Genomic DNA, 113,309 nt, shown 5'->3' on the forward strand with positions numbered 1-113,309 from the left:
TTTTGTATAATGGGTCAACGACTTAGTGTAACATGCAAGCTTAAGCCGGTAGGTGTAGGCGTAGCGAAAGCGAGTCTGAATAGGGCGACCATAGTATGTTGCATTAGACCCGAAACCGAGTGATCTAGCCATGAGCAGGTTGAAGGTTGGGTAACACCAACTGGAGGACCGAACCCGCATCTGTTGCAATAGATTGGGATGACTTGTGGCTAGGGGTGAAAGGCCAATCAAACTCGGAGATAGCTGGTTCTCCGCGAAATCTATTTAGGTAGAGCGTCGAGCGAATACCCCCGGGGGTAGAGCACTGGATGGGCTATGGGGACTCACCGTCTTACTGATCCTAACCAAACTGCGAATACCGGGGAGTACTACTCGGCAGACACACGGCGGGTGCTAACGTCCGTCGTGAAGAGGGCAACAACCCTGACCTCCAGCTAAGGTCCCCAAGTCATGGCTAAGTGGGAAAGGATGTGAGGATCCCAAAACAACCAGGATGTTGGCTTAGAAGCAGCCATCATTTAAAGAAAGCGTAACAGCTCACTGGTCTAAATAAGGGTCTTTGCGCCGAAAATGTAACGGGGCTAAAGCCATGCACCGAAGCTGAGGATGTGGATTTATCCACGTGGTAGCGGAGCGTTCCGTAAGTCTGTGAAGGGATACCTGTGAGGGGTCCTGGAGATATCGGAAGTGCGAATGTTGACATGAGTAACGATAAAGGGGGTGAGAGACCCCCTCGCCGAAAGACCAAGGGTTCCTGCTTAAAGTTAATCTGAGCAGGGTTAGCCGGCCCCTAAGACGAGGCGGAAACGCGTAGTCGATGGGAATCACGTTAATATTCGTGGGCCTGGTGGTAGTGACGGATTGCGACTGTTGTACTGACTTATTGGATTGTCAGTGCTGCTTAGCGGTTCCAGGAAATAGCTCCACCGTATAGACCGTACCCGAAACCGACACAGGTGGTCAGGTAGAGTATACCAAGGCGCTTGAGAGAACTGCGTTGAAGGAACTCGGCAAATTGCACGCGTAACTTCGGAAGAAGCGTGACCCTTATTTACGCAAGTAGATGAGGGTGGCACAGACCAGGGGGTAGCGACTGTTTATCAAAAACACAGGGCTCTGCGAAGTCGCAAGACGACGTATAGGGTCTGACGCCTGCCCGGTGCTGGAAGGTTAAGAGGAGGGGTGCAAGCTCTGAATCGAAGCCCCAGTAAACGGCGGCCGTAACTATAACGGTCCTAAGGTAGCGAAATTCCTTGTCGGGTAAGTTCCGACCTGCACGAATGGCGTAACGACTTCCCCGCTGTCTCCAACGCAGACTCAGTGAAATTGAATTCCCCGTGAAGATGCGGGGTTCCTGCGGTCAGACGGAAAGACCCCGTGCACCTTTACTATAGCTTTACACTGGCATTCGCCAAGGCATGTGTAGGATAGGTGGTAGGCTTTGAAGCAGGGACGCCAGTTCTTGTGGAGCCATCCTTGAAATACCACCCTTATCTTCGTGGATGTCTAACCGCGGTCCGTCATCCGGATCCGGGACAGTGTATGGTGGGTAGTTTGACTGGGGCGGTCGCCTCCTAAAGAGTAACGGAGGCGCGCGATGGTGGGCTCAGACCGGTCGGAAATCGGTCGTCGAGTGCAATGGCATAAGCCCGCCTGACTGCGAGACTGACAAGTCGAGCAGAGACGAAAGTCGGTCATAGTGATCCGGTGGTCCCGCGTGGAAGGGCCATCGCTCAACGGATAAAAGGTACGCCGGGGATAACAGGCTGATGACCCCCAAGAGTCCATATCGACGGGGTTGTTTGGCACCTCGATGTCGGCTCATCGCATCCTGGGGCTGGAGCAGGTCCCAAGGGTTTGGCTGTTCGCCAATTAAAGCGGTACGTGAGCTGGGTTCAGAACGTCGTGAGACAGTTCGGTCCCTATCTGCCGTGGGTGTAGGAATATTGACAGGATCTGTCCCTAGTACGAGAGGACCGGGATGGACATATCTCTGGTGGACCTGTTGTCGCGCCAGCGGCATAGCAGGGTAGCTATATATGGAAGGGATAACCGCTGAAGGCATCTAAGCGGGAAACCCACCTGAAAACGAGTGTTCCCTATCAGAGCCGTGGAAGACGACCACGTTGATAGGCCGGGTGTGGACGTGCAGCAATGCATGAAGCTTACCGGTACTAATAGCTCGATCGGCTTGATCGTTCTCATTGATCAATGATCATCGACAAAAGATGATCATCTTGTCCTGACGCTGTCGCGGCTTTCGCCGCTACGCTCCGGACGGGCCGCGCCACAAGGCGCGACGGCCGTTCGGCCTTGCGAAGCTTCGCTTCGGCAAGTGCCAGACGGACAGGCCCAAACGCGATCAAAAATCCAGCTTCTCATGTTTTGCCCTTTGCCGACCTGGTGGTTATGGCGGGGCGGCCGCACCCGTTCCCATTCCGAACACGGCCGTGAAACGCCCCAGCGCCAATGGTACTTCGTCTCAAGACGCGGGAGAGTAGGTCGCTGCCAGGTCTGCAAAAGGCAAAACAAATCTTCTCATTCACAAACCCAAGGGCCTCATGCCCAAGACGAGGCCGCATCCAAAGCGGCCTTTTGCTTTTGAGGCAGACCGCACAGGTCCCAGAAATAACGAGGGGTGGAGCAGCCCCGTCCAACCGCAGGCCCAAAGGGCCGAGGACGGACAAACGAAACAACCGGGCATGCCAATCCCGGTTCATGTGGCAAAGATCCACAGTCGGCTCATCAATAACGCGGGGTGGAGCAGCCCGGTAGCTCGTCAGGCTCATAACCTGAAGGCCGCAGGTTCAAATCCTGCCCCCGCAACCAATAAAAAACCCGCCCCAAAGGCGGGTTTTTTATTGTCAACGCGTCGAGAATTTACGGATGCCAGGATACGTGGTTCCTTCTGGAACTGCCGGTCCGTCGTGAACGCATCCATTGGCTTGTCAGCTTCTGCGTGTCAGCGATAGACAGGGTGCTGATCCTTATCGAGCGGGTTAGAGTTTGGTACGATCCGACTTCGGATCGTACATCGGACGAATGGAGGCATCGGCGACGTAGCGCTTGCCGGCGATCTCGATCTCGTAGACCGATGCGAGAACCTGCTCCTCGGTTTCTCCCTTGCAAGGCACGTAGCCCATGCCGATGGCACCACCCAGGAAGTGACCGTAATTGCCGGAGGTGATGATCGAGACAATCTGTCCGTCGCGCACCAGAGCTTCGTTGTGGAACAACAGCGGTTCGGGATCGCGAAGCTTGAACTGAAGCAGGCGACGTTTGAGACCCTCCTCCTTCTTCCTGACAACGGCATCGCGGCCGATGAAATCGCCCTTGGAAGGCTTGACGGCAAATCCAAGGCCGGCCTCCAGGACATGATCCTCGTCGGTGATGTCGTGACCGAAGTGACGGAAGCCCTTCTCGATGCGGCACGAGTCGAGCGCATGGAGACCGCAGAGCTTCATCCCGAATTCCTTGCCTGCCTCCTCGAGCGCTTCGAACACGTGGGCCGTCTGGTCGCTCGAGACATAGAGTTCCCAGCCCAGTTCGCCGACGTAGCTCACGCGATGCGCCCGGGCGAGACCCATTCCGATCTCGATCTCCTGTGCCGTCCCGAACGGAAATGCCTCGTTCGAGAAATCGTTCGGGCTGACGCGCTGGATCAGCTCGCGCGACTTCGGACCCATCAGGACCAGCACCGACTCCGCGGCAGTGACGTCGGTGATGACCGCGAACTCCTCCGAGCCGAGATGCTTGCGCATCCACGCGAGATCCCTCTGAAGGGTCGCGCCGGGAACGACGGCGAAGAATGCGGTCTCCGACAATCGGGTGATGGTCAGATCGCTCTCGATGCCACCATGGCTGTTGAGCATCTGGGTATAGACGATACGGCCCGGCGCGACATCCATCTGGTTTGCGCAAATCCGTTGGAGGAAGGCGAGCGCATCGCGACCCTCGATCCGGATCTTGCCAAACGAGGTCATATCGAAGAGCCCGACCCCGTTTCGAACGGCAAGGTGCTCTTCCCTCTGGTTCTCGAACCAGTTCTGACGCTTCCAGCTATATCTGTATTCGCGTTCCTGCCCTTCCCTGGCAAACCAGTTGGCGCGCTCCCAACCCGCGACCTCTCCGAAGACCGCCCCCCTTGCCTTGAGATGCTCGTGCAGCGGCGAACGACGGATGCCGCGCGATGTGGCCATCTGGCGGTATGGGAAGTGGTCGTCATAAAGAAGGCCGAGGGTCTCCGTCACTCGTTCCTTCAGATAGCTGCGGTTCTTCTGGAATGGTTGGGCACGCCGGATGTCCACTTCCCAAAGGTCGAACGGCGGCTCGCCATCGTTCATCCACTGGGCAAGCGCAAAACCTGCGCCGCCGGAGGAGGAGATGCCGATGGAGTTGTAGCCGGCGGCAACCCAGTACCCTTTCAACTCCGGCGCCTCGCCGAGATAATAGCGGTCATCCGGCGTGAAGCTCTCCGGCCCGTTGAAGAACGTGTGGATCCCGGCGGTCTCGAGCATCGGCATGCGGTTTACCGCCTGGGCAAGGATCGGCTCGAAGTGATCGAAGTCTTCCGGAAGCTGGTCGAAGCAGAAGTCCTCCCGGATGCCATCCATGCCCCACGGCTTTGCGACCGGCTCGAATGCACCGAGCAGCATCTTGCCGGCATCTTCCTTATAGTATGCGCATTCGTCTGGCACCCGAAGGACAGGCAGGCGCGAGAGGTTCTCGATCGCCTCGGTAACGATGTAGAAGTGCTCGCAGGCATGCAGAGGCAGGGTCACGCCGGACCGGGCCGCGAGGTCGCGTCCCCACATGCCGCCGCAGTTGACGACCATGTCGGCGGCGATCGTACCATCATCCGTGCCTTTCGACCAGGACACGCCCGTCACACGCCCATCCTTGCTATGGACGGCCGTCACCTTGACGTTCTCGACAATCTGGGCACCGAGCTGCCGTGCGCCCTTGGCCAGCGCCATGGCGATGTTCGCAGGATCGCACTGACCGTCGAGCGGCAGGTGGACGGCACCGACGACATCCGAAATGTTGAGATGGGGGTAGAGGTTCTTGACTTCCTGGGGCGAAATTTCGGTGACATCGACATCGAATGCCCGTGCGAGCGTCGCCTGGCGGTAAATCTCCTCTTTGCGTTCTTCCGTTAGTGCCACGGTTATGGAGCCGTTCTGGCGCATGCCGGTGGCGATGCCCGTCTCGGCCTCGAGCTTGACGTAGAGATCGGCCGAGTACTTGGCCAACCGGGTCATGTTCTGCGAGGCGCGGAGCTGGCCAATAAGGCCGGCGGCATGCCAGGTGGTGCCGGATGTAAGCTGCTTGCGCTCGAGAAGCACGATGTCCTTCCAGCCCAACTTGGCCAGGTGATAAGCGACCGAGCAGCCCGAAATGCCGCCTCCGATGATGACGACGCGTGCGTGGGATGGAATGTTGCTCATGTGCGAATTCTCTCGTTCTGCGGATCCCAAAGTGGCTCGTCAGCGTGGACCGTTGCGGCATGACGTTGGCCGTAAATTTCGATTTCCAGTTTCGTGCCCGGTTCGTGCAAATCGGCTCGGAGCATGCCGAGAGCGATCGACTTGTTTGTCCTGTAACCATACCCGCCGGAGGTCGTCTCGCCGACGATGGTATCGCCATGCCAGATCGTGGACATGTATGGCGCGTCGAACTCACCGGCCTCGACCGTCAGGGTGACGAAGCGCTTCTTGACACCGGCCTGCTTCTCGAGGGCGAGTGCGGCCTTTCCGATGAAGTCTTCCTTGTCGAACTTGATGAAGCGGTCCAGGCCACCCTGAAGGACCGTGTAGTCGGTGGAGAGGTCGCCCTTCCACGTGCGATAACCCTTTTCCAATCGCAGGGAATCCAGCGCGAACATCCCAAATGGCCGAAGTCCGAAGGCCTTCCCTGCCTCCGTCACGGCGTCATAGATCGAGGCCGTGTCCTCGACCCGGCTGTGCAGTTCCCAACCGAGTTCGCCAGCGAAGGATACGCGGACGATGCGGCATGGCTTGCCATTGATCTCGATTGTCTGATGCGTGAGCCAGCCTCTTGCAAGATCGGACGCTGGCGCGGCGGCTGCCAGAATGTCCCGGGACCTGGGGCCCGTGAGGATCTGGCAAGAATATTGGTCGGTGACATCAATGATCGAGATGTCGCCGTTGGCAGGCAGGTGCTTTGTCAGCCAGTCCCGGTCGTGCCACTGCGCGGCCGCCGCGGTGATCAGCAGGAATTCGTCCTCATCTACGGCCATCACGGACATTTCAGTGACGATACGGCCTTTTTCGTCGGCGAAGTATGCGAGACCTATGCGGCCTGTCTTCGGGACGAGACCGGTGGTCAAACCCAGAAGCCACTGGCGTGCGCCCCGACCGCTGACCCTGAAGCGGGAGAAACCCGGAAGATCAAGGATGCCGGCATGGTCACGGACGGCCAGGCACTCTTCCCGGACGCGCTTCTCCCAGGGGCCATCGCGCCTGAACGTTTCCGTGGAATGCTCGGATGTATCGTCTCCCGGCTGGGCATACCAGTTGGCACGCTCCCATCCGTTGAAGGGTCCGAACTGACCGCCGAGCGCCTGAATGCGGTCATGGATCGGCGAAAGCTTCCGGTCGCGGGCTGCGGGCCACATGTGCTTCGGGAAATGGATGGCGTATTCGTTGCCGTAGATCTCCATCGCCTTGTCGACGCAATATTGTGGATCCGTATAGTCCGTGAAGCGACGAGGATCGCAGGACCACATGTCCCATTCGGTCTGTCCTTCGATGATCCATTCCGCCAGCACCTTGCCGGCACCTCCGCCCTGGGCAATCCCAAAGGTGAATACGCAGGCCTCGAACGCATTCGGCACGCCAGGCATCGGTCCGATGAGCGGATTGCCGTCGGGAGCGTAGGGGATGGGGCCATTGATGACCTTTGACAGGCCGGCGGTTCCCAGGATCGGGACCCGCTCGACTGCATCGTTCAAATACCATTCCAGACGGTCGAGATCATCAGGATAGAGCTGGAAGGAAAAGTCTGCAGGCATTGGATCTTCCGCCGTGTTCCAGTGGACGCGGCAGTTGCGCTCGTAGGGCCCGAGGTTCATCCCGTTCTTTTCCTGGCGCAGATAGTAGGAGCTGTCGACGTCGCGCAGAAGTGGCAGCTTGCGGCCGTTCTCGCGGGACCACGCGGCAAGCTCTGGAATTTCGTCGAACAGGATGTACTGGTGGCTCATGACGGCCATCGGCACCTCGCGGCGGAACATCCGGCCCACCTCCTGCGCGCGATAGCCGGCGGCATTGACGACGAACTCGCAGCGGATCTCGCCCTTCTCGGTGACAACTACCCATTCGTCATTCTCGCGGCGAGCCGAGGTGACCGGGCAGAACCGAAAGATCTTCGCCCCCATGTCGCGGGCACCCTTGGCCAGAGCCTGCGTCAACTGAGCAGGATCAATATCGCCGTCGTTCGGATCATAGAGTGCACCTTTCAGGTCATGCATCTCGAGGAATGGATAGCGCGACTTGATCTCGTCGACCCCCAGCACCTCGATGTCCATGCCCTGATAGCGGCCCATTCCCTTGACCCGCTGGAACTCCTGCATGCGTTCGTCGGTATGGGCCAGGCGCAGCGAGCCGGTCACATGGTAGTTCATCGGGTAGTCGACCTCGGCACCCAGGCGCTTGTAAAGCTCCGTGGAATATCGCTGCATGTTCATCAGCGACCACGACGACGAGAACGTCGGGACGTTGCCGGCCGCGTGCCAGGTCGAGCCGGAGGTCAGTTCGTTCTTCTCGAGCAGCACGCAGTCGGTCCAGCCGGCTTTGGCAAGATGATAAAGGCCAGAGACGCCGACGACACCACCACCGATGATGACGACACGGGCTCTTGATGGAAGTTCGGACATTGCAGTCTCCTGGAATTGCTGGAGCGAAGCCGCTCCCGTCACCAAACTATCGTGTTGGAGGGACGTCTCGAACTCTGGCCGTACGTCGAACAGATCGGCGAAGAGCCGAGTGCGCGACCACCGGAGATGATGATTTTCGCTGATGACAGTTCAGGGCGGCACGCACCGCCGGTCCGACGCGAAAAGCGTGCTGCGGTTTAATCAGAGGGCACACGTGATTGACGTAGGAACCACCCAAAGCGGCGTCCCGTTCAAGATGTCTCATTTTCCCACTCCGGTATCGGGCCCGCTTTTTTCCCTGAAATGGGGACAGTGCCGTCGTCCGTAAAATTTGGACGCTTCAATTCATTTCACATCAAAAAATATTTTACAAGTGTGAAAAAATGACATCGATTTTTCACAAATAAATATTCAACGTCGTATTCGAAATAAAAAACGCTTGAAAAACCGCGATGGAAATTTCATGGAAGGTTTTGACTCGAACATCAGGCAGTGTCTGTATCTGCACCCAGAATGCACATATTTCTGATTTTCTGCTGAGGAATGCCCATGCCACGTAGAAACTTACCTGCGGTCGAAAAGCTCAATACGGAGGACATTGTCCGCGAGGCAGAGATCGGCGGACAGATCAGGGAACTTAGAAAGGTCAAGGGCTTCACACTACAGCAGGTGGCCGACGCGGCTGAGATCTCCGTAGGTTATCTCAGCCAGATCGAGCGCAACCAGACAAAGCTGCCGATCGGTGTCCTCAAGAAGATCAGCGGCACTCTCGGCGTTCACATGAACTGGTTCTTTCATGCGGACGACGTCCCGAGCATGGAGCGCGATATCGTCGTCCGTGCCCATAACAGACGGCGGTTTGTGTTTACCGGGATAGGCATTGAGGAAGAGCTTCTGTCGCCGAACCTTGGCGGCCCTCTCGAACTCCTGATGAGCACCATCGAGCCCGGCTCCGACAGTGGCGATTATAGCCATGACGGCGTCGAAGCGGGACTGGTGATCTCGGGGCGTCTGGATCTGTGGGTATCGGGCGTGTTTTTCCAGCTCGAAGAGGGAGACAGTTTTTCCTTCAAGAGCACCGAAACGCATCGTTGCGCCAACAGCGGCGACAAGCCGACGAAGGTGGTGTGGGTCATTACGCCTCCGCACTACTGATAAACAATAGGACTGCTTCGATTCAGGGTTCGATCGGTCCGACTTCACCTTTGGGCACTTCTGTTCACTCTGCTTCGCGGGACGATGGTGCAAGGGGAACGGCCACGCGCTCCCCTCCAGAAAACTGTGAAGACGACCGGATTGTCACCGGCTCAGGCGGATTCGCGCGTTAACATGGAAAGGGCAAAATCTTTGCTGGCCAACTCCAAAATGCCGATGATCGAAAACGCCTCTGGTTTCACCAGAACCTTCAAGCCCGTCTTTGGGACAATGCCGTCGGCGATCGGGGTGATGCACTAGATGCGGCGCGTGGGTAGAATCAAGGAGCTTTGGCGCTATCCGGTGAGTTCCGTGACTGGTGAGCGGCTGGACGAGGTCTCCGTATCGCCGGCCGGGATGGAAGGCGACAGGCGCTACGCTCTTGTCGATGCCGAGACGGGCATCGTCGCTCACCCCGAACGCGACAAGCGCTGGCAAAAGGCGGTGTTCGTGAAATCGCGCACCGCGCAAACGGGAGGGATCGAGGTTCAGGTTCCCGGTCACGAATGGCTTGGCATCGAGGCGCCTAACCTTACCGCAGCCTTGACCGTGTTCTTCGAATTCGCTGTCGAGTTAAGGCCCTACGAGCGTTCGGCCGCTACCGGAGAAGCAACCTCCTTTGCCGTCGATCGCTACGATGTTTCGCCGCTGCATCTCCTGACCAGCGCATCCGTCGAACACCTGAAATCCCTTCACCCGGCAGGTAACCCCGACCGGCGCCGCTTTCGACCCAACATCTTCATGGACGCAGAGAGCGACGTCACCGGCTTTGCCGAACTTGGCTGGATCGACAGGCTCATCCGCCTTGGATTCGTGGATGGAACGGTGATCGCCCCGACCAAACGCTGCGGCTTCACCATCCTCGCACAGGAGGGGCTGGAAAATGACCCCGAGATTCTGCGCAATGTGATGAAGTTTGGCGCACGCAACATGGGCGTCTACTGCGCGCCTGGCGCCACCGGCGTGCTGAAGGTCGGGGATGTGGTGTGCCTTCTTTGATGGATGGGGACATTCCGCTCGATAGGCGCTCGACTGGCTGCCGCTCCATCCTTTCTCTGCAATTCTGAAGCACCAGCTCTCCAACATGCTCACGAAGCTATCACTACGGATTGCGAGCGCGCACGTTCGCCATTTTCGACCTGATCCGCGACTGCCGTCCAGAGATGATAGAGAGAGCTTGCGGGGATAGTCTGAGCGATCGAGCAGTCATTCAGATCCAGGCGATCGTGCCAGCAACCTTGAGGTACGCCTGTCATGTAGAGGCCAATGATTTCGGAGGCCAATGCGTCGGCATCGACCCGATATCGGATAACCCCAAGGCGTTCATGCAGCGTGACCATGGCCTTCAGCATTTCCACCTGGGGCCAGAGGCGTCTCGACGGACTGGCCGGCGTTCTGGAAACAGAGTCGACCAGGAAGGACGAGCCCTCCGTGCGCCCGATGGCAAGGGCGGTTGAAAACAGATCCAGACAGATCCGGGTATGGTTGCTGTCGGCGAGAACATCGTGCCGGGCAGTCAACCAGACCCATTCGCACATGTGGCCAGGTTCAAGTCTGTCTGATCCATAGCGTTCGGCGATTTCCCAGCGAGGTCCAAAGAGCTCGTGCAAGGGTCCCTTCGGTTCCAAGAAAAAATGCGACCGCAGGAGGGCGAACGCCTTGTCTTCCAACCGGAAATGCAAAGGCGTCGGATTGTTTTCGCACAAGGCCAGTGCCGCTTCGAGATAATGCATGTGGGGATTTTGCCGACGCGGCAGGGTGCCGTTGCTGTCTTCAGCCCAGCCGCCGAATTCGTCCGTCAGTGTCCTGTCGATCGCACGAAGCGTCAGGTCGATCTGATGTCGGTACATGGCGTTTCCCGTGGCCGTGAGCAGCCAGGAAAGGGCGAGCACGACACAGGCATTGTCGTAAAGATCGCGAGTGGGGTCGATCAGGATTTCGCTGTGGCGATCGAAGGCTCTTCCATAGCCGCCGCGCTTGCCGTCCACCCAGGCGACACGATGGAGGTTGGCGAAGGCTCTCTCTGCCATGGCGAGTGATCCGGATGGGGCGACGCCGAGATGGGCCGCATGAGCGTACACATAAATCTGACGCGCCACCGTGCGGGTCCGCACCTCGCCCGACCTTTGGGGTGATCCGTCGAGCTCCAGATGCTCGACGAACTGCCCGCAGGTTTCCTCGAAGCCCGATTTGCTCCAGCTTGGGAGTACTTCCCCTAGGAAGAGGGCTTTCAAACGCTGGAGGCTCATGGCCCTATGCCGCTGGAGCGGGAGTGTTCGCCCGCCGCGCCCGCAAAAAGCGGGCCCGGCGGGTGCATGGTTTCCAGAAGCCGGCGGATCTCGATCGTTGTGAAATTGGAATAGGTGTCCGAGACCGCATAAGGCAAGGCGATCAGATCGCCGTGCCTCATGGCTCCGCAGGAATAGACGACATTGGGCACATAGCCCTCTCGCTCCGTCGGCTCCGGCTGCAGCAACGGCTCGACCGTACGCGACAGGATGATGCTGGGGTCTTCTTTGTCGAGGAGGGTCACGCCAATCGCGTAGCGACGCATCGGGCCTACGCCGTGCGTGAACATGAGCCATCCCTCATCGATTTCGACGGGAGACCCACAATTGCCTATCTGGACGAACTGCCAGGCAAATTCCGGCTTCATCAGGAGGCGACCCTCGTCCCAATGGTGAAGGTCGTCGGAATAGAGCAGGTAGAGGTTTTCGCTGTCCTGCCGGGCAATCATCGCGTAGCGGCCGTTGATGCGCCGAGGGAAGAGCGCCATGCCCTTGTTGCGGGCGGCGGGTCCGCGCAACGGAGTCAGGGTGAAATTCAGGAAGTCCTTCGTTTCCAGAAGCTCCGAGCGGATCGAAGAACCGCTATAGGCGGTGTAGGTCGCCAGATAGCTCGTCTTGCCTGCGTCCTCGAAGGCCACGAAACGGGCATCCTCGATGCCGTTCGACTGGGCCTCTGTCGCGGGAAAGATCACGCGCTCGCTGAGGTCGCTATCACTCTTAAAGCTCAGCCGGATACAGCCGGCAGGCGCAAGGCCGTCACTGGCATGGATGTCCGGCAGTCCAGCCAATTGCGTCGGCGCATCGATGGTGACGGCCCCGTGTGGATCGATCACTCCGCAACGGAAGGTGAGGGAGGAGATGTGCCCCTCTCCCACGGCCCTCAGACTGATGATCAGCCGGCGGCTTCCATCTTGCATCCCGGACTGATCGGGATGCGGCACGATGCTCGGATTGAAAAGGGCGGCGGCTTCGAACGAATATTCATTCAGGAAATAGGCCCCAACCAGTTGCCGTTGTTGCTGGCTGAACTGCGGGTGGTGCAGAAGGGCATCCTCCATCGCGTCCGCCCTCAGCTCGAACTGTCTGAGCAGGTTGCGATGCCGGCCATCAAAGTTGGCGAGGATTTCGCGCAACTGATTGGCAGTGGAGACGGCGTCGAGGGACAGCACGCGATCGACAATTTCATTGGCCCTGGTCTTGTCGCGCGGAGCGAGATCCCGCGGTTCGGTCGACGGCTTGAAGGGACGAACGATGACGCGGGTCGGATCAGGCTTCAAATAGTGCGCCTGCCGATTGAGGAGGCTGGACTGGGGCAAGGTTGATCCTTCGACATTCTTGGTCCGGGTGGGACGGCTCATGACAATTGCCTGGCGCCGAGCCTTGGACGAGCGGGGCGTAGCATCTGGTTTGCGCGACCGAGCTCAACGCAGGAGATCAGGTAACAGAGTACCGATTCCGCTCCCCTGTTTTCGTTGGGGCGATCCACATGCAGGCCGTCGCGGCAACTGCCCGTCTCCGGGTCGACGAGCGAGATGCCGTGGTCGTTGCTGCCCGTGAACCAATCGAAGGTCCTGTTTGCAGTCTCGATCCAGCTCTTGTCCGAAGTCGCTTCATACGCCGCAAGGCAGGCTGAAATCGTTGCCGTCGCCTCGACCGGCTGTTGGTCGAACGGCATGGGCGGGCGTCCGACCTCGAAGAAGCCATCGGTCCCAATGGGGCGGAACTGGCCCTCATCCCCGCTCTGCCGGATCATCAACCATTGCAGAGTGGCAATGCCAGTGTCGACAAAAGCCGGAACGCTGGTTGCCAGGCCCGTCACGATCAAGGCCTGGCTCAGGCGGGCATTCTCATAAGACAGTCCCTCCTCGAACCAGCGGCGCCCCCCCTTGGAAACTTGACGTTCCAGGTCCATCAAATGTTCGGCATGCCGAATGCGCAGCGCAAGGGCTTGAGGGTCTTCCGGGTTGGCCGTGCAATAATCATTGAGGCCGAGAAGCGTGAAGGCCAAAGCGCGCGGCGAACGAAATGCGAGCGTGACGGGCATCGCCTTGGCGAAGAGTGCGCTCGCCCAGCGACGGCGGGGCGCATCCGCGTCGGACAGGGCGCAGGCCCCAAGCGCCCACAGCGTCCGGCCATGGCTGTCTTCGGAGCCCTCGTCCTCAAGCCAGCGTCGGTCGTAGCTCATGAAGTTGCGAAAGCGGTTGGTGTCCGGGTTCCATGCGTGTTCGACAAAGGCGGCAAAGCAGGCCGTCATCCGATCCGCGATGCCCGTCTCGCCGGCGGCCGAAAGGAGTGAGGATAGAAGCAGGGCTCGCGCATTGTCGTCGACACAGTAGCCATGCGACCTGTCGGGAACGGAGAACACGGCATGCTGGGTGATGCCCGTGTCGTCGCACATCGAATGCAGATGGCCGAGCTTCAAAGCGGTCCGCTGCGGCGAGCGGTCGATCGGCAAAGTGATGAGATTGCCGATGAGCTTGGTTCGATAAGCGTCGCGGGCCTTGGCCATGCTGTCGAGATAGAGCAATGCGATATGCGACCAGATCATCGAGCGGCCCGCATCATAAGCCCCCTTGCGCATGGTCATTCTGGCGGCGTCATCACCGAGCAGGAACGCAATTGCATTGCCTGTTGCCGGCGCATCGTCAAATGGAACCAGCAGGCCACGTCCGTCCGCAAGGAGATCGCAGGCATGCCAATAGGGTGTCGAAACCACCGCGCTCCCCATGCCGAAACTATAGGAAAGCGTACCCGAGGTCATCTGCGCCTCGTCCAGATAGGGCGTCACGTAAACATCGCACATGGCAATGAAGTCGAGAAGCGTGGGCAGGTCGACGAAGTGATTGAGAAATTGCACAGCCTGATCGACGCCCAGTCGCTCGGTGCGCTGGCGCAGCCCGTCGCGATAGGCTTCACCTTGCTGGCGCAGCAGCGTTGGATGGGTGGCGCCGAGGACGATGTACAAGGCCTCGGGGTTGTCCTTCAAGATCGCCGGCATGGCGTCGATGACCACCTCGATGCCCTTGTTGGGAGAAAGGAGCCCAAAGGTCAGGATAAGGGGACGCCCGGCGTAGCCACGGTCCAGCTTGGCCATGTCCGGATCGTGAAACGGGCGGTCGGGTATGCCATGGGCGATGACGTCGATCTTGCGCGCCGCCACGCCATAGATTTCCGTGAGCAGGGTACGGCCCTTCTCTGCCATGACAACGACACGACTGGAGTGCGCCGCGATCTTCTGCAGCACGTGGAGTTGAGACGGGCTCGGCTCGGCAAGGATGGTGTGGCAGGTGGTGACGACCGGAACTCGCAGGTTCTTCAAAAGCATGAGAATGAAGTCACCATCGGGACCTCCGAAGATGCCGAATTCGTGCTGTAGCGACACCACATCGAACCGCCCTTCGTTCAAGACCCGCGCGGCGGTCACGTAATCTTCGACTTCATCCTCCCGTATCTCGAAGATCACGTCTTCCGGATAGGCGTAGGATTGCTTGGCATCCGTCACGGCGACGATGCTCGCGCGGACGGATTGCGACGCATCAGCCATGGCGTGGGAGAGATCGCCGGTGAACGTCGCGATGCCACATTGGCGAGGAAGAGAATTGCCGATGAAGGCGATACGGGTTGGCTTTGTCATCTGCGTTCCCTTCAGAACATGGTGTCGAACTCTCGTCTAAAGTCGTAGGCTGAGTTATGCGTGGCGATCGATTTGCGAACGTCAGGCGGCAGCATCGCCGCGACGTGGGCTGCCGCCTTCATCCTCCCATCGCAACAGAGCTTCGGCTTCGCCGAGATCAACCTGCTTCCAGATGCCTGATTGTGGATCGCACAGGGCCACCCCGGTCCGCAGGCGATCAGCCATGACCGCCCCTTCTTCGAATTTCACCGAACGCCTGATCGCCGTCATCATGTCTGCGACTGGAGGGACGACCCGAAGGCACTGAGATCGAGTTCTATTGTGTCTCGTCGGCGGGACTGGAAGGCTGCACGAGCCGTCTTCAGGATGCGCTCGCGCGCCCGATCGAATGCCATGAGATAGTCGCGTTCCTTCGGGCGTTCGGGCGTGCCCGGGCGATCAAACACGGCGACAGGCAAGAGAAACAGCACCTGGTTCAGACCGTCATGCCCGATGAAGCGAATGACGCCGCGCGTCTCGTCGTAGGTCCGGGTTGAGTTGGGGAAGGCGAGGGTCACAGGCTCGTGGCCTGAACGCCGGCCTTGCGCCGCGCGCTGACGGCCTCATCGGCCCACAGGGTGACGGCGCCAATCAGATCGCCGGAGCTCCGGAGACCTCTTTGGTAAAGTTTCAGAGCATGGCGCGCTGCACCGCGGTCCAGCTCGCACAATGGTTCCTCATGGCGGAACCCAGCGCGCCGAAGCACGGTCCTGATGATGCTGATGTCGTAGCTGCTGATTGGCTGATTAAGGTCGGAAGACATACCGTCCTCCTTGATTGGGGCCAGGGTGAGTGCCGCCCAGAAAATGGCAGTGCCCGTTCAATGGCTGCCACTGACTAGCATATGGGACCCTGTACCAAGAATTGCAATGTCGCTCGAGAAACATCCTTGGGGTGAACCTCAGGGCTGCGGCTTCAGATGCGACTCCAGGATTCTGTCCGGCAGCATTGGAGAAAGAGGTTGACGCTTAGCGGAGCGACCAAGCTCGAACCGCACTCTCTGGAAAACGGCAGCACCTCAATCGTTTTGAAATTGTCGTTTTCAACGAGAAGGCTTGTGAGCAAGGCTTACGGGACCAAAACTTCAAATGACCTTTGGCATTCTGACGCAGGCGGAGGCTTGCCATGGTGCAATGTCGATTGTCGAACTGCGCAATGTCGCCGGCACAGAGGCAGCAATCGCTGCTCTGTCCGCCTTTCGGCCAGGGCGATGGCAACTTCGATGACCACCGTGAAGGTGCCCCGTTGTCAATGAAAGTCGTAGCACCAACCACGGTTTTTCGTTTGGGTCTGGTGATTGCAGGTTAGCCAGTCCCCAGAAGATTGGCTGAATGTTCTGGTCTCGGTGTGATCAGGTCCCCGCAACCAATATTCCCCGCAATACAAACAAAGCCCCTCTCGGGGCTTTGTGTCGCTCTGGACTCCGCTCGGAATCAGTGACGGTTCCGGTGCCGCAGGGTTTTCCTGTCGTGGCGCTCGTACATGGAATAGACGATCGGGATGAACCAGGGGCGGCCGCTGTAGAAGGGAATGGCTTTGGGTGGCGTGTCGATATCGAAGGCGCTGCGGGCCTGGTCCTTGTCGCCAAGGATCTTGAAGGCGGCCTTCTTGCCCAGCCAGCGGGCCCAGACAACGCCCGATCCACAATAGCCGGTGGCATAGACCGTATTGCCCCTGGAAAACATCCGTGGAACCATGTCGCGGTTCATGTCCACGTAGCCGAACCAGCTATGGGTGATCCCCACGCCCCGCAGGTCGGGAAAGAGCCGTGCGAGTTCGGCCTGCAGGTGTACTGTCGGTGCGCTCGGATCGCCTTCCGTCGTGCCGTCCCGTCCGCCGAAGAGGATGCGCGTGCCATCCGGCGACGGCCGGTAGTAGTAGCTGAGCTTGCGCATGTCGCCATACATCATGCGCGCCGGCATAAGACGGTCCATGACTTCGGTTCCGAGCGGCTCGGTGGCGATGATCCGGCTGCGCACGGGCACCAGGCGGCGGCGCAGCCAGGGATCGAATGCATCTGTGTATCCGCCGGTGCAGACGAGAAGCTTCTTCGCAAGGACCTCGCCGCGTTGGGTTCGCACCCTCACACCACCGGCCTCTTCACTCCAGCCGAGCACCGCCGTGTTCTCGTGGATCACGGCATCGGTGGAGGTCGCGATCCGGATCATCCCGGCGAGGAGTTTTGCGGGCTGCAGACCGCCGATGTCCTTCCGGACAAATCCACCGATATAGAGGTCCGTGCCGATATAGCTGCCCAAATCTGCCTTCTCGACGGGAAACGCCTCGATGCCGATCATCCGATGCAGGAAATCCGCATGTCGGCGCAGGTCGTCTGCTTCCCCGGGGGTCATGGCGCCATCGAAAAGGCCCGAGAGGAAGAAGTCGCAATCGATCCTCTCTTCCTCAACGAAATGCCGGAGATCCTCGCGCGCCGCCTTGCCTTCCAGAAGAATGCCGTTGGCGCGCGCTTCTCCGAAGCGCTTGACCAGCGCCTTCCGGCTCGGCCGTATGCTGCCGCTGGCCATGCCGCCATTGCGGCTGGACGCAGCCTTGCCCAGGGGCTGCCGGTCGAAGAGCTGCACGTGCCGGCCGGCCCGGGCTAGCTCGATTGCCGCCGAAAGCCCCGTGTAGCCGCCTCCGACGATGACGACGTCGCAGGTTGCGCCGACCGGCTGCACCGGCAGGGACTGGAAATCGCAATCGTCCCACCAGTAGGGCGTCGATTGAAGCGAAGTGAGAGCGGATGCAGACATTGAAGGCACCTTGTCGATGTTGCGGCGGGTGGCGCGGTGGAAATCAGCTACGCTCCACCCAGATCTTGCGGGTCGTTTCGATGACCTTCCACACACCCTCGAAGCCGGGATGCATGACGAAGGAATCCCCGGCCTTGATGCGGCGCGTCTCGCCGCCGTCTTCCGTCAGTTCGGACACGCCGGACAGGATGTAGCAGAATTCGAAGACCTTGCCCTTGATCGACCGATAGGCACCGGGGGTTGCCTCCCACAAGCCACAGGAGACCTGACCGTCTTCGGTCTGCGCGATATCCCAGGAGAGGAAACGCGGATCGCCTTCGAGAAGTCGTTCGGGCAGCGGTTGGCCCTTGCGCGGCTCGGGAAGCTTGTTCTGGTCGATGAATGTAAGCTTGGACATGATGAACCTTTCTGAAGGGGTGCTTACCGGGTGAACGAGAGGCGTCGTTCAAGAAGTTTCAGCGACGTCAGCGCGACGACGTTGATGGCGAGATAGAAGGCGGCGGTGATGATGAAGATTTCCATGATGGCGAAGGTCTCGCTCATCAGCCGCTTGGCATAGCCGGTGATCTCGAGGACGGTGATCGTCGATGCGAGGCTCGACTCCTTGACGATGATGGCGACTTCGCTGCTGTAGGACGGAAGCGCCTGGCGAAGCGCCAATGGAAACTTGATCCTGGCGAACACATACCAGGGCGACATGCCGCAGGCTTCGGCTGCCTCGATGAGACCCTTCGGCAGGGAGAGGAAGGCGGTTCGAAAGATTTCCGCCGTGTAGGCGCCGGTGTTGAGCACCACGGCCAGGATGGCGGCGTTGAGGCCGTCGCCGATCATCCACCAGATGACCGGGTTATGTCGTATGAAACCCACCTGGGCCAGGCCGTAGTAGATGATGAAGATCTGAACCAGCATGGGAGTGCCGCGAAAAACGGCGCAATAGATGTCGCAGAGGCGGCGGATGAGGTTGTTTTTCGAGCCGCGCCCAAGGCCCACGAGAACACCGAATGGCAGGCCGAAACCAATGCCGAACACCGCGATCAGCAGTGTGACTTTCGTGCCGGTGAGCAGAAACGGGACGGCGTAGCCGATGATGTCGAGATCCATGGTCATCGCCCCCCGAAGCCACGATTGAGGGAGCGCTCGACAATCGAGAACAGGGATTGGCTCACCGCCGTCATCCCGAAAAACACCACCGCGGCAATGCAGTAGAACAGCAAGGGAGAGCGGGTTATGCCAGCCGCGATCGCAGCGGTACGCATGAGTTCCTGCAGGCCGACCACCGAAATCAGCGAAGTGTCCTTGATGGTCATCTGCCAGACATTGTTGATGCCGCCGAGCGCAAGCCGCAGTGCCAAGGGCAGCGTGACGCGAAAAAAGGTGACGTTCCAGGGTAGCGCCAGGGAATCCGCTGCCTCCAAAAGTCCGGGGGGCACAGCTTCCAGCGCGCCGCGAATGACCTCGATGGAATAGGCGCAGGAGATGACGGCGATGGCCAGGACCCCGATGATGAACGGATAGGCATTTTCGGCAGCCTGCTGAAAGCCAAAGACCGTCGTCACGGAACGGATCCAGTCGAGCGAACCGAAGAACAGAAGGTAGATCACCAGCAGACCGGGAACGCCACGGACTGCGACGCTGTAGGCATCGACAAGTTGCGAAATCCCCTTCACCTGTTTCCAGCGCAGGACGGCCAGGGGGGTGGCCACGACGAAGCCCAGCACCATACCCAGCAAGCCGATGGCCACGGTCACAAGGCTGCCCTTCAGCAGAGCCAGAGCCCAACCCTGCTCCACCATGAGCACCCAAAAATCAGTCAACATAAGCACCATCCCGTTGACCTGCCCCGAAGAGCCTCGAGGCAGGTCTCCTTGTCAAAGGATCACTTCTTGCAAGGGATGGTATAGTCGTCCTGGAACCAGGTCATCGAGGCTTCCTTGACCTTGCCTTCGTTGATCATCTTGCAGAGCGCTGCGTCGATCTTGGCCTTCAGTTCCGTGTTGCCCTTCTTCATCCCGACGCCCATGCCCTTGCCGAGCGTCTCCGGGTCGTCCATCGACATGACCTTCACGTCGATCTTGGTGAAGTTCGCGCCATCCGGGGTCGACAGAAAATCCTGCCAGGTCGGCGAGTCGCCATAAGCGGCATCGATGCGGCCGCTCGCGAGGTCGGCGAGCTGCTGGGTCGTCGCGTCATAGGTCTTGAGATCGGCCGAAGGCACGTTCTTCTGGACGAACTTCGCATAGGTGGTGCCGGTGACCACGCCGACGCTCTTGCCTTCAAGACCCTTCTCGATCTCGGCCAGCGTCTTCAGCCCCGCAAGCGGTGAATCCTTCGCCACCACGAAATACTGGGGCGTCGTGGCATAGGGAATGGAATAGTCGATCTTCTTGGCACGCTCGTCGGTGATGCTGAGACCGGAGATGATGACGTCGAAGCGGTCGCTATCCATGGACGGAACAAGCGAGCTGAAGGTCTGAACGACGAATTTGCACGTGAGCTTGAGCTCGGCGCAGAGGCCCTTGGCGATATCGGCGTCGAAACCGCTGACGTCGCCGCTGGCATCGGCCATGCTGAACTTCGGCGCGTCGCCCTCGGTACCGACCCGGAGAACGCCTTCTTCCGCCGACGCCACACCGGCGGCGGCCATCAGGAGGAAGCTGGATGCGAGTATGGCCTTGATGAACTTGCTGCTGATCATTCTGTTACCCCTTTATGGTTGTTGTTGTGGCCCGCCCTCAGGCGTTGGCCGGCATGACGCTGGATAGAAACTGTCTCACCGCCTGCGAAGCGGGATTGCGAAACAGTTCCTCCGGCGTGTCGTCCTGCTCAAGGCGCCCCTTTTGCAGGAATATCATCCGGTCCGACACATCGCGTGCGAACCGCATCTCGTGGGTGACGAGAAGGATGGTGGCTTCCTCCTCGGCCAAGGTTCGTATGACTTTCAGCACCTCGCCCACCAGTTCCGGGTCGAGCGCTGATGTCGGCTCGTCGAACAGCATCAGCTTGGGCCGCATCGCGAGAACGCGGGCGATCGCGACCCGCTGCTGCTGCCCACCCGACAATTGTTGCGGGTAGCGATCGCGGAAATCGGCCATGCCTACCTTTGCCAAGGCAGACAGCGCGACGTCGGTGGCTTCCTTCTTCGACAGTTTCAGGACATAGACCAGCGCTTCCGTCACATTGCCGAGCACGGTGCGGTGCGGCCAGAGATTGAAGTTCTGGAAAACCATGCCGATCTGCCGGCGAAATCGCACGATATTTGCCGCATTGACGATCACGCTTTCACCCCGCTTGTCGGTGCTGGCCGAGATCGCATCGCCGAGGACTTCGATCTGGCCGGAGCTCGGGACCTCGAGGAAATTCACGCAGCGAAGCAGCGTGCTCTTGCCGCAGCCGGAGGAGCCGATCAGGGAGATGACCTCCCCCTGCCGCATGCGAAAGCTGACGCCATCCAACACGCGCGTCGTGCCGAAAGACTTGACGAGATCGTGGACCTTCAGGACGTCCTTCATGCGCGCGGGCTCTCCAGTCGGCTGGTCATTCATCAGCTCTTCACGGCGCCCTGGCTGTCGAGTTCCTTCAGAACCTCGTCGACGGAGGCCTTGGCAATGGAGACCATTTCGTCGATCTCCGCCTCGGTCATGACGAGCGGCGGCGCGAAGCCCAGGATGTCGCCATGCGGCATTGCCCGGGCGATCAGATTGCGGTTGCGTGCCGCCTGCGAGATCCGGGCGCCGACCTTGAGAGCAGGGTCGAATGCAGCCTTGGTGTCGCGATCCGCAACAAACTCCACTGCCGCCAGCATGCCGACGCCGCGCACTTCGCCCACGATCGGATTCTGCTCGAATGCAGCCTTCAGGCGCCCCATCAGATAGGCGCCCTTCCTGGCGGACTGCCCGGCGAGATCCTCGCGCTCGACGATGTCGAGGACGGCGTTTGCCGCCGCGGCGCCGATCGGATGGCCCGAGTAGGTGTAGCCATGCGAGAAGGAGCCGACACGCGGGGTCGCTTCCTCCATGACCTCATAGACCTTCTGCGAGACGATGGATGCGGAGAGCGGGACATAGGCAGACGTCAGTCCCTTGGCGACGGTGACCAGGTCGGGTTCCATGCCATAGAGATCCGAGCCGAACATGGAGCCGGTACGTCCGAAGCCGCAGATCACCTCGTCGGCGATGAGCAATACGTCGTATTTCTGCAGTACCGCCTGGATCTTCGGCCAGTAGCCGGCCGGCGGCGGAGTAATGCCGCCCGTTCCAAGGACCGGCTCGGCGATGAATGCGCCGACCGTGTCGGGGCCTTCCGCGATGATCAGGGCCTCAAGCTCGTCGGCGCGACGCTGCGAGAAAGCCTCCTCGGTTTCTCCCGGGTGGGCGCCGCGATAGAAATGCGGAACGCCGGTGCGCAGGATGCCGGAAACCGGCAGGTCCATGTGGTCATGATAGAAGCTGAGCCCGGTCATGGAGCCGGCGATCACCGAGCATCCGTGATAGCCGCGCTCGCGGGCGATGATCTTCTTCTTGTGCGGCTTTCCGCGCAGGTTGTTGTAGTACCAGACGATCTTGGCCTGTGTTTCGTTCGCGTCGGAGCCCGACAGGCCGTAGAAGACCTTCGACATGTTGCCCGGCGCCATCCGGACGAGCCGGTCTGAAAGTCTTGCGAGTTCTTCGGTCGTGTGAGCGGCATAGGAGTGATAATAGGCCAGCTTGTATGCCTGCCGGGCAATCGCCTCGGCCACTTCGGTACGGCCATAGCCGATATTCACGCAGTATAGGCCCGCAAAGCCGTCTATATATTCGCGACCCGTTGCGTCCTTGATACGGACGCCCTTGCCCGTTTCCATGATGGTGGGATCGGCTTCGCCCTGCGCATAGTCCTTCAGGTAGGTGAAAGGATGCAGGACTGTCCTGCGGTCCATGTCGGCGATTTCAGCGATATTGTTCATGATGTATGTCCTGACGCGGCCAGGCCGCCAGAGGCGCTCTCGGCCGCGTTGATCTTTCGACCAAGCAACCTTGCCTCGCCATCTGTTCTCTGTGCGATTCGTTGAAGGGTTTTGGGATCCGACACGGCGGGCGGCGATGCCGGTGCCCCGTCAGAGGCCCGCGACTTACGTCCTGTCTCGGAACGATACCCATCGTTCAATTGCTTCAAAGCGTGGCCTTCCGTCGGTATCGAGTTCAACATTCGGCCGCTCGCTTTCGTCCCCTTCGTCGTGAAGAGCTTATGTGCAGTGCAGCGCAGAAATTCAGCAAGATAAGTTGCAATGATGCGGAAATCCTGCTTTGTTTTAAAAAAATCCGTTGAAAACCTGCAGGAATGTCCATGCAACTCGATCGTCTTGATGCACGTCTTCTCAGCATTCTCCAGTCCCACAATCGTCACAGCACAGAGGAGCTGGGCGCGCTGGTTGGCCTCTCTGCGACCGCCGTCCAGAGACGGGTCAAAAGGCTGAGAGAAGAGGGTGTCATTGAGGCAGATCTCTCCGTCGTCAAACCCAAGGCGGTCGGACGGCCGCTTGCGATGCTCGTGCTGGTGTCCCTCGAGCGCGAACGCGCGGATATTGTCGATCGATTCAAGCAGTCGATCCGGCAGACGCCAGAAGTCATGAATGGGTATTATGTGACCGGAGATTCGGACTTCGTTCTGATCGTTACCGCGCGCAGCATGGAGGACTATGAAGGCTTTACCCGCAAGTTCTTCTATGAAAACCCCGATATCAAAGGGTTCAAGACGATGGTGGTGATGGATCGCGTCAAAGTCGGATTTTCCGTGCCGATCGACGTCAACGATTTCTCATAGCGTCATGCGGGCAGATCCCCGTGATCGGGGTGGGGGCACTGAAACGAGACAAGCGTGCGCAGGATCATGCCGGGAACGGAAATTTCTCCGCGCCGCACCGTTCCATCATCTGCCACGCGAAGGGATTGCAAGAATGGCGTCGTCTCGCGCCGGTTTCTGTGGAGGGGCGTCATTTGGATTGGTAACTCTTTGTTTTTCTGCTAGATTACGAGTTAGAATGTTTGTTCCATGCTTCTCTTGTCAGCACGTTGAAAGCTTCCTGCCGTGAGCAAGTCAAATGTGACTTCCGATACAACGAGCTCAAGTCCTTCCGAGGATGCCCTGTCGATAAGAATGAAGCCGGTGGACCGCGAAAGTCTCCAGCAGCAGAGCTATCAGGCCTTGCGTGAAGCCCTCATGAAGGGGCGCTTCATGCCTGGCGACACCGTGAGCCTCAGAAGTCTTGCCAGCGAATTGGGCACCAGTCCGATGCCGGTGCGGGAGGCCGTGCAGCACCTGATTGCGGAAGGTGCTCTCGTTCTCAGGCCGAACCGGACCTATGCGGTTCCCGAGATCACCCGGGAAATCCTGACGGAGTTGCTGCAGCTGCGTACCATTCTTGAAGGATCGGTGGCTGAAGCGGCAGCGCTGCGGGTGGGGGCAAGGGAGTTGTCAGTTCTGTACGAGTTGCAGGGCCAGATGCGGTCTGCCCTGGCGATCGGCGACTCGAAGCGCTACCTCGTCAAAAATCAGGACTTTCATTTCACGCTGTACCGCTGCTCGGGCATGGAGATCGCGGTCAACATCATCGAAAATCTCTGGCTGCGAATAGGGCCGAGTTTCAATCTGCTGACAACCGGTCCACGCGCGGTGGAACGCAACGAGACTGAAGTTGCCGCCCTGACGGCCCATCATGAATCAGCGCTGGCGGCGATTGTCGCGCGCGATCCGGCTGCGCTGCGGGCGGCAATCGAGGACGACATCGGCGAGGGCATGGAATTCATCATCTCCTGCATGCCGCCGACGTAGCGCTGCGCGAGATCCGTCGGGGGCAGGGCGCGGCGGATCGCTCTTCAGTGCGGCAATATCCTCGACAGAAACGCTTTCGTCCTCTGGTGCCGCGGTGCCTCGAAGAAGGTGTTCGGCTCTGCTTCTTCCAGAATTTCGCCCTGGCTGATGAAGACAACGCGATCGGCCACGCGGCGGGCAAAGCCCATTTCGTGGGTGACGCAGATCATGGTCATGCCATCGTTGGCGAGGCTGACGATCACGTCGAGAACCTCGTTGACCATTTCGGGATCGAGGGCGGATGTCGGTTCGTCGAACAGCATCAACCGTGGCTTCATGCACAGGGCGCGGGCAATCGCGACGCGCTGCTGCTGCCCGCCGGACAGGTTCATGGGATACTTGCGCGCCTGATCGGCAATCTGGACCCGGTCCAGAAGTTCAAGCGCCAGCTTTTCGGCTGCCGGTTGGGACAGCTTGCGCACGATCATCGGTGCGAGGGTGCAGTTTTCCAGCACCGTCAGATGCGGGAAGAGGTTGAAGGACTGGAAAACCATCCCGACTTCGCGCCTGATCGTGTCGATGTTTTCCGGATTTCCATCAAGCGGGACGCCATCGACGACGATGCTTCCCGACTGGAACAATTCAAGTCTGTTGATGCAGCGGATCAGGGTCGACTTTCCCGAGCCCGATGGCCCGCATATGACGACGCGCTCGCCCGCATGTACGGTGAAATTGACCTTCTTCAAGACCTCATAGCTTCCGTAGGATTTGGAAAGATCGCGAATGTCGACGATCTTCTTCTTGGATGCCGAGCCGGAGCCAATTTCAGAATTTTGCATGTGACCCTCTGGGTGCTTTATGTGAGATAACGGAAAGAACGCAATCTGCGACACGTTCTCACTCTCGAATTGCGGACTGCGGCCAAGCCGTGAGTTCACGGGAGAATGACCGCACCCGGGCGATGTCAGGCAGTGGGTTTAATCCTGCCGATCTTGAAGTGCCTCTCGGTCCAGCGAACGAGCCAGGTCGCTGGATAGCTTATGGCCAGGTAGATCAATGCAACCATCGTGAAAATCTCGAAATGCTTGAAGGTCGAGGATGCCAGCAGTTGGCCCGCCCGCATCAGTTCCGACAGCGCAATGACCGACACCAGGGCCGAATCCTTGAAAAGCGAAACGAAGTAGTTTCCAACGGCCGGAATCACCACGCGGATCGCTTGTGGAAGGATGACCCGCGTCATCGTTTCACGGGCGGGAATGCCGAGCGACCAGGCCGCCTCCCGTTGTCCCGGGGCGACAGCCATGATCCCTGAGCGAAACACCTCGCTGAGATAGGCGGCATAATTCAGGCTGAGGGCAATGACGCCGGCCGTAAAGGAGTCCAAAGTCACTCCGGCCAGCGGCAGGACATAATAGATATAGAATATCTGCAACAGCAGCGGCGTTCCCCGGATCACGTCGACAAATAGCGCTGCGGGGAAGGTCAGAAGTCGCCGTGACGACAGCCGAACAATGGCCAGCAGCAGACCAATCGCCATTGCAAAGATGATCGACATCAGTGTCAGTTCGATTGTCGTCAGCGCTCCCCAAAGGAGACGCGGCATGAAGTCGATTATGTCGGTGACGGAGAAGTCCATCGGGAATGCCTTCCAGAAAATTGCCGCAGAACCGGATCGCGTCCGAGAGGCAGAGCCGTGTTCGCTCTGCCTTTTCTGAACGCTATCCGGCAGCCATGTCTCGCCAGGAGTGGCCGCTTCTCAGCCGAGGTAGCGGTTGTTCTCCGAGAGCCCCCACTTCTTGAGGATCGCCAGGTCCGTGCCGTCTTCCTTGATGGCCTTGAGGCCCCAGTTGAAGGCTTCGAGCAATGCTTCATCTTCCTTTCGGAAGCCGGCACCGATGATGCCGATTTCCTTCGGCGTGTAGTCGGAGACAATCTCGAAGGCGTTTTTGTATTTTTCATTCCGGGCTAGTGCGAAGCCGGCAACGGGAGCGTCGACGATGGCGGCGTCGATACGGCCGGCCTTGAGATCTTCCATGGCGGTTGCTGCATCCGGATAGCTGCTGACCTTGGCCCCCTCGATTTCGTTGAGCCAATCCAGGTACACCGTGCCGAGATAGCTGCCGACCTTCGCCTTGCTCAGATCCGCAAGCGAATGGAGACCGAGCGGATTGCCGGCCTGAACGAGCAGCGCCTCGCCGTACTGATACCAGCCGTCCGAGAAGTTGATTACCTTCTTCCGCTTCTCGGTGATGTACATCGCGTCGGTGATGACATCCATGCGCGAGGCCAGGAGGCTGGGGATGAGCCCGTCAAAATCCACCTGGGTGATGTCGTGGTTGGCGATGCCGAGCTTTCCGAGGATCGCGAACATGATTTCCGCATCAATGCCGACAACCTCGCCGGAGGTGGCGTCGACGTAGCAATACGGCTGATCGTTCGAGGTTCCGAAGCTGAGACTGTTTGCGGTCTTCACGCGTTCGAAGGATCCATCCGTGCTCTTGATGGTGGGTCCTGAAGCCGCGTGGACGCGTGACGCCAGCAAGGCTGCTGCCACGCCTCCCGCGGCTGATGACAATAGAGTTCTGCGAGACATAAAACCGGCTGTCATTATCGTTCCCTTTGTTTTGCAGCGCCCTGCAGGCGCGAAGCCGCCATTTGATTGTCAAAGAACCCATCGGGTTCCTTGCCTACAGAATGCGCACGCAATCAATTTAGGCAATCTGTATTGTGATCTCATATCACAAAATTAAAACACTGCAACGCCCTCTGTCTATATCGGATAAATTTCGCTATTATCGCGCAATGTTCATTGTTTTGTCTGGCGCGCGGTTGGAGGTGGCGTTTGACAAAGCTGAATATTGATATATGTGATCACAGTTAAAGACGGCAATCGCGGTGGTCCGAGAGAGCCTTCATCGTCGTCGCGCCAGATCCATTTTCGGGGAGCCCAGAAGTTGCAGGTCATTGAACAGGGGGGTGCAAACCAGGTGCCCGGGTCCGGTATTGCCCCGCCCGTTGCCCGCATGTCGGATAAGGCTTATTTCGAGACGGCGAGCAGATTGCTCGCTGAGCGTCCGGCCAGTCTGGAGCCGGGCATGCCGGCGAAACTCCTTGCGCGGCAGTATGGTCTCGACGGCAATATTTCCAATCTTTCGTCGGAAGTTGAATGCACGGATGAAGTGACGTTGTCTGATGGACGTCGCCTCATTCTTAAGACGTCGACGCGACCGGAATCCGTAGACAGCTTTCGCTTTCAGGCAAGCGCTCTCTCCGGGCTGAAGGGCGCGACCGGCTTTGTCGTTCCGGAGATCGTGTGCTCCTCCCTGGGCACGCTGACCTTCAACGAGAACGGCGTTTGCGGATATCTCCAGACCCGGATCGAAGGCCTGCCGCTTCACGCGCTGAACATGGGCCCCGACCTCCTTCGCCGCGCAGGCGCGTCCCTGGCCGCTCTCGACGCGGCGCTCGGCCGCCTCGACATGCCCGCGATCGATCGCCCGATCCTGTGGCACATCGGTTGCTGGCCCGGCCTGATGGGCCTTCAACAATATCTTCCTCCCGGCCAAATTGCGGATAATGTCCACGAGGCAATGGAGACTTACATGGCGTATGTCGCGCCGCGCCTGAATGATCTGGAATGGCAGGTGACACACAATGATCCGAGTCCATTCAACATGTTGCTGACGGACGGTGGCATCGCATTCATCGATTTTGGCGATGGATGCTGGAGCCCGCGCATCCAGGACCTGGCAATCGCGGCGAGCCACATGGTGACGGACCCGGCATTTCCTCTGGGTGGAGCGGAGTATCTGATCTCCGGCTATGCCTCGCAGTTTCCACTTTCGAGCCTGGAGGCGCGGCTTCTCGTCGGGCTCATGCGCGCCCGGCAGAGCGCCCTCATCCTGATCAACAACTGGCGCGCGCGCCTCTTTCCAGCGGAGGCCGGCTACATCTTGAAGAATGTTGCGCGTGCCGAGCGAGGACTGACCATTCTAAGACAGCTTTCCTCCGTCGACGAGGAAGCGGCGATCTCGAAAGCTGTCACGATGACCTAGGCCGACTGGACGCAATCGGAAAGCATTGCCCTCGAACCGCCCGACTTGTCCAATGCGGTTCTCCACCATTTCAAGCGGATTGAACACAATGACCACAGACCTTATGCCCAATCGCTTCGTCCCAGGTGAGGTCGAACTGCCAGCACGGGAGCGGGACCTGATCGCACGTCGCGACGCGGTTCTCGGAGCATCGTACCGGCTTCAATACCGTCGACCCGTGCATTTCGTCCGTGCCCAGGGCATGTGGCTTTACGATCCGGACGGCCGTGATTATCTCGACTTCTACAACAACGTTCCGTCGCTCGGGCATTGCAATCACGAGGTCAACAACGCGATCGCCGAACAGGCGGGCCTGTTGAGCGCCAATACACGCTATCTCGAGCCGAGGCTTGTCGATTACGCGGAACGGCTCGTTGCGACCTTTCCCTCGGCGTTGGACCGGGTTGTGTTCACCTGCACAGGCAGTGAGTCAAACGACCTCGCCTTGCGGGTGGCGCGCCTGGCGAGCGGAAATGAAGGCGTGATCGTCACGTCCTACGCCTATCACGGGACCAGCGCATCCGTTGCCGCGGTCTCGCCCAATCTCGGCGACGCCGTCAAGCTCAGCCCGCACGTCCGCATGATCGCGCTGCCCGGCCCGGAGGGCATACCCGAAAGTCAGGCGGCGGAATTCTTCGAGACGCAGATAAAGGTCGCCGTCCACGACCTTGAACGAAGGGGAACCGGCGTCGCGGCGCTGCTGATGGACAGCATCTTCTCGAGTGACGGTGTGTGGGTGGACCCGCCTGGCTTCATTGCACGTGGCGTGGAGGCAGCGCGCAGCGCCGGCGCGCTTTTCATCGCGGATGAAGTTCAGCCTGGTTTTGGCCGGACCGGCCAGCACATGTGGGGCTTCGAGCGGCATGGGGTCGTTCCGGATCTGGTCACCCTCGGAAAGCCGATGGGCAATGGCTTTCCGATTGGTGCCGTGGTCGGGCGCCGGCTTCCCATGGACAAGTTCGGTGCGACGGCCCGATACTCCAACACGTTTGCCGGAAACACGGTGGGAATTGCAGCGGCGGACGCCGTTCTGACAGTGCTTCAGCGAGACCGGATTCCGGAAAAGGTAATGTCTGTCAGCGAGTACCTGCGCGCAGGCCTCTTAAAGCTGGCCTCAGGGCATGCCGACATCCGTGGCATAAGGAATGCCGGCCTGTTCTTCGGGGTGGACATGGGGCGCGACGGTCTGAGTGCCGCCGCCCGCCGCAAGATGGCTCTGGACGTCGTTAATGTGATGCGCGATGAACGTGTGCTGATCAGCACGACAGGTGCGAATGAGGATACGCTGAAGGTCCGTCCGCCGCTGATCTGCGAAACAGATCATGTGGACTTCTTCCTGGATGCGCTGAAGCGTGCACTGGAACGGGTCGCGGCCTGACGAACTGGAAGACCGCCGACAATTGCGCGGTCCTTCCAGGAACGGCGCGTGGCCCTGCCTTTCTCTGCAGCCTCGAAGAATTCCGCCGCCGGGCGTATTCGGGACCGTATCTCCCAAACTTGCGGCAGAAAATTCTTCGGTGGCATATGGCTTCGAAACCTTCTGTGCCGTTTCCAGAGATGGGTGTCGGTGGACAACGTACCCTCCTGTGCTAACGTCATGGCGACAATCCACGGCATTTTATGCTGCGGCAGGATGCAAGGAAGACAGAAGCCGATGTTGAAACTCGACCGCACGGACATCAAGATTCTCTACGAGCTTCAGAAGAACGGTCGCATCACCAATGTCGAGCTTGCGGACCTCGTCCATCTCTCCCCCAGCCCCTGTCTCATGCGTGTCAAGCGGCTGCAGGCGGAAGGCTATATCGAGGGCTATTCGGCGCAGATCAATCTCGTCAAGCTCGGCCAGACGCTTACCGTGTTCACCGAGATCACGCTGAAAAATCATCGGCAGGTGGATTTCGCGCGCTTTCTGGCGGTCGTCGAAAAGATAGATCAGGTCATCGAATGCCATCTCGTTTCCGGCGGCTACGATTATCTCATGAAGTTCGTCACCGCCGGCATCGGCGAGTACCAGACGATCATGGAACGGCTCACCGACATGGATATCGGGATCGACAAGTATTTCAGCTTCGTCGTGCTGAAATCGCCGATCGTCAAGTCGCACCTTCCGCTGACGAGCCTCTTCCCGGTCTGATCGCGTTTTCCCGCTCAGGCCATGGCCTGACGGACGTCGGGATCTTCCAGTGTCTGGTCCAGCGTCCTGCGCGTGCGCTCGACGATGGCGTCGATATCGCCGTCCGTGCAGCAGAACGGCGGGGCATAGCCCAGCACGCCCTGCGGGAAGGCGCGGACGACGAGACCGTTGTCCCAGGCGCGGTCAAAGATGCGGCGCGCCGGCATCGCCGCTGGCGGAAGTGCCGTCTTCTTCACCTTGTCGGTGACGAGCTCGACGCCGTAGAGCATGCCGCGGCCGCGAACTTCGCCGACCAGCGGATGGTCGGTGAGGCTTTCCAGCCCGGCGCGGAGGCGAGCGCCGGCCTTGAGGCCGTTTTCGAGCAGTCCGCCCTCATAGAGTTTGAGAACTTCCAGCGCGACTGCCGCGCTCACCGGGTGGGCCGAATAGGTGTAGCCGTGGCCGACCGCTGCTTCGCCGGCGCCATCGGCGATCACGTCGTAGACGCCATCGGCCATGAACACTGCGCCCATCGGCACATAGCCGGAGGTCAGACCCTTGGCGACGGTCATCATGTCCGGCACGATGTCTTCATCGCTGCAGGCAAACAGCGGCCCGGTGCGGCCGAATCCGGTGATCACCTCGTCGGCGATGAACAGGATGCCGTACTCCTTGCACAGATTGCGCATCGCCTTGATCCAGCCCTTGGGCGGCACGATGACTCCGCCGGAGCCCTGGATCGGTTCGGCATAGAAGGCCGCCACCCGGTCCGCCCCGAGATCCTCGATCTTTGCCTTCAACGCTGCCAGCGAGGACGCAATGATGGTCGCATCATCGTTGCCTACAGGGTTGCGGTAGGGATAGGGGGACGGGATCTTGTGCTGCCAGTCGAGTGGAACACCGAAGCCCGCATGGAAGGCGGGAAGAGCGGTCAGACCGGCGCCGACGGTGGTGGAGCCGTGATAGCCCTGCTGGATGGAGATGAACTGGTCGCGCTGCGGCTGGCCCTTCGCATGCCAATAGTAGCGCGTGAAACGGATGGTGCTGTCGACCGCATCCGAACCACCGAGGGTGAAGTAGACGCGGTTGAGCTCGCCCGGCGCGCGCTCGGCAAGCTCTGCGGCGAGCCGGATCGCCGGCTCTGAGCCAAGGTCGAAATAGCCGGTGGCATAGGGCAGTTCGCGCAATTGCCGGGTCGCCGCCTCGATGATGCTTTCATGGCCGTATCCGGCATTGACGCACCAAAGTCCCGCGAAGCCGTCGACGAGCTGGTGGCCATTGGCTTCCGTTACGGTCGCGCCTGAGGCTGATTTGAGCACGCGTACGCCCTGGCGCTCGTGACCGCGATAGGAGGCGACGGGATGGATCAGATGGGCGCGATCGAGTTCGATCAGGGAGTTGGCGAGCATTTTCAGTCTCCGGATTGCTGTTTTCAGCCGAGGGCCTGGTTGGCGAGCGCATAGACTTTTCGGCGAGACTGCTCCGCGTCTTCCTTGGCGGGGCGACGCATGGCGGTTCCGCCGCCGACATGGGACAGGCCGATTTCGGACAGCCAGGGGGCTATGCCCGTTTCGCTGCCGGTGTCGACACGCAGGAACGCGGCCGGCCGCGACGAGGCATGATAGGCGATCAGCGCGCAGGCGGTCTTTGCATCCGGTGCGATAACGGGGCCGATGACCTCGCCGCGACCGAAGGGGCGGATCGCCGCCCAGGCTTCGATTGTCTTTCCCTTGCGAATGACGGCGATCTCGCCGCGTTCCACCAGTGCGTCGATCAGCGCAGAGCGATCCGCGCCATGGGCTTCCTTGTCGAGGGCTTTCAGGTCGTCCAGATCGCCGGGCTGCATGTCCTCGACGCCATCGGGGCAGACGACCGGACGAACCTCGCCCTGATGCTGGCGGATCTGGCCGTTGGCGACGAAGCCGAGCTTTTCATAGAGCGGCAGGCCTTCGTCGGTGGCAACCAGCCGCAGCGGCCGGTCCTCGGCGAGCGCGATGGCGCGTTCCATGAGCTTGCGGCCGAGGCCGAGGCCGCGCATCGACTTGTCGACGATGACCATGTTGATCGTGGCGCAATCCCTGCCGTAGGGCGTGACCAGCGTCGTGCCGACAACGCGGCCGTCCGCATCAACCGCGGCGATGCCGGTGCTCAGCTCCTGCGCCAGCTTCCAGTCCGCGTGGCGATGGGGCCAGCTTTCGGCGCGCGACAGCAGGACCGCACCTTCAATATGCTCCGGTCCGAAGGCGACGAGATCGATTTGGTTGTTCTGCATGGCATTCCCTTTTCTGGGATGAAGTCTCGGACAGGAAGGGGAAGCTATTCATCTGAATGGCGCGGCCGGCGCACTATCTTTCGCCGAAGCCGCCCCTCAGTGCCGCATCTTATGCTGCAATCCCCGCAAACAGGGCGCCTGCGTGGGGTTAAGAAGGGCCGCTTCGGGAGTTTGCCGTGCAATAGTCTGCCAAACGGGATGGCAGATTAACAACATTGTGCTTCGGGGAGCGCACCATTCGGACAGCCGACGCTGGAGGCCTGTCCTATGATCATGGCAACGAAATGCGACGCCAGAGGAAGAACGTCATGGCCCCCTTTCGCCCGAAGTACATTACGTTCGATTGCTACGGCACGTTGATCAATTTCGACATGGCGGGTGCGGCCCGCGACCTTTATGGCGACCGGCTCGACGAGCAGGCCATGCAGAAATTCATCCGGAATTTCTCCGCCTATCGCCTCGACGAGATCATGGGTGCATGGAAGCCATACGCAGACGTCATCCACAATTCGCTCTCGCGGGCCTGCAAGGCGAATGGCGTGACCTTCCGGGATGAGGATGCGCGGATGGTGTATGAGCGCGTGCCCAGCTGGGGACCGCATGCGGACGTGCCGGCCGGCCTTGCCCGTGTCGCCAAGGAAATACCGCTCGTCATCCTGTCCAACGCCATGAACTCGCAGATCATGTCGAATGTCGAAAAGCTCGGCGCGCCTTTCCACAAGGTCTGCACAGCCGAGCAGGCCCAGGCCTACAAGCCGCGCTTCCAGGCATTCGAATACATGCTGGACATGCTCGGTTGCGGCCCGGAGGACATCCTGCACTGCTCGTCCTCCTTCCGCTATGACCTGATGTCGGCCCATGATCTCGGCATCCGGAACAAGGTCTGGGTCAATCGCGGTCACGAGCCGGCGAACCCCTATTACGGCTATACCGAGATTGCCAGCATTCACGACCTGCCGGGCGTGGTCGGTCTATAAAGGAAAGTCCAAGCGATGAAATTCGTCTCCTATTGGCACGATACCGCGCCGACGTTTGCCGGTGCCGCCCCGGGTCCGGTCAGCGGGCACTACGATGTCGCCGTCATCGGCGCGGGCTTTACCGGGCTTGCGGCGGCGCGGCAGCTGGCCAAGGCCGGGGCGAAGGTCGTCGTGCTGGAGGCGGAGCGCGTCGGCTTTGGCGCCTCCGGCCGCAATGGCGGTCATCTCAACAACGGATTGGCGCACAGTTATCTCGCCGCCAAGGCCGAACTCGGCAAGGAGCGCGCGATCGCGCTCTATCACGCGCTGGACGATTCCATCGACACCATCGAGACGTTGATCGCGGAAGAGGGGATCGACTGCAATTTCCGCCGCGCCGGCAAATTGAAGCTTGCGTCCAAGCCCAGGCATTTCGATGCGATCGCGCGCAATTTCGAGGTGCTGCACGAGGAATGCGATCCCGATACGGCGCTCTTGTCGCCGGAAGACCTGAAAGGCGAGGTCGGATCGCCCTTCCATGGCGCGATGCTGTCGAAGAAGAGCGCCATGATGCATATGGGCCGCTATGTCGCCGGTCTTGCGGAGGCCGCGGCGCGACATGGCGCGGCAATCTTCGAGCGAACGACGGTGACCGGGCACGTCGAGGTCAACGGTCTCCACACCTTGCAAACCTCACGCGGTGCGGTGACGGCCGCGAATATCATCGTTGCGACCGGGGCCTATACGACCAAGAACTTCAGCTGGTTCCGCCGCCGCATCATCGCCATCGGCAGCTTCCTGATCGCCACACGGCCGCTGACGGAAAGCGAAGCCCGGGCGGTCATGCCGGGCAACCGCACCTGCGTCAATACGATGAATATCGGCAATTACTGGCGGCTTTCTCCCGACAATCGCCTGATCTTCGGCGGCCGCGCCCGCTTCTCGGCGACGTCCGACCAGCGCTCGGATTCAAGGAGCGGCGAGATCCTGCGCGAAAGCATGGATCGGATCTTCCCGCAGCTGAAGGGCATCGACATCGACTATTGCTGGGGCGGGCTCGTCGACATGACGGCCGACCGTTTCCCGCGCGCCGGCTACCATGACGGGCTGTGGTACGCCATGGGTTATTCCGGCCATGGCGCACAGCTCTCGACCCATCTCGGCATGATGGTGGCCGACGCCATTCTCGGCCGCGCCGACCGCAATCCGATGCGCGACTACCCTTGGCCTGCCGTTCCCGGCCATTTCGGCAAGCCCTGGTTCCTGCCGCTGGTCGGCCAGTATTACAAGATGCTCGACAGGTTCCAGTAGCCCATCCCAGCCAGACTCAAGGCGCGGATTGCTTGCAGTCTGCGCCTTCTTTTTGTCGTCTCGCGGGAACGAAGAAAGGGCGGTCCAGCGACCGCCCTCATAATATATCCGCTCAGGCCAGCCCGCCCATATGGAAGCTCTTCGATTCCAGATACTCCTCGATGCCCATCTGGGCGCCCTCGCGGCCGAGACCGGATTGCTTGACGCCGCCGAAGGGAGCGACCTCCATCGAGATGACGCCGGTGTTGAGCGCCACCATGCCGAACTCCAGCGCCTCGCCGACCCGCCATGCGCGCTTCATGTTCTCCGTATAGAAATAGGAGGCGAGGCCGAAGGGCGTTCCGTTGGCAATGGCGATTGCCTCCTCTTCCGTTTCGAAGCGGAACAGTGGGGCGACCGGACCGAAGGTCTCTTCGGTCGCAAGCTGCATTTCGGTCGTTGCGCCCGTGAGCACGATCGGGGCGGTGTATTGCCGGCCATTCGGCATGGCAGGAGTCTCGGTGATGATCTTCGCGCCCTTGTCGAGTGCATCGGCAACGTGACGCTCGATCTTGTCGATCGCGGCACTGTTGATCATCGGCCCGATGGAGACGCCGGCTTCCGTGCCGGGGCCGACCTTCATGGCCTCGACGCGGGCCTTGAGCCTGGCGGCGAAGGCGTCATAGACGCCCGACTGCACGAGAATGCGGTTGGCGCAGACGCAGGTCTGGCCGCCGTTGCGGAACTTCGACGCCAGCGCACCTTCGATGGCAATATCGAGATCGGCGTCGTCGAAGACGATGAACGGGGCATTGCCGCCGAGCTCGAGGCTCAACCGCTTCACGCTGTCGGCCGCGCCGCGCATCAGCAGCGAGCCGACGCGGGTTGAGCCTGTAAACGAGATCTTGCGGACAGTCTCGTTCGCCATGAGTTCGTTACCGATATCCGTCGGCATGCCGGTGACGATGTTGATCACACCTGCCGGAATACCGGCACGTTCCGCAAGCACGCCGAGTGCCAGCGCCGAGTAGGGTGTGAATTCGGAAGGCTTGATGACGACGGTGCAGCCGGCGGCAAGGGCAGGCGCCACCTTGCGGGTGATCATGGTATTGGGGAAGTTCCATGGCGTGATGATGCCGCAGACGCCGACCGGTTCCTTCAGCACCAGAATGCGGCGGTCGCGCGCGGGACTTGGAATGGTGTGGCCGTTGATGCGGCGGGCTTCCTCGGAAAACCATTTGACGAAGGATGCGCCGTAGCGAATTTCGCCGCGCGCCTCGTCCAGCGGCTTTCCCTGTTCGCAAGTCAGGATCAGCGCCAGGTCATCGAGGTTTTCGATCATCAGATCGAACCATTTTTCGAGAAGCAGCGCGCGCTCCGCATTGGTCTTTGCCTTCCAGCTCTTGAACGCGGAATCGGCCGCCGCAATCGCCGTGCGGGTCTCCTCTCCCCCCATGTCGGGAACGGTGCCGATCGCATCCTGCGTTGCCGGATTGATGACGTCGACAGTCTTGCCGGAGCGGGCAACGACCCATTCGCCGTTGATGAGACCGGCCTGACGCAGCAGGTCCGTGTCCTTGATGTTGAGCATGGATTTATCCTTCGGAGGAGGTGAGCGTATCGATGATCGCGGCGGTGATCGCATCCGTGGTGTCCTTGCCGGGGACGGTGCCGATGCCGCGTCCTGTGACCACGGAAAGTGCGGTCATGACCTTGTTCGCGGCTTCCTTCTCGCCCAGGTGATCCAGCATCATCGCGCCGGACCAGACGGCGGCCATCGGATTGGCGATCCCCTTCCCGGCGATGTCAGGTGCGGAGCCATGAACGGGTTCGAACATGGACGGTGCGGAGCGGTCGGGGTTGATGTTTGCGGACGCCGCGAAGCCGAGGCCGCCCTGGATGGCGGCGCCCAGATCGGTCAGGATGTCGCCGAAGAGATTGGAGGCGACGATGACATCCAGGCTCTCGGGGGCCATGACCATGCGCGCGGCAAGTGCATCGACATGGTAGCTCGTCACCTCGACGTCGGGATATTCGGCGGCGAGCGTCCGCGTGATCTCGTCCCAGAAGACCATGGAGTATTTCTGTGCATTCGACTTGGTGACGGAAGCGAGCTTGCCGCTTCTGACACGCGCCTGCTCGAAGCCGAAGCGGATGATGCGCTCGACACCGGTACGGGTAAAGATCGAGGTCTCGACGGCGACTTCGTTGTCCATGCCCTGGTGGACCCGCCCGCCGGCTCCCGAATATTCGCCTTCCGTGTTTTCGCGGATGCAGAGGATGTCGAAGCCTTCGGCCTTCAATGGCCCCTGCACGCCGGGTAGTAGCCGGTGCGGGCGGATATTGGCGTATTGCACGAAGGCCTTGCGGATCGGGAGCAGCAATCCGTGCAGCGAGACTGCGTCCGGCACTTCCGCCGGCCAGCCGACCGCGCCGAGAAGAATGACGTCGAAGGGACGCAACGTCTCGATGCCGTCCTCCGGCATCATCCGGCCGGTCTGTTTATAGAATGCGCAGGACCAGGGGAATTCCGTGCCTTCGAGCCTGATGCCGGAGATACCGGCGACTGTCTGCAGCACGGTCCATGCGGCGTCCGTGACGTCGCGCCCGATGCCGTCGCCGGGGATCAATGCAATCTTGTATGTGTTCATTGTGGGTACCTTCCTAAAGGCTGGCGTCGGTTCAGTAGCCGCGCGCACGGTCGACAAGGCCGATCGGCGCCTCTCCGGCGAGATGACGCCTGATGTTGTCGATGACAGCGCGTGCCGCGGTTTCCGGCTGGGTCACGCTGGCAATGTGTGGCGTCAGCATGATCTTCGGGTGGCTCCAGAAGGGGTGGTCCTCCTGCAAGGGTTCGGGATCGGTGACGTCGATCATGGCGGCGGCGAGATGATCCGCGTCGAGGGCCGCAATGAGCGCGTCCTGATCGAGTTGCGGGCCGCGACCGACATGGATCAGTGCAGCGCCTTCAGGAAGCTTCCGGAACAATGCGGCATTCATGAAGCCACGCGTCTCCGAGGTCAGCGGCAGCAGGCAGACAAGGATGTCCGTCGTCGCGAGCATGGTCTCAAGGCCGGCGTCGCCGTGGTGGCATGCGACGCCGTCGATGGTTCGCGGGCTGCGGCTCCAACCGGACAGAGGAAAGCCGAGCGGCTTCAGGCGTTCCAGGACGGCCTGCCCAAGCGTGCCGAGACCGAGGACACTGATCCGTCGCTCCGTGGCCTGCAGCTGTGGCAGCGGCGACCAGACCTTGCGCTTCTGCTGGTCGAGATAGAGTGGCAGATTGCGGTGCAGAGCCAGAGCCGCCAGCAGCACGTATTCCTGCATCATCCGAACGATTCCATCCTCGACCATCCGCACGATCTTGACGTGCTCGGGAACGCTCGAGCCACTGAACTGATCGACGCCGGCGCCGATCGAGAAGAGGATTTCGAGATTGCGGTAGCGTGCGAGATCTTCGGGCACCGTCCACGTGATTAGATACCGCACCGTCTCCGGATCGACGCCTGAGGGATCCATGCTGAAGGGAACATCGGGCATATCCCTGGCGAAGGCCGCCGCAAAGATCGCACCACGCTCGGCGTCCGAGTTGAAGAGAAAGGTCATCAGACTTGCTTCCTTGTGCTGCCGCCCGCGCGCTTGCTTTCCGCATTGAATTCGTTCCGCCTGCAATCGCGTTCATGAATTGCCCAAGCAGGCATTCGCTGGTTGCGACATGCTTCGGCTTATCCTCAGAATGTGCCGCATCGGGCAGGATTCCATGCCGAAGCCGCAGTCGTTTCGGCGGAATGTTGTGTTTCGGATGAATATTCGGGCAAATTATATGGCGGGCCGAATGTATGGTGATGGCGGGAGGCCAGCAATGGCTGCGTCAGTATCAGAAGCATTTCGAGGATTTGTCAGTGGCTGAATCGATGAAGCCAAGCGAAATACTCCAGATCGATGCTTTCGCCATGCAGATCGGCGACGTCCGGACTGCGGACCTCGAGCAGCTTCATGCGCTGTCGATCTCTGTCGGCTGGCCGCATCGCGGCGAGGACTGGCAGTTTCTTCGCGAGGTTGGCGAGGGCGTGGTCGCGACCGACGAGATCGGTCGGATCATGAGCTCGGCGATGTGGTTTCGCCAGTCGCACGATCTGGCGACGATGGGAATGGTGATCACCTCGCCCAGACTGCAGACCCAGGGAACCGGTCTTTGGCTGATGAAATACGCGCTTGATGATCTGTCAGGCGTCAATCTGCGCCTCAACGCCACCCGTGCTGCCCAGCGGCTTTATCATTCGCTTGGTTTCAGGCCCGAGAAGACAGTCTATCAATGCCAGGGGATCATCACTGCCTTGCCCGCAGAACAGACGACGCCGCAGGACGTCCGCTTGCTGACGGAGGAGGATCTTGCCGCGGCCACCGCGCTCGATACCGTGGCATTCGGCGTGGCGCGGGCGGCACTGATGGCCAAGCTCTTCAGCCATTCGCGCGGCTACGGCCTGTTCCGCGACGGCACCCTGCAGGCCTTCGCTCTCTGTCGGCGTTTCGGCCGCGGGCATGTCGTCGGACCGCTCGTGGCCGCCGGCGACGAGGATGCCATGGCCGTTATATTGCCGCATATCCGCGAGCACGAGGGCGGGTTCCTTCGGCTCGACACGCATCTTGAGGGCGGCGAATTTGCCGAGCTTGTCGTCAACAGCGGCATGATGGTTTTCGACACCGTCCTGACGATGTCGCTCGGCAAGACCTTGCAGGATTTTACGACCGGTTTGCCCGACGCCCCCCAGACCTATGCGCTGGTCAGCCAGACACTCGGCTAGTCGCGGCGCCCTGCCTGTCAATGTCGATGTTCAGCGACGGATACAGGGCTCCGACCGCCTTCACATCCGCCCTCAGTTCAGCAATCAGCCAGTCGCGAACGTTGCCGACGATCGCACGCGCCGGCTTGTCGCGCAGCCGAACGAGGTGAGACTGCCTGCCCGTGATCATCAGCTGCTCGCGGGCCGGCACGAGCGCCCGCGTCTTCAGCCAGTGAGCGACGACGTTCATCCAGCCAAGCGCCACCCCCTGTCCGAGGAGGGCTGCCTGGACCACGATGGCATAGTCCGAGAAAATCATCGAATTGAGAGCCTCGCCGTCGGTTGCGGGCATGAACAGTTTCGACCAGTCCGGCTGGGCGTCGCTGAGATTGATCGTCGTATCCGGCATGCGGCCCATGCCGGCGCCTGATCCGCGGTGGCTGTCGATATAGCCGGGGCTGCAGATCGGCAGCAGGATTTCCGGCATGATGAAGGCGGCCTCGTGCCTTTCGTCCGGTCCATCGACAAAGCGCATGCCAAGATCGACGTCGTTGACTGGACCGGACAATGCCCCCATCACCAGCTGGAACCGCAGGTCGACCGCCGGGAATTCCTTCTTGAACTCGGCCATGCGCGGCATCATCCAATGGGTGGTGAAGCCGGTGGAGACCGAGAGAGACACCGTCTCGATGCCGGTCCGGCGATCCTCGATCTCGCGCAGCGCATTCTCGATTCCGGCAAAACCGCGCGCGATCGCATCGAACAGCAGCTGAGCCGCCTCGGTCAGCGATACGCCGCCCGGCTGGCGAAGAAACAAAGTCGTATCAAGATGTTCCTCAAGGCGCGACATCATGCGGCTGACCGCGGCCGGCGTGACGTTCAGCTCGTCGGCCGCGCGGGAGAAGCTACCGCAACGCGCGGCGGCCTCGAAAGTAAAGAGGCCATTCATGGATGGCAGGGAGCGTCGCAGATATGGCATTACATTATGTAACACCATAGAGAATTTTTTTCAATTGCGCATCGCCACCTTGTTTGGTCTTCTGCTCGTCAATGAGGGCAGAAGACCTTCCGTATTCAAGGGGTAACGTTTTGGTCTGAAGGCGTTTGCGGCTGATGTCGCGATCGACCGTCGTTCCATGTCCGTTTCTACAAGAGATTGCTTTTCCGCTTTGGCTTGACGCCGAAGGCGATGGAATTTTGCTGTGGAATCATATGATTGAACAACACGACAAGGAACGCGTTGGCGTTTCCATCAGACAGGCGAGCAAGGTTTACGGGGGCTTTAGGGCGCTCGACAATGTCAACCTTGATGTCGCACCCGGTGAGTTCGTATCCGTTCTCGGCCCATCCGGCTCCGGCAAGACGACCTTGCTCGGCATTCTCGGAGGCTTCGTCCAGCCGACATCCGGAAAGATCTTTCTGGGCAATCGCGACATTACATTTGAGCCGCCGCATAAACGGGAAATCGGCATCGTCTTCCAGAACTACGCGCTGTTCCCGCATATGAGCGTCGGCGAGAACATCACCTTTCCCCTGCGGGCGCGCCGCCTGCCAAAATCGACGTGGCCGGCAAAGCTGAAATCGGCACTCGAGATGGTCGAGCTGGCGGGTTACGAGAACCGCAAGATCCACGAGCTTTCCGGCGGCCAGCGCCAGCGCGTCGCACTTGCCCGTGCGATGATCTTCGAACCCGGACTGATCCTGATGGACGAGCCGCTTTCCGCACTGGACAAGCAGTTGCGCGAGACGATGCAGATCGAGCTGAAGCGCCTGCACCAGCGTCTTTCCGCGACGATCGTCTATGTTACGCACGACCAGCGCGAGGCGCTGACGATGAGCGACCGCGTGGCGATCATGAACGAGGGCCGGCTGGTGCAGGTCGACACGCCCGAGCGCCTGCACGACCATCCCGTCAATGCCTTCGTCGCCCGCTTCATCGGCGAGGCAACGTTGTTGCCAGTCCGGCGCGAAAGCGACGACAGTGTGCGTCTCAAGGGGCAGGTGCTCAGGACCGCCCATCGCGTGCCGGACGGTGGCAACCTGCATCTCGTCGTCCATTCCGAGAAGCTCGTGCTGGCCGACGGGACAGAGCCCGAGGCAAGCAATCGGCTGGCCGGCACCGTTACGGATACGCTTTACCAGGGTGAAAGCGTCCGTGTCTTCGTCAGGCTCGATGACGGCGAGGAACTGAGTTTCAGGCTTCCCAGCAACCATGCCGGCCGCGCGCAGATGAAATCACCGGGCGAGGCGATCACGCTGGCGCTCCACCCAGAAGACACCGTCATCGTTCCCGAAGCGGGCTGACGGCTCCCATTCATTGCAGACAACAAGGATGAAAACCATGCAACTCACGCAATTCAAGGTCATGACCTTCGACGTGGTCGGCACTTTGATCGATTTCGAAAGCGGCGTGCTCAACGCGGTGCGCGCGCTGGGCGGCGAGAAGGCCGCCAAGGCCACCGATGACGAGATTTTCGAGCCCTACAAGCGCGGCCGTGACAAGTTCTACGGTCGCTCCTCCTCTGCCATGAAGGATGTCTACCTGTCGCTCGCCGAAGAGACGGGGTTCAAGAGTGACGACGCCACCGCCGATGCCTTCCAGCTTTCCGTGCTGCGCTGGCCCGCCTTCGCCGATTCCGTCGAGGCGCTGGCCCGGCTGCGCAAGAATTTCCGTCTCGTCGCCATGACAAATGCCGACCGGACCGCGTTCTCCGCCTATTCGGATACGCTCGGCAATCCGTTCCACGACAGTATCACCTGTGACGAAACCGGCTGCGCCAAGCCCAATCCGCAGTTCTTCGCCTACAACAAGGGCCGCCAGTCCGCCTTCGGCTTCCAGCAGTCGGAAATCCTGCATGTTGCCCAGAGCCAGCACCACGATATCGGCGTCGCGCGCGAACTCGGCTACACGACGTGCTGGATTGAGCGTCGCCAGGGCCAGCAGGGCTTTGGCGGTACGCCGGAGCCGAAGGTTCTGACCAAGCCCGATTTCCACTTCTCCACCCTCAAGCAGCTGGCCGATGCGGTCGATGCCGAACTCGCAGCGGGCGTCGCGACCGTCGCTGCCGCCTGAACGGAGACATAGCAGCCAGCCAGCACGAGAACGAGCAAGCCCGATGACCGCGCCCCTTCCTCCCTATCCCGACATTCAGTCCCTGTGGCAGGAGACGGCGTCGAGCCGTCCGGCCTTCGACCGGCTGTCGGGCGGTCATCGGGTCGACACCGCCATCATCGGCGGCGGCTACACCGGCCTGTCGACGGCCCGTTATCTCGCCCGCCGCGGACTTTCCGCGGTGGTGCTGGAGGCGAGCCGGATCGGCTGGGGCGCAAGCGGCCGAAATGGCGGGGTTGTGTCGGGAAAGTTCCGGCTGTCCTTCGCCGACATCGCCGCGCGCCACGGCATTGATACCGCTCGGCGCATGCACGATCTCGGCATCGAGGCGATCGACCATGTGGGCGAGCTGGTATCGGACTACGGCATTGCGGCTGCCGATTACCGGGCCTCCGGCTCGCTTCGCTGCGCCCACAATCAGGTTTCCCTCGACGGGCTGAAGAAAGAGGTCGAGTGGCTGCGCGGAACGCTCGGCGATAGCGCCTGCACGATCCTCTCGCCCGGGGACATGGAAGCCGAGACCGGTTCGCGCGATTTCGTCGGCGGCATGCTCAACACCCATGGCGGCATCATCCATCCGCTGAACTTCGCGCTCGGACTGGCCGCCGGCCTGAAGGCGGAGGGCATCGCCATTTGCGAGACGTCGCCGGTGACGGCGATCCGGCGAGACCGGGATGGCGTCGTTCTCGAACTTCCCGACGGCACGGTGACGGCCCGTCAGGTCGTCATCGCCACCAATTCCTATTCCGACCTGACACCGGCGACTTCGGCCGTCCGCAAATCCATTATTCCCTTCCGTTCGGCGATGATTGCAACGGAGCCGCTGACCGGCACGGCCGGCGAGGGGCTCTTGTCGAAAGGGCGCAGCTATACCGAGACGCGCAGGATGATGCGCTGGTTCCGCAAGGCGGGTGACCGGCTGATGTATGGCGGCCGCGGCGCGTTCGGCAAGGCCGATTCGGAAAGCGCCTTCGCGGCGCTGCACAAGGCCATGGTGCGCCAGTTCCCGGAGCTGCAGACGGTTTCGGTCACGCATCGCTGGTCGGGTCTCGTGGCAATGACCATGGACAGCATTCCCCATCTCGGCCGGCTCGACGACCGCATCGTCTACGCCATGGGCTACAACGGCACGGGAGTCGCCATGGCGTCGAACATGGGCCGTCACGTCGCCGCCCTGGTGGCCGGAGAGGCACCCGATCTCGGACTTCTGACCGCAGGTCCGCTGAAGCCCGTTCCATTCTATCCCATCAGGGAACCAGCCGTCCGGCTCGTCGCCGGATGGTACCAGTTCCTGGATGCAATCGGGCGCTAAGACCCGCAAGTCGCATGCCATCAAGGGGCTCTGCCCCATCAATAATGAGGAGAACGACGCAATGAAATACAAGCTTTCCGTGATCGCGCTGTCTGCAGGCGCCACAATCTTCACCGCCGGCATGGCCTCCGCCGAGCAGATCACCTTTGTCTCGCAAGGCGGCGCCTACCAGGAAGCCCAGACCAAGGCCATTCTCGACCCGGTTGCAAAGCTGCTCGGCATCACCGTCAACCAGGACAGTTCGCCTGACGCCTGGCCGGTCATCAAGACCCAGGCCACATCCGGCAAGATCATCTGGGACGTGGTCGACACCCCGACGAAGGACTGCATCCGCGGCGGCGAACAGGGAATGATCGAGAAGCTCGATTTTTCCAAGATCCCCAATGCCGAGAAAATGCCGGCAGAATACAAGAGCCCGTATTCTGCCGCCTACGAGTTCTATTCGAGCGTGCTGGCCTACAACAAGGACAAATTCGGTGACAATCCCCCCAAGACATGGGTCGATTTCTGGGATGTGAAGAAGTTCCCGGGGACGCGGGCACTGCGCAACCATCCGCTGGCGACGCTCGAAGCAGCGCTGCTTGCGGACGGCGTGCCGGCTGACAAGCTCTACCCGCTCGACGTCGACCGCGCCTTCAAGAAGCTCGAGGAGATCAAGCCGTACATCTCGGTCTGGTGGACGTCGGGCGCGCAATCGGCCCAGTTGCTGGCTGACGGAGAGGTGGACATGGAAATGGCCTGGAACGGCCGCGTGTCGGCCATCGTCAAGGAGGGCGCGCCGATCGGTCACTCCTTCAACCAGGGCTTCCTGCAGTACACGTCGCTCTGCATCCTGAAAGGGGCGCCGAATCTCGACACCGCCGTCAAATTCGTCAATGCGGCCCTGACGCCCGACATCCAGGCGAATTTCCCGGCCTATATCGATTATGGCCCGGGCAATCCCGAGGCCTACAAGACCGGCAAGATCTCGCCGGAGCGTGCCGCTGAAATGCCGAGCTCTCCCGAGAACGCCGCCCTTCAGGTGCTGGTTTCGGTTGACTGGTGGAGCTCCCCGGCAGGCGAGGATGCGCAGAAGCGCTGGGCCGAGTTCATCCAGCAGTAATCACACCGGTCCGGAGGGTCATTGATGACGCAGCCGACACTAACCCCGTCTGAACTGCACGACCGGCGCGAGCAGAGACTCATGCTGATCCTGCTGACGCCGGCCGTCCTTGTCGTCGTCGCACTGCTGGTCCTGCCGCTTCTGTGGCTGGCATGGCAGTCGATACGCCAGGACGGGGGCTTTACGCTCGCGCATTATCAGCGGTTTCTGACGGATGCGGTCTATTGGAAGACCTTCCTGCAAACCTTCCGCATCGCGGCCATCGTCACGCTGATGACCGTGTTGCTTGGTTATCCCGTCGCCTATGTGGCGGCGGGGTTGCCACAGCGCTGGAGCATTCTCGTTCTGGCGATGGTCCTGCTGCCGTTCTGGACCTCGGTGCTGGTCCGCGCCTATGCGTGGCTCATTCTGCTGCAGCGCAACGGCATCATCAATTCCGCCCTGACGGGATCCGGTCTGATCGACACGCCGCTGAAGCTCGTCAACAACGAGTTCGGCACCGTCATCGCCACGATCCATATTCTTCTGCCCTTCATGGTCCTGCCGCTCTATGCGACGATGAAGAAAATCCCCGGCGAGCTGACGCTGGCCGGCGCCAGCCTGGGCGGCACGCCGCTGCATGTCTTCACGCGCGTCTTCCTGCCGCTTTCGCTGCCGGGCATGATCGCCGGCATGGTGCTGGTCTTCGTGCTGACATTGGGCTTCTACATCACGCCCGAACTGCTCGGCGGAGGGCGCACCTACATGGTTTCGATGCTGGTCTCCCGCAACATCGAAGTCTACAACGAGTGGGGTGCCGCCTCGTCGATCAGCGTGGTGCTGATGGCCTGCGTGTTCCTGATCTTCCGCCTGGCGAGCCTGCTCATCCCCTTCGAACGCATCATGGGAACGAGGTGACGCATGAGCCTTCCGAAAATTCTCCTTTACGGCTTCGTTGCCCTCATCCTCGCCGGGCTGATCATCCCGATCCTCATCATCCTGCCGATGTCCTTCTCCGGCGCGCGCTTTCTCGCGTTTCCGCCGCCGTCCTGGTCATTGCGCTGGTACGAGGAATATCTGACAAGCGCCTCATGGATGCAGGCGACACGCGTCAGCCTGATCGTCGCGGTTTGCGCCTCGGTCGTCGCCACCGTCTTCGGCACCGCCGCGGCCTATGCGCTGAACCTCACGCAGTCGCGCCTCGTGCGCAGCCTGCAGGCGCTGCTGCTGTTGCCGCTGATCGTGCCGATCGTCATCACTGCCGTCGGCGTCTTTCTCGTCTACGCCCAGGTCGGCCTGCTGGCCTCGATGACGGGTCTGATCCTCGCCAATGTCATGCTTGGCTTGCCCTACGTCGTCACCTCGGTGCTGGTCGGCCTGCGCAAGTTCGACCATACGCAGGAGATGGTTTCGCGCAGCCTCGGCATGAACCGCTGGCGCACATTCTTCGCCGTCACGCTGCCGCAGATCCGGCCGAGCGTGATCTCCGGGCTTCTGTTCGCCTTCATCTCGGCGCTCGACGAGACCGTGGTCTCGCTGTTCATCTCCGGTGGCCAATACCAGACCCTGACGAAGAAGATGTTCACCGCGCTTCGCGACGAGATCGATCCGACGATCGCCTCGATCAGTTCGCTGCTAACGACGATCTCCTTCATCCTGCTGATGCTGGCGGCGCTGAATGCACGCTCGGCCGAGCGTTCGCAGGGATAACCGCATGATCGTGGACCATCTGATCCTGGGTGGCGGTTCGGCCGGCTGCGTGCTGGCCGCCCGGCTTTCCGCGGATCCGAAGCGAACGGTGGTGCTGGTCGAGGCGGGGCGCAACATTTCAGCGGACGACATCCCGGACGACATCCGCAGCCGCTATCCCGGCAGGGCCTATCTCGACACGCGCAATATTTGGTCGCAGCTGACGGCCCTGATGGGCTATTCCCGCTCCAATGTCACATCCCGATCCTCGCGCCGCTACGAACAGGCCCGCCTTCTGGGAGGAGGTTCCGCAATCAATGCCCTGATGGCCAATCGCGGGGCACCGGCCGACTATGACGAATGGCAGGCGCTCGGAGCCGACGGCTGGAGCTGGGATGAGTGCCTGCCCTATTTTCTCGGGATCGAATCGGACCGTGACTTCCAGGGTCCATTGCACGGGCAGGAGGGCCCGCTGACGATCCGCCGCATTTCGGATGACCGGATCTCGCCCTTCGTCGACCGGGTGATGAAGACACTCGACCGGCGCGGCCACCCGATCCGGGCAGACCAGAACGGCATTTGGGAGGACGGCGCTTTCCGTGGCGCCATTGCGGTCAGCGATCGGGGTGAGCGGCTGCCGACATCGCTCGCCTATCTCACCTCCGATGTCCGCAAGCGTCCCAATCTGCGGATCATCACCGAGAGCGTTGCGGAACGCATCCTGTTTGGTGGTCGCCGCGCCATCGGTGTCTCGCTTTCCGGCGCGGCGACCGAAACCGTCCTTGCGAACGAGGTGATCGTTTCGGCCGGCGCCATACACACCCCGGCGCTGCTGATGCGGTCCGGCATAGGGCCCGTCGGCGAACTCGTCTCGGCTGGGATCGACGTGATCGCGGCGCGCAGCGGCGTGGGTCGCAACCTGATGGAACATCCCTCCATCGCCGTCGCCGCCTACCTGCCGCCGCACATGCGTGTCCATGACCCCGCAGAGCATCACGAGCAGGCGATCTGGCGCTTCTCCTCGGGCCTAGAGGGCGCGCCTGCTGGCGACATGCACGCCGCGATCCTGTCCCGGTCCGGATGGCATTCCGTCGGCATGCGTCTCGGAAGCCTGTTCTTCTGGGTCAACAAGTCCTATTCGCGCGGGTCTGTTCGGCTTTCTGCGTCCGACCCGCACGGCGAGCCCGACGTCGATTTTCGTATGCTGAGCGACGAGCGGGATCTCGTCCGTCTCAAGCTTGCCCTGCGGATGGGCGCCGAAGCGCTATCGGACCCTCATATGGACGGCCATCGCGGCACCGTCTTTCCGTCCAGCTATTCGCCGCGCGTCGCCAGGGTTGCCGCGCCGGGCAGGTGGAACGCACTACAGCGTGGCATGCTGTCCGGCCTGCTCGACGTGGCGGGGCCGTTCCGCGCGGCGTTGGTGCATTCGGCCATTACCCTCGGCACCACCATGGAGGGGCTGCTTAGCGACGATGCGGCGCTGACGGAGTTTGTGCGCCGCCATGTCGGCGGCACCTGGCATCCGTCGGGTACCTGCCGGATGGGGCGCGCTGACGACGATGCGGCGGTCACGTCGCCAACCGGGCGTGTGCATGGCGTCGAGGGTTTGCGGGTTTGCGACGCCTCGCTGATGCCATCAATTCCGTGTGCGAACACCAACATTCCGACAATTATGATTGCCGAGCGCGTCGCAGACTTTATTCTGGCGGGCCGCTGAAGGGATCGGAGAACGACATGGACAGATATCTGAAATTCTATATTGACGGGGCCTGGGTCGAACCGGTGGGCGAGAACCGTCTGCCGGTCATCGATCCCGCGACGGAACAGCCGTTTGCGGAAATTGCCATGGGATCCGCAGCGGACGCCGAGCGGGCGATCGCGGCGGCGCGCCGCGCCTTCACGACATTTTCGCTTACCGCGCATGACGAGCGACTCGCTCTCCTGCAGCGGATACTCGACATCATCACGCGCCGCCGCGACGAACTCGGCGACGTGATCTCGCGGGAGATGGGCGCGCCCTTGCAGATGGCGCGCGACGAGCAGGCCGGCATCGGCATTGCCCACTTCAAGCAGACGATCCGCGCCATGCAGGACTTCCCGTTCGAATACATGCAGGGTACGACCCGCATCGTGCACGAACCGATCGGCGTGGTCGGGATGATCACGCCCTGGAACTGGCCGATCAACCAGATCGCCTGCAAGGTGGCGCCGGCGCTCGCCACCGGCTGCACCATGGTGTTGAAGCCGTCCGAGATCGCGCCTGTCAACGCAATCCTGTTTGCCGAAATCCTGCATGAGGCGGGCGTGCCCAAGGGTGTGTTCAACCTCGTCAACGGCGACGGTCCGACGGTGGGCGCGGTGCTGGCGCGTCACCCTGATGTCGACATGGTGTCCTTCACAGGTTCGACTCGCGCGGGCATTTCGGTGGCAGAGGCGGCTGCGCCGACGGTCAAGCGCGTGCATCAGGAACTCGGCGGCAAGTCGCCGAATGTCGTGCTCCGGAGCGCCGATCTCGACGCAGCCGTGCGCGCCGGCGTTGCCAGGTGCTTCGCCAACTCCGGTCAGTCCTGCAATGCGCCGACCCGCTTGCTGGTGCCGGAGGAGACCATGGACCGCGCGATCGACGTTGCTCGGGAGGCGGCGGACGGGGTCCGTGTCGGATCTCCGGCAGACGCATCGACCGATATCGGGCCCGTCGTCAGCCAGGTACAGTTCGACAAGATCCAGGCGCTGATCCGCAAGGGCATAGAAGAGGGCGCGACACTGGTCGCAGGCGGCCCGGACCGGCCGGCGCACCTCAATGCAGGCTATTATGTGCGCCCGACGGTCTTCGCCCGCGTCACCAACGACATGACGATTGCCCGCGAGGAGATCTTCGGGCCGGTCCTGTCGATCCTCGGCTATGGCAGCGAGGACGAGGCAGCCGAGATCGCCAACGACACGCCCTATGGCCTGGCTTCCTACATCCAGGGCGATCCGGAGGAGGCACGCGCCTTTGCGCGGCGGCTCAGAACCGGCATCGTTCGCCTCAACAGCTCCGCCTGGGACGGGGCTGCCCCGTTCGGCGGTTACAAGCAGTCGGGCAATGGTCGCGAATACGGCAAGTTCGGCTTGCACGAGTTCACGGAGATCAAGGGGATCGTCGGCTTCGGGGATTGAGGGGAACAAGAGGAGCGCGATGGGCGCCGACAACGTCGTCGCCCGCAGGCTCTCACCGACGCGTCTTTGCCTTGCCGGATATGATCGATCCCCGACAGCCTCTTCTCGGTCCTTGCTCCGGCGACAGCGCTGATCTTCTTCCTGCGGTCAACGCGTTCGGCCCTTGCCGCCGAGCGTGAAGCGAAGAGCCCGTCCAAGGCAGGCGATGAAGACGCTGGCGTGGTCTTCTCCCTGTGCGAGGTCGAACCGGACATTGGCGCGATCTTCGAACAAGCCGGAAATGCGCTCGCAGAACAGGCGGGCGTTCTCCACCATGCGGCGGCTGCGACGGAGCACCGCGTAGCTCGACGGCGCGCGGATGCTCGCCTGCCAGGGCGCCAATTCCTCTTCATAGCTGCCGACGGCCGCATAAAGCCTGACGCCTTCGGTGCCGTTCTTTTCCGCCGCCTTCGCGATTGCCGCGTCAAGCCTCGATGGATCCCACCAGATGGAAGGGCTGACCGCCGCATAGGCGGCAAAAGCGTCCGGTTCTCGAGCCAGGGCCTCCAGCACGAAATAGCCGGCGAGAGAATGTCCGACAAGGACATTGTGGGTTGGATCGGTGGAATAGCGGCCGTTGATCACCCGTCTCAACCGGCCTTTGATGAAGTCCAGAAATGCGGTCTGGCCGCCATAGGTCAGGTCTTGGGATCGGGCGAAATCGTCGTCCGAGGGCGGTCCGGCCGTCATGTCGTAGTGACGCCGCTCCACGCCGTAGGCGCTTGTCCCGGGATAGCCGACCCCGACAACGATGGCCGGTGCGACACCGGTGGCTCCCGGTCGCCGCGAAAGTCGTCGCATCGCCTCAACGACCAGGAGGAAGTCGGCGTTGGCATCGAGCAGATAGACGACCGGGAAACCCGTCGCAGGCGCCGGACAGTCCGGTACGTGGACATAGATCTCGTAGGCCGACCGGCTTTCGACGGCAGACAAGGAAAAACGATAGCAGTCCGGCAGCTGCATGGGCTCCGGCAGGATGCAGTCGCCGGACGTGAAGTTATCGCTCCTCAATTGAACCAATATCCCTTCGCGAGATGAACGGAAGAAAGGGTATTCAGCTCCTCGCGCGTCCGATCGACGTCAAGATCGGCAAAAAGGTCTGGATTGACCCATTTTGCCAGAAGCTCGAGCGAGAGAATGTCCCAAACCGGGTTGAACAGTGCCTTGGCAAGGCCATGAACATTGCCGGATCTGACAGCTGGCAGGCCGGACATGCCGGGCCGGGCGAGAAGCCGGTCGAGCGACGCTCTGGTCGTCGCCTCGTCATAACCGGGTCCGACCAGCAGGCCGCCGCGCTGTTGCATGTAGGCGCCGCCGCTGGCGATATAGACATCGGGCGCGGAGGCGACGACATGCTCGATGCTGATCTGTCCAAACGGGCGTCCGCTGAGAATGTCGCCGATGTTATGTCCGCCGACGAGGTCGATATAGAGGCCGAGATTGCCGGTGCCGGGCGAATTGCAGCAGGCTTCCGCGGTCGAGGCGTGGGTCTCGAGGAAGACGGAAGGTCTTTTCCGTCCAGAGTCGCGCCCTGCAAGCCTCTGCTCGATCGCGTCGCGATGGCGTCGGCGGACATCGACAACCGTCGCCGCAGCCTTGCTCCTTCCGATGGCTTTCCCGAGCAATGTCAGGCTGCGATCGGTGTTGGCCAGCGGATCGAGGAGAAAATCGACATAGATCACGGGAATTCCGGCGGCATCCAGCTGCAGCAACTGCTGGTCGGAGACCTTCGAGAAAACCGAAAGGACAAGAAGGTCAGGCGCGGCGGCGATCACCTGCTCTACGGAGAGGTCACCGGCGTTGCTGGCGATGGTCGGCAGGGTGTCGAGTGCCGGAAACCGGGCGGCAAGAGCACCGTGCTGCTCCACGCCGAGCCGCTTCACGTCATGCGGCCAGGCGGCGAGCAGCGCGACCGGTTCATCGGAGAGGAACGACAGTGCAATGATGGTCCGACCGTCATCGACGGCGAGACGCGCTGCCGGCTTCTGCAACACGACATGGCGCCCCTTGAGATCGGTCAGCGCGACCTCCGCACGGGCAGGCAATGCTGCGGCGACGAGCGCCGCCGCCAGCAGGATAGCCTTGAGGAGAGGGACGAACCGGATCATCGCCTCACCAGCTGTATTTGAGCGTCGCCAGGACCGATCTGCCTGTCCCGTAGAAGCATCGGGTCGTGGCCGAGCACGAGGCGACATATTCCTTGTCGAACAGGTTCGTCGCCGCGACATTCAAGGTCAACCCGTCATATTTCGGGTTCCGTGCGCCGAAATCATAGCTGATGGCCGCGTCGAACAGGGTGACTTGCGGAACCTTGAAGCTGTTGGCATCGTCGCCGTAGGTGGAGCCGACATAGCGGACGCCGCCACCGATCCCCAGGCCTTCCAGCGGACCGGATTGCGCCGCATAGCGCAGCCACAGCGAGGCGGTATTGCGCGCAACACCCGTCGGTGTGTTGCCGACATAGGCGGGGGTCGCGCTCTCGGTCACTTCCGCGTCGGTGTAGGTGTAGGCGGCCGTCATGTTCCAGCCGGAACCGAGTGCCAGTTTGCCTTCCACTTCGACGCCGCGGGAATGAACCTCTCCGGTCTGCACATAATATCCGGAATGTGCTGAGTCCGACGAGACGGCATTCTTCTGAGTCAGGTCGTACAGCGAGACGGTCAGCGAACTGTCCCAGCCTTCCGGCTGGTACTTGACGCCGAGCTCGTATTGTTCGCCGGTCACCGGTTTGAGGACAGTCCCGCCCGATGCGGAATAGCCAAGGCCCGATGGCGGCTCGAATGAGGTGGAATAGCTCGCATAGGGCGCTATCCCATTGTCGAAGAGATAGGTCGCGCCGACCCTACCGGTGAAGGCCTGGTTGTCCTGCTTGGAATTGGAGACGGCGCCGCTGGACAGGGTCGTCGTATCCGCGTCGATGGAATACCAGTCGTAGCGGCCGCCGGCCGCAAGATTGAGCTTGCCGAATTCGATCTGATCCTGCGCGTATATGCCGGCCTGCTGCGTCGTCTGCCGGGTCTTGCTCGTGTAGGCAGGCGTGGTGATTGCCTGGTCGTAATCGGGATTGAGATAATCGATCGACGGCGCCAGGCCCGTGCCCATCAGGCGGGTGGCGTAGATGTACTGATAGTCGATCCCCATCAGGGCAACGTGGTCGAGGGCGCCCGTCTTGAAGTCTGCTTCCAGCTGATTGTCGACCGCAAGCGTATTGGCATGTTCATCCAGCCGCGAAACACCGCGATTGAGCGTGCTGCCGCTGATGCTGCGGAAGTAGAGGGCCTGGTGGTAGGTGTCGATATGCGAAAAGCGCAGATTCTGGCGGAAGGTCAGGTAGTCGTTGATCTGGTGTTCGAACTCGTAGCCGACGCGCGCCGTTTCGCGGGTGAAGGTGTCGTAGTCGCTGTCGCCGGAGTCGAAATCATACGGGATATAGCCGTAGGCGCCATTGGCATACGCCGTGCCTTGAGCAGGCAGAAAGCCGGGATAGCTGCTGGAAGGGTCCTTCGAATAGTTGAAGAGAAGTGTCAGGCTCGTGCCATCGTCCGGCTTGTATTCCAGCGATGGCGAAACCGATACGCGGCGCGAATCCACACCGTCGATATTGCTCTCGTTGTATCGACCGGAGGCGACGAAACGGTAGAGCACCAAGCCGTCCTCGTTTGCCTTTCCGCCGATATCGATGCCGGCCTTGAGGTAGTTGTCCGTGCCGAATGTCAGCTCGGTTTCACGAGCTTCCTCTTCCGTCGGCTTCTTGGAAACGAGGTTGACCAGCCCGCCGGGCGTCATCTGCCCGTAGAGGACGGAAGACGGCCCCTTGACCACCTCGATGCGCTCAAGGTCGTAGATGTCGATTGTCGGCTCGGCGTAGGAGATGCCCTTCAGGATCCTCAGTCCGTCGAGATATTGAACGAAGTTCTGGTAGCCGCCGAAATTGCGGACAGGAACGATATCGTAGCGATCGTTCGGGCGAAGATCGGCCGAGACGCCTGCGGTATAGCGCAGGGCCTCCTGTGCGCTGGTCGCCGTCCGCTCCTCGAATTCCTTGCGGTTGATAACCGATACCGCCTGCGGGGTCTTGATCAGCGGACGGCGCGTTTTTGTCGCCGACGACGCGCTTTCAGCGACAAAACCGGCGTCCGCATCGCCTTGTCCCTCCACCGTGATCTGGTCAAGAATTGTTGCGTCCTCGGCCCGCACGGGGCCGGCAGCAGACAGGGCAGCAATGCTCACTCCGGCGAGCAAGAGATAGACTTCAGTCCGACGAAAAGACATTCCGTACTCCGTGAACGCGGGAAACGCGAAGCCCCGCACGGCTTTGCGCTTAAACATGATTGAAATTATCATGTTAGTGCCTATAGTCGGGATCAGGCACCGAATCCACACCGGGGACTTTTGCCAAACCGCCAATTTCCTTTGTCGGACAGCAAAATGGGCAGCAGTTCACAAAAAAGGACAAGATATGGAAGCGGCCCTGACCACCGCTGAATTTTTCCGTCATATCAAACGCGAGAACGGCTCCGTACTGCTTCTGAGCAAAGGCTTTGAAGACAGCGAACCGATGATGAGCGGCCGGTTCGGGAAGATCGAACTGCGGGCGGGCCTCAGCGTGCACTTCTCCAACATCATCAATCACTACGACATGGAGACGGAGGCGGAACTGGAACCGCATCTCAGCATCAAGCTGCTGATGGGAGGCCTCGTGGAGGGCAGGATCGGCGACCGGACCTTTGCCGGAGCCGACGACGGATGCGGAGCGCCGAGGGGGGTCATTTTCGCACAGAGGGAGCCGGAGATCTTCCGGCGCCGCGTGGCGAAGGGTGAACGGATCACCAAGTTCAATATCTCCATCCTGCCGCAATGGCTGAGCGATTGCGGCATACTCGCCGATGGCGGCGCACAGGAGGTCGCCACCTTCTGCCGGGAACATCTCGCCTGCAAAAGCTGGAAGCCGAGCGCGGGGGCGCTTGCGCTTGCGGAACGGGCCATGCGACCGCGGGAGACCATGCCCCATATGCATCGCCTTTATGTCGAAAGCTGCGTGTTGCCGATCATCGCGGAAGCATTCGAACAGCTATCCGGCCGCAACGGGCTTTCGGAGCGTTCCAAGAGCTTGAGCATCCGCGAATGGCAGAAGCTGACGAAGGCCGAGGAACTGGTGGCCAATGCCAGGGGCAGTCTGCCGACGGTCGAGGAAATGGCGGCGGCCATCAATGTCAGCGTCAACACGCTGCAGCGCTTCTTTCATGCCGCATACGGGATGACCGCCTATCAGTACATGCGAACGGTGAAACTCACAGCCGCGCAAAAGGCGATGGTCGAGGATGGCGTGACCATCTCAGAGGCGGCCTTTCTGGCCGGCTATACCAGTGCGGCCAACTTTTCGACCGCGTTCAAGCGGCAATTCGGCTATACGCCGGGCTCGCTCCGCAACAAGGGCCTGTTTTCGTGACGGCCAAACAGGCAGCCGATCTCGGGCGTTTCTCCACCCATGACTTCATCGCACCCGGTCCTCGCTTTGCCGAAGGTGCGGCCCGCCAAAGTGATCCAATCGCATGCGGGTGTCGACCCTACTACCGGATCGTCAGCGAACTTGGCAGGCTGGAGAGGACATCGATGCCGGAATTGGTGACGATGACGGTTTCGGATGCGCCGACGGTCCAGTGGCCGTAGCGGCGAAGCGTTGCCGGCAGGTGGAAGACCATGCCCGGTTCAAGCACGCGGTCGACATTGGAAAACAGGCTCAGGATGGCGCCTTCCCCCCAGTCGGGCGCAAAGGCGACACCCATCGAGTAGCCGATGCGCTTGCGGAAGGCGTCATGGTATCCGGCTTCGTCGATGACCGCTTGCGCGGCATCGTGGACCGCGGCACAGGAAACGCCCGGCCGCATGGCATCGAGCGCTGCATCGAGCGCGCGTTCCGCACAGTCCATCATAGCCTGGGCCTCGGCCGGCGGGTGGCCCAGCCAGACACTGCGCATCAGGGCCGAGTGATATCGGGCGTGGCTTCCGGCCAACTCCAGGAAGATCGGGTCGCCGCTTTCCAACGTCCTCCGGCGCCATGTCATGTGGGGCAGTCCGGAGCGGGGGCCGGTGGAAACGAGCGGTTCCATCGCCATGGTTTCGGATCCCGCCCTGACGGCGGCCGACAGCATTGCGGCCGCCACCGCATTTTCGTCCGCGCCGGGCATGCAAGCGTCAATGCCCGCGCGAAGGCCCGCTTCGGCATAGGTCGCTGCCAGGCGTATGGCGTCCAACTCCCGCGCCGACTTCACCGCCCGCAAGGCCTCGATCAGGCCGCTGCCGTCTGCCAGAGGCCCGAGACCGATCGCATCCTGCAAGCGGTCGAGGAAGCCGGCCGAGACGAACCAGCCGTCGCGGGAGAGTGCCGGGCGGCTTATGCCGTTCTGCTTCAACAGTCCGGCCAGGACCGCGGCCGGGTCCTCGGCATCCTGATAGGCATGGATGTCCGTGAGCCATGTGTTGGCCAGGGCGCCGGGAAGCTCCAGCTGGCGGACGAGAAGGAAGGGCGGCGTATCCTGCGAAAGGACGAGCGCCTGGAAGGCGAAATAGCCCGCCGTCTGGCGGCCGGTCAGCCAGTAGATGTTTTCGGGGGAGGTGACGATCAGGGCCCCGTGGCCGGCCTGCGCTAGCCGCCGCCGGGCAAGCTCCTGGCGGCGTTCGAATTCTTCGGCGGGGAAGGCGGCTTCCCGGCCGCTGAGAAAATTGAGTTCTGTCACGGGACATCCTTAGTGTCGGTCTGAGCGACGAGGCGAGGACCGCATACGGGATCCGCTTGCGGGCGCGCGCCGGGATCGGGCGAAGGTTCCTACTGGCCGGCAAGCCAGCCAAGGAAGCGGCTGCGCACGCTGTCGAAATGCGTTTCCATCGCGGCGCGCGCCTGATCGGCATTGCCGGCGGCGATCGCATCGATGACGGCGATGTGCTCGCGCGCCTGATCGGCAAAGCGATCATGAACCCGCGTGATCGTGCAGCGTCTGGCGATGGCGCGCATTTCCTTGATCATGTCCGGCAGGAGGTGCAGGTCGGCCGCTTCGACGACGGCGGTGTGGAAGTCGTCGTCATGCGCCCAGAAATCGTCAAAGGCCGCGTCCTTGCCGTCGGCGTAGCCCTGCATGATGTCGCGCGCCTTGCCGAGCCTTTCGGTCATGCCTCGTTCGGCGGCGCGCGCGGCGGCGGCACCCTCCAGCAGGCGGCGCATCTGTACGATCTCCAGCAGCTGCTCGACCGATACGCGGCGGACGACGAGCGCGCCATTGTCGAGCCTCTCGACCACGCCCTCCTTCTCCAGCCGCGAAATGGCGGAGCGCAGGGGCGTGCGCGAAATGCCGGAAGCGGCAGCGAGATTTCTCTCCGTCAGGATCTGGTCGGAACTGAATCCCGCCTCCAGAATATGGGCCTTGATCGACTGATAGGCTTTCTGCGCCAGTGTTTCCTTGTCGCTCATGTCCGCACCGTCCCGGGCAGCGCCTGTGTGTCTCCGAAGGCGGCATGCAATGCGCGAACCGCCGCAGCGAGATCCCTGCTGTCCATAGCTTCGTCCGGATTGTGGCTTCCGTTCCAGTTGCGCAGGAACACCATGACCGACGACCATCCCGCCTGCGCGAAGGCGGCCGCGTCATGTCCGCCGCCCGACAGCATCATTCTCGGGCGCTGCCCAAGCCCGGCGGCTGCCGAGGCGATCCGGTCCGCAAGCGGAGCTGAAAGCGTCGAAGGCTGGCTGCGCGACTGCGCGCCCATGTGAAACGTGACCGACCGCCGGGCTTCGATGGCGGCGATCGTCTCCGCCATGAAGGCGTCGATCCTGTCGAGCACGAGCACATCGTCGCTGCGCATATCGACACAGAACTCGACGCGTCCGGGAACCTTGGCGAATGCGTGCTCGGGTGTTGCCGCATCGACGCGGCCAAAGGTGACCGCGAGATCATGGCCGTATTGAAGGACCCGTTCCCACTCCCTGTCCATGGCGGTGATCAGATCGGCAAGCGCGAAGACCGCGTCGGAGCGTTGCGCGCGGGGAGCCGCCCCGGAATGCGCCCAGACGCCCTCTATCGCCGCGTTGCGGTAGCGCAGCCCGCCGCGCACACCCGATACAAGCGCAAACGGTTCGTCCGCTTCGAAGAGGATCGGGCCCTGCTCGATATGGAGCTCGATGAAATTGGCAGGCGAAAGGTTCGATCCCGCCAGGACCTTGTCGGGATCGCCACCTTCGTCGCGGATGTGGTCGGCGAGGCTGCGGCCGGTGTCGCTGCGGGGGGCGAGCATTTCGGCGGGCGTCAGTCGTCCCAGCGCGCCGCGCGCGCCGGCATAGGAGACGGGGAACCAGACGCTTTCTTCGGCCCGGGTGACGGTGATGATCAGATCGACCGGCGGCGTCTCGCCATTCCTGACGAAGGCCGTGGCGAGCGCCATGGCGCCGGCAACGCCCGCGGCTCCGTCATAGGCGCCTCCCATGGCAACGGTGTCGAGGTGGGAGCCGATATAGACAGGAGCTGCCTGCCGGTCGCGTCCGGGCAGCCGCGCGAAGAGATTGAGTGCCGCGTCGCGCCAGACCTCAAGCCCGAGCGCCAGGGCCTCCCGTTCGATGATGGCGTGGGCGGCGCTCTCCAGCGGGCTGTAGGACGGCCGCGTAAAGCCGGGGCCGGGCTCGCTCAATGCGTTGACGGCTTCGAGCAGGCGATCGATGGTTTCCTGGATGACGTCGCTCATGCGGCCACCGTTTCCGGGTCGTTGACCGCAGTGGCCGGCCGCGTTCCCGAAAGCGCGGTGAGGACATTGCGGACGGTGGCGACGGCCATGCGCTGCAAGGCCTCTTCGGTGGCACCGCCCAGATGTGGCGTGAAGATCACCCGGCCGCTCTGTCCCAGCGGACCCTGTGGCGCACCATGGCTGTAGACGTCGAGTGCTGCGGCGGACAGGCGGCCTGTCGCAATCGCTTCGGCCAATGCGGCCTCGTCGACGAGGCCGGCGCGGGCCGTATTGACGAGAATGGCCCCCGGCCGGACGTGCGCCAGCGCCTCCCGGCCGATCAGGCCCTTCGTTTCCGGGCGCATCGGCGTGTGCAGGGATATCAGGTCCGCCTGGGCGAGCCCGTCATGAAGCGAGGCGACGCGCTCGAAATCACCGATATCGGCGACGCGGGGAGAGTACACCAGCACCCGCATGCCGAAGGCCGTGCGCAGCATGCGCCCGAGTTCCGAGCCGATATTGCCCCAACCGACAATGAGGGCGGTCTTACCGAAGAGTTCGAGCGTTCTTTCCCGCTCGCGAAAACCGGAATGACCGTCGCGTTCGGCGCGGTCTGCGGCGGGGATCAGCCGCGCGGCGGCAAGCGCCAGGCCGAGGGCCAGTTCCGAAACCGAGCGCGCATTGGCTCCTGGAGTGTTGCATACCAGTATGCCCCGGGCCGTTGCTGCGTCCTTGTCCACCGCATCGTGGCCGGCACCGTGGACGACGACGACCTTCAGGCTGTCGGCGGCGGCGAAGGCCTGGGCGGAGAACCCTGCGTCACGGGTGATGGCGGCAATGCAGCCGGGTACGAGACGGCTTACGGTTTCCATGTCCGCCGTCGGGCAGATGACCGGTGTAATCCCGGCCTCCCGCAGCATGGCAATGCCATCCTGGTGAATCGGCTGGACGATGAGGCACTTCATGCAGATTTTCCTTCATTGAAGGCCGTGAGCCATCCGAGGATGGCGTCGCGGGCATTGCGTATGTGTCCGGCCATCAGGTCACCGGCGCGGTCGGCCTCTCCCCCTTCAAGCGCGGCGATAATGGCGAGATGTTCCTCGCAACCCTTGAGAAAGCGTTGCGGGACGCGGGTATGGTCGAACATGCAGGTGCGCAGTCTGAGATCGTCAATGGTGCGGATCAGCGTTTCGTTGCCGGCGGCGTCGGCCAGCATGCGGTGAAAGTCGTTGTCGACCCGCCAGTGTTCCTCGCCTTCGCCGGGGCCGGCCTGCATCAGCGCGTGGATGCGGGCCTTCATCGCTTCCAGCGTCGCCTTCGGCAGCCTCGTCGCCATGCGAGCGCCGTGTGCCTCCAGCGTCTCGCGTAGGAAGAATATCTCCTCCACTTCCGCGGCGCTCAACTGCCTGACGCGCAGGAACCGGCCGTCACGCTCGGCCAGGCCTTCGGCCTCGATCCGCTTGATCGCCTCGCGCACCGGGGTGCGCGACATGTTCAACGCCTCGCCGAGCTTTGCTTCCTGCAAGGCGTCGCCGGCGACCAGTTCGCCGGAAAAGATCATGCCGATGATGCGCGCGTGGGCGCGTTTGGCGAGTGGTTCCGTCATGGCGTCGCCATCTCCATGGGCTGAAGGTGTTCCAGGCTGGCCGTGAAGCGCGTGCGCTCGGCGACGAGCAGTTCCTCGGCGGCTGCCTGCGATATGCGGGCGAAGCGGATGCTGGCACCGGAGGGTGTCTGCGCGAGCCGCGGCAGATCGACGGAGGCGATCGTCGCGATCTTCGGATAGCCGCCGGTCGTCTGGCGTTCCGCCGTCAGGACAATCGGCTGGCCAGAGCCCGGCACCTGGATGGATCCGAGCGGGGTGCCGTCGGAGACGATGTCGTGACCCCTGAAGGCCTTGATCTCAGTTCCCTCGAGCATGGTCGCCATGCGATCGCGCTTGGAGGAAACGCGAAAGTCAGACTGCAGGAATGTCGCCCAGGTGACTTCGTCGAAATAGTCGTCTTGCGGGCCGGGTACGACGCGGATCGGTCCGCGCCCGCGATGAATGGGCAGGGTGAGGCGCAGGCAGGGTGCATCGGCGGCAGACCCAAGCGGCAGATCGTCGCCGGTTTGCAGCGTGCGGCCGTCCAGGCCGCCGATGCGGCTTCGCAGATGCGTCGAGCGCGATCCGAGAACGGGCGGCACGTCGATGCCGCCGGAAAAGGCGATGTAGCCCCAGACGGCCCCGACCATGGCGCCGACTGTCAGCGTTTCTCCGGGCTGCAGCCAATGGCCTTCCCAGGCGGCGACCTGCCGGTTGTCGATGCGGATGTCGACCCGCCCGCCCGTCACCGCGATGCGGGTCGGACGATCGACCTGGTAGCCGCCGCCGAGATGGGCGAACTCCAGCGCAGCCAGCGAAGGCGCATTGCCGACGAGCGCTTGCGCGAAGGCGAAGGCCGCAGGGTCCATCGGGCCGGAGGCGGAGATGCCGCTATGCAGCATGCCCTTGCGTCCGGGGTCCTGAACAGAGACCATCATGCCGGCCTTGACGATATGGAGCTTGTTCATGGCAGTACGGGCTCCACGATCGTCTCACCGGCCGCGACACGCGCTTCCAGCCGTTCGAATTCGGCTTCGTTGACGGGCTCGAAGCGCACCGTATCGCCGGCCCGGAAAAGCGCGGGCTCCTCGCGCTGGGGGTCGAAGAGCTGCAGCGGCGTGCGACCGATGAAGCGCCAGCCGCTTGGACCGGCTAGCGAATTGATACTGGCCTGCTTGCCGCCGATCCCGATGGAGCCGGCGACGATATGCTGGCGTGGAGTCGTCAGCCGCGGTGTGTGCAGGACTTCCGGCAGTCCACCGAGATACGCAAAGCCGGGCGCAAAGCCGATCATGAAGACCCGATAGTCGGCGCCGGAATGAAGGCTTATCAACTCGTCGATCGTGATGCCCTTCATCTGGGCCATCTCTTCAAGATCCATGCCCGCCGCGCCGCCGTAGAAGACGGGAACGGTCCAAAGCCGGGATGGGGTATGTTCCACATTCAACGCTGCCAGTCTTTCCGCCAGCGTGTCGGCGAGCGCGGAGGCGCGGACGATGGCGGGGTCGTAGCAGACCAGCAGGGAGCGATAGGTAGGAACAGTCTCGGTAATGCCATCGACGGGTCGATCTGCGAGACTTTCGGCAAGGGCAATCACGCGCCGGTTCGTGGCGTCGTCCACCTGATCGGAAAGTTCCACAGTCAGCGCCTGGTCGCCGGCCGGTAGTATGCGCATTCTCAAGGACCTAGTTTCGTTGTGACAGTGTATTCGGAAGCCATGTGACTATGCCCGGAAAGACCGCGATGAGAAGTACAAATGCGGCCATGATGAAGAAAAAGGGCAGGGCCGCGCGTGCAATCGTACCGATTCTGTCCCCCGTCAATCGCTGTATGACAATGAGGTTGAAGCCGACTGGCGGCGTTATCTGGGCCATTTCCACAACAAGAACGAGGAAGACGCCATACCAGACCTTGTCGTAGCCCGCCGCCAGGATGAGCGGCAGCGTAATCGGCAATGTCATGACGATCGCGGACATGCCTTCCATGATGCAGCCGAGGATGGCGTAGAAGATCAGGAGAACGATCACCAGTACGAAGGGCGAAAGGTTGAGGGACTGTATGCTGGCGGCGATATAGGCGGGCAGACCGAGATAGCCGAGGCCGACCGACAGGAACATCGCGCCGATGATGATGAAGCCGATCATCGCGCAGGTCTGTGCCGCATGGTAGACGGCCTCCGCCATGTTGCGCACGGTGAGCGAGCGCTGGAAGAGCCCGATGAGAACCGAGCCGGCGACACCGACGCCCGCTGCTTCCGTCGGGGAGGCGATGCCGCCATACATCGAGCCTATGACGCTGAGGATCAGCAGCAGGACCGGGCCGAGACCGCGAAGCGCCGCGAGCTTTTCCGACCATCCCGTCGACGGCGGCGCCTTGCCGACCAGCGTCGGATCGAGGATCGACCTGATGGCCAGGTAGCCCATGTAGGAAGCGGCCAGAAGGCCTCCGGGAATGATGCCGGCCATGAAGAGGCGCAGGATCGATTCTTCCGCCAGCACCCCGTAGATGATCATGATCACCGAGGGAGGGATCAGGAAGCCGAGCGTTCCGGCCCCGGCGAGGCTGCCGATCACCATCTTGCGGTCGTAGCCCCGGTTCAAAAGCTCGGTCGCCGTGATGCGGCCGACGGTGGCGGTCGTGGCGGCAGAGGAGCCGGATACGGCGGCAAACAGCGTGCAGGCCAGGACGGTGATGTGGCTCATGCGGCCCGGTAGCCTGCGGGTCCAGGGCGCCAGTCCGCTGAACAGGGCTTCCGAAAGCTTCGTGCGGAACAGGATTTCCGCCATCAGGATGAACAGCGGCAGGGCCAGCATTTCGGCGCTGACCGCGGAGTTCCAGATTTGCTGGGCCAGGAGCTTTTCGACCGGCATGTTGGGTCTGAAGATCGACAAGACCATGATGCCGGACCCGATCAGGCCAAGTCCGACCCAGACACCTGCTCCAAGCAGGAGGACAAGCAGTCCGAGAAGTGTCAGTGAAAGCTTACCCATTACAGTTGATCCTCGGAGGCGGCTTCTCCGGCCAGGGGCTTTCCGCCCAGGATGCCGAGAAGTTGAGCAAGCATCTGCAGGGCAAAGATGATGGCGCCGACCGTCATGACGCCCTGCGGTATCCAGAGCGGGGTTCTGACCACCGACGACGCGGCGGAGCCTCGCATGAAGGACAGAAAGGCCATGTCTCCGATCGCGAATACCATCGCGCCGGCGATCAGCAGGCCGACCACCGTCGCGCAGGCGTCCAGCAACAGGACGCCACGCCGCGGCAGGTAGTCATGGATCGCGGTGACCCGCACGTGGCCGCCGCTTTTCAGGGTCGCCCCCGCAGCCAGGAAGAAGCAGGCCCCCATCATGTAGGCGGCGTAGTCCCAGCTGAAGGGCAGGCTGACGCCGAAAAGGTTCCGGCTGACGATCTCGGCGAAGATGAAGGCGAAGATTCCGACGAGGCACAGGCCACCGAGCGCGCCTGCCGCGAAGGTCAAGCGGTCGATCGGGCCGATGATCGCGCCGAATTTCCTGTCCTGGCGTAGGTGCATGATCCGTTTCCAGCTGGCAGGGATGATTGCTGTTCAGGGGACTGCCCGCACCGTTTCGTGCGGGCAGTCCGGTGTCTTAGTTCTTGGCCTTGAGATAGGCGTCGATATAGGGGGCGGCGTCCGGGACACGCTCCTTGAAGGCATCCCAGAGAGGCTGGGCGCGCTTGAGCAGCTCCGCCTTCAGTTCGGGAGAGGGCGCGGTGACGTCCATGCCGTGCTCCTTCAGGACGGCGATCTTGGCGTCGTCTTCGGCGCGGCTTGCCAGCCAGAACTCGCCTTCCATCTTCTTCGCCGTGTCTTCGATCGCCTTCTGGTCCTCTGGCGAAAGGGCGTTCCAGGCGTCCAGGTTGACGGTGACGATGTTGCTGGAGGCCTGCCAGTTGAAGGCGCTCATGTTCTTCAGGAATTCCCAGAAGGAGCCGTCGACGCCGGACGAGGAGGAGGTCGTCACGCCTTCGATGGTGCCGGCTGCCAGCGAGGGCACCACTTCACCCCAGGGCATTTGCAGCGGGGCGGCGCCCAGTGCGGTGAAGAAGCCCTGGCCGTTCGCATCGACGACGCGCAGCTTCAGGCCGGCAAGGTCCTCGATCGTTTTGATCGGCTTCTTGGAATAGACGGCCTGGCCCGGCCACGGCACCATGTAGAGCAGCTTCTGGTTCATGGAGGCGGCAACCTCCTCGACCTTGGGTCGGAAGAACTTGTGCAGCAGCGCGAGGTCGCCCATCGTCGGGGCGAGATAGGGAAGGCTCTCGACACCCAGCACCGGCGCTTCGCCGACCTGCTGGCTCATCAGGATGTCCGCGATCGGGATCAGGCCGTCGCGGACCGCCGTCATTCCTTCCGGCCCCTTGATGCCGAGCGCACCGCCGGCATGCACGGTGATCACGACTTCGCCGTTCGTCACCGTCTTTACGGCCTCGGCAAATTTCATGGCGTCTTGCGTGTGGAAATTGCTTTCCGGCCAGACGACCGACATGTCCCATTTGGTTTCGGCATGCGCCTGTGCGGCCACGGTCATTGCTGCTGCCGTCAGCAGCGCACGGAAGGTGTTCTTCATCTGATATCTACCCCTCGATAATTTTTGTTCGCATGAATGCGTTATGGGAAAACTACGGACTTGCGATTTCGGTATACCGCTTGTATGTCCAATAGGGAAGGACGCTAAGGTGATTTTTTGTTCAATGCAATAGGGTGCATAGAAAATATGCGAAGCCCTGCGGGCGAGGCCCTTGAAAGGAGCCGGCATGACACTGACAGTCGATCTGAACTGCGACATGGGAGAGAGTTTCGGCGCTTATACCATCGGTGACGATGCGACCATGCTCGACATCATCACCACGGCCAATGTTGCCTGCGGTTTCCACGCTGGCGATCCCGTCGTGATGCGCGATACCATTCTGGCGGCGAAGGCGAGAGGCGTTGCCGTCGGCGCGCATCCCTCTTTCATGGATCTCTATGGTTTCGGGCGTCGCCGCATCGTCGGTGACAGTCCTCAGGACCTGGAGGCGCAACTGATCTACCAGATTGCCGCGATGCAGGGCATGGCGCGTGCGCTCGGCTGGCCTATCACGCATGTGAAGACACATGGCGCGCTCGGCAACATGGCGGCGGAAGACAGCGGAATGGCGGAGACGTGCGTGCGCGCCGTCATGGCCGTAGACCCGTCCCTGGTCTTCGTGACGTTGCCCTATTCCGAGACGATGAAGGCCGCGCAGAAGGCCGGGCTGACGATCGCCTGCGAAGTCTTCGCCGACCGGACCTATACCGCCAAGGGCATGCTGACCTCCCGCAAGGTGGAGGGCGCGGTGATCCATGATCCGCAACGCAGTGCCGACCACGCGTTGACGATGGTCAAGGACGGCTACATTCCGACCACCGACGGAACCCGCCTGCCGGTCGAGGCGGCAACGGTCTGCGTCCACGGGGACACGCCCGGCGCGGTGGCGACCGCCCGTATCCTGCGCACCTCATTTGAAGCCGAAGGCATAGCCATCAGGCCGTTCGCATTGCCTGCAACAGCATAAGAAAAGAGAACATTCCATGACGCGTATTGTCTACCTGAACGGTGACTGGCTGGCCGAAGCCGATGCCAGGGTCTCGATCTTCGACCGGGGCTACCTGTTCGCCGACGCCATTTATGAAGTGACCGCCGTCCTTGACGGAAAGCTGCTCGATTACGCCGGCCATGCCGCCCGCCTGAAACGGTCGCTTGGTGAAATCGGCATCAGCTGCCCGCTGTCAGATGAGGACATGCTGGCCGTGCATCGCGAGATTGTCGAGCGCAACAGCCTGCGGGAAGGCCTCATCTATCTGCAGCTGTCGCGTGGCGTCGCCGACCGCGATTTCCTGTTCGAGGAAGACATGCAGCCGACGCTCAGCATGTTTACCCAGGCCAAATCCGTCATCGACAATCCCAAGGCGAGGAGCGGCATCTCGGTCGTGACGCTGGAGGACCAGCGCTGGAAGCGGTGCGACATCAAGACCGTCCAGCTGCTCTACCCAAGCCTTGCCAAGATGGAGGCCAAGCGCCGTGGCGCCGACGATGCCTGGCTCGTCGCCGACGGTCTGGTGACGGAGGCAAGTTCTGCAACCGCGCATATCGTCACCCGCGACGGTCGTCTGGTAACCCGGCCATTGGGACGGGAAATCCTGCCGGGGATCACGAGGTCTTCCGTGATCGACCTGGCGCGCGCGGCCGGCATGCCGGTCGAGGAACGTGCTTTCACACCGGAAGAGGCGAAGGGCGCAGGCGAGGCCTTCATCACCTCGGCGACCAACTTCGTGCTTCCCGTCGTCGAAATCGACGGTGTGCCGATCGGCACCGGAAAGCCTGGGCCGGCTTCGGCGAACCTCAGACATCTCTATATCGAAAGCCGCCGGAAGGGGGCTATCTGACGAGCTTCGCCGCCGTCACGAAGGCGGCGGCGATCTCCGGGAATAGATGGGCTGGCCGTCAGGGGGCGAAGTTCTTCGCTTCCGACATCGTGCGCTTCAGGTCCGCGATGAAGGCGTGCAGCAGGCGCGAGCGGGGCACGCCCTTGCGGGTGATCAGGCATGCGCTGATTTCCACCGGCGGCTGGAAGGGCAGAAGGGCGATTTTGTCGGCATCGCGGGTGACAGCGCTGTAGGGATCGACCACGGCAATGCCGAGCCCGGCCCCCGCCAGGACGGTGGCCGTGGAGCAATAGCGCACTTCCACCCGGGGATCGTAGATCGCCTCGTCACCCTCGAATGCCTGCCGCAGCATCTGGCCTATGCGGGATTCCGCTTCGAGGCCGATGAAGGTCCCGGATGTCAGGTTCCGGGGCGAAATGCTGTTTTCTCGGGCGAGCGGCAGGTCCTTCGGCACGAGCGCCACGAGGTGTCCTGCCGCGAGATGCTCGACATTGACGGAAGGGTTCTTCCTGTCGAGGGCGAGCCCCAGTCCGAGATCCGCCGTCCCGTTCTGCACGGCTTCGACGACATGCTCGAGGCGGCGGACGTCATAGGACACCATCACGTCCGGACGGGTGGACAGGAAGTGCTTCAAAGCAAGCGGCGCGACCGTGTGTCCGAGCGGCGGCGTGGCGATGATCCGCAGGCGACCGGAAAGACCCTGCCGGATGCTGCGCGCCCGATTTGAAAACGATCGCAGCAGGCCGAAGACCGGCCGCACCTCCTCGTAAAGCTGCAGGGCTTCTTCCGTCGGCTGCAGTCGCCGGTGCAGGCGTTCGAACAGTGTGACGCCCAGCTGGCTTTCCAGTTGCCGGATGCCGTTCGATACCGCCGGCTGGGAAATACCGAGCTGTTCGGCGGCCTCGACCGTCGTCTCGCAGCGCATCATCGCCCCGAAAATTTCGAGCAGTCTCAGCGAAACGTCGGTGTCCGGCAGGTCTTCCTTCATGCGCTCTTGGTTACCATGTCGCCAAAGGCCATGGCTACGGCGGCCTGCGTCGGATCGATGACCGGCAGTGAAAGTGCCGCTTCCAGGCGTTGGCGATGGCCGGACATGCCGGCGCAGCCGAGAACGATGGCCTCGGCGCCCATCTTTTTCAGTTCTTCGCCTGCTTCCAGCAGGCCGGCGAAGCTTTCTTCGCCATGACCACTGTCGGCAACGCTGATGTTGCCGCTGAGCGCGACTTCTCCGGCAAGCCTCTGTTCGACGCCCAGGCGGCGAAGCGTTCGCAGGTGACGCGGTATCGATGCCGGAGACACCGCGATCACCCCGAAACTGTCGGCGCAGGCAAGCGCGGTCAGCGCTCCGGCATCCTGAATGCCGTAGACCGGCGCGTCGGTGAGCGATCGGGCGAGATCGAGGCCGGGCTGCGAATAGCAGGCGATGACGAAGGCGCCGGCGTCCGGCCTTTCCTCGACAATCTTGCCGACATTCAGCGCCGCCTCGTCCACGTGGCGCTGGGTGATCACGCCGGGAGGACCCTCGGTGATCGTCACGCATTCGATCTCGATGTCGGGATGATGCATGAAGCCGGAAAGGGCCTCGCGCAGCCCTTCGGTCACTGATTCCGAACTGTTGGGGTTGATGACCACGATCGAGCGTTTCATGACGAGATGTCCGTTCCCTGAGCCTGAAGAACCTTCAGTTCCGTGGCCATGTGGCCGGGCATGCCGACGAGATCCGTTGGCGCACGGGCGATGAAGCGTCCGCGTCCGCGGCTTGCCACAAGGGTGCCCTTGTCGACGATCACGTCGCCGTGGTTGATCACCGTTTCCGGCCAGCCGGTCACGGACAGTCCCTCGAAGGGTGTATAGTCCATATTGTCATGCTGATTGGCGGCTGTGACGGTGCGCGTCTCGTCTGGATTCCAGATGGCGATGTCCGCATCGAAACCGGGGGCGATGGCGCCCTTTTTTGTCAGCCCGAACGTTCTCGCCGCATTGCTTGATGAAAGCCGTACGAATTGCTGTAGCGTGATGCGGCCCTTCAGAACGCCTTCGGAGAACAGGTAGGGCAGCCGCATGGCGATGCCTGGCATGCCGTTGGCGATCTTCGGGTAGGGCGCGTTCGGGCCGTTTGCGAATTTGCCCGTCTCGTCGGCGCGGTAGGGAGCGTGATCGGAGGACACGCTTTCGAATGTGCCGGCCTGCACATGCCGCCAGAGGGCGGCCTGCGTCTCACTGTCGCGAAGAGGCGGAGAGCAGATGTATTTCGCGCCCTCCATGCCCGGTCGATCGAGGTCGTCGCGGGTGAAGGCGAGATATTGCGGGCAGGTCTCGGCGAAGAGCTTTGTGCCGGCCAATTTCTCGCGCTGGACGATTTCGGCGCCGCCGCGCGTCGACACATGGACGATGAACAGCGGTGCGTCGACCAGCTTGGCAAGCGAGACGGCCCTGTTGATGGCCTCCTCCTCGGCGAGCTCCGGCCGGCTGACGGCATGATATTTCGGCGCGTCCAGCCCGGCGGCCAGAAGCTTCCGGTTCATCCATTTGACCATGTCGTTGTTTTCGGCGTGGACCATGGTCAGCGCGCCGTGCCGTTTCGCGACCGTCAGGATGTCGAGCATGCCGCCGTCGCCGATGTTCATGAGATCGTAGGTCATGAACACCTTGAAGGACGTAATGCCACGCTCGAAGACGCCGGGAAGCTCGTCAAGGACGGATGGAGAGGGGTCCGAGATGATCAGATGGTAGGAATAGTCGAGAACGGAGTTCGGCGCGGCCCGTCCGTCATAGGTCGACAGCACGTCGGCGATCGCCTGCCCGCGATGCTGTGCGGCGAACGGAACGAAGGTCGAGTTGCCGCCGAAGGCCGCCGACACCGAGCCGGAATAATAGTCGTCGGCGGTCATGATGCCCGAGGAGCTTTCCTGGGCAATATGGCAATGGGCCTCGATGCCGCCGGGCATAACGAGCCTGCCGCGCGCGTCGATGCGACGGTCGCCACCCTCAAGGCCCTCCGCGACCGCCATGATCCGTCCGTCCCGGATGCCGATATCGGCCTCGAACGTGTCTGCGGCCGTCACCACGCGACCGCCATGGATGACTGTGTCGAACGTGTTCACGGGACTGATCTCCTAAACCTCGATGATGGCGCCGGTCTGCGACGTGATGCGGCCATAATGTTCTACGCGACGGTGGCGGGCAAAGTCGAATATGGTGGCCTTGCCGAAAGCGCATTTGGCGAAATCGCATTCGGCCATGATCAGTTCGTCCTCCTCGGTCTCGGCGCGTGCTAGCACGAAACCGTCGGGATCGACGATTATCGAGCCGCCCATCAGCGGATGCCCGTCCTCGACGCCGGCCTTGGCGACGCCGACGACATAGGTGGCGTTCTGATAGGCGCCGGCCTGCAGCGAGAGGTCGGAATGGAACAGCCGCTTCTCCAGGCCCTCGGCGCTCATCTGCGAATTGACCGACGGGGTGTTGTAGCCGATCGTCACGAGTTCGACGCCCTGGAGGCCCATGCAGCGGAACGTCTCCGGCCAGCGGCGATCGTTGCAGATCGCCATGCCCATGATCACGCCTTCGTTGCGCCAGACGTTGAAGCCGAGATCGCCCGGCAGGAAATAGCGCTTCTCGAGGTGTTGGAAGGCGCGCTCGTTGTCGTATTCCGAGTGGCCGGGTAAGTGGATCTTGCGGTACTTGCCGACGACCTCGCCCTTCCGGTTGGTGAGGATGGAGCTGTTGTAATGCAGTCCCTCCGGCGTCTTCTCCGCATAGCCGAAAGTCATCGCCATGTTCAGTTCGCGCGCACGCTCGAACAGCGGCATGGTGGCTGCATTCGGCATTTCGGTCTCGAACCAGCTATCGACCTCCGCCGGGTCGGTCATGTACCAGCGGGGAAAGAAGGTCGTCAGCGCCAGTTCCGGATAGACGATCATGTCGGCGCCCTTCGATCCGGCCTCGTTCATGAGGTCGAGCATGCGCGCGACGACCTGTGCGCGGCTGTCGGCCTTCTGGATCGCGCCCATCTGGGCTCCGGCGATATGCATGCGTGTCATGGTGTTTCCTTTCATGTTTGGTGCGTCACTGCGCCAGGCGTCGCTGGAACCGGCTGACGAGCCGGACCAGGGGCCATAGCAGGACGAGGTAGATCAGCGCCGCGAGAACCAGCGGCGAGGCGTTGTAGGTGATCGAGCGCGCCATGTTGGCGTTGTAGAGCAGTTCGGCGAATGACACGGTGGAGGCGAGCGAGGTCAGCTTGACCACTTCGATCGTATTGGAGAGAAGGTCGGGCAGGACATTGCGGATCGCCTGAGGCAGGACGACGTAGCGCAGCATCTGGCCCTTCGTCAGGCCGGTCGAGCGGGCCGCTTCCCACTGTCCCTTTGCGACCGACTGGATGCCGGCGCGGTAGACTTCCGCATAATAGGCCGAGTTGTTCAAGAAGAAGGAAAGCACCACCGCAGTGAAGGGCGAGATCTCGACGCCGGCGAAAGGCAGGCCCGAATAGACGAAGATCAGCAGGACAAGCGGCGGCAGGGCCCGGAAGATGTCCGTGAAGACGATCGACGTCAGCCGTAGCCAGCGCCGCGGACTGAGATTGGCGAGCGCGACGAAAAGCCCGCCGACGAGGCCCAGAAGGATCACCGCGCCGCAAAGCTGCAGCGTCATGACCAACCCCTTCATCATCAGGGGGAAAGCCTTGATCATGATCTCCAGGTTGAAGAATTCGTCGATCAGTGTCTGCACGGCCGTTCTCCTAGTTCCGTTTCCAGCGCTGGTGCGTTTCGAGGTAGCGGGCGAGGAAGACGAGCGGCAGGAACAGCAGGAGATAGGCGATGGCGGCGAGCGACAGCGGCGTCGCGCTGCCGGAAAAACTCTGGGCGGAGGTTGCGGCGGAAAGGATTTCCGGCACACCGATCACGGAGCCGAGTGCCGTCATCTTGGTGATGGCAAGCGCCCGGTTGACCAGCGGCGGTGTCGCGAGCCGCACGGCCTGCGGCAGGGCGACATGGAGGAGCGTCCGATTGTAGCCGAGCCCCGTCGCGATGCCGGCCTCCCATTGTCCCGCCTCGACGGCCGCAAAGCCGGCCCAGAAGATCTCCTCGGCAAAGGCCGCAAGCGTGAGGCTCAGCGCTATGAACAGGACCGTGGGGCCGGGGATCATCACGCCGGTCGAGGGCAAGCCGAAATACAGGATGAGGATCAGGATCAGCGGCGGCAGGGAGCGGAAGATATCGGCAAAGCAGATGATGACGAAGTTGGCGGGCTTGAAGCGGTAGCAGCGGATGCAGGCGAGCAGGAGCCCGAGCGCGATGCCGGCGATGATCGTTGCGACGCCGACCGCGACGGTGGTGCCGACACCCGCCAGGATGTCGCGCCAGTAGGTGGCGATGACGGCGGGGTTGAAGAAGGTCTGGAGGAAGCGATCGAGCCCGGACATGTTCGCCTCAGTGGATCACGCGGGCGAGGAATTCCTGCGTCCGCGCGGCCTTGGGGTTGCCGAAGATTTCCTCCGGGCGGCCCTGCTCGACGATGACGCCGCCATCCATGAAGACCACCCGGTCGGCGGTTTCGCGGGCAAAGCTCATCTCGTGGCTGACGACGAGCATCGTCATCCCCTTCGCCTTCAGGTCCTTCATCACCTTGAGTACAGAGCCGACGAGTTCGGGATCGAGCGCGGAGGTCGGCTCGTCGAAGAGCATGACCTTGGGATCGAGCGCCAGCGCCCGGGCGATCGCCACGCGTTGCTGCTGGCCGCCGGAGAGTTCGGCGGGATAGGCGGCGGTCTTGTGCGCCATGCCGACCTGTTCGAGCATCTCGACGGCGCGCGCCTCGGCTTCCGCCCTGCTACGCCCCATCGCCTTGCGCTGGGCAAGCGTCACATTGTCCAGGACCCGCATGTGCGGATAGAGATGGAAGCCCTGAAACACCATGCCGACCTGAAGGCGCATGCGGTCGAGGTCCCGGCTGGTGCCGTGCATGATGTTCCGTCCGTCGACGATGATATCGCCGGCGGACGGTTGTTCCAGGAGATTGCAGCAGCGCAGCATCGTGCTCTTGCCGGAGCCCGAAGGCCCGATGATGAAAACCAGTTCACCCTTGGCAATCTTGAGATCGATGCCCTTGAGGATAGCATTGTCGCCGAAGCGCTTTTCCAGGGCGGCGATCTCGAGCATGGGACGTGTGGTCACGCTGCTTCTCCGTTCCGTCGGCATCCAGGGTTGGTGAACGCCGTTTATTTCAGGTCGCAGGAAGGCGTGTGATCGTCTTCGACATAACCGTCGAAGCCTGGTGTGCCGTAGCCCTTGACCGGGGTGATGATCGTGCTACCGGGCTTCGGCGTGACGCCGAACCATTTTTCCGACAGCTTGGCCATGGAACCATCGATCTTCAGGCATTCGACCGCCTTGTCGATGGTGTTGCGCAGGTCCACTTCGTCCTTGCGCAGCGCCAGGCCCCAGACGAGACCGGTGGGGTATTCAAAGGACAGCTGCAGCTTGGGATTCTGCTTGACGGCCCATGCCGAAACGGTGGCGCCCGCCATGTTGGCGTCGGCTCGTCCGGCAAGGACAGCCGCTACGGCATCGGTGTTGCTGCCATAGCTTTCGACGGTCCAGCCATACTCGCCAGCCTTGTCACGCAGGAAGCTCTCGTAGACCGAGCCCTTGTTGACGGCGATGGTCTTGCCCTTGAACGCTTCCAGTTCATCGTAGTCGGGGGCACCCGTCGGGACCACGAATGCGAAATTGGTGTCCATGAAGCCTTCCGTGAACAGAAGGTTGGCGGCGCGCTCCTTGGTCACCGTCACAGGTGCCGCGAGAAAGTCGTAGGTGCCCGCCTGGAGGGCTGGAATGAGGCCCGAAAACTGGGCGGCCGTCAGGTCGATCTTCTTTCCGAGCCGCTCACCGATAAGGTCGGCAAGATCGACGTTGAAACCTTCGACCTTGCCGTCGAGTGTCGGCATGGCATGCGGCGCGAAGGTGCCGTCCAATGCGGTTTTCAGGGTCTCTTCGGCGTTGACCGGTGCGTGAATGGCAATGAGGGACAGGCCGAGAAGTCCGGCCTTCAAAAAACTGTTCATTTTGTTCTCCTGCTGGTGGTTGTGGCCTTTTCGGCCTCTTTTTCTGGCAGGCATGCTTTCACACCGGATGTTGCGGTGCAATATAATTGATAATTATAATATGACTTGAATTATATGATTTTGTTATATGAAGGCGCCGATCATGCTGCGGCGGGGTATTGCAGTAAACGGCGCGGTGGCAGCCCGCGCCGTTTGTCAAAAGTCGGATGCCTGGCAATGGCCGTTATTGCGCAAAGACGCCATCAAAATCCTTGAAGCCCTTGACCTCGATCGGATTGCCGGACGGATCGAAGAAGAACATGGTGCGCTGTTCGCCCGGTTCGCCTTCAAAGCGGACGACAGGCGGGATGTCGAAGGCAATACCGGCATCCTCCAGCCGCTTTGCCAGCGCGAACCAGTCGTCCAGCCGCAGGATGACGCCGAGATGCGGCATCATCACCATGTGATTGCCGACCTTGCCGGTGCGGGTGACTTCAAAGGGCTTGCCGAGATGGAGCGAGATCTGATGGCCGAAAAAGTCGAAGTCGACCCAGGTGTCGGTTGATCGGCCTTCTTCGCAGCCGAGCACGTCGCCGTAGAATTTGCGCGAGGCGTCGAGATCGGTGACGTGGTAGGCGAGATGAAAGAGAGAACGCATTGATGGCTCCGTTTGTGTCGTTCGCATATTCGTGGAGAGGCGTCGCTCCGTTGCGGAGCGACCGAAAGGCGGGGAATGTCAGAACCCTCTGACGAGACCGCCGTCGACCCGTATCTGGGTCCCGGTCACATAGCTTGCCTGCTTGCTGGCGAGAAAGGTCGCAACCGCGGCGAATTCTTCGGGCGTGCCGTAGCGGCCGGCGGGGATGTCGCCTTGGGAGGCCTTTCGCACGGCCTCCGCCGACATGCCGGTCTTGGCCGCCTTGTTGGCGTCGAGTTCACGCAGGCGATCGGTCTCGATGCGGCCGGGCAGGATCATGTTGACGGTGACGCCGTGTCCGGCGACCTCTGCGGCCAGCGTCTTGGACCAGCCGCCGATCGCGCCGCGCACGCCGTTGGACAGAGCAAGGTTGGGGATCGGCTGGACGACGCCGGAGGAGCCGACCGTGATGATGCGGCCCCAGCGCCGCTCGATCATGGCGGGGAGGAGGGCGTCGGTGATGGAGAAGATCGACAGCGCCATCTGCTCGAACGCGGATGCCCAGGCGGACATGTCCTGTCCGGCTGCGGGGCCGGGCTTCGGTCCGCCGGTATTGTTGATGAGAATGTCGACGCCGCCTTCGGCGACGAGGCGTGCCGTCAATGTCTCGACCGAGCCCCGGTCTGCGAGATCAAGCGTCACCGGCGTGATGCCGTCTGCAAGGCCGTCCCGCGGTACATTGCGTGCTGCGGCGTAGACGGTAACGCCTTCGTCCGCCAGTGCTGCGGCGATGGCGGCGCCCAGTCCCCGGCTGGCGCCGAGAACCAGCGCCTTGCGTCCCTTCAATCCGAGATCCATGTTATTTCAATCCTGCGAGCTTGGCCGTCTGACGGGCGATGAGGTTTTCGACTTCCGCAATGGCTGCCGGCGACAGCGCAGCACCCGGCTTGCGCTGGGCGGCGCTGGCGATCGCGCCACGCTTGGCAAGCACGTATTTGCGCACCGCCAGACCGGCGCCGGGCTGTTGTTCGTATCGCACCAGCGGCAGGTAGCAGTCGAACACGTCCTGCGCGGTGTCAAAGTCTCCGGAACCGGTCAGCCGGCAGACATCGACCATCATCTCCGGATAGCCGAAGCCGGTCATCGCGCCATCGGCGCCGCGACGCATCTCTTCCGGCAGGAAGACGCCGCCATTGCCGCAGAGAATGGAGACCCGGCGATGCCCCTCGGCCTCGGCCTTGCGCAGGTCCGTGATCTTTTGAAGGCCGGGCCAATCCTCGTGCTTCAGCATCACGATGCTCTGATGGGCGTCGAAGATTGCGGTCAGGGTGCGGGGAGAGATGTGGATGCCGGTGGTCAGCGGAAAGTCCTGCAGCACCAGAGGCACGTCTTTGCCGATCGCCTCGACCACGTTGCCGTAGTAGGTGACGATCTGCTCGTCGGTTTTCAGGGAGCCGGGCGGCGCGACCATCACGCCTGCCGCACCAAGATCCATGACCCTTGCCGTCAGTTCGGCGATCGCCGCCAGGCCGGGCGCCGATACACCGACGACGACGGGGCGGCTTTCGGCGCGCGCCAGCGTCAGACGGGCGACCTCGACCGACTCGGCCAGTGTCAGCTTCGGCGCCTCGCCCATCATGCCGAGGATCGTCAGCCCGTCCGCGCCCTTGTCGAAATAGAAGTCCACCATGCTGTCGACACTGGCGGCGTCGATCGCGCCCGTCTCCGTGAATGGTGTCACTGCGATCACGAAAACGCCTTTGGCGTCGCTGGTCAGCAGGCTCATGAGGCTTTCCTCTTCATTTTGTCGGAACCGCGGGGCAGTCATCGCGACAGAATGGGCTGCCGCGACCGCTCCAGTGCGCATATCGGCGCGCTGCCGCGGGGCGAAACTGAATCAACTTCAATTTTCAGTATACCAACGGTATTTCAAAAACAAGACGCGACCGCTTCAGGCAAGATGGTCGCTTTCGACGTTTCCGCCTTTCACTTTGCTGCCGGTGACTGGGGCTCCTGCCGCCCAGAGGGGGTGCCGATACCGACGCGAGGGAGGTGGCTGAAGTAGTCTTTCAGGATCTCGATGAACATCGTGACGTGGGCAGGCTTCCGGTGTCCGTAGAGGTCGGCGACGATGACCTTGGGCGCCGGCAGTTGGTCGGTCAGCGGAACGCGGACGATATGGGCTCGGTCGCGACTGAAGTCGTTGCGCGGGATCGTATTGAGCAGCGAGAATCCCATGCCATTGGCGATCGCCGCCCGGACGGTCTCGTAGGACGTGGAGCGCAGCGCGACATGCGGGCGCTTGGCAATGACGTCGAAAAGGGTCATCAGGTAGACCGAGGTTTCCGGCAGGTCGAGGAGGATGAAGGGCGTGTCCACCAGGTCCGCGAGAGCGACGCTCTCCCGGTTGGCCAGCGGGTGGCTTGCCGGCAGGGCGGCATGCGCCGGCAGTTCGCAGATCGGCGTATGGCCGTCGCCCATGCCGCGGCCGATGTCGTAGGTGACGGCGAATTCGATCTCTCCTGTCGCCAGCCATTCACGCAATTGCGGCTGCCCGCCTTCCATCAGGTCGATGGACCCGATGCCGCAGCGCTCCTGGTAGGCCTTCAGCACGTCTATCATGTAGGCAGGCCCGAACGGCACGAAGCAGCCGATGCGGGCATTGTCCGGCTTTCCCTGCCCAAGCAGCCCGATCGATCGCGAGAATTCGCCTTCGGCAGTCATCAGGGCGCGGGCGGCATTCAGGAAGCGTTCGCCCTCCGATGTGACGAGCACGCCGCGCGACTGCCGGCGGTCGAAGATCTTGGCGTCGAGCTGGCTTTCCGCCATCGCTATTGCCGCCAGGATCGATGACTGGGATATTCGCAGCGCTTGCGAGGCCTTCTGTATGCTACCCTGGCGAGCGACCTCGCATACGTAGCGGATTTGCCGTAGCGTCAAATTCATGGGGGTCTATTACTACATAAAATAGAGAAATAATCTAATCAGAATACACTTTATGGAGCGACAAGAAATAGGCAACACTCTTGGAAGCTCACTTTTTGAGCATAAAATCGCGATGCGGCGCCACGACCCAAAGCGGTAGCCGATGTCGGACAGATCAAAAAATATAACGAGGAGAACTGACAGATGCACATTTCACGCAGGCAGTTTCTGGGCACGGCAGCCGCCGCAACGGCCGCGACGGTCCTGCCTTTCGGGATCGGCTCGGCCTATGCCAACACGCCGCTCCTGAAGGTCATTCCCCATGCCGACCTCAAGATCGTCGATCCGATCTGGACGACCGGCTACATTTCCCGCAACCACGGCTACATGATCTACGACACGCTGTTTGCGATGGATGCGGACCTGAAGCCGCAGCCGCAGATGGTCGACACCTACGAGAAGAGCGACGACGGGCTGACCTGGACCTTCAAGCTGCGTGACGGCCTCGCCTGGCATGACGGACCGCCGGTGACCGCAGAAGACTGCGTCGTGTCGCTCACCCGCTGGGGCAAGCGCGACGGCATGGGCCAACGCCTGTTCGGCGTCATTTCCAAGCTCGAAGCCGCCGACGACAAGACGATCGTCATGACGCTGTCCAAGCCCTACGGCCTGGTGCTGGAATCGCTCGGCAAGATCTCCTCCAACGTGCCCTTCATGATGCCGAAGCGCATCGCCGAGACGGATGCCAGCGAGCAGATCAAGGAATCGATCGGTTCGGGACCGTTCATCTTCAAGGCCGACGAATGGGTGCCGGGTTCCAAGGTCGTCTATCTGCGCAACGAGAAATACGTTCCGCGTTCGGAGCCGGTCTCGGCCGCCGCCGGCGGCAAGGTCGCCAAGGCCGATCGCGTGGAATGGCTGACGATCGGCGATCCGACGACGGCGATGAACGCCCTGATCTCCGGTGAAGTGGACTACTGGGAACAGGTTCAGCCGGATCTGGCGCCGCTGGTCGGCGGCAATGAGGGCATTTCGACGGCGGTTCTCGATACGCTCGGCTCCATGGGCATGGCTCGCTTCAACAGCCTTGTCGGCCCGACGGCCAACGAGAAGCTGCGCGTCGCCATCGCCAAGGGCTTCAAGCAGGAAGACTTCCTGCAGTCGGCGATCGGTAATCCGGAGTACTACAAGGTCAGCCCGAGCATCTATCCGGCCGGCTCCACCTTCGCCACCGACGCAGATGCTGACATGGTGGACGGTGACATGGAAGCCGCCAAGAAGATGGTCGCCGAATCCGGCTACAAGGGCGAGAAGCTGGTCGTGCTTCAGTCGACCGACAACCCGGTCCTCTCGGCTTTCGCGCTGGTCGCTGCCGAAAAGCTGCGCGCCATGGGGATCAATGTCGACCTGCAGGCGATGGACTGGTCGACCGTTCTGTCGCGCCGCGCTTCCAAGGAAGACATGGACAATGGCGGCTGGAGCATCTTCTTCACCTGGTGGATCGGCGGCGATTCCGTCCATCCGCTGGCCAACGTCCAGTTTGGCGGCAACGGCGAAAAGGGATGGTTCGGCTGGGCATCCGACGAGAAGCTCGAGGAACTGCGCAATCAGTTCGCCGAGGCGACCGACCTCGACAAGCAGAAGGAGATCGCCGCCGAAGTGCAGAAGCGCATCTTCGCGATCGCCTCTTTTGCGAACCTCGGAACCTTCTTCGTTCCCTGCGGCTATTCCGACAGCGTCAAGGGCATGATCCAGTCGCCGGTCCAGTTCTTCTGGAACATGGAAAAGGTCTGACACCGGCCCCTCGAATAGAACGACAATGGCGGCGGGGCTCACAAAGCCCCGCCCCGGACATCGAATTCCAGTCAGCAGGGAGCGCCCATGTGGTTCTTCATCCTGAAAAGGGTGCTGGCAACGATACCGGTCCTGGTCATCGTCGCCTTCATCGTTTTCCTTCTCCTGAGGCTCGCGCCCGGAGACCCGGCGGTCGTCATTGCCGGCGACTATGCAACGCCTGAGCAGATCGCCGCCATCCGCGAGCGCCTCGGTCTCGACCAGCCGCTGCTCATGCAGTTCCTGATCTGGGCAGGGCGCCTGCTTCGCGGTGATCTCGGCATTTCGATCTTCACCAACCTGCCCGTCACCACCCTCATCGGCCAGCGGCTGGAGCCGACGATGATGCTGTCTCTGGTGACGATCATCTATTCGACGCTGGTCGCTGTACCGCTCGGCGTGCTGGCCGCGTGGAAGGAAGGCAGCTGGATCGACCGGGCGATCATGATCCTCTCGGTCATCGGCTTCTCGGTACCGGTCTTCGTTGTCGCCTATGTGCTGATCTACGGCTTTTCGATCCAGCTCAAATGGCTGCCGGTGCAGGGCTACAAGAGCCCGTTCACGGACCTCTTCGGCTTCCTGCGCCAGTCCGTGCTGCCGGTTCTGGCACTCTCGGCGATCTTCATCGCGCTGATTGCCCGTATGACCCGCGCCAGCGTGCTGGAAGTGCTGCAGGAGGACTATATCCGCACCGCCCGCGCCAAGGGACAGGTTGAAAGCAAGGTCCTGCTTGTCCATGCGCTGAAGAATGCGGCCGTGCCGATCATCACCGTCATCGGTCTCGGCGTCGCACTCCTGATCGGCGGCGTCGTCGTCACCGAAACGGTCTTCAACATTCCAGGTCTTGGCCGTCTTGTGGTCGATGCCGTGCAGAAGCGCGACTATCCGATCATCCAGGGCCTCATCCTGTTCTTCTCCTTCCTGTATGTGATGCTGAACCTGCTGATCGACATCATCTACACGCTGGTCGACCCGAGGATACGCTATTGAGCACCGTGCCGGAAAACATCAGCCCCGGCCGCACCGGTGGATTCGCCGCCGGTCTCATCCGGGTCGCGCGCCGCTATCCCTTCGCATTTGCGGGCGGCGTCATCATCACGATCATGGTGCTGGCGGCGGTTTTCTCGCCGTGGCTCGGCACGGTCGATCCGATCGCCATGACGCCGTCGCAGCGGCTGAAGCCGCCGTCGGCCGAGCACTGGCTCGGAACCGACATGTTCGGCCGCGACGTGTGGAGCCGCGTGGTCTACGGCACGAGGGTCTCGCTGACGGTCGGCATATGCGCCTCGCTGATCTGCGTCGTCATCGGCCTGGTGACGGGTCTGTTCGCCGGCTATTTCCGCGCCGTCGACGCGATCGTCATGCGCTTCATGGACGGCCTGATGTCGATCCCGGGCATTCTTCTCGCCATCGCGCTGGTGGCGGTGTCCGGAACGGCCAATCTCTATACCGTCATCATCGCGATTTCGGTGCCGGAGATCCCGCGCATCGTCCGGCTGGTGCGCTCCGTGGTGCTGACGGTGCGCGAGGAACCCTATGTGGAAGCCGCCGTCTCGCTCGGCACGCCGCTCCTGAAGATCCTCTATCGGCACATCTTTCCGAACACGGTGCCGCCGCTGATCGTGCAGGCGACCTATGTGTGCGCCAACGCCATGCTGACCGAAGCGATCCTGTCCTTCCTCGGCGCCGGCACGCCGCCTGAATTTCCAAGCTGGGGCAACATGATGGCGGAAGGCCGGGTCTTCTTTCCGCTTGCCCCCTGGATCGTATTGTTTCCGGGGCTTGCCCTCGCGCTCACCATCCTCGCCGTCAATGTGCTCGGCGATGGCCTGCGTGACCGGCTCGACCCCCGCATTGCAAGGAAAATGGCATGAGCGGCGAAGGACCAGTCCTGTCGATCGAAAACCTGACCGTCCGGCTGCCGAAGGGCGCGGACCGCGAAAACGCCGTCAGCAATGTGTCGCTGACGGTCAATCGCGGCGAGATCGTCTGCGTCGTCGGCGAAAGCGGATCGGGAAAATCGGTCAGTTCACATGCGATCATGGGTCTCCTGCCGAAGGAGCTGCAGGTCGCCTCCGGTCGTATCCTCGTTAATGGCAAGAACGTCGTCGAAAAGAGCCTCAGGGAACTGCGTGCCATGCGTGGCACCGAAATGGCGATGATCTTCCAGGAGCCGATGACGGCGCTCAATCCTGTCATCAAGGTCGGCGAGCAGATTGATGAGGTACTGCGCATCCACACCGGCCTGTCGGCGAAGGAACGCTACGAGCGGGTGATCGACATCATGAAGGCGGTCAACCTGCCCGATCCGGTGGCGATGGCGGGTGCCTATCCGCACCAGCTTTCCGGCGGCCAGCGGCAGCGCATCATGATCGCCAGCGCGTTGGTGCTCGATCCGGGCCTTCTGATTGCCGACGAACCGACGACGGCGCTCGACGTGACCACCCAGGCGCAGATCCTCAGCCTCGTCAACGACATCCAGGAGCGGCGCGGCACCGGCGTCCTGTTCATCACCCACGACTTCGGCGTGGTGGCCGAGATCGCCGATCGCGTCGTCGTCATGCGGCGCGGCGAGGTGGTGGAGACGGGCGCGGTCGACGACGTGCTGTCGCGGCCGCAGCATGACTACACGAAGATGCTGATGGCCGCCGTGCCGGGCATGACCCCGCCGAGCCGTCCCTCGAAATCGGCCAACAAGGTCGCCTTCGAAACGGTGAAGCTGGAGAAGACCTATGGCGGCAAGAGCTTCCTGAAGAAGGAGCGGGTCGTTCATGCGCTGAAGGGCGTCGACCTCAGGGTGCGCAAGGGCGAAACCCTCGGCATCGTTGGCGAAAGCGGTTCGGGGAAATCGACGCTGGCGCGCTGCGTCGTCCGGCTCGTCGATCCGACGTCCGGTGCCATCCTGGTCGGTTCGCAGGATATCGCCAATCTCAGCCAGCGGCTCCTGAAGCCGATGCGCAGCAAGGTGCAGATCGTCTTCCAGGATCCCTACCGCTCGCTCAATCCGCGCGTCAGCGTCGGCCAGTCGATCATCGAGGGGCCGGTGAATTTCGGCGTGCCGGAGAAGCAGGCGCTTGAAAAGGCGCGGGAGCTGATGGGCCTTGTGGGGCTTTCGCCGGATGCGCTCGACCGGTTGCCGCACCAGTTTTCCGGCGGCCAGCGCCAGCGCATCTGCATCGCCCGTGCGCTCGCGATGGAACCGGAGATCCTGATCGCCGACGAATCCGTCTCCGCGCTCGACGTCTCGGTGCAAAAGCAGGTGCTGGAACTGCTCGATACGGTGCGCGAGGAATTCAATCTCGCCGTTCTCTTCATCACGCACGATCTCCGGGTCGCGGCGCAGGTGTGCGACCGGATCGCGGTCATGCATCGCGGCGAGGTGGTGGAACTCGGCGAGGCCGCCGCGATCTTCGCCAATCCGCAGCACGAATACACAAGGTCGCTGTTCGACGCCGCCCCCGGCAAGGGACGCGCCTTCGGCACTGCGATCCCCGCCTGATCCATTTGACATCCTGACCGGCCGGAGAAGCCGGGTGACGGAGGAAGACCTTTCATGTGCGCCAAACGCATCGCCATCGGCGGCTTCATGCACGAGACCAACACGTTTGCGCCGAGCAAGGCGACCTATGCGGATTTCGAGAAGGGATGGGGTCCCTTGCCGATGGTGCGCGGCGACGAGATCCCGGTGAAGGTCAAAGGCGTCAATATCGGCATCGCCGGAGCGGCCGATTATGCCGCCAGAGCCGGCTGGGAGGTCCTGCCGACGCTCTGGTGCGGTGCGACGCCGTCCGCCCATGTGGAAGCCGAAGCTTACGAAAAGATCGTCACCGAACTGATCGACAGGATCGTGGCCCTCGGACCGCTCGACGGCATCTATCTCGACCTGCATGGTGCCATGGTGGCGGAAAATGCCGATGATGGCGAGGGCGAGCTCCTGCGGCGCCTGCGGCAGGCCCTCGGCCCGGATGTCCCGATTGCCGTCAGCCTCGACCTGCACGGCAACATCACCCCGCTGATGGTTGAAAATTCGGACGTCATGGTCGGCTATCGCACCTACCCGCATGTCGACATGGCCGAGACCGGCCAGCGGACGGCGGCGGCACTCGACCGCATCCTGAGAAGCGGAAAGCGGCCGGAAAAGGCGCTGGTGACCATGCCGTTCCTGATCCCGATTTCCTGGCAGGCGACGGAGGCCGAACCCTGCCGGACCATCTACGAGCGCGTTGCTGCAATGGAAAAGGACGGCGTGACATCGCTCTCGTTCTTCCCCGGCTTTCCGGCAGCCGATTTTGAAGGCTGCGGCCCGGTCGTCATTGCCTATGGCGACACGGCGGACGAGGTGGAACGTGCTGCAACGGAGATTGCGGCTTTTGTCGAAGGCTTTGAAGATGCATTCGATGGCAAGGTCTATGGGCCGGAAGAGGGCGTGCTCTATGCGATGGAGCGGGCAAGGACCGCAAGCCGTCCGATCGTCATCGCCGATACGCAGGACAACCCCGGCGCCGGCGGCAACAGCGACACCGCCGGCATGCTGAAGGCGCTGGTCGCCTGCGGGGCTGAAAACGCTGCCATCGGCGTCATCTACGACGTCGATGCCGCCAAGGCTGCGCATGCGGCGGGCGAGGGTGCGACGTTGCTGCTTGCCGTCGGCGGTAAGTCCGGCATTCCCGGCGACAGTACGTTCGAAGGGACGTTTACCGTCGAAAAGCTCTCCGACGGACGCTTTCGGACTACCGGTCCCTACTATGGCGACAGCGACATGGAGCTCGGCCTCTCGGCCTGCCTGAAAATCGGCGGTGTGCGCGTCGTCGTCGGTTCGCACAAGGTCCAGCTCGCCGATCAGGCGATGTACCGCTTCGTCGGCATCGAGCCGACAAAAGCGGCGATCCTCGTCAACAAGAGCTCGGTGCATTTCCGCGCCGATTTCACCCCCATCGCCGAAGAGATCATCATCTGCGCCGCGCCCGGCCCGATGCCGGTTTCGCCCGTCTCGCTGCCGTGGACGCGGCTCAGAAAGGGCATGAAGCTCGCGCCGAACGGTCCCGTCTTCGGCTGAATGCCAAGCAAACAAGGAGAAATGCCATGTCCGTGCTCGAAAAGATCGACAGCTTCAAGGGAGAACTGGTCGATATCAGGCGCGATATTCACGCCCATCCGGAAATCGGCTTCGAGGAGGTGCGCACCAGCGCCATCGTCATCGAGAGGCTGAAAAGCTATGGTGTCGAGGTTCATACGGGTTTCGGCAAGACCGGGGTGATCGGCGTCATCCGCGGCACGAAGGGCGAGGGCAAGATGATCGGCGTGCGCGCCGACATGGATGCGCTGCCGATGGATGAGACGACCAACCTACCGTATTCGTCCAAGGTGCCGGGCAAGTTCCATGGCTGCGGCCATGACGGGCATACGACCATGCTTCTCGGCGCGGCGCGCTATCTGGCGGCCAACCGGGATTTCGCCGGTACCGCCGTGATGATCTTCCAGCCGGCGGAGGAGGGGCTCGGCGGCGCGCGGCAGATGATTGCCGACGGCCTGTTCGAGAAATTCCCCTGCGACGAAATCTACGGCATGCACAATTCCCCGAACGGCAAGCCGTTCGAGGTCGAGATCAAACCGGGTGCCGCCATGGCGGGCGCCGATTTCTTCGGCATCCACATCACCGGCGTCGGCTCGCATGCCGCCATGCCCGAGCATTCGAAGGATCCAATCGTCGCCGCGACCACGCTGGTCCAGGCCCTGCAGTCGATCGTGTCGCGTAACGTCAAGCCGCTGAAGAGCGCGGTGCTGTCCGTCACCCAGATCCATGCGGGCACGGCCTATAACGTGGTTCCGGAAAAGGCGACGATTACCGGCACGGTCCGGTTCCTCGACCGCGAGGTCGGCAGGCTCATCAAGGAGCGGATGGAAGCCGTATGCCGCGGGATCGCCGCGACCTACGACCTGGATGTCCGTCTCGATCATCGCAACGCCTTCGACGTGCTGATGAACACGGAAGAACTGGTTGCAGGCTATGCCGAGGCCGCCGCCGACATCGTCGGCGCGGAGAATGTCTTCACCGATGTCGAGCCGGTGATGGGCAGCGAGGATTTCGCCGACATGCTGGCGGCTGCGCCCGGCGTCTACTGCCGCATCGGTCATGCCGGCACGGTACCCGTCCACAATCCCGGTTTCACCTTCGACGACAACCTGTTGCCGGTGGGTGCCGCCATCATGGCCCGTATCGTCGAACGTCGCCTCGCTGCTGCGTAAATCCATCCTTACATTTGAGGGCCATAGCAACATGAACCCCAATGACATCCCCTTCGACACAGACGAAATGCTCACGGCGCTGAAGCCCTGGGTCGAATGCGAGAGCCCGACCTTCGATCCGGCCGCCGTCGACCGCATGATGGACCTCGCCGCCTACGATCTTTCGGCTGCCGGCGCCACGGTCGAGCGCATACCCGGCCGCATGGGCTATGGCGGCTCGGTGCGCGCCCGTTTTCCGCACAAGGACTATGGCAAGCCCGGCATCCTTGTTTCCGGTCATCTCGACACGGTACACCCGGTCGGCACGCTCAAGGTCAACCCGTTCCGGATCGAGGACGGCTTTTGCTACGGCCCCGGCATCCAGGACATGAAGGCCGGCTGCTACCTTGCCGTCGAAGCGATGCGACGTCTGGCGCTAGCCGGCGTCGAAACACCGCTGCCGGTCACCATCCTGTTCACCCCGGATGAGGAGGTTGGTACGCCTTCGACCCGCGAGCTGATCGAGATGGAGGCCCGCAAGAGCAAGTATGTGCTCGTCCCCGAACCGGCGGACCCGAAGTGCAATGCGGTGACCGGCCGCTATGCCATCGCGCGCTTCAAGGTGAAGACGAGCGGCCGCGCCAGTCATGCTGGCTGGGCCCTGAAGGACGGCCGATCGGCGATCAACGGCATGGCCCGCAAGATCCTGGAGATCGAGGCGATGACGGGCGAGGACTGCACCTTCTCGGTCGGCGTCATCCATGCCGGGCAATGGGTCAACTGCGTTGCGGACAGCTGCGAGATCGAGGTTCTCTCGATGGCCAAGCGGCAAGCAGATCTCGACCGGGGCGTGGAGCGCATGCTGGCGCTGGCGGGCGAGGAAAACGACATCACGACGGAAGTCTGGCGCACGGTGACACGGCCGGTCTGGGAGCCGGATGCCGGCACGATGGCGCTCTACGAGATCGCCAAGGGGGTTGCCGGCGATATCGGCTTCCATCTCGACCACGGCAGTGCTGGCGGTGGTTCCGACGGCAACTTCACCGGCGCGCTCGGCATCCCGACGCTCGATTCGATCGGCGCGCGCGGGAGGGGCCTCCATACTAAGAACGAGCACATTTTCATCGACAGCCTCGTCGAGCGGGCCCGGCTGATCGCCGGCCTGATGATGCGTCTCGACTGATTGCAAGACACCGACTGACGGAACGAAAGGATTGCCGCGATGGCGCTGACGATGAGCTGGGACGAATGGGCTGCAAGCGACGGCGTCGCGTTGTCGGAGCTGATCAGGCGCGGCGAGGTGACGCCGGGCGAGCTCGCAGTCCAGGCGGCCGAGGCGATCGCTGCAGTCAATCCGGCGATCAACGGCGTCATCGAAGTGTTCGAGGATACGGTTGCCGATCCCGGCCTGATCGGAACGGATCTTTCCGGCTTCTTTGCCGGCCTGCCTTTTCTCATGAAGGACCTCGGCCCGACGGTCGGCGGACGGCTGCAGGAGATGGGCTCGCTCTGCATGACCGGCAATCGGCCATCCTCCGACAGTCACCTGACCACACGCATCAAGGGGGCCGGCCTCAACATCATCGGCCGCACCACGACGCCGGAATTCGGCTGCTGCAGTTCGGCGGAGAACCCGGCCATGTATGTCACCCGCAACCCGTGGAACACCGATTATACCAGTTGCGGATCGTCGGCCGGCGCTGCGGTGACCGTTGCAGCCGGCGCCGTGCCGATCGCGCATGGCAGCGACGGCGGCGGCTCGATCCGCATTCCGGCCGGCGTCAACGGGCTGATCGGGATGAAGACCACCCGCGGCACGTTTTCCATCGCGCCCTACGGCTCGGACTTCACCTCGGTGGTCTCCACGCAAGGGTGCCTGACGCGGACCGTGCGCGACACGGCCGCCTTCATCGACAATTGCCGGGGCGGCGCGCCGGGGGAGTTCATGCCCTACTGGTCGCCCGAGGTTCCCTTCCTCAAGCTCATCGAGCGTGATCCGAAGCCTTTGAAAATTGCCGTCTCGCACGAATGGGGAGCCTACAAGGCGACGCCGCATATCGTCGGCGAGCTGGAGCGGGCGGCCCGCTTCCTCGAAAGCCTCGGCCATAGTGTCGAGTGGGTCGTGCCGAAGGTCGATTTCGAGAAGGCCTACCGTGCGCAGACCACCTGCTACATCACCAACTTCGCGCAGACGGTGAACAATCTCCTGCGCGCGCGCGGGCTCGATCGGCCGCCTGCCGATCTGATCGAGCCGATGAATATCCGCATCTGGGAGCAGGGCAAGGACGCGACTTATACCGAGCGGTCGGACATGCAGTTGGCGTTCAACGATACCGCCCGCGCCTTCGGTGCCTTCTTCGAGGACTGGGATGTGATCCTGACGCCGACGACGGCGCGGGAAACGCCGAAGCTCGGGACGACCGAGTATCTGACGATCACCGACAATCCGTCGGCGCTCGACTGGTTCGGCAATCTCTGGGGCTTTTTCGCCTATACGCCGCTCACCAATCTCTGCGGCACGACGGGCATCTCGATGCCGCTGGCAACGCTCGAAAGCGGCCTGCCGCTCGGCATCCACGCCCAGAGCCGGCAGGGCAATGACGGGCTGCTGCTGCAGCTTGCCGCCCAGGTCGAGCGGGCGGTCGACGGCAAATGGAACCAGGGCCGCCGGTCAATGGCGCATGTGACAGCGGAACGCTAGCGGGGGAACCCTGCCGGCCAGCGGCGGGATGGGTCAGACCGGACGGTAACCGTGGCGGGCGGCGAAGCGCTGCAATTCCGCTTGCGTTGCCGTGGTTCCGGTCAAAACCTCGATATAGTCGGGAATTCGCTGCATGCGCGTCTCGATGTCTTCTTCGGTCTGCATGGTGATGTAGCCGATCTGGACGAGGTAGGTGGTTCGAGCCCGCACGTCGGCATTCACCTCGGAAAGCCCGAAGCGGACAAACATCTGGCGCAGCGCATCGAGCCGCTCCTGGTCGGCTTTTCTCACGTCCGCCGATATGTCGTCGGACTGCAGCGCCCAGCTTCGGATCGCGAATTCCATCTTTGAATCGAACAGGCGGCTGTCGAGCCAGCAGTCGCAGATGTTGAGCATAGCCTCGGCCGGCGTCAGAGCCGGTGCGAGTGTCTGCTGCACGAGGCCGCCGGTGTTCTTTTCGCGCCATCTTCCGACGAGAGATTGAAGCAACTCCTCCCGGTCCTTGAAGAACCAGTAGAAGCTGGTGCGCGACAGGCCGAGCTTCTTTGCGAGCGGCAGGATCTTCACCGAATCGACGCCCGCCTCCAGCAAGGCTTCCGAGGCCGCGTCGAGCCAGCCCTCCCGCGATCCGCGCCAACCGCTCTCGTTCGTCGTCTCTTCCATGGGCGATTTCTAACAGCGCTGCCGGACACGCTCAACCAAAATGTACAGCTGTGTCCATTTTTAAAATTGACACTTATGTACATTTCGCCATAGCTTCCAACAGACCCTGCCCATCCGGAGCCCGCACCATGTCGAATGATCCTCTTCTCCAGCCCTATCAGCTCAAGCATCTGACGCTCAGAAACCGCATCATCGTCACCTCGCATGAACCGGCCTATCCGGAAGACGGCATGCCGAAGGCGCGCTATCGGGCCTATACGGTGGAGCGCGCCAAGGGCGGCGTGGCGCTGACGATGACGGCCGGATCGGTTGCGGTGTCGAAGGACAGCCCGCCGGTATTCAACAACCTGCTCGCCTACAAGGACGAGATCGTGCCGTGGGTGCGGGAGATGACCGATGCGGTGCACGAGCAGGGGGCGGCGATCATGATCCAGCTTACCCATCTCGGCCGCCGCACGCGCTGGGACAAGGGCGACTGGCTGCCGGTGCTGGCACCCTCGCATCACCGCGAGCCGGCGCACCGGGCCTATCCGAAGAAGCTCGAGGACTGGGATATCGAGCGCGTCATCAAGGACTTCGCCGACGCCGCCGAACGGATGAAGGCCGGTGGCATGGATGGCGTGGAGCTTGAAGCCTACGGGCATCTGATCGACCAGTTCGTCTCGCCGCTGACCAACGAACTCGACGGCCCCTATGGCGGCTCGCTGGACAATCGCCTGCGCTTCTGTCTTGACGTCTTCAGGGCGATACGGAAACGGGTCGGCGATGACTTCATTCTCGGCGTACGCTACACCGCCGACGAGCGGTTGCCGGGTGGCACGAGCAAATCGGACGGCATGGAGATTTCACGGCGGCTGAAGGACAGCGGCCTGATCGATTATCTCAACGTCATCCGCGGCCATATCGACACCGATCCCGGCCTGACCGACGTCATCCCGATCCAGGGCATGGCGAACTCCCCGCATCTCGATTTTGCCGGCGAAATCCGCGCCGCGACCAACTTCCCGACCTTTCATGCGGCAAAGATCCCCGATGTCGCCACTGCCCGGCACGCGATCGCCGCGGGCAAGGTCGACATGGTCGGCATGACGCGCGCGCACCTGACGGACCCGCATCTGGTCCGCAAGATCATCGAGAAGCGCGAGGAAGACATCCGTCCGTGCGTCGGCGCCAACTACTGTCTGGACCGCATCTACCAGGGCGGCGAGGCCTATTGTATCCACAATCCCGCGACAGGCCGCGAACTGACGATGCCGCACATCATTCCCAAGGCCGAAAAGCGCCGGAAGGTGGTGATTGTCGGCGCCGGTCCTGCCGGCCTGGAGGCCGCCCGCGTTTCCGCCGAGCGCGGCCATGAGGTCGTGGTGTTCGAGGCAGCCGACAAGGCGGGCGGACAGATCCGCCTGACGGCGCAAAGCGAGCGTCGACGCGAGATGATCAGCATCATCGAATGGCGCATGGGCCAGTGCGAAAAGCTTGGCGTCACCTTCCACTTCAACACATGGGCCGAAGCCGATGCCATCCAGGCCGAGAAGCCGGATGTCGTGATCATCGCCACCGGCGGCCTGCCGCATACCGAAGTCCTGTCGCGCGGCAACGAACTCGTCATCTCCGCCTGGGATATCATTTCCGGCGATGTGAAGCCCGGCAGCAACGTGCTGATTTTCGACGATGCGGGCGACCATGCCGGGCTGCAGGCGGCCGAATTCATTGCCAAGGCCGGAGGCAAGGTCGAGATCATGACGCCGGACCGGTCGTTTGCGCCGGAGGTGATGGCGATGAACCTGACGCCCTACATGCGCTCGCTGCAGAAGCTCGATGCAACGTTCACCGTCACTTACCGTCTGGAGGCGGTCGAAAAAAGCGGCAACGAACTGCTGGCCCAGATCGGCAGCGATTACGGCGGCGTCACCAAGACACGATCCTTCGACCAGATCGTTGTCAACAACGGCACCATCCCGCTCGACGATCTCTATTTCGAGCTGAAGCCGCTTTCATCCAACCAGGGCGAGATTGCCCAGGATGCGCTGATTGCCGGAGCCCCGCAGGCGGTGGTCCGCAACCAGGACGGCGCGTTCCAGCTGTTTCGCATTGGCGACGCGGTTGCCGCGCGCAACACGCATGCTGCCATCTATGACGCGCTGAGGCTCGCCAAGGATATCTGATCCGGCGTCAGCGCTGGGGCTTCGGTCGGGCTTTCAGGCCTCAGCGCTGTCGATGTGGTGAAGCCGCCGAGCGATTTGCGGGGCGGCCAATTGCCGGCAATCACGATCAGGGAACGTCTTTTCCGGTGGCGATCGTGTAGAGTTCGAACCATGTCTGCCGGTCGATCTCGACCTTCGCGGCGTCGGCGATGCGGGCGATCCGGTCGAGCCGGTTGGTGCCGAGCACCGGCATGATGCGGGCGGGGTGCGCGAGCAGCCAGGCAATCGCCACCGCGGTTTCGTCGACACCCTGTTCCGCACCGATCCGCTTCAGGGCATCGAGCAGGTCCGGCCGTGAGCCATCAAACAGCGATCCTCCGCCGAGCGGTGACCATGCCATGGGCGCGATCATGCGTTCCTGCAGGAAGGCGAGGTCGCCGTTGGTGAAGGCGGGGGTGTGGGTGAGGCTCAGCTCGATCTGGTTGGTCACCAGCGTTTCTTCCATCGACGACTGGAGAAGCGCGAAATCCCAGGGGCGGAAATTCGAGACGCCGACGCTCCTGACCTTGCCGGATTTGACCAGCGCGTCCAGCGCCGGGCCGGTCTCATCCGCATCCATGAACGGATCCGGGCGATGGATCAGCAAGAGGTCGATGCGATCGGTCGAAAGGTCCCTCAGCGAGGCCTCGACCGAAGCGTTGATGTGGGCGGCGGACGTGTCGTAGTGCTTGACGCGGGCGGCGGCATGACGACCGGCCGGCGCGACGATGCCGCATTTCGTGACGATCTCGATCTTGTCGCGCAATGCCGGCGCAGCCTTCAGCGCCGTGCCGAAAATGCCTTCGACCGTATAACCGCCGTAGATGTCGGCGTGGTCCATGGTGGTGATGCCCTGTTCCAGGCATTTTTCCACCTTTGCCTCGATGTGCGCCGGTGATGTGTCCGTGTCTTCCGCGAGCCGCCACATGCCGTAGACGAGGCGGCTGAGTGTGAGGCCGGGGGCGATGTCGATGCGTTCCATCAGTGGCGAACTCCGTTTTCGAGTGGCGTCGCCGGCGTTGCCGCCGGCTCGCGTCCATATTGCATTCGGCGCGAACAGATATTCTGCTGCGGCAGAACCTTGGGGATCGGAAATGTCCGGCCCCGTCTGGTTTGAACGAATCTTTCGATCAGTAGGAGGCGCCGGGCTTGGCGGCCGACGCGGCCTCGGAGCCGAGGGACTGATCACGCTCAGCGGCGGCCTGACGGGCGCCGCTGATCAGCAGCGAGACGTCATTCGGGCCGACGACGAAACGATAGCCGATCGCCTTGAGATCGGACCAGCTGCGGCCGGCGCCGGCAATGGTCGCCAGCATCTTGCCGTTCTCCAGGCAACCCTTTTCGGCGCGCTTGATCAGCGCCTGCGGCTCTGCCTCGGTCAGGCGTTCCAGATGGTTGATCGAGCCGGCAAGATCGTTGGGGCCGATGAAAATCGCGTCGATGCCGTCGATGGAGGCGATGGCCGCAATGTTTTCCACCGCCTCGACATGCTCGCACTGGACCATGACGAGCACGTCGTCATGCGCTTCCTTCAGTGCGTAGTCGGGACGTGCGCTGTAATTGGACGCACGCAGGATTGGCGCAGCATAGCCGCGATTGCCGCGCGGCGGATAGCGGCAGGCGTCCGCAATGATCTGCGCTTCTTCCGGCGTGTTGACGCGCGGCACGATGATCGAGCGGATGCCGCGGTCGAGGATCTTGTTCAGCATCCAGGGCTGGCTGTTCGGCACGCGCAGCACGGCATGGCCGCCGGCGGCCTCGATGGCGCGGGACATGCTGACCCATGTCTCCAGGTCGCCGATACCGTGTTCGCCGTCGATGACGATGACCGGCCAGCCGTTGTAGACCATGACCTCGGCGTTGTCGGCGGATCCCATTTCCGCCCAGGCTGCCGTTACGAACTCACCGGCGAGAAGCCGCTGCTTTAACGCGTTCATCAAGAATGTCCTTTGTGCCGACGGCAGCCTTCGGTGCTGCCGCGATTGAGATTGCCGTGGGATTTTTCGCCGCGGCGAGCCGGCGCCAGTGGCGGTCCGTCGGGGCAAACAAGTCGGGCTTCGGGATCATACCGATACCCATTTTCCGATTGAATTGCATCATCGAATTGTTCTCGAAACCCCAGAATGCAGAAGGGGCGCCGGTGCCGGAAACCGGACACGACGCCCCATCATTTTCCACTTCGGTTCCTGTGGATGCTTAGCGGGCTAACCAACCGCCATCGACGTTCAAAACTGCGCCGGTCACGTATTTCGCTGCCCGAGAGCAGAGATATACGGCGGTTCCCGCAATATCCTCAGCTTCGCCCCAGCGGCCGGCCGGAATGCGGTCGAGGATCGCCTTCGAGCGTTCCGGGTCGTTGCGCAGCGCTTCCGTGTTGTTGGTGATGATGTAGCCCGGAGCAATGGCGTTGACGGTGATCCCGAACTTTGCCCATTCGTTGGCAAGGCCCTTGGTGACGCCGGCGACGCCGTGCTTCGATGCCGTATAGGACGGCACGCGAATGCCGCCCTGGAAGCTCAGCAGCGAGGCGATGTTGACGATCGCGCCCGGCCTCTCCTTGGCGATCAGTTCGCGGCCGAAGGCCTGGCAGGTAAAGAACAGCGCCTTCAGATTGGTGTCGATGACGTCGTCCCAGTCCTGTTCGGAAAAGTTGACGGCATCCTCGCGGCGGATGATGCCGGCATTGTTGACGAGCAGGTCGAAGCCGGCACCCTTGAAGATGTCCTTTGCGGCCATCGGATCGGCAAAGTCGATCAGCAGGCTTTCCGCCTTGCCGCCGGCCTTTTCGATATTGGCGACAGTCTCATCGCAGGCGCGGCGTCCGGCGCAGACGACAGTGGCACCGCTGGCGGCCATCGTTTCGGCGATCGCCTGGCCGATGCCGGTATTGGCGCCTGTGACCAGGGCCTTGCGGCCCTCAAGCGAGAAAAGGTTCAGCATCAGCGCAGATCCATCGGCTGGATGAAGTCCATGTCGGTGTAGTCGATATTGTCGCCGGCCATCGCCCAGATGAAGGTGTATTTGCCGATGCCGGCGCCGGAATGGATGGACCAGGGCGGCGAAATCGCGCCTTCCTCATTGCCGATGAAGAGATGGCGGGTTTCCTGCGGTTCACCCATCAGATGCAGCACGCGGGATTTCTCGTCCATGCCCCAGTAGAGATAGGCTTCCATGCGGCGGTCGTGGATGTGCGAGGGGATGGTGTTCCAGACGGAGCCGTCCTCCAGCGAGGTGTAACCGAGGATCAGCTGGCAGCTTTCCATGACCTTGGGATGGATGAACTGCTTGATGGTGCGCTTGTTGGAATTCTCGACGTCGCCCATCTTCACTTCCAGGCAATCGGCCAGCGTGACCAGCCTGGACGGGAAGGTGCGATGCGCCGGGGCGGAGGTGATGTAGAAGCGACCGGCACCTTCAAAGGTGACCGGGCCGGAGCCCATGCCGAGATAGAGGACGTCGCCACGCGCCATCTCGTAGGTCTTGCCGTCGGAGAGGACGGTGCCGGCATCACCGATATTGACGATGCCCATTTCGCGACGGTCGAGGAAGCTGGGTGTCTTCGTCTCATCCACATGGTCGAGCGTCAGCGACTTGCCGGCCGGTACCGCGCCACCCATGACGAAGCGGTCGTAATGGGTGTAGATCAGGCGGATTTCGCCGTCGGCGAACATACCCTCGGCCAGGAAGTTCTTCCGCAGCGTTTGCGTATCCATGGATTTGGCGTGTTCGGGGTGAATGGCGTGACGGGTCTCGACCTTCAGCATGGGTGCAATCCTCCTGGTTCCTGTTCTCGGTCCAGGGCTGTTCAGGGGCCGTCGGCCGCAAGAAACCTGCTGCCCTGGCTGCCGGAAGAACACGATGCGGCGTCATTGCATCCGCCCGCGAAACCCCGGCATCGGCGTTTCAAGTGTCAGAGGCTAGATAGTTCAGTTTACGCGGAATGTCTGCACCCGAACGTCAAGAAATCGCATCTAAGTCGATGAAAATATTTCAATAAGCGCTTCGAGTGATCCGCATTTCGTTCGGACATATGGAGATAATGACAGTGAATATGTCGATTTCCGTCGTCACATTGCCAGTTGGAGATTATGCAAAAATATTTCAGTCCGTCGTCGGGTGGGGGTTTGCGCCGATAGCCGCGTTCCACGCATCCGCATAGGCTTTCATGCGCGCCTGCGGCAGATGTTCGCTGTCGTTCTCCTGCACCTTCTCCGGCGCATGGCGAGCCGTGAGCAATGCGGCGCCGACGCTTGTTCCGGTGCCGGAGACGGCGTGGACCGGGCGTCCGGTGGCAGACGCCAGCATGGCGCAATAGGCGGCGTTGGCGGCAAACGGTCCCTCGACGAGGACGGGTCCGGCGGCGCCCGTGATATCCAGGCCGGTTGCGGTCATCATGGCGAGATAGAAAGATACCGCAGCGTGGCGTTCGCCGGGCGCAATCAGGCTTTCGTCGCGGCTCCAGGAGAAGGCGTGGCCCTGGAAGGGGCCGGACTGCATCTCGACCGCCGGAAACAGCATGGTCATGTCAGCGAGTACCCTTTCGATCTCGGCTTCGGTGCCGGGCTTGTAGCCGGCGCCGATCAGGCGTTCGAATTCGCGACCACCCATGAAGCGGGCGGAGGGCACGGGGTCGCCGAGCGCGTTCACGTTGATCAGCGTATCGCGGGTCGGATCGAGGTGGCCGCTGTCGCCGCCGATGGCCATGGAGATGACCCAGGTGCCGGTTGATACGACCGCGAACGGCGCCCGCCTCCGGGCGAGATGGGCGTAGAGCGACGCGTTGGAATCGTGGATGCCGCAATAGACCGGGGTTTCCGGCTTCAGTCCGGCATAAGCAGCGATCTCCGGCAGAAGCGTACCGAGCCGGTCGGTTGCGCGCGCCGGCGGAGCCATCAAGGCGGTCCAGCCCTCGCGCTCGACGAGCGAGGAAAAGCGCCGGGCGTTTGGATCCCAAAGATCGGTATGGCAGCCGAGCGAGGTGACTTCGTTGACGGCGACGCCGCAGAGCCGGAAGGTCCAGTATTGCGGATAGGTAAGGATCTTCGCCGTTCTGGCCTTCATCTCCGGCCAGGTGCGGAATTGCCAGAAGAGCTGCGCCCCCAGATTGAGGCCCATCGGCAGGCGTGGCGAGCCGGTTTCGGAAAAGGCCGGACGGACGGCATCATACTCCGCGGCGAGGCTGTCCGGACCGTCATGCTCGTAATCGAGGACGGGTGCGGCGAGATCGCCGCTTGCATTGAGCAACACCGCCGATGCACCGTGGGTCGTGACGGTGATCGCGTCGATGCCGTGATCGGCCTGCAGCGTTTTCAGGGCGTCGACAATGAAGGTCCACAGACCGTCGATATCGTAGTGCGGATAGGGAGGGCCGGCGAGAACCGTGTTCGGACGGCGGGCGACCGATATCTCTGCGAGACTGTCCATGTCCACCAGCGCCACCTTGGCGTTGGTCTTGCCGATATCGATGACGGCGGTGTGGCCCATGGCTCAGTCCATATGAAAGACGGGCATCAGGTGAATGGCGACTGGCTCGTTCTTTTCGTTTGTCGCCATGATGTCGGCCATGTAGGCCCACCATTTCTGCATCACGGCCGTGTTCGGCAGGTCGGTCATGGTGTGGTCCTTGCGCCGCCAGAGGACGCCGAACAGCACGTTCGTTTCCTCGTCCAGGAAGATCGAATAGTCGCAGACGCCGGCCTCGTGCAGCAGGTCGACCAGTTCCGGCCAGATCTCGTCGTGCCGGCGCTTGTATTCCGCCGTCATGCCGGGGTTCAGGAACATCTTGAAGGCGTGCTTTTCAATGCTGTCGCGGGTCATGCGCGCCGCTCCCTGATCTTGCGATAGACGATCGGCAGGGCGATGACGAAGATCAACAGCGCGCCGATGAAGATCGACATGACGATGCCCGGCACATTGAGAAGGCCGAGGCCGAATGTGACGAGACCCATGATGAAGGCGGCGATCACCACGCCCTGGATGGTGCCTCCGCCGCCGAGAATGGAGACGCCGCCGAGAACGACCATGGTGACGGCTTCCAGTTCCCAGCCGACGGCGATCGACGGACGGGTGGAGGCCAACCGCGATGTCAGCAGCACAGCCGCGATGCCGGACATGACGCCGGTCAGGCAGAAGAGCATAAATTTCACGCGCTGGACGCGGATACCGGAAAACTGGGCTGCGACCGGATTGTTTCCAATGGCAAAGACGTGGCGACCGAAATTGGTCCGGTGCAGCAGCACGTAGTAGAGAAGCGCGAAGACGAGAAAGAGCACGAACTCGAAGGAAATCACCCACCAGACGTAACCCTGGCCGAAGAAGGCGAAGCTTTCCGGATAACCTTTGAAGGCCTGGTCGCCGAGCACGATGTAGGAAATGCCACGAAAGAAGCTCATCGTGCCGATGGTGACGACGATCGACGGCAGGCCGAGCCCGGTGACCAGAAAGCCGTTGAACATGCCGCAGACGATGCCGGTGACGATGCCGATGGCAACGAGGCCGGGGGTATCGACGCCGTATTGCAGGGCAAGGCCCATCATGGTCGAGGAAAGCGCGATGATCGAGGCGACCGAGAGGTCGATCTCGCCGGCAATGATCAGCAGCGCCATGGCGAGCGCGATCAGCGCCTTTTCCGTGAAGTTGAAGGTCGCATCCGAAAGCGACCAGGGCGACAGGAAGTAGGGCGAGGCGAAGGAATTGACGATGAACAGGATCACGGCGACGGCAAGGAGCAGCGTCGGCCAGGAAAAGAAGGCCGCGCGCCACGGCTTCTCCAGCCGGTCGGGGATCAGTCTGGTTTCGTGCCCTACATCGGTCACTTATGCAGTCTCCGCAGTCTTGAGGATCAGCCGCGCGCCGCGCTTTTCGCCGCGGCTGTTCAGCACCACAGCCAGGATGATCGCGGCGCCGGAAATCGCCATCTGCCAGAAGGGCGAGATGTTGATGACGGGCAGCGCGACGTTGATGACGCCGAGGAACAGCGAGCCCAGGATGGCGCCTGCCACCTTGCCGACTCCGCCGGAAATCGAGATGCCGCCGATCACGCAGGCCGCGACGATGGTCAGTTCGTAGCCCTTGGCGACCTCCACCGAGCCGATCACATAGCGCGACACCCAGAGATAACCGCAGAAGCCGGAGAGAAGGCCGGACAGGCAGAAGGCCCAGAAGGTCGTCTTGCCGACATTGATGCCGGCATAGACCGCCGCGGTCGGATTGACGCCGATGGCGTAGAAGGCGCGGCCAAGCGAGGTGCGGGTCATCAGCACGTAGAAGGCGGCAATGATCGCCACCGCATACCAGATGAGCAGCGGCAGGCCGAGCAGTTCGATGCGGGTGAGCGCGACGAAATCCGGCGTGAAGGCATCGGCATTCACCCATTGCCCGCCGGCGATCAGGAAGATGACGCCGCGATAGATGGTGAGCGTACCGAGGGTGACGACGATCGCCGGAATGCCGAGGCGCCAGACGAAGAGCCCGTTGAAGGCGCCGAGCAGAAGGCCCGAGAGCGCCGCGATCGCCATCAGGACCGGAACCGGCACGCCGGGATAATACTGGTTGATCAACGCGACGATCATGCCGGAGAGCGCCAGATTGGACGCCATGGACAGGTCGATGGAGCGGGTCAGGATGACGATCATCTGGCCGAGCGCCAGGATCGCCAGGATCGACGTGTCCTCGAGGATGTCCTCCAGCCGCGGTAGCGAAGCGAAGCCGGGGGCGCGCAGATCGGTCGCGAAGATCATCGCGGCGATGACGAGCAGCAGCCAGATCTCGCGTGAGCGGAACAGGGACTTCATGCGGCCTCTCCAATGCCTGCGGCCGCGCGGACCAGCATTTCCGGCTTCAGCTCCTTGTTGTTGACGAACTCCGCGGCGATGCGGCCCTCGCGCATGATGATGATGCGGTCGCTCATGCCCATGACCTCCGGCAGCTCGGAGGAGACCATGATGACGGCGAGGCCCTGGGAAGCCAGTTCGCTCATGAATTCATGCACGGCGGCCTTGGAGCCGATGTCGATCCCCTTGGTCGGCTCGTCGAGGATGATGACCCGCGGCTTCGTCGCCAGCCACTTGGCGATGACGACCTTCTGCTGGTTGCCGCCGGAGAGGTTTCCGACATTCTGGTCGAGGGAAGCGGCGCGAAGGTCCAGGCGTTCGGCGTATTCGCGCGCCAGCTTGAACTCTTCGGCCAGCCGCAGGAAGCCGTTCTTCGATGTCGAGGCGAGTGAGGGCAGGGTGATGTTCTGGTAGATCGGCATGCCGGTGACGGCGCCCTGCTTGCCGCGATCCTCCGGCACGTAGACGATGCCCCTGGCGACGGCTTCGGCCGGCGAGCGGATGACGGCGATCTGGCCGTCGATGTTGACCGCGCCCTTGGAGGGCCTGGTGATGCCGAACAGGGACTGCATGAACTCGCTGCGGCCGGCGCCGACGAGGCCGTAGAAGCCGAGGATTTCGCCCTGGCGCAACGAAAAGCCGATATCGGCGAATTCTGTGGGATGACAATAGCCGGCCACCTTCAGGATTTCCGGGCCGGGTTCGACCTGCTTCTTCGGAAACACCTGGTCGACAGCGCGGCCGACCATCATCTTCACGATCTCATCCTGCGAGGTGTCCTTCAAGAGCCCGTGGCCGACCATTTCGCCGTCGCGGAAGACGGTGTAGCGGTCGGCAATCCGGTAGATCTCGTCGAACTTGTGGGAGATGAACAGGATCGCCTTGCCCTGGGACTTCAAAAGCTCGACCAGCGCGAAGAGATCCTGGATCTCCTTGTGCGAAAGGGCAGCCGTCGGTTCGTCCATGATGACGATCTCCGCATTGATGGAGAGCGCCCGTGCGACGGCGGCGAGGTGCTTGTTGGCGATGCTGAGGTCTTTCAGCCGCGTTTCGGCGTGAATATGACCGGCGCCGATGTCGGCAAGCAACGTGCGCGCGCGGCTGTTCATGGCCTGCCAGTCGATCATCCGGAAACGCGTCTTGGGCGCATGGCCGAGGAAGATGTTTTCGGCCACCGACAGCTCGTCAAAGAGGACGGTTTCCTGGTGGATCGCGGTAATGCCCGCCTGGAATGCGGCATGCGGGGAGGCGAGCGCGACCGGCCTGCCATCAACCCTGATCTCGCCCTCGTCCGGCTGGTAGATGCCGGTCATGGTCTTGACCAGCGTTGACTTGCCGGCGCCGTTTTCGCCGATCAGCGCGGTCACTTCACCGGGATAGAGATCGAGCGCGACGCGGTGCAGTGCGCGGACGCCCGGAAAGCTCTTCGATATGCCCGAGAGCGTGATCTTTGGTGGCTTCTGGGTTTGCATGGTCATCGCGCTAGAGGTAGGAGCGTCGTTGGCTGCGCCGAATGTTCGGCGGCCTGCAATCGAGGGAAAAAGACCGGCGGAGCAATACCCCGCCGGCCGGTGTCGTCCGGTTGTCAGTAGATCTTGGAGAACTTGTCGATGTTCGACTTGTCGAACTGGTACGGCGCCGCCATGGCGGCGGAGTTCATGTCATCCAGCGTGATCTCGCCGACCTTGCCGATCGAGAAGGTCTCGCCGGGCTTGGCTTCCTTGCCCTTGATCAGCTGGTCGGACAGGTAGACAGCCGAATAGCCGAGGTCGATCGGGTTCCAGAGCGCGACGGCCTGGGAAGCCCCATTGTCGATGAACTTCTTGAACTCGGACGGCAGAGCGAGGCCCGTGACGTTGATCTTGCCGATCAGGTTCTGGTCGGTGACGACCTGGGCGGCGGCCACGACGCCGACGGTGGTCGGTGCGATGATCGCCTTCAGGTTGGGATAGGTGGCGATCAGGCCCTTGGCTTCATTGGTCGACTTGACGGAGTCGTCGTCACCATAGACCACGGCGTCGAGCTTGATGTTCGGGAACTTCTCCGGCAGCACCTTCTTGGCGGCCTCGATCCAGGCGTTCTGGTTGGTTGCCGTCGAAGACGCCGAGAGAATCGCCACTTCACCACCATCCGGCATGTAGTCGGCGGCAAGCTTGATGATCGTTTCGCCGATCAGGTTGGTGTCGGACGGGTTCAGGTGCAGCATGCGGCCGTCCTGGGCGACACCGGAATCCCAAGAGATGACCTTGATGCCGCGTTCCATAGCCTTCTTGAGCGCCGGCACGACGGCGTCCGGATCGTTCGCAGAAATCGCGATCGCATCGACCTTCTGGGCGATCAGCGAGTTGATGATTTCGATCTGCCCTTCGGCGGTGGCGGACGTCGGGCCGGTGTAGATCACCTCCACATCGCCCAGTTCCTTGGCGGCTTCTTCCGCGCCCTTGGCTGCGGCATCGAAGAAGCCGTTGCCGAGCGACTTGACGACCAGCGCGATGCGCTCGGCAGCCATGGCCTGGGTTGTCATCATGGCCGCGGCGATCGCGGTCGTCATTGCCAGTTTCTTCAGCAGACTCATCTTGGTCCTCCCTTGCTGATAAATGCCTTCCCGGGCTCATGCCACGGACGAAGGTTGCTCCCTTGCAGTCTTATCCGCGACGATCAGCGACACGCCCGCATCCTCCAGCATGCGGCGGTCCTCGTCTCGAATTCCGTTGTCTGTGATGATTGTGGTGATGCGCTCCAGCCGGCACAGGATCAGGCTTGAACGTTTCCTGAACTTGGACGAGTCCACCAGCACCACCAGTTCGTCGGCCTGGTCGATCAGCTTCTGCTCCGCCTGGATGAGAAGCGGGTCTGCCTCCATCAGTCCAAGGTGGCTTAAGCCCTGAGCGCCCATGAACATCCGCTTTGCGTAGAAGTTGCGCGTCACGTCGTTGTCGAACGGGCTCAAAATGATGTTCTGCTCGCGGTATATGACGCCGCCCGACAGCATGATCGTGTTCTTCGAGTGCTTCAGAAGGTGTTCGGCTATCGGAAAGGAATTGGTGAAGATCTGCATGCGGCGGTTCGCCAGCGGATGCACCATCTGGAACGTCGTCGTGCCGCCGTTGATGATGATCGGGTCGCCGTCATTGCAGAGTTCGACCGCCTTCAGGGCGATTGCGCGCTTCTGCGAGATGTTGATCGTTTCGTTGACGGAAAAGGGTCGTCCGGCCAGTCCAGGAAACTGCGGCGGGTTGATCGCCTCGGCGCCGCCGCGCACCCGGCGCAGCTTCTTCTGCACGTGAAGCGTCGCTATATCCCGCCGGATCGTCGCTTCGGACGATTCCGTCAGGTCGACCATTTCGGCCACGGTCACGACAGGTTTTTCCTGGACCGCGGACAGAATGATGCGATGGCGTTCCTTCTCGTGCATGTGGCTCCTCCTGGGGATGATGCTTTCACCAAACCGCCACTCTGTCAATCAAGATCAATCAAAATAAGTCATATTGCGCTGCAATATGATTGTTTTTGACCATTAATGATTGACTGAGGCCGGTATTTGGGGCATCCGTAGACGAAAATCACATGGTCTGCACTTGGTCTGCATGTGCGCAGGGAGGAAACGATGGCGGAGAAGCAAGCCGGTTCGCGGCTCGAAAATCTGTGGGATGGCGGCCGCGCGGCGGGTATGAGCGAGCCGGAACTGCTGCTCTACCGGTCCAATCTGCTGGGCTCCGACAAGCGCGTGACCAATTACGGCGGTGGCAATACCTCGGCCAAGGTGATGCAGAAGGATCCGCTGACCGGCGAGATGGTCGAGGTGCTCTGGGTCAAGGGCTCCGGCGGCGATGTCGGCACCATCAAGATGGACGGTTTCTCCACCCTCTACATGGACAAGCTGCGGGCGCTGAAGAACCTGTATCGCGGCGTCGAGTTCGAAGACGAGATGGTCGGCTACCTGCCGCATTGCACCTTCAATCTCAATCCGCGGGCGGCCTCGATCGATACGCCGCTTCATGCCTATGTCCCCAGGAAGCATGTCGACCACATGCATCCGGACGCGATCATCGCGATCGCGGCCTCCGCCAACAGCCGCGAATTGACGAAGACCATCTTTGGCGACGATATCGGCTGGCTACCCTGGAAGCGGCCGGGCTACGAGCTTGGCCTGTGGCTCGAAAAGTTCTGCCTGGACAATCCCAATGCCAAGGGTGTCGTGCTGGAGAGCCACGGTCTCTTCACCTGGGCGGATACGGCGGAGGATTGCTACGGGCTGACGATCGACATCATCAACCGGGCGATTGCCTGGTTCGAGACCGAGACGACCGGCAAAGCCGCCTTCGGTGGCGTCAAGCACAAGACTCTTGAAGCCGAGGAGCGGCAGGAGATTGCGGCAAGCCTGATGCCGGCCATACGCGGCATGGTTTCCGGCGAAGTCCACATGGTGGGACACTTCGACGATTCCGATGCGGTTCTGCAGTTCGTCTGCTCCAAGGACATGGAAGCGCTCGCGGCGCTCGGCACCAGCTGCCCGGACCATTTCCTGCGCACCAAGATCCGCCCCCTGGTGGTCGAGTTCGACCCTGCAAACCCGGATATCGAAGCGACGCTCGCCAGCCTTGCTCCGAGCGTCGAGCAGTACCGCAAGGACTATGCGGCCTATTACGAGCGCTGCAAGCACGACGACAGCCCGGCAATGCGCGATCCGAATGCGATCGTCTATCTGGTGCCCGGCGTCGGCATGATCACCTTTGCCAAGGACAAGGCGACGGCGCGGATTTCCGGCGAGTTCTACACCAATGCCATCAATGTCATGCGCGGCGCATCCGCCGTGTCTGAATATTGCGGACTGCCGGAGCAGGAGGCCTTCGACATCGAGTACTGGCTGCTCGAAGAGGCAAAGCTGCAGCGCATGCCGAAGCCGAAGAGCCTCGCCGGGCGGGTGGCGATCGTCACGGGCGGCGCCGGCGGCATCGGCTCGGCGACGGCGGCGCGGCTTCTCTCGGAAGGCGCCTGCGTTGTGCTTGCCGACATCGATGCGGCGGCGCTCGAAAAGACGGCCGCACAGCTTTCCTCCGCCTATTCGAAGGATGTCGTGCGCACCGTCGACATGAACGTGACGGATGAGGTTGCGGTCGCCAGCGCCTATGCCGACATGGCGGTGCAGTTCGGCGGCGTCGACATCGTCGTTTCCAATGCCGGGATTGCGTCGTCCGCCCCGGTCGAGGAGACCTCGCTGGAGCTTTGGAACCGCAACATGTCGATCCTGTCGACGGGCTATTTCCTGGTGGCGCGCGAAGCCTTCAAGATGCTGCGCAAGCAGGGGATCGGCGGATCGATGATCTTCATCGCCTCGAAGAACGGCCTCGCCGCTTCCCCGAACGCGTCTGCCTACTGCACGGCCAAGGCGTCGGAAATCCATCTCGCCCGCTGCCTGGCGCTCGAGGGCGCGGAGGTCGGCATTCGCGTCAACGTCGTCAATCCCGACGCCGTGCTTCGCGGCTCGAAGATCTGGTCCGGCGAATGGCTCGACCAGCGCGCCTCGACCTACAAGACGGACAAGGAAGGCCTGGAGGAAATGTATCGCCAGCGCTCCATGCTGAAGCGCTCGGTGCTGCCCGAGGATATCGCCGAGGCCGTCTATTTCTTCGGATCGGAAGCGTCTTCCAAGTCGACCGGCAACATCATCAACGTCGATGCGGGCAATGTGCAGGCGTTCACGCGCTAGCGCCGGCTGGGACGGATGGGAGGAGGACAACATGATTGAAAAAGACGTTATCGCAGGCGTCAACGACGCCGCATCGGCCGCTCTGAGGGCCGACTACAACGCCCTTGGCGAGCAGCTTGCCCGCCGTGGCATCGACATCGATGTCGTGAAGGCGAAGGTCGCTGCCTACGGCGTGGCCGTTCCGTCCTGGGGTGTGGGCACCGGCGGCACCCGGTTTGCCCGCTTTCCAGGCGCCGGCGAGCCGCGCAACATTTTCGACAAGATGGATGACTGCTCGGTCATCCACCAGCTGACCGGTGCGACGCCGTCGGTCTCCCTGCATATCCCGTGGGACAAGGCCGATCCGGCCGACCTGAAGGCGAAGGCGGAGGAAACCGGCCTCGGCTTCGATGCGATGAACTCGAACACGTTCCAGGACCAGGCCGATCAGGCGCACTCCTACAAATACGGTTCGCTGAGCAACGCCGACGGCGCGACCCGCCAGCAGGCCGTCGAGCACAACATCGAATGCATCGAGATCGGCAAGGCGATCGGTTCCAAGGCGCTGACGGTCTGGATCGGAGACGGTTCCAACTTCCCGGGGCAGACGAACTTTACCCGCCAGTTCGAGCGCTATCTGGACGCCATGCGCTCGGTCTACAAGGCTCTTCCGGACGATTGGCGCATCTTCACCGAGCACAAGATGTACGAGCCGGCCTTCTATTCGACGGTCGTGCAGGATTGGGGCACCAATTTCCTGATTGCGCAGGAACTGGGCGACAAGGCCTTCTGCCTCGTCGACCTCGGCCATCACGCGCCGAACGTCAACATCGAGATGATCGTCGCCCGGCTCATCCAGTTCGGCAAGCTTGGCGGCTTCCACTTCAACGATTCGAAGTATGGCGACGATGACCTCGACACGGCGTCGATCGATCCGTACCGGCTGTTCCTTGTCTTCAACGAACTGGTGGATGCGGAGCTGCACAGTCCGGCTGGCTTCAACCCGGCACACATGCTCGACCAGTCGCACAATGTCACCGACCCCATCGAGAGCCTGATGGTGTCGGCAATGGAGGTGCAGCGCGCCTATGCCGCAGCCCTGCTGGTCGATCGCAAGGCGCTGGAGAATTTCCAGGAAGGCAATGACGCGCTGATGGCGACATCGACCCTCAAGCGGGCATTCCGCACCGATGTCGAGCCGATCCTTGCCATGGCTCGGCTGGAGAAGGGCGCGGCCATCGATCCGGTTGCGGCTTTCCGTGCCGCCGGCTACCGCGCCAAGGTGGCCGGCTTGCGGCCTGCGGTATCTGGCGGTGGCGGCGGTATCGTCTGAGGTCTCAGTCAACCATTGTTCGGCGCCCGGACAAATTCGGTTTGACTTCGAAGCTCTGTTCCTGTGTGTTTGACGAGACGCCCGGCCGTCAGGTCGGGCGAGTCCTTTTCATCAGTCACAGACGAATGCCTCATGACCCAGACCGTTGCCTATCAAGCCGCCAGGATCTTCGACGGAGAGCAGTTCCATGAGGATTGCGCTTTGCTCGTGCGTGGCGGTCGCGTGGCGGGCATCGTGCCGCAGTCCAAGATTCCGGCCGATTGCCGGATCATTCCGGCCGGGGGATTGATCGTGCCCGGCTTCGTTGACCTGCAGGTCAATGGCGGCGGCGGCGTGCTGTTCAACAACGATCCGTCGGTCGACGGCATCCAGACGATCTGCTCGGCCCATGCGAAATACGGGACGACGGCGCTGATGGTGACGCTGATCACCGACACGCCGTCCGTGCGAGACCGGGCGCTTGAGGCTGGCCGTTCTGCATCTGAAGCCGGTGTGCCGGGCTATCTCGGGCTGCACCTGGAAGGGCCGCATCTGTCGGTGGCACGCAAAGGCACGCACGATCCGAGCCTGATCCGGGACATGACGGCGGACGATCTTGCGGCACTGACATCGGCCGCCGGCACCTTCGGCGTTGCCAAGACCACGATCGCGCCGGAAAATGTCTCGGCCGACCAGGTGCGGGCGCTCGTTGCTGCCGGCTATCATGTCAGCCTCGGTCACACCGATTGCAATGCCGCGACCGCCTTTGCCTATGTGGAGGCGGGCGCGACGCTCGTCACCCACATCTTCAATGCAATGAGCCAGCTACAGAACCGCGAGCCGGGTCTCGTCGGCGCGGCACTTTCCGCGCCCGAACTCCATTGCGGCCTGATTGCCGATGGCCATCACGTCAACTGGACGACGACGGCTGTCGCCATGCGGGCAAAGGTCGGTCCCGGGCGCATCTTCGTCGTGACCGACGCCATGTCCTGCATCGGCACCGACGAGGACACCTTCACCCTCAACGGCCGGACGATCTACCGGCGCGACGGACGATTGACGCTGGCCGACGGAACGCTTGCGGGCGCCGACATCGACATGCTGCAATGCCTGCGTCTCGTCCATGACAGGTTGGGGCTCTCGCTCGAAGAGGCGCTGCGTATGGTGGCGCTTTATCCCGCTCGGGCCATTGGCGCCGACAGGAAAGGACGCTTGTCGGAAGGCGCCGACGCGGATTTCGTGGTCCTGACAGAGGATCTCGACTTGTGCTCGACCTGGATAGGCGGCGCCTGTGTGTATTCGGCAGCGAAGGCTGACTGAGGCTCTTTGCCAGTATTCTCAGCCCGCGAGGCGGCCGCCTGTCAGCGGCTTCGGAACGCCGGTCGTCGTCGGGAAGCTGATCGGCAGGCCGCGCAGCACGCGAACGGCGAGGAAGGCGAAGCACTCCGCTTCCACGGCGTCGCCGCGCCAGCCGAGCACCTCGGCGGGATGGACCTCGACGCGGGCCCGCTCAGCGAGCATCCTCATCAGTGTGGGATTGTGCCGGCCGCCGCCGCTGACATAGATCGATGCCGGCCGTTGCGGCAGCAGGTCGAGGGCCTTGCCGACGGCGCTGGCGGTAAAGGCTGTCAGCGTCGCTGCCCCGTCTTCCAGTTCCAGCCCGTCCGCCATGTCTGCGGTAAAGGAGAAGCGGTCCAGCGACTTGGGGTAGGGCGCGGTCAGATAGGGATGTTCGAGAAGCCGTGCGAGACGGTCCTCGTCGACCTTGCCGGCGCCTGCGAACGCTCCGTTGACATCCATCTCGCCCTTGCCGTGGCGCTTGACGAAATCATTGATCGGCGCGTTGGCGGGCCCTGTGTCGAAGGCCACGAGCTGGCCGGCACCATCGGTCCAGGTGACGTTGCCGACACCGCCGAGGTTGAGGATGGCGGCGCGGCCATGGCTCTCGGCGGTCTTCAGCAGGGCCGCATGATAGGCGGCGGCGAGCGGCGCGCCCTGTCCACCCGTTCTGACGTCGATGCTGCGGAAGTCATAGGCCACCTTGACGCCGAGCAGCTCGCTCATCAGCGCGCCGTCGCCGAGCTGGCGGGTCGCGCCGATGCGGCCGGGTTGCGGCGCGCGGTGGAGAACGGTCTGGCCATGAAAGCCGACGATGCCGATCTCGCTCATTGACAGACCGGCGTCCTCGACCAGGGCAGCAACGGCGGCCGATTGCGCACGGGTGAGGGTCTCCTCGGCTTCTGCGAAGATCTCGGGTTCAGGTCCGTCGAAATTCCACTGCCGGGCTTGGCTCAGGGTTTCCTCAAGCAGGTCGCGTGTTTCCTTGGGATAGGGAGCGAGCGTGTAAGCGCCGAAGGCTTCGATGTGCTCGCCGTCGGTCTTCAACAGAGCGACGTCGATATTTCCGTCGAGCACCGTGCCCGTCATCAGTCCAACAGCCCAGATCGGGTCCACGCTTCAATCCTCCAGAACGATGACGGCCGCCCGTTTCCGCGCGGCCTGCAGTTCGAATGCGCCGGCAAGCGCGCTCAGGGAAGCTGCATCACGGAGAAGAACAGGCCCAGCTGCCGGATGGCATTGGCAAAGCTCTCATATTCGACCGGCTTGGTGATGTAGACATTGGCGCCCAGATCGTAGCAGCGCTGGATTTCCATCTCGTCGTCCGTCGTCGTCAGGATGACGATCGGCAGGCGCTTGGTGTACTGGTTGCTCTTGACCTGCTCGAGGATTTCCGTGCCCGACATGTCCGGCAGGTTGAGATCGAGCAGGATCAGCAGGTAACGGTCCGCCGACACTTCGCCGCTGCGGTCTTCGCCCAGAATGAAGTCGAGCGCCGAGGTGCCGTCGGTGAACGGCATGATCTGGTTGCTGACGCCGGCCCGGCGGATGTTCTTCTCGATCAGTTTCGCATGGCCTTCGTCATCCTCGACCATGACGATGGTCACTTCCTTGCCGCTTGCCTTCATACTCAAACACTCCTCAGGACCTGCGTGAGGTCCGCAGGTATTCTCAACGTGAACGTCGATCCGACGCCTGGCTCGGACCGGACAGAAATATCGCCGCCGAGGTTCCTGGCCAAGGACCGGACATGTGCAAGGCCGATGCCTTCACCTGTCTGATCCTGCGGACCCGCCCGGCGGAAAAGCTCGAAGACCCGTTCCATGTCGTCGGCGCTGATGCCGCGACCATTGTCGATCACTTCGGCTTCGAGCATCTTCCCCTTCAGGCTTGCCTTGACGACAACCTGCGGCGGACGATTCTTGTTCCGGTACTTCAGAGCATTATCGATGAGGTTGGTAAATATCTGCTCAAGAGAAAGCCGGTCGCTGACGATAAACATCGGTTGCGACTGGACCTCAATCGAGCCATCGGCGGAGTCGGCGATGTGGAACAGGCTTGCCGCGCTGTTGTCGAGGATTTCCTTGAGATTGAAGCGTTCCGGCTTCAACTGGCGGCGGCCGTCGCGGGAGATTTTCAGGATGGCGCTGATCAGCCCGTCCATCTTGGCCGTCGAGGATCGGATGAAGGACAGCGCTTCCGGCACGTCCTCCCTCGCGGCGTTCCGCGCGTCGACGATTTCCTGTTCGCTGAGCGGTTCTCCGTCTGCCAGCACATAGGCCTGCAACTGCTTCAGGGACATCTCCAGTTCGCTGGTGAAGCCCATGATGTTGACCAGCGGCGCGCGCAGGTCGTGGGTGACGATGTAGGCGTAACGCTGGATTTCCTGGTTTGCCTTGACCAGGTCGTCCGTCCGCTCGACCACGCGCTGTTCGAGGTCCTCGTTCAGCCGCAGAACTTCTCGGCGGGTGGCGTTGATCGACTGGATATGGCGCATGATGACGAAGATGGCGCCGCCAAGCACGATGACGATTGCGACGCCGGCGCCAAGCACGATCCACTTCAGAGTGACCGAGCTGCGAAGCTGCTCGGCGATGTTGGCCTGGATATGGGTATCGGAAATGTCGATGATGTTCTGCATCCGGTTGCGAATGCCATCCATGACCTTCTGGCCGAAGCCCTGCTGGACGACCCGGATGGCCTCCTGCGTGTCTCCGGACTTCGCCAGCCTGACCGTGCTGGCCATTTCCTGCAGCTTGGCATCGATCAGCTCATAGAGTGGCTGCATGTCGGCCTGATAGGAACTGTCCCCGCCGATCAGCCCCGACATCTTCGCCTCGGCGGTGCGGATTTCGCCGACCGCTTCGTTGTACGGGGTCAGAAAATCCTCGTTGAGTGTAAGAAGGTATCCGCGCTGGCCGGTCTCGGCATCCTGCAGCAGGCTGAACAGGTCGGCAGCGGAACTGCGGATGGCGCGCTCGTCTATGAGCGTCTGAAAGGAATCATGCGTCCGTTGAACGAGCAGAAGCGCGGAACCGATGATCGCAAGCAACATCGCCAGACCGAATATGATCATCAGCAGCGAGGTACGCACGAAGCTCTTACTGAACGTCATCGAATTCCTTTCCTGTGTCGCCAAGCCCCGGGGTTGTCCGGAAGAGCGATGCCGCTCGTCGTCGTTTCCGTCGGTGCGGGCACCACATTATCCATCCGCCTTCCAGTTGCCACCCCCTCCAGCAACAAAACCGCGCCCCCTTTTCAAGAGGGCGCGGCCATGCTTGGGAGGATGGTTAGCCGATCAGGCTTAGTGGCGGCCGAGCCAGGTGTCGATTTCCTTCTCGGCTTCTTCTTCGCTCTTGCCGTAGGCTTCCTGGATGCGACCAGCGAGCTGCTTGCGATTGCCGGCGACGACGTCGAGATCGTCGTTCGTCAGCTTGCCCCACTGGGTCTGGACCTTGCCTTTGAATTGTTCCCAGTTTCCTTCGATCTGATTCCAGTTCATGGGTGTCTCCTTTGTTTGTTGGCTGAATTTTATTCGCCCTGATCAACGTTGCCGGCTGCCTTTCGTTCCCGGCAAGCGCTTTTTTTTGGTTCTGGTTTTTGGTTCTGGAGATTCCGCGGAAGGTGGAAGGAACAAAAGCGCGAGGGTCGACGTTGTCCTGTCAGTTATCAATGCAATCCAACAACGACAGGAGACGCACATGGCTACTGCCACTGTTCTGAAGAATAATGCGAAGACCGATTACGCCAGCGCTGCCGATATCGAAGAGCAGCTGCAGAAGTTGAGCGCCGACGTCGCGGCCCTGACCAAGACGATGGCCGATTTCGGCAACGGCAAGATGGATGAAGCCGTCAAGCAGGCTCGCAGCCTCAAGGACGACATGGTGGAGAGGTCCGCCGTCGTCGCTGCCGACACGAAGAAGCGGCTTGTCAGCGCCGAAAGCGATTTCGAAGATCAGGTTCGCGCTCATCCGCTGGCCGCTATCGGCATCGCAGCCGGTGTCGGCTTTCTTGCGGCGCTCATGTCCAAAAGGTGAGTTCGTGACTTCAATCGCGGGACTGATCACCCGGACCCTCGTCGGCAGCTTTTTGCCGACGACGGAGAAGGTTCAGCGTAACGCGCTCGGCGGCGCCATCATCGCGGTTCTGGTCATGACGGCCTATATCGCGGCGATGTTTGCTGCCTGGTTCGCGCTGTTGCCGCTCTACGGGCCTGCCATTAGCTGTGCCCTCATCGCAGCGGCGACGCTCGTTCTCGCGCTGATCGTCTGGGGTGTCACCGCCGAACTCAACAGGCGCGCGCGTCACCGGCTGCAGCTGGAGCGTCAGGCTCGGGCCGCGTCGATCGACAGCCAGCTCGTTCAGGGCGCGATGTCGACGTTGCCGGCAATGGTTCGGGAAAGCCCGATCGCCACGCTCGTCTTTGTATCCGGCCTTGCCTACGCGCTGATGAAATCCCAGCGAGCCGATCCGAAATCGGATTGAGCCTCGGCTTTCATCGGGCTGGCGGGCTGGCAGAGGAAACACACACACTTCCATCAGGGAAGGAAAGGATAAGAAAAATGGCTACCACCGCAAAGGTCCTTCAGGCTCACTCTCACGCGGAAGACATCGACATCGGTTTGCCGAAGGCCTACCGCAAGGAAATGGCAGGTCATCTGACCGAGATCCTGAACGGCACCTACAAGCTGACGATCAAGAGCCACATCTATCACTGGAACGTGGTCGGCCCGCTGTTCAAGCCGCTGCACGAACTGACGGAAGCGCATTACGAAGCGCTGTTCGCCGCGGCGGACGTGATCGCCGAGCGCATTCGTGCGATTGGCCATCTGGCGCCGGTCGACATGGGCGCCACCGCCAACTTCACGCCGAAGACCGGCGACACCGCGCATGACACCGCCAAGGAGATGGTCGCCGATCTTATCGCTGATCACGAAGAGGCTGTTAAGAAGATGCGCAAGGCCGGCGAAAAGGCTGGTGACGCCGGCGACCTCGTGACCGAGGACATGTTGACCAATCGTCTCACCTTCCACGAAAAGGCGCTGTGGATGCTGCGGGCCATCATCTCCGATTGACGGACTGCGCGGGTTCGCGATTGACCGACGGCGGCTCATCCGCCGCCGGTCCGCGAATTTGAAATACGAGACATGAAGAGGAGGCTGACGATGGAACATGATCTGTTGCGCCAGGCCAAGTCTGTCAGGGACGACGCGTCGCTGAACGACCAGGAAAAGATCAAGAAGCTGCGCGAGCTTTATGAATATGCCCGCGGAGAACAGCGTGCCGCGAGCGAGAGCTCGATGGTCGATGACGACGGCCTGAACGATGCGTTCCGCACGATCGAGATGGCGCTTGCCGATCTTGGCGACGACATGCAGAGCGATGCGGACGAGAAAGGCGCGGCGACCCTCTAGGAGCTGCGCCTACTTCTTCTTCTCGGCAGCCGCCTTTTCCGCGGCGTCGAGTTTTTCAAGCAGATCGATAAGTCGTTCAGGGGTTCCCTGCTCCATGATGCCGTCGTAGAAGGTGCGCAGGCTCCCCTCGATCAATTTGGTCGCCTGATCCTTTCTGCCTTTTCCGATTGGGTTGCCGTTCTCATTTTCGGTTTTCTCAGACGCCATTATGCCCCGTCCATCTGGTGTGCTTGCATGGCGTTTCATCTCCCGGGATGCTGTCGGCCATACCTGATAATCGACAACTTGAAAAAAAGTTC

The 113,309-nt window shown here is 62.0% G+C and carries 104 protein-coding genes, 1 tRNA gene and 2 rRNA genes (1 of these 107 only partly in view); 40 read left to right on the forward strand and 67 right to left on the reverse strand.

From position 1 onward, the window contains the following. The 3 genes from ACU5AY_RS18645 to ACU5AY_RS18655 all read left to right on the forward strand — a co-directional run. Window positions 1-2,199, forward strand: a 23S ribosomal RNA gene (locus tag ACU5AY_RS18645); it begins 600 nt to the left of the window's first position. Window positions 2,200-2,399: 200 nt separating this feature from the next. Beyond that, a 5S ribosomal RNA gene (gene rrf, locus ACU5AY_RS18650) occupies window positions 2,400-2,514 on the forward strand. Window positions 2,515-2,752: 238 nt separating this feature from the next. After that, window positions 2,753-2,829: transfer RNA gene (locus ACU5AY_RS18655), tRNA-Met, on the forward strand. A gap of 170 nt (window positions 2,830-2,999) precedes the next feature. Here the strand turns inward: ACU5AY_RS18655 and ACU5AY_RS18660 are convergent. Together ACU5AY_RS18660 and ACU5AY_RS18665 are read right to left on the reverse strand one after the other, a co-directional pair. Then, the gene (locus tag ACU5AY_RS18660; protein WP_446827310.1) at window positions 3,000-5,447 is read right to left on the reverse strand and encodes a GcvT family protein; all 2,448 of its coding nucleotides are present in this window, start codon (window positions 5,445-5,447) and stop codon (window positions 3,000-3,002) included. After that, a complete protein-coding gene (locus ACU5AY_RS18665; protein ID WP_446827311.1) occupies window positions 5,444-7,894 on the reverse strand; it encodes a GcvT family protein in 2,451 nt (816 codons plus the stop codon). Before ACU5AY_RS18665 ends, ACU5AY_RS18660 begins: the two co-directional genes overlap by 4 nt. 549 nt (window positions 7,895-8,443) lie before the next feature. Here ACU5AY_RS18665 and ACU5AY_RS18670 point away from each other — a divergent pair. Then, a complete protein-coding gene (locus ACU5AY_RS18670) occupies window positions 8,444-9,049 on the forward strand; it encodes a helix-turn-helix domain-containing protein (protein ID WP_446822549.1) in 606 nt (201 codons plus the stop codon). A gap of 309 nt (window positions 9,050-9,358) precedes the next feature. After that, window positions 9,359-10,087: an MOSC domain-containing protein gene (locus tag ACU5AY_RS18675; RefSeq protein ID WP_446827312.1), complete on the forward strand. Its 729-nt coding sequence runs from the start codon at window positions 9,359-9,361 to the stop codon at window positions 10,085-10,087. 89 nt (window positions 10,088-10,176) lie between these two features. On the opposite strand, the gene ACU5AY_RS18680 is transcribed toward ACU5AY_RS18675, so the two are convergent. The 13 genes from ACU5AY_RS18680 to ACU5AY_RS18740 all read right to left on the reverse strand — a co-directional run bounded on the left by ACU5AY_RS18680 (window position 10,177) and on the right by ACU5AY_RS18740 (window position 22,744). Next, a complete protein-coding gene (locus ACU5AY_RS18680) occupies window positions 10,177-11,337 on the reverse strand; it encodes an AGE family epimerase/isomerase (protein ID WP_446827313.1) in 1,161 nt (386 codons plus the stop codon). Continuing rightward, complete coding sequence (locus tag ACU5AY_RS18685; RefSeq protein WP_446827314.1) at window positions 11,334-12,734, reverse strand: glycoside hydrolase family 130 protein; 1,401 nt, start codon at window positions 12,732-12,734, stop codon at window positions 11,334-11,336. The genes ACU5AY_RS18680 and ACU5AY_RS18685 overlap by 4 nt, the downstream gene beginning before the upstream one ends. Next, window positions 12,731-15,010: a glycosyltransferase family 4 protein gene (locus ACU5AY_RS18690; RefSeq protein WP_446827315.1), complete on the reverse strand. Its 2,280-nt coding sequence runs from the start codon at window positions 15,008-15,010 to the stop codon at window positions 12,731-12,733. The genes ACU5AY_RS18685 and ACU5AY_RS18690 overlap by 4 nt, the downstream gene beginning before the upstream one ends. Window positions 15,011-15,091: 81 nt before the next feature. Next, a complete protein-coding gene (locus ACU5AY_RS18695) occupies window positions 15,092-15,283 on the reverse strand; it encodes a hypothetical protein (protein WP_446827316.1) in 192 nt (63 codons plus the stop codon). Further along, on the reverse strand, window positions 15,280-15,567 hold the full coding sequence (locus tag ACU5AY_RS18700) for a DUF1488 family protein (protein ID WP_446827317.1): 288 nt from the start codon (window positions 15,565-15,567) through the stop codon (window positions 15,280-15,282). The genes ACU5AY_RS18695 and ACU5AY_RS18700 overlap by 4 nt, the downstream gene beginning before the upstream one ends. Continuing rightward, on the reverse strand, window positions 15,564-15,812 hold the full coding sequence (locus tag ACU5AY_RS18705) for a hypothetical protein (protein ID WP_446827318.1): 249 nt from the start codon (window positions 15,810-15,812) through the stop codon (window positions 15,564-15,566). The genes ACU5AY_RS18700 and ACU5AY_RS18705 overlap by 4 nt, the downstream gene beginning before the upstream one ends. Before the next feature lie 670 nt (window positions 15,813-16,482). Further along, window positions 16,483-17,802: an NAD(P)/FAD-dependent oxidoreductase gene (locus tag ACU5AY_RS18710; RefSeq protein ID WP_446827319.1), complete on the reverse strand. Its 1,320-nt coding sequence runs from the start codon at window positions 17,800-17,802 to the stop codon at window positions 16,483-16,485. A gap of 43 nt (window positions 17,803-17,845) precedes the next feature. Further along, a complete protein-coding gene (locus ACU5AY_RS18715; RefSeq protein ID WP_446822559.1) occupies window positions 17,846-18,199 on the reverse strand; it encodes a cupin domain-containing protein in 354 nt (117 codons plus the stop codon). A gap of 23 nt (window positions 18,200-18,222) precedes the next feature. Next, window positions 18,223-18,903 carry an ABC transporter permease gene (locus ACU5AY_RS18720; protein ID WP_446822560.1) on the reverse strand — a complete coding sequence of 227 codons (681 nt, stop codon included), beginning with the start codon at window positions 18,901-18,903 and terminating at the stop codon, window positions 18,223-18,225. A gap of 2 nt (window positions 18,904-18,905) precedes the next feature. Beyond that, window positions 18,906-19,619: an ABC transporter permease subunit gene (locus ACU5AY_RS18725; RefSeq protein WP_446827320.1), complete on the reverse strand. Its 714-nt coding sequence runs from the start codon at window positions 19,617-19,619 to the stop codon at window positions 18,906-18,908. A gap of 59 nt (window positions 19,620-19,678) precedes the next feature. Next, window positions 19,679-20,497 carry a transporter substrate-binding domain-containing protein gene (locus tag ACU5AY_RS18730; protein ID WP_446827321.1) on the reverse strand — a complete coding sequence of 273 codons (819 nt, stop codon included), beginning with the start codon at window positions 20,495-20,497 and terminating at the stop codon, window positions 19,679-19,681. 37 nt (window positions 20,498-20,534) lie between these two features. Then, window positions 20,535-21,311, reverse strand: coding sequence for an amino acid ABC transporter ATP-binding protein (locus ACU5AY_RS18735; RefSeq protein WP_446825996.1), 777 nt, complete (start codon window positions 21,309-21,311; stop codon window positions 20,535-20,537). Window positions 21,312-21,343: 32 nt separating this feature from the next. Continuing rightward, window positions 21,344-22,744 carry an aminotransferase gene (locus tag ACU5AY_RS18740; RefSeq protein WP_446827322.1) on the reverse strand — a complete coding sequence of 467 codons (1,401 nt, stop codon included), beginning with the start codon at window positions 22,742-22,744 and terminating at the stop codon, window positions 21,344-21,346. 380 nt (window positions 22,745-23,124) lie between these two features. Here ACU5AY_RS18740 and ACU5AY_RS18745 point away from each other — a divergent pair, with 380 nt between their 5' ends. Next, window positions 23,125-23,601: an Lrp/AsnC family transcriptional regulator gene (locus tag ACU5AY_RS18745; protein ID WP_446822564.1), complete on the forward strand. Its 477-nt coding sequence runs from the start codon at window positions 23,125-23,127 to the stop codon at window positions 23,599-23,601. A 333-nt stretch (window positions 23,602-23,934) separates the two neighbouring features. Further along, the gene (locus ACU5AY_RS18750; protein ID WP_446827323.1) at window positions 23,935-24,609 is read left to right on the forward strand and encodes a GntR family transcriptional regulator; all 675 of its coding nucleotides are present in this window, start codon (window positions 23,935-23,937) and stop codon (window positions 24,607-24,609) included. A gap of 44 nt (window positions 24,610-24,653) precedes the next feature. Here the strand turns inward: ACU5AY_RS18750 and ACU5AY_RS18755 are convergent, their stop codons facing one another. The 3 genes from ACU5AY_RS18755 to ACU5AY_RS18765 form a co-directional block, all read right to left on the reverse strand. Beyond that, window positions 24,654-25,427 (reverse strand): amino acid ABC transporter ATP-binding protein, encoded by a 774-nt coding sequence (locus tag ACU5AY_RS18755; protein WP_446822566.1) that lies wholly within the window; start codon window positions 25,425-25,427, stop codon window positions 24,654-24,656. A gap of 125 nt (window positions 25,428-25,552) precedes the next feature. After that, complete coding sequence (locus tag ACU5AY_RS18760) at window positions 25,553-26,224, reverse strand: amino acid ABC transporter permease (RefSeq protein WP_446827324.1); 672 nt, start codon at window positions 26,222-26,224, stop codon at window positions 25,553-25,555. A gap of 120 nt (window positions 26,225-26,344) precedes the next feature. Further along, window positions 26,345-27,142, reverse strand: a complete 798-nt coding sequence (locus tag ACU5AY_RS18765) for a substrate-binding periplasmic protein (RefSeq protein ID WP_446822568.1) — start codon at window positions 27,140-27,142, stop codon at window positions 26,345-26,347. Window positions 27,143-27,542: 400 nt separating this feature from the next. Between ACU5AY_RS18765 and ACU5AY_RS18770 the strand changes: the two genes are divergently transcribed. The 3 genes from ACU5AY_RS18770 (at window position 27,543) to ACU5AY_RS18780 (ending at window position 30,816) form a co-directional block, all read left to right on the forward strand. Continuing rightward, window positions 27,543-28,643 (forward strand): phosphotransferase enzyme family protein, encoded by a 1,101-nt coding sequence (locus ACU5AY_RS18770; RefSeq protein ID WP_446827325.1) that lies wholly within the window; start codon window positions 27,543-27,545, stop codon window positions 28,641-28,643. Between the two features lie 88 nt (window positions 28,644-28,731). Further along, window positions 28,732-30,060 carry an aspartate aminotransferase family protein gene (locus ACU5AY_RS18775; RefSeq protein WP_446827326.1) on the forward strand — a complete coding sequence of 443 codons (1,329 nt, stop codon included), beginning with the start codon at window positions 28,732-28,734 and terminating at the stop codon, window positions 30,058-30,060. Between the two features lie 279 nt (window positions 30,061-30,339). Next, complete coding sequence (locus ACU5AY_RS18780) at window positions 30,340-30,816, forward strand: Lrp/AsnC family transcriptional regulator (protein ID WP_446825998.1); 477 nt, start codon at window positions 30,340-30,342, stop codon at window positions 30,814-30,816. 14 nt (window positions 30,817-30,830) lie between these two features. Here the strand turns inward: ACU5AY_RS18780 and ACU5AY_RS18785 are convergent, their stop codons facing one another. Together ACU5AY_RS18785 and ACU5AY_RS18790 are read right to left on the reverse strand one after the other, a co-directional pair. Beyond that, window positions 30,831-32,204, reverse strand: coding sequence for an aminotransferase class III-fold pyridoxal phosphate-dependent enzyme (locus ACU5AY_RS18785; protein ID WP_446827327.1), 1,374 nt, complete (start codon window positions 32,202-32,204; stop codon window positions 30,831-30,833). A 23-nt stretch (window positions 32,205-32,227) separates the two neighbouring features. Continuing rightward, window positions 32,228-33,067 carry a GNAT family N-acetyltransferase gene (locus ACU5AY_RS18790; protein ID WP_446827328.1) on the reverse strand — a complete coding sequence of 280 codons (840 nt, stop codon included), beginning with the start codon at window positions 33,065-33,067 and terminating at the stop codon, window positions 32,228-32,230. A 308-nt stretch (window positions 33,068-33,375) separates the two neighbouring features. On the opposite strand from ACU5AY_RS18790, the gene ACU5AY_RS18795 reads away from it, so the two are divergent. Both ACU5AY_RS18795 and ACU5AY_RS18800 read left to right on the forward strand, forming a co-directional pair. Beyond that, complete coding sequence (locus ACU5AY_RS18795; RefSeq protein ID WP_446827329.1) at window positions 33,376-34,044, forward strand: haloacid dehalogenase type II; 669 nt, start codon at window positions 33,376-33,378, stop codon at window positions 34,042-34,044. A gap of 15 nt (window positions 34,045-34,059) precedes the next feature. Then, window positions 34,060-35,334 (forward strand): NAD(P)/FAD-dependent oxidoreductase, encoded by a 1,275-nt coding sequence (locus ACU5AY_RS18800; RefSeq protein WP_446827330.1) that lies wholly within the window; start codon window positions 34,060-34,062, stop codon window positions 35,332-35,334. 112 nt (window positions 35,335-35,446) lie between these two features. Here the strand turns inward: ACU5AY_RS18800 and ACU5AY_RS18805 are convergent, their stop codons facing one another. From ACU5AY_RS18805 to ACU5AY_RS18815, 3 genes are read right to left on the reverse strand one after another with little or no spacing between them, the layout of a single operon-like run. Beyond that, window positions 35,447-36,904, reverse strand: coding sequence for an NAD-dependent succinate-semialdehyde dehydrogenase (locus ACU5AY_RS18805; RefSeq protein WP_446827331.1), 1,458 nt, complete (start codon window positions 36,902-36,904; stop codon window positions 35,447-35,449). A gap of 4 nt (window positions 36,905-36,908) precedes the next feature. After that, window positions 36,909-37,964 (reverse strand): tartrate dehydrogenase, encoded by a 1,056-nt coding sequence (locus ACU5AY_RS18810; RefSeq protein WP_446827332.1) that lies wholly within the window; start codon window positions 37,962-37,964, stop codon window positions 36,909-36,911. Between the two features lie 31 nt (window positions 37,965-37,995). Next, on the reverse strand, window positions 37,996-38,919 hold the full coding sequence (locus ACU5AY_RS18815) for a 2-hydroxyacid dehydrogenase (protein WP_446827333.1): 924 nt from the start codon (window positions 38,917-38,919) through the stop codon (window positions 37,996-37,998). A gap of 308 nt (window positions 38,920-39,227) precedes the next feature. Here ACU5AY_RS18815 and ACU5AY_RS18820 point away from each other — a divergent pair, with 308 nt between their 5' ends. Further along, complete coding sequence (locus ACU5AY_RS18820) at window positions 39,228-40,118, forward strand: GNAT family N-acetyltransferase (RefSeq protein ID WP_446829063.1); 891 nt, start codon at window positions 39,228-39,230, stop codon at window positions 40,116-40,118. On the opposite strand, the gene ACU5AY_RS18825 is transcribed toward ACU5AY_RS18820, so the two are convergent. Continuing rightward, a complete protein-coding gene (locus tag ACU5AY_RS18825) occupies window positions 40,099-41,076 on the reverse strand; it encodes a LysR family transcriptional regulator (RefSeq protein ID WP_446827334.1) in 978 nt (325 codons plus the stop codon). The genes ACU5AY_RS18820 and ACU5AY_RS18825 overlap by 20 nt on opposite strands. A 233-nt stretch (window positions 41,077-41,309) precedes the next feature. Between ACU5AY_RS18825 and ACU5AY_RS18830 the strand changes: the two genes are divergently transcribed. From ACU5AY_RS18830 to ACU5AY_RS18865, 8 genes are all read left to right on the forward strand, one after another. Then, window positions 41,310-42,401, forward strand: coding sequence for an ABC transporter ATP-binding protein (locus tag ACU5AY_RS18830; RefSeq protein ID WP_446827335.1), 1,092 nt, complete (start codon window positions 41,310-41,312; stop codon window positions 42,399-42,401). A gap of 37 nt (window positions 42,402-42,438) precedes the next feature. After that, a complete protein-coding gene (locus ACU5AY_RS18835; RefSeq protein WP_446822579.1) occupies window positions 42,439-43,170 on the forward strand; it encodes an HAD family hydrolase in 732 nt (243 codons plus the stop codon). A gap of 43 nt (window positions 43,171-43,213) precedes the next feature. After that, window positions 43,214-44,521, forward strand: coding sequence for an NAD(P)/FAD-dependent oxidoreductase (locus ACU5AY_RS18840; protein ID WP_446827336.1), 1,308 nt, complete (start codon window positions 43,214-43,216; stop codon window positions 44,519-44,521). 61 nt (window positions 44,522-44,582) lie between these two features. Beyond that, a complete protein-coding gene (locus ACU5AY_RS18845) occupies window positions 44,583-45,623 on the forward strand; it encodes an ABC transporter substrate-binding protein (RefSeq protein ID WP_446822581.1) in 1,041 nt (346 codons plus the stop codon). A 24-nt stretch (window positions 45,624-45,647) separates the two neighbouring features. After that, window positions 45,648-46,520 carry an ABC transporter permease gene (locus ACU5AY_RS18850; protein WP_446822582.1) on the forward strand — a complete coding sequence of 291 codons (873 nt, stop codon included), beginning with the start codon at window positions 45,648-45,650 and terminating at the stop codon, window positions 46,518-46,520. Between the two features lie 3 nt (window positions 46,521-46,523). Continuing rightward, window positions 46,524-47,312 (forward strand): ABC transporter permease, encoded by a 789-nt coding sequence (locus tag ACU5AY_RS18855; protein ID WP_446822583.1) that lies wholly within the window; start codon window positions 46,524-46,526, stop codon window positions 47,310-47,312. A gap of 4 nt (window positions 47,313-47,316) precedes the next feature. Continuing rightward, window positions 47,317-49,011 (forward strand): GMC family oxidoreductase, encoded by a 1,695-nt coding sequence (locus ACU5AY_RS18860; RefSeq protein WP_446827337.1) that lies wholly within the window; start codon window positions 47,317-47,319, stop codon window positions 49,009-49,011. Between the two features lie 17 nt (window positions 49,012-49,028). Next, the gene (locus tag ACU5AY_RS18865; protein ID WP_446827338.1) at window positions 49,029-50,453 is read left to right on the forward strand and encodes an aldehyde dehydrogenase family protein; all 1,425 of its coding nucleotides are present in this window, start codon (window positions 49,029-49,031) and stop codon (window positions 50,451-50,453) included. A 147-nt stretch (window positions 50,454-50,600) separates the two neighbouring features. Here ACU5AY_RS18865 and ACU5AY_RS18870 read toward each other — a convergent pair whose 3' ends face one another. The 3 genes from ACU5AY_RS18870 to ACU5AY_RS18880 are packed head-to-tail and all read right to left on the reverse strand — an operon-like array spanning window position 50,601 to window position 54,764. Further along, window positions 50,601-51,503 carry an alpha/beta hydrolase gene (locus ACU5AY_RS18870; protein WP_446827339.1) on the reverse strand — a complete coding sequence of 301 codons (903 nt, stop codon included), beginning with the start codon at window positions 51,501-51,503 and terminating at the stop codon, window positions 50,601-50,603. Then, window positions 51,500-52,600, reverse strand: a complete 1,101-nt coding sequence (locus ACU5AY_RS18875; RefSeq protein ID WP_446827340.1) for an ABC transporter substrate-binding protein — start codon at window positions 52,598-52,600, stop codon at window positions 51,500-51,502. The genes ACU5AY_RS18870 and ACU5AY_RS18875 overlap by 4 nt, the downstream gene beginning before the upstream one ends. 4 nt (window positions 52,601-52,604) lie before the next feature. Beyond that, window positions 52,605-54,764: a TonB-dependent siderophore receptor gene (locus ACU5AY_RS18880; RefSeq protein WP_446827341.1), complete on the reverse strand. Its 2,160-nt coding sequence runs from the start codon at window positions 54,762-54,764 to the stop codon at window positions 52,605-52,607. A gap of 10 nt (window positions 54,765-54,774) precedes the next feature. Between ACU5AY_RS18880 and ACU5AY_RS18885 the strand changes: the two genes are divergently transcribed. After that, window positions 54,775-55,941, forward strand: a complete 1,167-nt coding sequence (locus tag ACU5AY_RS18885) for a helix-turn-helix transcriptional regulator (protein ID WP_446827342.1) — start codon at window positions 54,775-54,777, stop codon at window positions 55,939-55,941. Window positions 55,942-56,062: 121 nt separating this feature from the next. Here the strand turns inward: ACU5AY_RS18885 and ACU5AY_RS18890 are convergent, their stop codons facing one another. From ACU5AY_RS18890 to ACU5AY_RS18935, 10 genes are all read right to left on the reverse strand, one after another. Next, on the reverse strand, window positions 56,063-57,229 hold the full coding sequence (locus tag ACU5AY_RS18890; protein WP_446827343.1) for a M24 family metallopeptidase: 1,167 nt from the start codon (window positions 57,227-57,229) through the stop codon (window positions 56,063-56,065). 89 nt (window positions 57,230-57,318) lie between these two features. Further along, on the reverse strand, window positions 57,319-57,957 hold the full coding sequence (locus tag ACU5AY_RS18895) for a GntR family transcriptional regulator (protein WP_446827344.1): 639 nt from the start codon (window positions 57,955-57,957) through the stop codon (window positions 57,319-57,321). Continuing rightward, a complete protein-coding gene (locus ACU5AY_RS18900) occupies window positions 57,954-59,219 on the reverse strand; it encodes a hydantoinase/carbamoylase family amidase (RefSeq protein ID WP_446827345.1) in 1,266 nt (421 codons plus the stop codon). Before ACU5AY_RS18900 ends, ACU5AY_RS18895 begins: the two co-directional genes overlap by 4 nt. After that, window positions 59,216-60,163 (reverse strand): NAD(P)-dependent oxidoreductase, encoded by a 948-nt coding sequence (locus tag ACU5AY_RS18905; RefSeq protein WP_446827346.1) that lies wholly within the window; start codon window positions 60,161-60,163, stop codon window positions 59,216-59,218. Before ACU5AY_RS18905 ends, ACU5AY_RS18900 begins: the two co-directional genes overlap by 4 nt. Continuing rightward, window positions 60,160-60,804: a GntR family transcriptional regulator gene (locus ACU5AY_RS18910; RefSeq protein ID WP_446827347.1), complete on the reverse strand. Its 645-nt coding sequence runs from the start codon at window positions 60,802-60,804 to the stop codon at window positions 60,160-60,162. The genes ACU5AY_RS18905 and ACU5AY_RS18910 overlap by 4 nt, the downstream gene beginning before the upstream one ends. Next, the gene (locus ACU5AY_RS18915; RefSeq protein ID WP_446827348.1) at window positions 60,801-61,751 is read right to left on the reverse strand and encodes a 5-oxoprolinase subunit C family protein; all 951 of its coding nucleotides are present in this window, start codon (window positions 61,749-61,751) and stop codon (window positions 60,801-60,803) included. The genes ACU5AY_RS18910 and ACU5AY_RS18915 overlap by 4 nt, the downstream gene beginning before the upstream one ends. Continuing rightward, window positions 61,748-62,458, reverse strand: coding sequence for a 5-oxoprolinase subunit PxpB (pxpB, locus tag ACU5AY_RS18920; RefSeq protein WP_446827349.1), 711 nt, complete (start codon window positions 62,456-62,458; stop codon window positions 61,748-61,750). The genes ACU5AY_RS18915 and pxpB overlap by 4 nt, the downstream gene beginning before the upstream one ends. Window positions 62,459-62,468: 10 nt before the next feature. Beyond that, window positions 62,469-63,773, reverse strand: coding sequence for a TRAP transporter large permease (locus ACU5AY_RS18925; protein ID WP_446827350.1), 1,305 nt, complete (start codon window positions 63,771-63,773; stop codon window positions 62,469-62,471). Beyond that, window positions 63,773-64,315, reverse strand: coding sequence for a TRAP transporter small permease subunit (locus ACU5AY_RS18930; RefSeq protein WP_446827351.1), 543 nt, complete (start codon window positions 64,313-64,315; stop codon window positions 63,773-63,775). The genes ACU5AY_RS18925 and ACU5AY_RS18930 overlap by 1 nt, the downstream gene beginning before the upstream one ends. Window positions 64,316-64,391: 76 nt before the next feature. Continuing rightward, complete coding sequence (locus tag ACU5AY_RS18935) at window positions 64,392-65,372, reverse strand: TRAP transporter substrate-binding protein (RefSeq protein WP_446827352.1); 981 nt, start codon at window positions 65,370-65,372, stop codon at window positions 64,392-64,394. Between the two features lie 187 nt (window positions 65,373-65,559). Between ACU5AY_RS18935 and ACU5AY_RS18940 the strand changes: the two genes are divergently transcribed. Continuing rightward, the gene (locus tag ACU5AY_RS18940; protein WP_446827353.1) at window positions 65,560-66,339 is read left to right on the forward strand and encodes a LamB/YcsF family protein; all 780 of its coding nucleotides are present in this window, start codon (window positions 65,560-65,562) and stop codon (window positions 66,337-66,339) included. Window positions 66,340-66,355: 16 nt separating this feature from the next. Next, window positions 66,356-67,210 (forward strand): D-amino-acid transaminase, encoded by an 855-nt coding sequence (locus ACU5AY_RS18945; RefSeq protein WP_446827354.1) that lies wholly within the window; start codon window positions 66,356-66,358, stop codon window positions 67,208-67,210. Window positions 67,211-67,268: 58 nt separating this feature from the next. On the opposite strand, the gene ACU5AY_RS18950 is transcribed toward ACU5AY_RS18945, so the two are convergent. The 12 genes from ACU5AY_RS18950 to ACU5AY_RS19005 all read right to left on the reverse strand — a co-directional run bounded on the left by ACU5AY_RS18950 (window position 67,269) and on the right by ACU5AY_RS19005 (window position 77,841). Then, window positions 67,269-68,198 (reverse strand): LysR family transcriptional regulator, encoded by a 930-nt coding sequence (locus tag ACU5AY_RS18950; protein ID WP_446827355.1) that lies wholly within the window; start codon window positions 68,196-68,198, stop codon window positions 67,269-67,271. Further along, window positions 68,195-68,857, reverse strand: a complete 663-nt coding sequence (locus ACU5AY_RS18955) for an aspartate/glutamate racemase family protein (protein ID WP_446827356.1) — start codon at window positions 68,855-68,857, stop codon at window positions 68,195-68,197. Before ACU5AY_RS18955 ends, ACU5AY_RS18950 begins: the two co-directional genes overlap by 4 nt. Beyond that, the gene (hydA, locus tag ACU5AY_RS18960; RefSeq protein ID WP_446827357.1) at window positions 68,854-70,314 is read right to left on the reverse strand and encodes a dihydropyrimidinase; all 1,461 of its coding nucleotides are present in this window, start codon (window positions 70,312-70,314) and stop codon (window positions 68,854-68,856) included. The genes ACU5AY_RS18955 and hydA overlap by 4 nt, the downstream gene beginning before the upstream one ends. A gap of 12 nt (window positions 70,315-70,326) precedes the next feature. Continuing rightward, a complete protein-coding gene (locus ACU5AY_RS18965; protein ID WP_446827358.1) occupies window positions 70,327-71,253 on the reverse strand; it encodes an N-carbamoyl-D-amino-acid hydrolase in 927 nt (308 codons plus the stop codon). Window positions 71,254-71,278: 25 nt separating this feature from the next. After that, complete coding sequence (locus ACU5AY_RS18970) at window positions 71,279-71,944, reverse strand: amino acid ABC transporter permease (protein WP_446827359.1); 666 nt, start codon at window positions 71,942-71,944, stop codon at window positions 71,279-71,281. Between the two features lie 10 nt (window positions 71,945-71,954). After that, window positions 71,955-72,638, reverse strand: coding sequence for an amino acid ABC transporter permease (locus ACU5AY_RS18975; RefSeq protein ID WP_446827360.1), 684 nt, complete (start codon window positions 72,636-72,638; stop codon window positions 71,955-71,957). Window positions 72,639-72,645: 7 nt separating this feature from the next. After that, entirely contained in the window at window positions 72,646-73,413 is a 768-nt protein-coding gene (locus ACU5AY_RS18980; RefSeq protein WP_446827361.1) for an amino acid ABC transporter ATP-binding protein, read from the reverse strand. Window positions 73,414-73,433: 20 nt separating this feature from the next. Further along, window positions 73,434-74,279, reverse strand: coding sequence for a transporter substrate-binding domain-containing protein (locus tag ACU5AY_RS18985; protein WP_446827362.1), 846 nt, complete (start codon window positions 74,277-74,279; stop codon window positions 73,434-73,436). 223 nt (window positions 74,280-74,502) lie between these two features. After that, window positions 74,503-74,916, reverse strand: a complete 414-nt coding sequence (locus ACU5AY_RS18990; RefSeq protein WP_446827363.1) for a VOC family protein — start codon at window positions 74,914-74,916, stop codon at window positions 74,503-74,505. A gap of 78 nt (window positions 74,917-74,994) precedes the next feature. Then, window positions 74,995-75,753 (reverse strand): SDR family oxidoreductase, encoded by a 759-nt coding sequence (locus ACU5AY_RS18995; protein ID WP_446827364.1) that lies wholly within the window; start codon window positions 75,751-75,753, stop codon window positions 74,995-74,997. A gap of 1 nt (window position 75,754) precedes the next feature. Beyond that, window positions 75,755-76,681 (reverse strand): dihydrodipicolinate synthase family protein, encoded by a 927-nt coding sequence (locus ACU5AY_RS19000; RefSeq protein WP_446827365.1) that lies wholly within the window; start codon window positions 76,679-76,681, stop codon window positions 75,755-75,757. Window positions 76,682-76,881: 200 nt separating this feature from the next. Beyond that, window positions 76,882-77,841, reverse strand: a complete 960-nt coding sequence (locus tag ACU5AY_RS19005) for a LysR family transcriptional regulator (RefSeq protein WP_446827366.1) — start codon at window positions 77,839-77,841, stop codon at window positions 76,882-76,884. 183 nt (window positions 77,842-78,024) lie between these two features. Here ACU5AY_RS19005 and ACU5AY_RS19010 point away from each other — a divergent pair, with 183 nt between their 5' ends. The 8 genes from ACU5AY_RS19010 to ACU5AY_RS19045 all read left to right on the forward strand — a co-directional run bounded on the left by ACU5AY_RS19010 (window position 78,025) and on the right by ACU5AY_RS19045 (window position 88,579). Next, window positions 78,025-79,614: an ABC transporter substrate-binding protein gene (locus ACU5AY_RS19010; RefSeq protein ID WP_446827367.1), complete on the forward strand. Its 1,590-nt coding sequence runs from the start codon at window positions 78,025-78,027 to the stop codon at window positions 79,612-79,614. 87 nt (window positions 79,615-79,701) lie between these two features. After that, window positions 79,702-80,643: an ABC transporter permease gene (locus tag ACU5AY_RS19015; RefSeq protein ID WP_446822614.1), complete on the forward strand. Its 942-nt coding sequence runs from the start codon at window positions 79,702-79,704 to the stop codon at window positions 80,641-80,643. Window positions 80,644-80,648: 5 nt separating this feature from the next. Beyond that, a complete protein-coding gene (locus tag ACU5AY_RS19020) occupies window positions 80,649-81,527 on the forward strand; it encodes an ABC transporter permease (protein ID WP_446826000.1) in 879 nt (292 codons plus the stop codon). After that, the gene (locus ACU5AY_RS19025) at window positions 81,524-83,152 is read left to right on the forward strand and encodes an ABC transporter ATP-binding protein (RefSeq protein WP_446827368.1); all 1,629 of its coding nucleotides are present in this window, start codon (window positions 81,524-81,526) and stop codon (window positions 83,150-83,152) included. Before ACU5AY_RS19020 ends, ACU5AY_RS19025 begins: the two co-directional genes overlap by 4 nt. Before the next feature lie 54 nt (window positions 83,153-83,206). Continuing rightward, complete coding sequence (locus ACU5AY_RS19030) at window positions 83,207-84,709, forward strand: M81 family metallopeptidase (protein WP_446827369.1); 1,503 nt, start codon at window positions 83,207-83,209, stop codon at window positions 84,707-84,709. Window positions 84,710-84,735: 26 nt separating this feature from the next. Further along, on the forward strand, window positions 84,736-85,899 hold the full coding sequence (locus ACU5AY_RS19035; RefSeq protein ID WP_446827370.1) for a M20 aminoacylase family protein: 1,164 nt from the start codon (window positions 84,736-84,738) through the stop codon (window positions 85,897-85,899). Window positions 85,900-85,930: 31 nt separating this feature from the next. After that, window positions 85,931-87,061, forward strand: coding sequence for a M20/M25/M40 family metallo-hydrolase (locus ACU5AY_RS19040; RefSeq protein WP_446827371.1), 1,131 nt, complete (start codon window positions 85,931-85,933; stop codon window positions 87,059-87,061). A gap of 39 nt (window positions 87,062-87,100) precedes the next feature. Next, the gene (locus tag ACU5AY_RS19045) at window positions 87,101-88,579 is read left to right on the forward strand and encodes an amidase (protein ID WP_446827372.1); all 1,479 of its coding nucleotides are present in this window, start codon (window positions 87,101-87,103) and stop codon (window positions 88,577-88,579) included. 33 nt (window positions 88,580-88,612) lie between these two features. On the opposite strand, the gene ACU5AY_RS19050 is transcribed toward ACU5AY_RS19045, so the two are convergent. After that, on the reverse strand, window positions 88,613-89,242 hold the full coding sequence (locus ACU5AY_RS19050) for a TetR/AcrR family transcriptional regulator (RefSeq protein WP_446827373.1): 630 nt from the start codon (window positions 89,240-89,242) through the stop codon (window positions 88,613-88,615). A gap of 128 nt (window positions 89,243-89,370) precedes the next feature. Between ACU5AY_RS19050 and ACU5AY_RS19055 the strand changes: the two genes are divergently transcribed. After that, on the forward strand, window positions 89,371-91,407 hold the full coding sequence (locus tag ACU5AY_RS19055) for an oxidoreductase (protein ID WP_446827374.1): 2,037 nt from the start codon (window positions 89,371-89,373) through the stop codon (window positions 91,405-91,407). Window positions 91,408-91,513: 106 nt separating this feature from the next. Here the strand turns inward: ACU5AY_RS19055 and ACU5AY_RS19060 are convergent, their stop codons facing one another. From ACU5AY_RS19060 to ACU5AY_RS19115, 12 genes are all read right to left on the reverse strand, one after another. Continuing rightward, window positions 91,514-92,407, reverse strand: a complete 894-nt coding sequence (locus ACU5AY_RS19060) for an aldo/keto reductase (protein WP_446827375.1) — start codon at window positions 92,405-92,407, stop codon at window positions 91,514-91,516. A 148-nt stretch (window positions 92,408-92,555) separates the two neighbouring features. Beyond that, on the reverse strand, window positions 92,556-93,362 hold the full coding sequence (locus ACU5AY_RS19065) for an HpcH/HpaI aldolase family protein (protein ID WP_446827376.1): 807 nt from the start codon (window positions 93,360-93,362) through the stop codon (window positions 92,556-92,558). Further along, window positions 93,328-93,603 (reverse strand): hypothetical protein, encoded by a 276-nt coding sequence (locus ACU5AY_RS19070; RefSeq protein WP_446827377.1) that lies wholly within the window; start codon window positions 93,601-93,603, stop codon window positions 93,328-93,330. The genes ACU5AY_RS19065 and ACU5AY_RS19070 overlap by 35 nt, the downstream gene beginning before the upstream one ends. A gap of 18 nt (window positions 93,604-93,621) precedes the next feature. Next, on the reverse strand, window positions 93,622-94,365 hold the full coding sequence (gene kduD / locus ACU5AY_RS19075) for a 2-dehydro-3-deoxy-D-gluconate 5-dehydrogenase KduD (RefSeq protein ID WP_446827378.1): 744 nt from the start codon (window positions 94,363-94,365) through the stop codon (window positions 93,622-93,624). Beyond that, window positions 94,365-95,189, reverse strand: a complete 825-nt coding sequence (gene kduI, locus ACU5AY_RS19080; protein WP_446827379.1) for a 5-dehydro-4-deoxy-D-glucuronate isomerase — start codon at window positions 95,187-95,189, stop codon at window positions 94,365-94,367. The genes kduD and kduI overlap by 1 nt, the downstream gene beginning before the upstream one ends. 337 nt (window positions 95,190-95,526) lie before the next feature. Continuing rightward, complete coding sequence (locus tag ACU5AY_RS19085) at window positions 95,527-96,909, reverse strand: FGGY-family carbohydrate kinase (protein ID WP_446827380.1); 1,383 nt, start codon at window positions 96,907-96,909, stop codon at window positions 95,527-95,529. 3 nt (window positions 96,910-96,912) lie between these two features. Then, complete coding sequence (rhaM, locus tag ACU5AY_RS19090) at window positions 96,913-97,242, reverse strand: L-rhamnose mutarotase (RefSeq protein WP_446827381.1); 330 nt, start codon at window positions 97,240-97,242, stop codon at window positions 96,913-96,915. Further along, complete coding sequence (locus ACU5AY_RS19095; RefSeq protein ID WP_446827382.1) at window positions 97,239-98,240, reverse strand: ABC transporter permease; 1,002 nt, start codon at window positions 98,238-98,240, stop codon at window positions 97,239-97,241. Before ACU5AY_RS19095 ends, rhaM begins: the two co-directional genes overlap by 4 nt. Next, window positions 98,241-99,218, reverse strand: a complete 978-nt coding sequence (locus ACU5AY_RS19100; RefSeq protein WP_446827383.1) for an ABC transporter permease — start codon at window positions 99,216-99,218, stop codon at window positions 98,241-98,243. Then, a complete protein-coding gene (locus ACU5AY_RS19105) occupies window positions 99,215-100,735 on the reverse strand; it encodes a sugar ABC transporter ATP-binding protein (RefSeq protein WP_446827384.1) in 1,521 nt (506 codons plus the stop codon). Before ACU5AY_RS19105 ends, ACU5AY_RS19100 begins: the two co-directional genes overlap by 4 nt. Window positions 100,736-100,842: 107 nt before the next feature. Continuing rightward, window positions 100,843-101,832 (reverse strand): rhamnose ABC transporter substrate-binding protein, encoded by a 990-nt coding sequence (gene rhaS / locus ACU5AY_RS19110; protein WP_446827385.1) that lies wholly within the window; start codon window positions 101,830-101,832, stop codon window positions 100,843-100,845. A 36-nt stretch (window positions 101,833-101,868) separates the two neighbouring features. Then, window positions 101,869-102,672, reverse strand: a complete 804-nt coding sequence (locus ACU5AY_RS19115) for a DeoR/GlpR family DNA-binding transcription regulator (protein ID WP_446827386.1) — start codon at window positions 102,670-102,672, stop codon at window positions 101,869-101,871. 192 nt (window positions 102,673-102,864) lie between these two features. Here ACU5AY_RS19115 and ACU5AY_RS19120 point away from each other — a divergent pair, with 192 nt between their 5' ends. From ACU5AY_RS19120 to nagA, 3 genes are all read left to right on the forward strand, one after another. Further along, window positions 102,865-104,967: a bifunctional rhamnulose-1-phosphate aldolase/short-chain dehydrogenase gene (locus ACU5AY_RS19120; RefSeq protein ID WP_446827387.1), complete on the forward strand. Its 2,103-nt coding sequence runs from the start codon at window positions 102,865-102,867 to the stop codon at window positions 104,965-104,967. A gap of 31 nt (window positions 104,968-104,998) precedes the next feature. Beyond that, window positions 104,999-106,279, forward strand: coding sequence for an L-rhamnose catabolism isomerase (rhaI, locus tag ACU5AY_RS19125; RefSeq protein ID WP_446827388.1), 1,281 nt, complete (start codon window positions 104,999-105,001; stop codon window positions 106,277-106,279). A gap of 132 nt (window positions 106,280-106,411) precedes the next feature. Then, complete coding sequence (gene nagA, locus ACU5AY_RS19130) at window positions 106,412-107,578, forward strand: N-acetylglucosamine-6-phosphate deacetylase (protein WP_446827389.1); 1,167 nt, start codon at window positions 106,412-106,414, stop codon at window positions 107,576-107,578. Window positions 107,579-107,596: 18 nt separating this feature from the next. On the opposite strand, the gene ACU5AY_RS19135 is transcribed toward nagA, so the two are convergent. The 4 genes from ACU5AY_RS19135 to ACU5AY_RS19150 form a co-directional block, all read right to left on the reverse strand. Then, entirely contained in the window at window positions 107,597-108,712 is a 1,116-nt protein-coding gene (locus tag ACU5AY_RS19135) for an anhydro-N-acetylmuramic acid kinase (protein WP_446827390.1), read from the reverse strand. 74 nt (window positions 108,713-108,786) lie between these two features. Further along, on the reverse strand, window positions 108,787-109,224 hold the full coding sequence (locus ACU5AY_RS19140; RefSeq protein WP_446822637.1) for a response regulator: 438 nt from the start codon (window positions 109,222-109,224) through the stop codon (window positions 108,787-108,789). 2 nt (window positions 109,225-109,226) lie between these two features. Further along, window positions 109,227-110,711 (reverse strand): sensor histidine kinase, encoded by a 1,485-nt coding sequence (locus ACU5AY_RS19145; RefSeq protein WP_446827391.1) that lies wholly within the window; start codon window positions 110,709-110,711, stop codon window positions 109,227-109,229. A gap of 189 nt (window positions 110,712-110,900) precedes the next feature. Continuing rightward, window positions 110,901-111,098 carry a CsbD family protein gene (locus ACU5AY_RS19150; RefSeq protein WP_446827392.1) on the reverse strand — a complete coding sequence of 66 codons (198 nt, stop codon included), beginning with the start codon at window positions 111,096-111,098 and terminating at the stop codon, window positions 110,901-110,903. Between the two features lie 199 nt (window positions 111,099-111,297). Between ACU5AY_RS19150 and ACU5AY_RS19155 the strand changes: the two genes are divergently transcribed. The 4 genes from ACU5AY_RS19155 (at window position 111,298) to ACU5AY_RS19170 (ending at window position 113,010) form a co-directional block, all read left to right on the forward strand. Beyond that, window positions 111,298-111,633, forward strand: coding sequence for a DUF883 family protein (locus tag ACU5AY_RS19155; RefSeq protein ID WP_446827393.1), 336 nt, complete (start codon window positions 111,298-111,300; stop codon window positions 111,631-111,633). A 4-nt stretch (window positions 111,634-111,637) separates the two neighbouring features. Beyond that, the gene (locus tag ACU5AY_RS19160; protein ID WP_446822641.1) at window positions 111,638-112,081 is read left to right on the forward strand and encodes a hypothetical protein; all 444 of its coding nucleotides are present in this window, start codon (window positions 111,638-111,640) and stop codon (window positions 112,079-112,081) included. Window positions 112,082-112,158: 77 nt separating this feature from the next. Continuing rightward, entirely contained in the window at window positions 112,159-112,671 is a 513-nt protein-coding gene (locus ACU5AY_RS19165) for a Dps family protein (protein ID WP_446827394.1), read from the forward strand. A gap of 90 nt (window positions 112,672-112,761) precedes the next feature. Beyond that, the gene (locus ACU5AY_RS19170; RefSeq protein ID WP_446822643.1) at window positions 112,762-113,010 is read left to right on the forward strand and encodes a hypothetical protein; all 249 of its coding nucleotides are present in this window, start codon (window positions 112,762-112,764) and stop codon (window positions 113,008-113,010) included. 9 nt (window positions 113,011-113,019) lie between these two features. Here ACU5AY_RS19170 and ACU5AY_RS19175 read toward each other — a convergent pair whose 3' ends face one another. After that, the gene (locus ACU5AY_RS19175) at window positions 113,020-113,217 is read right to left on the reverse strand and encodes a NepR family anti-sigma factor (protein ID WP_446822644.1); all 198 of its coding nucleotides are present in this window, start codon (window positions 113,215-113,217) and stop codon (window positions 113,020-113,022) included. Window positions 113,218-113,309 lie beyond the last annotated feature (92 nt).

It is taken from the genome of Rhizobium sp. PAMB 3174 (assembly GCF_052908375.1).

Excerpts from the sequence above, each read along its gene's own strand:
- ACU5AY_RS18660 (WP_446827310.1), bottom strand. The coding sequence starts at position 5,447 with ATGAGCAACATTCCATCCCACGCACGCGTCGTCATCATCGGAGGCGGC.
- ACU5AY_RS18665 (WP_446827311.1), bottom strand. The coding sequence starts at position 7,894 with ATGTCCGAACTTCCATCAAGAGCCCGTGTCGTCATCATCGGTGGTGGT.
- ACU5AY_RS18670 (WP_446822549.1), top strand. The coding sequence starts at position 8,444 with ATGCCACGTAGAAACTTACCTGCGGTCGAAAAGCTCAATACGGAGGAC.
- ACU5AY_RS18680 (WP_446827313.1), bottom strand. The coding sequence starts at position 11,337 with ATGAGCCTCCAGCGTTTGAAAGCCCTCTTCCTAGGGGAAGTACTCCCA.
- ACU5AY_RS18685 (WP_446827314.1), bottom strand. The coding sequence starts at position 12,734 with ATGAGCCGTCCCACCCGGACCAAGAATGTCGAAGGATCAACCTTGCCC.
- ACU5AY_RS18690 (WP_446827315.1), bottom strand. The coding sequence starts at position 15,010 with ATGACAAAGCCAACCCGTATCGCCTTCATCGGCAATTCTCTTCCTCGC.
- ACU5AY_RS18695 (WP_446827316.1), bottom strand. The coding sequence starts at position 15,283 with ATGATGACGGCGATCAGGCGTTCGGTGAAATTCGAAGAAGGGGCGGTC.
- ACU5AY_RS18705 (WP_446827318.1), bottom strand. The coding sequence starts at position 15,812 with ATGTCTTCCGACCTTAATCAGCCAATCAGCAGCTACGACATCAGCATC.
- ACU5AY_RS18710 (WP_446827319.1), bottom strand. The coding sequence starts at position 17,802 with ATGTCTGCATCCGCTCTCACTTCGCTTCAATCGACGCCCTACTGGTGG.
- ACU5AY_RS18715 (WP_446822559.1), bottom strand. The coding sequence starts at position 18,199 with ATGTCCAAGCTTACATTCATCGACCAGAACAAGCTTCCCGAGCCGCGC.
- ACU5AY_RS18720 (WP_446822560.1), bottom strand. The coding sequence starts at position 18,903 with ATGGATCTCGACATCATCGGCTACGCCGTCCCGTTTCTGCTCACCGGC.
- ACU5AY_RS18725 (WP_446827320.1), bottom strand. The coding sequence starts at position 19,619 with ATGTTGACTGATTTTTGGGTGCTCATGGTGGAGCAGGGTTGGGCTCTG.
- ACU5AY_RS18730 (WP_446827321.1), bottom strand. The coding sequence starts at position 20,497 with ATGATCAGCAGCAAGTTCATCAAGGCCATACTCGCATCCAGCTTCCTC.
- ACU5AY_RS18735 (WP_446825996.1), bottom strand. The coding sequence starts at position 21,311 with ATGAAGGACGTCCTGAAGGTCCACGATCTCGTCAAGTCTTTCGGCACG.
- ACU5AY_RS18740 (WP_446827322.1), bottom strand. The coding sequence starts at position 22,744 with ATGAACAATATCGCTGAAATCGCCGACATGGACCGCAGGACAGTCCTG.
- ACU5AY_RS18745 (WP_446822564.1), top strand. The coding sequence starts at position 23,125 with ATGCAACTCGATCGTCTTGATGCACGTCTTCTCAGCATTCTCCAGTCC.
- ACU5AY_RS18750 (WP_446827323.1), top strand. The coding sequence starts at position 23,935 with ATGAAGCCGGTGGACCGCGAAAGTCTCCAGCAGCAGAGCTATCAGGCC.
- ACU5AY_RS18755 (WP_446822566.1), bottom strand. The coding sequence starts at position 25,427 with ATGCAAAATTCTGAAATTGGCTCCGGCTCGGCATCCAAGAAGAAGATC.
- ACU5AY_RS18760 (WP_446827324.1), bottom strand. The coding sequence starts at position 26,224 with ATGGACTTCTCCGTCACCGACATAATCGACTTCATGCCGCGTCTCCTT.
- ACU5AY_RS18775 (WP_446827326.1), top strand. The coding sequence starts at position 28,732 with ATGACCACAGACCTTATGCCCAATCGCTTCGTCCCAGGTGAGGTCGAA.
- ACU5AY_RS18785 (WP_446827327.1), bottom strand. The coding sequence starts at position 32,204 with ATGCTCGCCAACTCCCTGATCGAACTCGATCGCGCCCATCTGATCCAT.
- ACU5AY_RS18790 (WP_446827328.1), bottom strand. The coding sequence starts at position 33,067 with ATGCAGAACAACCAAATCGATCTCGTCGCCTTCGGACCGGAGCATATT.
- ACU5AY_RS18795 (WP_446827329.1), top strand. The coding sequence starts at position 33,376 with ATGGCCCCCTTTCGCCCGAAGTACATTACGTTCGATTGCTACGGCACG.
- ACU5AY_RS18800 (WP_446827330.1), top strand. The coding sequence starts at position 34,060 with ATGAAATTCGTCTCCTATTGGCACGATACCGCGCCGACGTTTGCCGGT.
- ACU5AY_RS18805 (WP_446827331.1), bottom strand. The coding sequence starts at position 36,904 with ATGCTCAACATCAAGGACACGGACCTGCTGCGTCAGGCCGGTCTCATC.
- ACU5AY_RS18810 (WP_446827332.1), bottom strand. The coding sequence starts at position 37,964 with ATGAACACATACAAGATTGCATTGATCCCCGGCGACGGCATCGGGCGC.
- ACU5AY_RS18815 (WP_446827333.1), bottom strand. The coding sequence starts at position 38,919 with ATGACCTTTCTCTTCAACTCGGACGCCGAGCGTGGTGCGATCTTTGCG.
- ACU5AY_RS18820 (WP_446829063.1), top strand. The coding sequence starts at position 39,228 with ATGAAGCCAAGCGAAATACTCCAGATCGATGCTTTCGCCATGCAGATC.
- ACU5AY_RS18825 (WP_446827334.1), bottom strand. The coding sequence starts at position 41,076 with ATGCCATATCTGCGACGCTCCCTGCCATCCATGAATGGCCTCTTTACT.
- ACU5AY_RS18830 (WP_446827335.1), top strand. The coding sequence starts at position 41,310 with ATGATTGAACAACACGACAAGGAACGCGTTGGCGTTTCCATCAGACAG.
- ACU5AY_RS18835 (WP_446822579.1), top strand. The coding sequence starts at position 42,439 with ATGCAACTCACGCAATTCAAGGTCATGACCTTCGACGTGGTCGGCACT.
- ACU5AY_RS18840 (WP_446827336.1), top strand. The coding sequence starts at position 43,214 with ATGACCGCGCCCCTTCCTCCCTATCCCGACATTCAGTCCCTGTGGCAG.
- ACU5AY_RS18845 (WP_446822581.1), top strand. The coding sequence starts at position 44,583 with ATGAAATACAAGCTTTCCGTGATCGCGCTGTCTGCAGGCGCCACAATC.
- ACU5AY_RS18850 (WP_446822582.1), top strand. The coding sequence starts at position 45,648 with ATGACGCAGCCGACACTAACCCCGTCTGAACTGCACGACCGGCGCGAG.
- ACU5AY_RS18855 (WP_446822583.1), top strand. The coding sequence starts at position 46,524 with ATGAGCCTTCCGAAAATTCTCCTTTACGGCTTCGTTGCCCTCATCCTC.
- ACU5AY_RS18860 (WP_446827337.1), top strand. The coding sequence starts at position 47,317 with ATGATCGTGGACCATCTGATCCTGGGTGGCGGTTCGGCCGGCTGCGTG.
- ACU5AY_RS18865 (WP_446827338.1), top strand. The coding sequence starts at position 49,029 with ATGGACAGATATCTGAAATTCTATATTGACGGGGCCTGGGTCGAACCG.
- ACU5AY_RS18875 (WP_446827340.1), bottom strand. The coding sequence starts at position 52,600 with ATGATCCGGTTCGTCCCTCTCCTCAAGGCTATCCTGCTGGCGGCGGCG.
- ACU5AY_RS18880 (WP_446827341.1), bottom strand. The coding sequence starts at position 54,764 with ATGTCTTTTCGTCGGACTGAAGTCTATCTCTTGCTCGCCGGAGTGAGC.
- ACU5AY_RS18895 (WP_446827344.1), bottom strand. The coding sequence starts at position 57,957 with ATGAGCGACAAGGAAACACTGGCGCAGAAAGCCTATCAGTCGATCAAG.
- ACU5AY_RS18900 (WP_446827345.1), bottom strand. The coding sequence starts at position 59,219 with ATGAGCGACGTCATCCAGGAAACCATCGATCGCCTGCTCGAAGCCGTC.
- ACU5AY_RS18905 (WP_446827346.1), bottom strand. The coding sequence starts at position 60,163 with ATGAAGTGCCTCATCGTCCAGCCGATTCACCAGGATGGCATTGCCATG.
- ACU5AY_RS18910 (WP_446827347.1), bottom strand. The coding sequence starts at position 60,804 with ATGACGGAACCACTCGCCAAACGCGCCCACGCGCGCATCATCGGCATG.
- ACU5AY_RS18915 (WP_446827348.1), bottom strand. The coding sequence starts at position 61,751 with ATGAACAAGCTCCATATCGTCAAGGCCGGCATGATGGTCTCTGTTCAG.
- pxpB (WP_446827349.1), bottom strand. The coding sequence starts at position 62,458 with ATGCGCATACTACCGGCCGGCGACCAGGCGCTGACTGTGGAACTTTCC.
- ACU5AY_RS18925 (WP_446827350.1), bottom strand. The coding sequence starts at position 63,773 with ATGGGTAAGCTTTCACTGACACTTCTCGGACTGCTTGTCCTCCTGCTT.
- ACU5AY_RS18930 (WP_446827351.1), bottom strand. The coding sequence starts at position 64,315 with ATGCACCTACGCCAGGACAGGAAATTCGGCGCGATCATCGGCCCGATC.
- ACU5AY_RS18935 (WP_446827352.1), bottom strand. The coding sequence starts at position 65,372 with ATGAAGAACACCTTCCGTGCGCTGCTGACGGCAGCAGCAATGACCGTG.
- ACU5AY_RS18940 (WP_446827353.1), top strand. The coding sequence starts at position 65,560 with ATGACACTGACAGTCGATCTGAACTGCGACATGGGAGAGAGTTTCGGC.
- ACU5AY_RS18945 (WP_446827354.1), top strand. The coding sequence starts at position 66,356 with ATGACGCGTATTGTCTACCTGAACGGTGACTGGCTGGCCGAAGCCGAT.
- ACU5AY_RS18950 (WP_446827355.1), bottom strand. The coding sequence starts at position 68,198 with ATGAAGGAAGACCTGCCGGACACCGACGTTTCGCTGAGACTGCTCGAA.
- ACU5AY_RS18955 (WP_446827356.1), bottom strand. The coding sequence starts at position 68,857 with ATGAAACGCTCGATCGTGGTCATCAACCCCAACAGTTCGGAATCAGTG.
- ACU5AY_RS18965 (WP_446827358.1), bottom strand. The coding sequence starts at position 71,253 with ATGACACGCATGCATATCGCCGGAGCCCAGATGGGCGCGATCCAGAAG.
- ACU5AY_RS18975 (WP_446827360.1), bottom strand. The coding sequence starts at position 72,638 with ATGTCCGGGCTCGATCGCTTCCTCCAGACCTTCTTCAACCCCGCCGTC.
- ACU5AY_RS18980 (WP_446827361.1), bottom strand. The coding sequence starts at position 73,413 with ATGCCGACGGAACGGAGAAGCAGCGTGACCACACGTCCCATGCTCGAG.
- ACU5AY_RS18985 (WP_446827362.1), bottom strand. The coding sequence starts at position 74,279 with ATGAACAGTTTTTTGAAGGCCGGACTTCTCGGCCTGTCCCTCATTGCC.
- ACU5AY_RS18990 (WP_446827363.1), bottom strand. The coding sequence starts at position 74,916 with ATGCGTTCTCTCTTTCATCTCGCCTACCACGTCACCGATCTCGACGCC.
- ACU5AY_RS18995 (WP_446827364.1), bottom strand. The coding sequence starts at position 75,753 with ATGGATCTCGGATTGAAGGGACGCAAGGCGCTGGTTCTCGGCGCCAGC.
- ACU5AY_RS19000 (WP_446827365.1), bottom strand. The coding sequence starts at position 76,681 with ATGAGCCTGCTGACCAGCGACGCCAAAGGCGTTTTCGTGATCGCAGTG.
- ACU5AY_RS19005 (WP_446827366.1), bottom strand. The coding sequence starts at position 77,841 with ATGAATTTGACGCTACGGCAAATCCGCTACGTATGCGAGGTCGCTCGC.
- ACU5AY_RS19010 (WP_446827367.1), top strand. The coding sequence starts at position 78,025 with ATGCACATTTCACGCAGGCAGTTTCTGGGCACGGCAGCCGCCGCAACG.
- ACU5AY_RS19015 (WP_446822614.1), top strand. The coding sequence starts at position 79,702 with ATGTGGTTCTTCATCCTGAAAAGGGTGCTGGCAACGATACCGGTCCTG.
- ACU5AY_RS19025 (WP_446827368.1), top strand. The coding sequence starts at position 81,524 with ATGAGCGGCGAAGGACCAGTCCTGTCGATCGAAAACCTGACCGTCCGG.
- ACU5AY_RS19030 (WP_446827369.1), top strand. The coding sequence starts at position 83,207 with ATGTGCGCCAAACGCATCGCCATCGGCGGCTTCATGCACGAGACCAAC.
- ACU5AY_RS19035 (WP_446827370.1), top strand. The coding sequence starts at position 84,736 with ATGTCCGTGCTCGAAAAGATCGACAGCTTCAAGGGAGAACTGGTCGAT.
- ACU5AY_RS19040 (WP_446827371.1), top strand. The coding sequence starts at position 85,931 with ATGAACCCCAATGACATCCCCTTCGACACAGACGAAATGCTCACGGCG.
- ACU5AY_RS19045 (WP_446827372.1), top strand. The coding sequence starts at position 87,101 with ATGGCGCTGACGATGAGCTGGGACGAATGGGCTGCAAGCGACGGCGTC.
- ACU5AY_RS19050 (WP_446827373.1), bottom strand. The coding sequence starts at position 89,242 with ATGGAAGAGACGACGAACGAGAGCGGTTGGCGCGGATCGCGGGAGGGC.
- ACU5AY_RS19055 (WP_446827374.1), top strand. The coding sequence starts at position 89,371 with ATGTCGAATGATCCTCTTCTCCAGCCCTATCAGCTCAAGCATCTGACG.
- ACU5AY_RS19060 (WP_446827375.1), bottom strand. The coding sequence starts at position 92,407 with ATGGAACGCATCGACATCGCCCCCGGCCTCACACTCAGCCGCCTCGTC.
- ACU5AY_RS19065 (WP_446827376.1), bottom strand. The coding sequence starts at position 93,362 with ATGAACGCGTTAAAGCAGCGGCTTCTCGCCGGTGAGTTCGTAACGGCA.
- kduD (WP_446827378.1), bottom strand. The coding sequence starts at position 94,365 with ATGCTGAACCTTTTCTCGCTTGAGGGCCGCAAGGCCCTGGTCACAGGC.
- kduI (WP_446827379.1), bottom strand. The coding sequence starts at position 95,189 with ATGCTGAAGGTCGAGACCCGTCACGCCATTCACCCCGAACACGCCAAA.
- ACU5AY_RS19085 (WP_446827380.1), bottom strand. The coding sequence starts at position 96,909 with ATGGGCCACACCGCCGTCATCGATATCGGCAAGACCAACGCCAAGGTG.
- rhaM (WP_446827381.1), bottom strand. The coding sequence starts at position 97,242 with ATGACCCGCGACAGCATTGAAAAGCACGCCTTCAAGATGTTCCTGAAC.
- ACU5AY_RS19100 (WP_446827383.1), bottom strand. The coding sequence starts at position 99,218 with ATGAAGTCCCTGTTCCGCTCACGCGAGATCTGGCTGCTGCTCGTCATC.
- ACU5AY_RS19105 (WP_446827384.1), bottom strand. The coding sequence starts at position 100,735 with ATGACCATGCAAACCCAGAAGCCACCAAAGATCACGCTCTCGGGCATA.
- rhaS (WP_446827385.1), bottom strand. The coding sequence starts at position 101,832 with ATGAGTCTGCTGAAGAAACTGGCAATGACGACCGCGATCGCCGCGGCC.
- ACU5AY_RS19115 (WP_446827386.1), bottom strand. The coding sequence starts at position 102,672 with ATGCACGAGAAGGAACGCCATCGCATCATTCTGTCCGCGGTCCAGGAA.
- ACU5AY_RS19120 (WP_446827387.1), top strand. The coding sequence starts at position 102,865 with ATGGCGGAGAAGCAAGCCGGTTCGCGGCTCGAAAATCTGTGGGATGGC.
- rhaI (WP_446827388.1), top strand. The coding sequence starts at position 104,999 with ATGATTGAAAAAGACGTTATCGCAGGCGTCAACGACGCCGCATCGGCC.
- nagA (WP_446827389.1), top strand. The coding sequence starts at position 106,412 with ATGACCCAGACCGTTGCCTATCAAGCCGCCAGGATCTTCGACGGAGAG.
- ACU5AY_RS19140 (WP_446822637.1), bottom strand. The coding sequence starts at position 109,224 with ATGAAGGCAAGCGGCAAGGAAGTGACCATCGTCATGGTCGAGGATGAC.
- ACU5AY_RS19145 (WP_446827391.1), bottom strand. The coding sequence starts at position 110,711 with ATGACGTTCAGTAAGAGCTTCGTGCGTACCTCGCTGCTGATGATCATA.
- ACU5AY_RS19150 (WP_446827392.1), bottom strand. The coding sequence starts at position 111,098 with ATGAACTGGAATCAGATCGAAGGAAACTGGGAACAATTCAAAGGCAAG.
- ACU5AY_RS19155 (WP_446827393.1), top strand. The coding sequence starts at position 111,298 with ATGGCTACTGCCACTGTTCTGAAGAATAATGCGAAGACCGATTACGCC.
- ACU5AY_RS19165 (WP_446827394.1), top strand. The coding sequence starts at position 112,159 with ATGGCTACCACCGCAAAGGTCCTTCAGGCTCACTCTCACGCGGAAGAC.
- ACU5AY_RS19170 (WP_446822643.1), top strand. The coding sequence starts at position 112,762 with ATGGAACATGATCTGTTGCGCCAGGCCAAGTCTGTCAGGGACGACGCG.
- ACU5AY_RS19175 (WP_446822644.1), bottom strand. The coding sequence starts at position 113,217 with ATGGCGTCTGAGAAAACCGAAAATGAGAACGGCAACCCAATCGGAAAA.